This window comes from Actinospineispora eucalypti (assembly GCF_039543365.1).
In the GTDB taxonomy this organism is placed as follows: domain Bacteria; phylum Actinomycetota; class Actinomycetes; order Mycobacteriales; family Pseudonocardiaceae; genus Pseudonocardia; species Pseudonocardia eucalypti.
Genome location: NZ_BAABJP010000010.1, coordinates 326,226 through 428,511 on the forward strand (window position 1 = coordinate 326,226; position 102,286 = coordinate 428,511).

Genomic DNA, 102,286 nt, shown 5'->3' on the forward strand with positions numbered 1-102,286 from the left:
GGTGACCTCGACGTCGGGCAAGCTGTTGAGCACGCGCACGTGCTTGGAGCCCCAGTATCCGTAACCGACCACCCCTACGCGCGTGGGTGTGCGACCCATCAATTGACCTCCGTTGCTTCAGATCTTGTCTGTCCCCAGACCGAGTGTCCGCCCTGAAAGGTCGAGGAGCACCAGCCAGCCGTTACCCGGCCCATCCTCGGGGGGACGGGCGGCAACGTCAAAATGAATGGCCACCTCTTGAGCGCGGTCACAAAAACACTCAGCAATCCGTTGGGCAGGGGTTCGGTGTGTCAACTGACGGTACCCGCGCGCGAGATCGCGACGCCCGCCCCCCTCTGCGCCCTCTCAGAATCGCTCTCAGCAAACGGGCTCGCCGGGTGCCCGCGAGACGAAGCTCACCGCGCGTGGCCGCGACCATGATCGCCAACCGCGGCGGTTGAACCGCGAAATGAGGCCGTTGCCGAATGCCGTGGCGAGGGCATGACCATGATCTCGGCGGGTCAGCGCATCGCTACTTGATCGACATCAACCTCAGTGCCCTTTCTCGGTCTCGGAAGGGCCGTGAGGTTGATGTGGATCTTCAGGTGGGTGGGTGGCGGTTGAAAGACCGGCTTGGACGGCGCGGCTGGGTGGCCTCCCGTGGCTTGGGTGCGGCCCGTTGCGTTGGTTCGGCGGGCGGGCGCTTCCGCTACGGACTGTGACGGCCGGCTTGGCTTCCGAATGAACCCTCGCCGCCCCCGTTCGCCGAGCGCAAGCTCAGTCCGGTTCGATCATGGGGTAGACCGGACTGAGCTTGCGCTCGACGAAAACGGGCCTCCGCCGCGCCCGCGAACCGGCCACGGTCCGTAACCGGGCGCGGAACGCCAGCGCGCAACGCACCGAACCGGCGAAAGGCCCGGGTGTCAACACAGGCCCGGGCGTCAACACAAGGACCGCACCCAAGCGGCGCGAGCCCGGGGCGCAACGCAACAGGCCGCACCCAAGTGGCGCGAGCCCGGGGCGCAACGCAACAGGCCGCACCCAAGCCACGGGAGGCCACCCAGCCGCGCCGTCCAAGCCGGTCTTTCAACTGCCACCCACCCACCTGAAGATCCACATCAACCTCACGGCCCTCCAGGAGCGACAGAAGGGCACTGTGGTTGATGTCGATCATCTGGTGACCCGGAACGGCCGCGTCAGCCCGCCCACGAGCGAATTGGGGCGACAGCCTCGTTTGCGCTGTTGCGCCGCCAGAAGCGGCGATCTTGACGGCGCCGGGGTTGTGTTGTGCGCCACCCGGGGTTCGAAGCGGCCTGGACGGCGCGGCGGGTCGAAAGCCGCGCCGCGGCACACGCACCAGACGAAACAGGCGCCCCGAAAGCCCCACAAGACGCGCCTGTCGCCGTCCAAGCCATCTGTCAAACCTGACCAGCGCCCCAGCCGTCGGTCGCACCCCGCAACCCGGACGGTCCTCCCCCGGCTGGAACCGGTCTCCCCACCCCGGCCTATGACGATCACCCCCTTGGGCGGGGTGACGGGGTGCGGCGAGCGCCCCTCGGGCGGGGGCGGCGAATGGGGGATTAGGATTCGGGGCGAAGTCAGTCCGACTAGGCCAGCAGGAGGTAGTGGTGACCGCCGTCGCCCCGCAGCCGATCTCGTCGCGCCCGTATCCGGCGCGCAAGGCTGTCAAGGGAACGTCCCTGCTGCGTTTCCTGCACACAACGGACCCCAAGGACATCGCCATCCTTTACCTGGTGACGTCCTTCGCCTTCTTCATGGCGGGCGGCGCGATGGCGCTGCTGATGCGGACCGAGCTGGCCCGGCCGGGCAAGCAGTTCCTGTCCGAGGAGCAGTTCAACCAGCTGTTCACCATGCACGGCACGATCATGCTGCTGCTCTACGCGACGCCGATCCTGTTCGGCTTCGCCAACTACATCGTGCCGCTGCAGATCGGCGCCCCGGACGTCGCCTTCCCCCGGCTGAACGCCTTCTCGTACTGGCTGTTCCTGTTCGGCGGGCTGACCGTGATGGCCGGCTTCCTCACCCCGGGCGGCGCGGCCGACTTCGGCTGGTTCGCCTACACCCCGCTGTCCAACGCGACGCACTCTCCCGGTGTCGGCGCCGACCTGTGGATCATGGGCCTGGTCATCGCCGGCCTCGGCACCATCCTCGGCGGTGTCAACTTCCTCACCACGGTGATCTGTCTGCGCGCGCCCGGCATGACCATGTTCCGGATGCCGGTGTTCACCTGGAACATCTTCGTCACCGCGATCCTGATCCTGATCGCCTTCCCGGTGCTCACCGCCGCGCTGCTCGGCCTGGAGGCGGACCGCCACCTCGGCGCGCACGTGTTCGACCCGGCCAACGGCGGCGTGATCCTCTGGCAGCACCTGTTCTGGTTCTTCGGCCACCCCGAGGTGTACATCGTCGCGCTGCCCTTCTTCGGCATCGTGACCGAGGTCTTCCCGGTGTTCAGCCGCAAGCCGCTGTTCGGCTACAAGGCGCTGGTCTACGCCACGATCGCCATCGCGGCGCTGTCCGTGGCCGTTTGGGCGCACCACATGTACGCCACCGGCGCGGTGCTGCTGGCCTTCTTCTCGTTCACCACGTTCCTCATCGCCATCCCGACCGGCATCAAGTTCTTCAACTGGATCGGCACCATGTGGCGCGGCCAGCTGACGTTCGAGACGCCGATGCTGTTCGCGGTGGGCTTCCTGGTGACCTTCCTGTTCGGTGGCCTGACCGGCATCCTGCTGGCCTCGCCGCCGGTGGACTTCCACGTCTCGGACACCTACTTCGTGGTGGCGCACTTCCACTACGTGTTGTTCGGCACGATCGTGTTCGCCACCTACTCCGGCATCTACTTCTGGTTCCCCAAGATGACCGGCCGGATGATGGACGAGACGCTGGGCAAGGTCCACTTCTGGCTCACCTTCCTCGGCTTCCACGCCACCTTCCTGGTGCAGCACTGGGTGGGCAACGAGGGCATGCCGCGCCGGTACATCGACTACCTGCCCAGCGACGGGTTCACCGCGCTGAACACGTTCTCCTCCATCGGCGCGTTCATCCTGGGCGCCTCCACGCTGCCGTTCATCTGGAACGTGTTCCGCAGCTACCGGTTCGGCCAGGTGGTCACCGTGGACGACCCGTGGGGCCACGGCAACTCGCTGGAGTGGGCGACCTCCTGCCCGCCGCCCCGGCACAACTTCACCGAGCTGCCCCGGATCCGTTCCGAGCGCCCGGCGTTCGAGCTGCACTACCCGCACCTGGTGCCGAGGCTGCGGGCCGAGGCGCACGCCGGCAAGGGCCACCCGGCTCCGTCCGAGAAGGTCACGGCGAAGGCCGCGCCCGACGCGCTGCCCGACGGTGACCCGAAGGCCCACTGAGTCACAGAATCCTTGATGCCTGCCAGGGTCGCGGTTCTCATCACGGTGACCGGGCCGGACCGGCCTGGGGTGACTTCGGTGCTGTTCGCCGCGCTGATCCGGCACGGCGTGGAGCTGCTGGACGTGGAGCAGGTGGTCATCCGGGGGCAGCTCACCCTGGGTGCCCTGGTGGCCATCGAGACCGACCCCGAGGCGCTGCAGGAGTCGGTCGAGCAGGCCATGGCCAGCATCGCGATGACCGTGCGCACCTCGATCGAGCCGGACACCCCGGACGCGGCGTCCTCGCTGCGCCACCGCCGGTCCAGCCACGTGGTGCTGGTGATGGGCCGGCCGGTCACCGCGCGCGCCTTCGGCGAGGTGGCCAGGGCGCTGGCCGGGGTGGGCGCGAACATCGACGCGATCCGCCGGGTGGCGGACTACCCGGTCACCGGGCTGGAGCTGTTGGTCTCGCCCACCTGGGAGGAGACCGAGGAGGCCCCGTACCCGCACGGCACGCTGCGCTCCACCCTGGTGGAGGTGGCGGCCAAGGTCGGCGTGGACGTGGCGGTGGAGCGGGCCGGCCTGGCCCGCCGGGGCAAGCGGCTGATCGTGTTCGACGTGGACTCCACGCTGATCCAGGGCGAGGTCATCGAGATGCTCGCGGCGCGGGCCGGCGCCGAGGCGGAGGCCGGGGTGTGCGCGGTCACCGAGGCCGCGATGCGCGGCGAGCTGGACTTCACCGAGTCGCTGCGCCGCCGGGTCGCCGTGCTGGAGGGGCTGCCCGCCTCGGTGCTGGACGACGTGGCCGGCGAGCTGGAGCTGACCCCCGGCGCCCGCACCACCATCCGCACCCTGAAGCGGCTGGGCTACCGGTGCGGGGTGGTCTCCGGCGGGTTCGCCCCGGTGATCGAGCGGCTGGTGAGCGAGCTGGGCCTGGACTTCTGCGCGGCCAACTCGCTGGAGGTGGTGGACGGGCGGCTCACCGGCCGGGTGGTCGGCGAGGTGGTGGACCGGGCGGGCAAGGCGGTCGCGCTGCGCCGGTTCGCCGAGGAGTACGACATCCCGCTGGAACAGTGCGTCGCGGTGGGTGACGGGGCCAACGACATCGACATGTTGTCCACCGCCGGCCTCGGCGTCGCGTTCAACGCCAAGCCGGCGCTGCGCGAGGTGGCGGACACCGCGCTGTCCGTGCCGTACCTGGACGTGGTGCTGTTCGTGCTGGGCATCACCCGGGACGAGGTGGAGGCGGCGGACGAGGCCGAGGGCGTGCTGCGCCGCGTGCCCCTGCCGTGACCGCTTCGGTTCTCGCCCCGCTGGCCGCCCGCTACCTACACTGGTTGGCGCTGCCCGACGAGGCCACCGGGGACACCGCCGCCGAAGGCGGCGCTGGCCGCGCGCCCAGTTTGGCGCGCGGTGGAGACACCGACGAGGACCCGGCGCTGATCCGGGCCATGCCGGTGGTGCTGCGCGTGGAGAAGGCCGAACCCCCGCCTCGGACCGGGCTGCTGGAGGCGGCGGCCGGCGCGGCCGTCGCGGTGTGCCTGGACGAACGCACCGCCCCGGGCGGGGAGTGGCACGACGCGGTGAGCGCCTGGGTGGCCGGCCGCATCCGCAAGGTGACCCGCCGGGCTCGCGGCGCCCACTGGTCGGCGGTACAGGAACTTCCCGGGGTGACCGTCACGGTGGGTTCCGCGCAGGTCCGGGCGTTGCTGCCCGGGCTGGTGGTCGAGGCGCCGCGCACGCTGACCCGCCTGCAGATCGCCGGCACCGACCTGCCCGCCGACGACCCCGGCCCGCCGCCGGGCGGCGTACCGGTGATCTGGCTGAACCCGGCGGTGGAGCTGACCGTGGGCAAGGCCGCCGCCCAGGTCGGCCACGCCAGCATGATCCTGGCGGCGTCGCTGGAGGCGGACCGGCTGGCCGCGTGGCGTTCCCTCGGCTGGCGCTGCGCGGTGCGCCCCGCCAGCCCGGACCGGTGGCGCGAGGTGCTGGCCTCCAGCGGCGCGGCCGGCGGTGCGGTGCTGGTCCGGGACGCCGGCTTCACCGAGGTCGACCCCGGCACCGTGACCTGCGCCGCGCACTGGTCCCGAACGCCGGCGGGCGGCATGGTCAAGTAGCAGCGAAAGACCATTTGTCGGCGGCAAACGTCTCCGGGCGCTACCTGACCATGAATTTGGGGTAGGCCCCGTTACTCGTCGGGGTTGCGGGTGGCCAGGCGGCGGAGGGCGGCCCGGACGACTTCCGGGTCGGTGGTCGGCCAGAACGGGGGCAGTGACGCGCGCAGGAAGCCGCCGTAGCGGGCGGTGGCCAGGCGCGGGTCCAGGATGGCCACCACGCCCCGGTCGTCCATGCCGCGCAGCAGCCGGCCGGCGCCCTGCGCGAGCAGCAGCGCGGCGTGGGTCGCCGAGACGCTGAGGAAGCCGTTGCCGCCCCGCGCGTCCACCGCCTGCTGCCGGGCCGAGGTGAGCGGGTCGTCCGGGCGGGGGAACGGGATGCGGTCGATCAGCACCAGGCGCAGCGACCGGCCCGGCACGTCCACCCCCTGCCACAGCGACAGCGTGCCGAACAGGCAGGTGGCGTCGTCCTCGGCGAACCGGCGCACCAGAAGCCCGGTGGCGTCGTCGCCCTGGCACAGAATCGGCTGCTCCAGCCGGGGGCGCAGCGCCTCGGTGGCCTGCTTGGCCGCCCGCATGGAGGAGAACAGCCCGAGCGTGCCGCCGCCCGAGGCGGTGACCAGCTCGGCGATCTCGTCCAGGTAGGCCGGCGGCAGGCCGTCCCGGCCGGGCGGGGGCAGCCGCTTGGCCACGTAGAGGATCCCGGCCCGCGAGTGCTGGAACGGAGAGCCGACGTCCAGGCCGGTCCACCGGGGCTTCTCCGGGTCGGGCACCGGGTCGGCGGGTTCCTCGGCACCGTCGGGTTTGTTGGACGGCAGACCCCACTGCCGGGCCAGCGCGTCGAACGACCCGCCCAGGGTCAGCGTGGCCGAGGTGAGCACCACCGTGCGCGGGCCGAACAGCCGCTCGCGCAGCAGACCGGCCACGGTCAGCGGCGCCACCCGAAGCACCTTCGTGCCGTCGGCGCCTAGATCGCTCAACCACACCACGTCGTACCGCTTGGCCAGGTCCTCCTCGGCGAACGCGGCGAGCAGCCGGGTGGCGGTCTCCTGCACCTCGTCCAGCAGGGCCAGCGCCAGCTTCCGCGCGGTGGCCTGCTCGGGGTCCTCCCGGCGCTCCGAGCCGATGGCGGTGCGGCAGGCCGAGCAGGCGTCGTGGACCGCGGTGAGCGCACCGGCCACCGGCTGGGGCAGGCCGCGCTCCCAGCGGCCCATCGGGGCGTCCGCCAGGACCATCGCCAGGCCGTCGCCGGCCTCGTCCAAGCGGTCGGCGATGGCCTGGTCGACCAGCCGGCCGCAGCGGCGGGCGGCGGCCTTCACCGAGCCGCCGGTGAGCTCGGCGGTGGCCACCCCCGTGACCCGGTCCACCAGGTCGTGGGCCTCGTCCACGACCACCACGTCGTGCTCGGGCAGCACCGCGCGGCCGTCCAGCGCGTCGATGGCCAGCAGCGCGTGGTTGGTGACCACCACGTCGGCCCGGCCGGCCTCGGCGCGGGCCCGCTCGGCGAAGCAGTCGGTGCCGACCGGGCAGCGGGACAGGCCCAGGCACTCCCGGGCGGTCACCGATACCTGGCGCCATGCGGCGTCCGGCACGCCGGGCACCAGCTCGTCCCGGTCCCCGGAGTCGGTCTTCTGTGCCCACTCGTGCAGCCGCTTGACGTTGCGGCCCATCGCGGACACGGCGAACGGGTCGAACAGCTGGTCGTCCCGCTCCTCGGGCACGTCGCCGTTGAGTTTGTGCAGGCAGAGGTAGTTGCGCCGGCCCTTGAGGATGGCGAAGGTGGGCTTGCGGCCCAGCACCCGTTCCAGCGCGTCGGCCAGCCGGGGAAGGTCGCGGTCCACCAGCTGGCGCTGCAGCGCGATGGTCGCGGTGGACACCACCACCGTGGTGTCCCGGTCCACCGCGTGGCGGATCGCCGGAACCAGGTAGGCCAGCGACTTCCCGGTGCCCGTGCCGGCCTGCACGGCCAGGTGCTCGCCGCCGCGCAGCGACTTCTGAACCGCGCGCACCATCTCCTGCTGACCCTCGCGGGGCTGCCCGCCGACCGCCTCGACGGCCACGTTCAGCAGCTCCTCCACACCGGGGAGCTCCGTTGTCGGGTGGGCATCAAGCTGGCTCGGCACAGCCGACGACGCTACAGCCTCACCACGTCAACTCGGGCGGAGGTCGGTGACCGACAGGCCGTGCTCGGTGTGCAGGCGCTCGGCCACCAGCGAGCGGTGGCAGGCCTCCGGATCGCGCTCGACGCAGAGCAGGGCGGTCACCGAGCCGGCCGGGAGCTCCGCCACGAGTGCGCCGAGGTCGAACGGGTCGAGGATCTCGCGGGTGTAGCGCTCGGCGTACTCGGGCGCCAGGGCGACGCGGTTGCGCTTGCCCACGCCCTCGCGGTCGTCCTCGCGGTACTGGATCTGGCGCATCTCGGTCGTCGGCGCCAGGTCCTTCACGTGCCGGTAGCCGATGCCCGCCTCGGCGAGCGTCCGCTGGAGCCGGGCCGAGTTCGCCCAGGCGTACTCGGAACCCCGTACGCCGCGGCGCTGGCGGAGGTCGAGCAGCAGCCCCACGCCGCCGGCGGTGAGCTTCTCGACGAAGGCCCCGACCGTGAAGTCATAGACCCCGATCGTCGCGATTCGCCTGGTCACCGGACGGTGGCGCCGGCGGTGCGGAGCTCGGCCAGCGCGGCTTCGGTACTTTCCGGGGCCACGCCGGCGGTCAGGTCGGTGAGCACCCGGGTGGTGAAGCCCTCCCGCACCGCGTCCAGCGCAGTGGCCCGCACACAGTGGTCGGTGGCGATGCCGACCACGTCGACCCGGGTGACCTCGTGCGCGCGCAACCAGTCGGCCAGGCCCGTGCCGTCCGGCGCGGCGCCCTCGAAGCCGGAGTAGGCGGCGGCGTACTCGCCCTTGCCGAACACCGCCTGGATGGGCGCCACGTCCAGCGCCGGGTGGAACGCCGCACCGGCCGTGCCGGCCACGCAGTGCACCGGCCAGGAGTCCACGAAGTCCGGGGTCTCGGAGAAGTGTGAACCCGGGTCGACGTGGTAGTCCCGGGTGGCCACGACGTGGTCGTAGTCGCCGGTCACCGTGTTGATCCGGCCGGCGACCGAGGCGCCGCCGGCCACCGCGAGCGATCCGCCCTCGCAGAAGTCGAGCTGGACGTCGACGATGATCAGCGCGCGGGCCATTTCGGGTCTCCTACTGGAAAACAGTGGGAATCGCGGGGTCGCCCTTGGACAGCTTGAGGCCTTCCCAGGGTACCGAGACCAGCGCCGCCCGCAGCCGTTCCCGGGACTGCTCCAGCGTCTCCAGGTCGGCCACCCGTTGTCCGCCGCGCATCAGCGGCACCGGCAGCACCCGGTCGTGCGGGCCGGCGGGAAGGGGGGAGTCGGCCCGGTGGACCACTTCCTCCAGCGCCGTGCCGGTCGGCTTGTACCGGCGCATCGCGGACTTGCGGCCACCCCGGGACTCCTTGGCCGAGCTGCGCTTGGCCACCGGCCGACCGTCCACCTCGACCAGCTTGTAGACCATGCCGGCGGTGGGCGCCCCGGAGCCGGTGACCACCGACGTGCCCACGCCGTACGCGTCCACCGGCTCGGCCCGCAGTGCGGCGATGGCGTACTCGTCCAGGTCGCCGGAGAGCACGATCCGGGTGGCCCGCGCCCCCAGCGCGTCCAGCTGGTCGCGGGCCTGGCGGGCCAGCTCGCCGAGGTCGCCGGAGTCGATCCGTATCGCGCCCAGCTCGGTGCCGGCGGCGGCCACCGCGCGCTCGATGCCCCGGCGGATGTCGTAGGTGTCCACCAGCAGCGTAGTCTTGGTGCCGAGCGTGGCGACCTGGCTGGCGAACGCCACCTGCTCGTCGTCGTGCAGCAGGATGAACGCGTGCGCGGCCGTCCCGGCGGTCGGGATGCCGAACTGCCGGCTGGCCTCCAGGTTGGACGTGGAGGCGAATCCGGCCAGGTAGGCGGCCCGCGCGCAGGCGACCGCGGCCCGCTCGTGGGTGCGCCGGGAACCCATCTCGATCAACGGCCGGCCGCCGGCGGCGGCCACCATGCGCGCGGCGGCCGAGGCGATCGCGCAGTCGTGGTTCAGCACGGACAGCGCCAGGGTCTCCAGCACCACGGCCTCGGCGAAGCTGCCGGTCACGGTGAGCACCGGGGAGCCGGGGAAGTACAGCTCGCCCTCGGGGTAGCCGTCGATGTCGCCGGCGAACCGGTAGTCGGCCAGCCAGTCCAGCGTGGTGGCGTCAACCACCCCGGTCTCGGCCAGCTGGGTCAGCTCGGCGTCGCCGAACCGGAACCTGGCCAGCTCGTCCAGCAGCCGGCCCAGTCCGGCCACCACCCCGTAGCGGCGGCCGTCCGGCAGCCGCCGGGCGAACACCTCGAACACGCAACGCCGGCCGGCCGTGCCGTCCGCCAGCGCGGCGGCCAGCATGGTCAGCTCGTACCGGTCGGTGAGCAAGCTGGACGACGTCATGGCGAAATCGTAGAGCGTGTCTTGTGGATCTATGCCGCGCAGCCGGCTGGATGATCCGCAAGACACGCTCTCATCAACGCCCGAAGATGCATCGGTCTTGCCGGAGCTGTCACCATAGATGCATGGCCGCACCACTTCCGCTGCCCACCCACGAGGTGGAGGAGACCGGCGAGCTGGAGACGCCCTGGCAGACCATCGTGTGGAACGATCCGGTCAACCTGATGTCGTACGTCACCTTCGTGTTCCAGAAGCTGTTCGGCTACGACCGGGAGAAGGCCACCAAGCTCATGCTGGACGTTCACCACAAAGGTCGCGCCACCGTCTCGTCCGGCTCCAAGGAGAAGGTCGAGGGCGACGTGGCGAAGCTGCACGCGGCCGGCCTCTGGGCCACCATGCAGAAAGCGTGAACGGCTGGCGGAGGACCGGGCGCGGCGCGAAGCTCCGGCTGGTCGGGGTGCTCGACCAGCCGGAGGCGGCGCTGCTGCGCGGGCTGGTCGGGCAGATCCAGGTGATGCTGGCCGAGCGGACGGACAGCGCCCCGGAGGACGAGCTGGCCGAGCTGACCGGCATCCAGGCCGGGCACACCCGCCCGCCGGAGGACTCCGTGCTGGCCCGGCTGCTGCCGGACTTCCACCGCGAGGACGCCGAGCTGGCCAGCATGTTGCGCGCCGCGCGGGAGCCGGAGCTGATCGCGGCCAAGACCGAGGCGGCCGACGTGGTGCTGGCCACCTGCCCGCCGGACGGCGGCCGGGCCGAGCTGACCGTGGACCAGGCGGATGCCTGGCTGGCCGCGCTCAACGACCTGCGCCTGGCCCTGGGCACCACCCTCGGGGTGAGCGAGGACATGCCCGAGGACCTGACCGACTCGGACGAGACCCTGGCCGCCCACATGACCGTCTACCACTGGCTCACCTTCGTCCAGGACGCCCTGGTCCAAACCCGCGCCACCGCCCTCTGACTAGGGCAGCAGGATCAGGCGGCCTCGGAGGGGGCCTTCGGACAGGCGTTGGTGCGCGGCGGGCGCCTTGTCCAGCGGGAAGGTGTCGGCCACCCTGGGGGTGAGGCGGCCGGCCTCGACCAGCTTGGCCAGCTCGGCCAGGCGTTCGCCGTCGGCCCGGACGTACACGGTGCTCACCCGGATGCCGCGCAGCGCGGGCGGCGCGCCGCCGAGGACCACCGAGACGAACGCGCCCCCGCCGCGCACCGCGTCCAGTGCCCGGACGCCGACCACGGCGGCGTCCAGCACCCCGTCCACCCCGCCGGGGACCAGCGCCCGGGCGGCCGCGCCCAGCTCGGCCTCCCGGGGGACGAACCCGCTCGCGCCGAACCCGCGCACCAGCTCCTCGTCCGCCGCCGACGCGGAGCCGACCACCCGCAGCCCGGCCTCGCGCGCCAGCTCGACCGCGTACCCGCCGACCGCGCCGGCCGCCCCGGTGACCAGCACGGTCTGCCCGGCGGACAGGCCGAGCCGGTCCAGGGCCTGCGCGGCGGTGAGCGCGTTCAGCGGAAGGCTGGCCGCCGCCTCGAAGGGCACCCCGCGCGGCGCCGGAGCCACCGATGAGGCGTCCAGCACCAGGTACTCCGCGTAGCCGGCGGACGGCAGGTCCAACCGGTCGGACAGCCCGATCACCGGGTCGCCGACGGCGAACCCCTTGGTGCCGGCGGTGTTCCCGTCGGGCGCCCGACCCGGCGCGCCGGCTTCGCCGGCGCCGACCGCGTCCACCTCGCCGGCCACGTCCCAGCCCAGGCCGTACTGATCCCGGGCCGGCACCAACCCCACCTCGGTCGCCGCGCCGGACCGCACGAAGGCGTCCACCGGGTTCACCGCCGCCGCCCGCACCCGGATGCGCACCTGGCCGGGGCCGGGGGCCGGGATGGGCAGTTCGACCAGCTCGAGGGCCTCCGGACCACCGAAGGACCGGACCACGACCGCGCGCATTTTTCCTCCTACCGTCGGATTTTCTCCTCGGATCGGGAACATATGGACGCCCCGGGGGCCTTGGTAAGAACGCACCGGGAAGTGCGTAGCGCACGGGGAGGAGAGCGGATGGCGACCCAGACGGCCGCCGAGCGGCGCCAGGCCAGGGCCGTGGCGCACCGCGAGTTCGTCCGCACCTGCCCCACCCAGCGGCTGCTCGACCGGATCGGCGACAAGTGGGTGACCCTGGCGATCGCCGCGCTGCGGGACGGCCCCCGCCGGTACGGCGAGCTGGGCCGGGACCTGGCCGGGGCGAGCCAGAAGATGCTCACCCAGACGCTGCGCGCGCTGGAGCGGGACGGCCTGGTGGCCCGGGTGGTCACGCCGGCGGTCCCGGTGCGCGTGGAGTACCGGCTGACGCCGCTGGGGGAGTCACTGCTGCCCGTGGTGCACGCGATCAAGGGCTGGGCCGAGGCGCACATCGACGAGATCGACAACGCCCGCGCCGACTACGACCGCGCGGCGGTGTGACGAGAGTGGACATGCGCACCGGCAATGCCGCCCCGTACCCTGTTGGGGTGCTGGTGATCAGGAAGGATCTCGTCGACGAGATCGTGGCGCACGCCCAGCGGGACCACCCGCTCGAGGCGTGCGGGGTGATTGCCGGCCCGGAGGGTTCGGATCGGGCGGAGCGGTTCATCCCGATGCTCAACGCCGCCGGCTCGGAGACCTTCTACGAGTTCGAGTCGGGCGACCTGTTGCGCCTGTACCGGGACATGGACGGCCGGGACGAGGTGCCCGTGGTGATCTACCACTCGCACACCGCGACCGAGGCCTACCCTTCGCGCACGGACATCTCCTACGCGTCCGAGCCGGACGCCCACTACGTGCTGGTCTCGACCAGGGACGGGCAACCCGGGGATCCCGAGTTCCGGTCGTACCGCATCGTGGACGGCGTGGTCACCGAGGAGCCGGTCGAAGTGGTGGAGAGCTACATGTTCTCCCACACCGGCGCCGATGACGTGCCCGACTGTCGTTGAGTTCCCGCGTTAGTCGCCAATCTCAGAAGTCGGCCGCATCACGAGGAGGACTCATGGCCGTCACCGTTTCGATTCCCACCATCCTGCGCACGCACACCGGCGGCGAGAAGTCCGTCGAGGCCAAGGGCGCGACCGTGTCCGAGGTGATCACGGACCTGGACTCGCGGCACTCCGGCCTCGCGGCCCGGCTGGTCAAGGACGGGTCGCTGCACCGGTTCGTGAACATCTACGTGAACGACGAGGACGTGCGGTTCTCGGGTGGCCTCGAGGCCCCCATCGCCGACGGCGACTCGGTCACGATCCTGCCCGCCGTCGCCGGAGGCTGAGGGGTAAGCCGCATGGCGCGCTACGACTCGCTGTTGCAGGCCGTCGGGGACACCCCGCTGGTCGGGTTGCCGTCGTTCTCCCCGGCCGAGCACGTGCGGCTGTGGGCGAAGCTGGAGGACCGCAACCCGACCGGTTCCATCAAGGACCGCCCGGCGCTGGCCATGGTCGAGGCCGCCGAGCGGGACGGGCGGCTGCGGCCCGGCTGCACCATTCTCGAGCCGACCTCGGGCAACACCGGGATCTCGCTGGCCATGGCGGCCACCCTCAAGGGCTACAAGCTGGTCTGCGTGATGCCGGAGAACACCTCCGAGGAACGCCGCCAGCTGCTGCGCATGTACGGCGCGGAGATCATCTCCTCGCCGGCGGCCGGCGGTTCCAACCAGGCGGTCGCGGTGGCCAAGAAGCTGGCGGCGGAGAACCCGGACTGGGTCATGCTGTACCAGTACGGCAACCCGGAGAACGCCCGGGCGCACTACCGCACCACCGGCCCGGAGATCCTGCGTGACCTGCCGACCGTGACCCACTTCGTGGCCGGCCTGGGCACCACGGGGACCTTGGTCGGCACCGGCCGCTACCTGCGCGAACACAAGCCGGACGTGCACATCGTGGCCGCCGAGCCCCGCTACGGGGAGCTGGTCTACGGGCTGCGCAACCTGGACGAGGGTTTCGTGCCGGAGCTGTACGACCCGGAGGTGCTGACCGGGCGCTACTCGGTGGGCAGCTTCGACGCGCTGCGCCGGACCCGGGAGCTGGTGCAGCGGGAGGGCATCTTCGCCGGCATCTCCACCGGTGGGGTGCTGCACGCCGCCCTGGCCATCGCGGAGAAGGCGGCCGGCGGGGCGGACCCGGCGGACATCGTGCTGGTGGTCGCCGACGCCGGCTGGAAGTACCTGTCCACCGGTGCCTACGCCGGTGACCTGGAGGAGAGCGCCACCGCGCTGGACGGCCAGCTCTGGGCGTGATCCGGTCGCGCCGTTCGGGGTTCATGGCCAGGTCGCGACCAGAGACCCTACCGGCCGGTAGAACGTCTCTCGCTGCTACTTGACCATGAAGCCTCCTGGGCGTGGCGCCTCGGACGACGATCACTCCGGCATGAGCGGCAGGTAGACGCCGACGTCCGGGCCGACCCGGCGTGACTCGGTGCCGGGAAGCGCCGGACCGCTCTCGGCGGCGGCCCGGGGCGGCAGGGCCTGCCACTCCCGGAGCGGGTCCTCGGCGCGCCCCGGCGCGGACGCCGGGGGTGTCGTCGACGCGGCTGGTGCGCAGCCGGAGCTGACCGTGCACCAGCCGGGCGGCCCGGCCGAGTCCGCCCCCGGCTCGGGGCTCGGGATGGACCACACCTCCTCGCGGGGAGCCGCCGAGCGGGTGAGTTCGAGCAGCTCGTCGAGGCCGGCGCGCAGCGTGACCAGTGCGGTGGCGTGCCTGGCCACCAGTTCGTCCAGGTCCGGCCAGTGCGCTTCGGCCACCCGCGCCCGGTCGGCCGCATCGATGTCCTCCAGTGCGGTCCTCGGGTTGGCGTATCCGCCGGTGGCCAGCGGGGCGGCCAGCCGAGCCAGCCGGGCGGTGAACTCGGCCAGCGACGCGTCGAGTCGTTCCGCGAGCTGGTCCAGAGTGTCCGCGCGGGCGCCGGCCCGGTCGGCCCGTGCGGCCGTCCGGGCGGCCAGCTCGCGGCCGTGCCGGTCGGCCTCGGTGCGGGTGAGCGAAACGAGCAGCTTCCCGGAGTGGCCGAGCGCCGCGGCCAGCCGGCGCCAACCGGTGGCGGCCCGGGCCAGCACGTCCGGGGCCAGCGCGCGCAGCGCGGCCAGCCGTTCCTCGTCGCCGGGCGACCACGGCGGTGGCGGGCAGCCGGGCGCCGCGCACGGGTGGTACGCCCAGCGCGCGTAGACCGGGCGCCACCGGCGCAACGCGGCCAGCACCGGTTCGGCGGCGGCCAGCGCGTCCGGTCCCATCCGGCAACCGTGCCCGACGCCCCCACTCGGGTGGTTGCGGTCGGGTCAACTCCTGTGCGATCGCACACCCCCCTTCGCAGGACGGCCCTCGGGGTGTAAATTCTGCTGAGGTTGAATTTCAGCGAAGCCGCCGAGGAGGAACCGGTCATGGCGCTCGCCATCGAAGCCCGCGACCTGAAGGTCGTCCTGGGCGGGCGGGAGATCCTGCACGGGATCACCTTCGAGGCCCCGGTCGGCAAGGTGACCGGGCTGCTGGGCCCCAGCGGCTGCGGCAAGACCACGCTGATGCGCTGCGTGGTCGGGGTGCAGCAGATCAGCTCCGGCGGCATGGACGTGCTCGGCCAGCCGGCGGGGTCGCCGGTGCTGCGGCACCTGGTCGGGTACGTCACGCAGAACCCGTCGATCTACTCCGACCTCACCGTGCGGGACAACGTGCGGTACTTCGCCGCCGTGCACGGCACCTCGCCGGCCGCCGCCGACCGGGCGCTGGCCGACGTGGCGCTGGCCGACCGGGCCGACCAGATGGTGCGCACGCTCTCCGGCGGGCAACGGGCGCGCGCCTCGCTGGCCTGCGCGCTGCTGTCCGCGCCCGAGCTGCTGGTGCTGGACGAGCCGACGGTCGGCCTCGACCCGGTGCTGCGCCAGGACCTGTGGGTGCGCTTCCACGCGCTCGCCGAGGCGGGTACGACGCTGTTCGTGTCCAGCCACGTGATGGACGAGGCCGGCCGCTGTGACCGGCTGCTGATGATGCGCGACGGCCACCTGATCGCCGACGAGACACCGGGCGCGCTGCGGGCCGCCACCGGCACCGAAGACCTGGAGGAGGCATTCCTGTGCTTGATTCGGCGCTCCGAACTCGGCGAACCGCTGCCCCAGAACCCGACACCCGCCCCGCGCTAGCCCGGCCGAGGTCGCGCTGGGTCAACCCCCGGATCGTCGCGGCCACCGCGCGCCGGGTGCTCACCCAGCTGCGCGGCGACCACCGCACGGTGGCGATGCTGGTCGTGGTGCCCAGCGTGCTGCTGGCGCTGATCCACGAGATGCTGGACGACAAGCGGGCGTTCGACCGCACCGGGCTGCAGCTGCTCGGCATCTTCCCGTTCACCCTGATGTTCCTGATCACCAGCGTGGCCATGCTGCGCGAGCGGACCAGCGGGACGCTGGAGCGGCTGCTCACCACGCCGATGTCCAAGCTGGACCTGCTGCTCGGCTACGGCATCGCGTTCGCCGGCGCGGCGGCCGTGCAGGCCACCGCGACCTCGTTCACCGCCTACGTCCTGCTGGACCTGTACACCCCGGGCAGCCCGGTGATGGTGATCCTGGTGGCGATCACCGGCGCGGTGCTCGGCATGGCGATCGGCCTGCTGGTCAGCGCGTTCGCCACCAGCGAGTTCCAGGCGGTGCAGTTCATGCCCGCCATCGTGATGCCGCAGATCCTGCTCGGCGGGCTGTTCCAGCCCCGGGAGCAGATGGCCGACTGGCTGGAGCACATCAGCGACGGCCTGCCGCTCACCTTCGTCATCGAGGCGCTGGAGGAGGTGGGCAAGACCTCGCTGCTGACCAGCGAGCTGGTCGGCTACACCTGCGGCGTGATCGGCTCGGCGATCGTCGCGCTGGCGCTGGGCGCGGCCACGCTGCGGCGGCGGGCGGGGGAGATGCCGAAGGCCGCCGTGGCGGCGCTGCGCGCGGTGCCGTTCGTGCTGCTCGCGCTGAGCGTGACGCTGACCGTGGCCTACTTCGTGGATGCCGGCCGGTACGTGCGCACCGACGACGCGCGCATCGACGGCGACCGCATCGCGGTCACCGCCACGGCCAGCGGGCGGCTGGTCGGCTGGTCGGCGGCGAAGGGCGCCCACCTGCGCAAGGACCAGCCCATCGGGCGGATCGAGCAGACCGGCGGGTTCGCCGCCCCGCAGCGGGTGCTGCGCGCGCCCGCCGACGGCACCGTCGCGCAGGAGAAGGTGGTGGACGGCGCGTACGTGACCGCCGGCACCGAGCTGGCCGTGGCCTACGACCTTTCCGAGATCTACGTGACCGCCCGGGTGGACGAGACCGACATCGCCGACGTCAAGCCCGGCGGCGCGGTGGACATCTACGTGGACGGCTACCCGGGCCTGACCTTCGTCGGCTACGTGCGGGAGGTCCAGGGCGGCACCTCCGACGTGTTCTCCAGCCGGCCGATCGACAACATCAGCGCCAGCTTCGAGAAGGAGACCCAGGTGATCCCGGTGAAGATCTCCATCATCGGTGGCCGGGACCTCACCCTGGTGCCGGGTATGAACGTCGAGGTCCGGGTCCACCGATGAGTCAGCGCGGCGCGGCGGTGTGCCGGTTGGTCTCGCCCTCGTTGACGGTGCGGGCGCCGGCCGGGCGCAGCGCGTCCAGCTCGGCGAGCTCGGCGTCGGTGAGCTCGACGGACAGCGCCCGCAGGTTCTCCACCAGGTAGCGCTCGCGCTTGGTGCCGGGGATGGGCACCACGCCGGCCGGCAGGTCCCGGCGCTTGGTCAGTACCCAGGCCAGCGCGACCTGGCCCGGCGTGGCGCCGTGGTTGGTGGCGGCGGCGCGCACCACGTCCACCAGGCGCTGGTTGGTGGCCAGGTTCTCCGGGCGCCACCAGTGCAGCAGCCGGCGGTAGTCGTTCTCCGCCAGGTCGTCCAGGTTGTTCACCGTGCCGGTGAGCATGCCCCGCCCGAGCGGGCTGTACGGCACGATCCCGATGCCCAGCTCCCGGCAGGTGTCCACGACGCCCTCTTCGATGTCCCGGGCGAACAGCGACCACTCGGTCTGCACGGCGGTGATCGGGTGCACCGCGTGCGCCCGCCGGATGGTCTCCGGCGCCGCCTCGGACAGTCCCAGGTGGCGGACCTTGCCCGCGCGGACGAGGTCGGCCATCGCGCCGACCGTCTCCTCGATCGGCACGTTCGGGTCGGCCCGGTGCTGGTAGTAGAGGTCCACGTGGTCGAAGCCCAGCCGGTCCAGCGAGGCGTCGATGCAGGCGCGCACGTACTCCGGGCGGCCGTCGGCCGGGCTGGGCTTGTTCCAGTCGCTGTCCGGCCCCCGGGTGATGCCGAACTTGGTGGCGACCACCACCCGGTCCCGCACCGGCGCGAGACCGGCGCCGACCAGGCGCTCGTTGTGGCCGAAGCCGTACAGGTCGGCGGTGTCGAAGAACGTCACGCCGAGGTCCACGGCGCGGCGCAGCAGTTGGGTGGACTCGGCGTCGTTCACCGGTCCGTAGGCGTAGCTCATGCCCATGCAGCCGAGGCCGAGCGCCGAGACGGTCGGTCCGGCCTGGCCGAGGTTCGTTTCCTTCATGGTGACGACGGTAGTTCCGTCCGGCCAGTTTTGCAACGCTACGTTGCGTTTCTAAATCTGGTACGATCGCGCGATGGGACCACCGGGGAGACCGAAGTCGGCCAAGGCCCGCCAGGCGGTCCTGGATGCGGCGTTGTCGCTGGTCAGAGAGGTCGGCTACGCCGCGGTCACCATCGAGGGCATCGCCGCGAGGGCCGGCGTGGCCAAGACGACCATCTACCGCTCCTGGCCGGGCAAGGCGGCCGTGGTGATGGACGCCGTGCTGGTCACCTCCGACCCTCGGCTGTCCTTCCCGGACACCGGCTCGGCCGAGGAGGACCTGCGGCTGCAGATGGCCCGGTTGACCGAGCTGTTCACCGAGCCGTCGTTCGCCCGGCCGTTCGTCGGTCTGCTGGCCGAGAGCCAGCACGACCCGGCGCTGGCCGAGGCGCTGCACGACTGGCTGATCACCTCCCGGCGGGCCGGCGCCGGCGAGGTGCTGCGCCGGGGCGTGGACCGGGGTGAGCTGCGCGCCGACCTGGACGTCGGGGTGGCCATCGACGCGCTGTACGGCGCGATCTACTACCGCCTGCTGGTCAGCCACCAGCCGCTGGACGCGGCCTACGCGAAGGCGGTGGTCGCCGCGGTTTTCCCGGGATTGCGCGCGCCGTGACGCGTAACCTCGGAGGTATGGCGAACCCAGCGGGCCCGGTCCGCTTGTCCGAGGGGCGGATCTTCCCGGCGCACCCGATCGCCGCCGCGCTGTTCATGCTGCTGTTCACCGGCTCGCTGTGGGTGATCGAGGCGTTCGACATGGTGAGCGGCGGGGCGCTGGACCGCGAGGGCGGCATCGTCGGGCGCGACCCGGAGCACCTGGAAGGGGTGCTGTTCTCCCCGCTGCTGCATGCCGGCTGGGCGCACCTGGAAGGCAACTCGCTGTTCTTCCTGGTGCTGGGGTTCCTGGTGCTGGCCGGCGGGGTGGCCGAGTTCCTCTCGGTCACCGCGATGATCTGGCTGCTCGGCGGGCTGGGCACCTGGCTGCTCAGCCCGGACGACGCGCTCACCGTCGGCGCCTCGGGCGTGATCTTCGGCTGGCTGGTTTTCCTGCTGACGCGGGGGTTCTACGCGCGCAGTGGCAAGCAGATCCTGCTGGCCGCGGTGCTGTTCTTCTTCTGGGGCGGCGCGCTGCTCGGGGTGTTGCCGGGCAACCCGGACATCTCCTGGCAGGCGCACCTGTGCGGCGCGCTGGCCGGCTTCTTCGCCGCCCGCATCGTCGGCCGGGCGCAACGCCGCCGCCTGGCCCAGATGCGCCCGGCCACCCCGGACCCCTACCCCGGTCAGGCCTACCCGGGTTATCCGGCCCAGGGCGGTTACCCGGGCTCGAGTGGCTACCCCAGCCAGGGCGGCTACCCGGGTCAGAGTGGTTACCCGGGCCAGGGCGGGCACTACGGACCGGGTGGCGGTTACCCGAGCTCGGGCGGCTAGCGCGCTGGTTGCCTGGTGATCATGAACTGGCCGTCGGGCCCGGCGCGGCAGGCAACGGCGGCGGCTGAGCCGCGGTAGACCAACCCGAGCCGCGCCGTCCACGCAATCCCTTAGGCCCGACCACCCTCGATCCTGACCCACACGCCGCCGGGGCATACTGGCCAGGTGGGTGTCCCGGTGGGATCGCGGTTCGGTCAGCTGCCGGTGGACGCGCCGATCGGGATGATCGACTCCGGGGTCGGCGGGTTGACCGTGGCTCGCGCGGTGATCGACCAGTTGCCCGCCGAACGCCTGGTGTACATCGGCGACACCGCGCACAGCCCGTACGGCCCGCGCTCGGTCGCGGACGTGCGCCGGCTGACCCTGCAGCTGGGTGACGAGCTGGTCGAGCGCGGGGTGAAGATGCTGGTCATCGCCTGTAACTCGGCGTCGAGTGCCTGCCTGGCGGATGCCCGCGAGCGCTATCCGGTGCCGGTGGTCGAGGTGATCCGGCCGGCGGTCCGGCGCGCGGTGGCGGCCACCCGGAACGGCCGGATCGGGGTGATCGCCACCGAGGTGACCATCCGCTCCGGCGCCTACACCGACACCTTCGCCGCCGCGCGCGACGCGATCCTGGTGCCGGTGGCCTGCCCCCGGTTCGTGGACTTCGTGGAGCGCGGCATGACCAGCGGCCGGCAGGTGCTCGGGTTGGCCCAGGGTTACCTGGAGCCGCTGCAGCGCGCGCAGGTGGACACGGTGATCCTCGGCTGCACGCACTACCCGCTGCTCTCCGGGGTGCTGCAGCTGGCCCTCGGCCCGGAGGTCACCCTGGTGTCGTCCGCCGAGGAGACGGCCAAGGACGTGCTGCGGGTGCTGTCCGAGCTGAACCTGCTGCGTGCGCCGGGCGACGCGCCGCCCCCGGCGCACGAGTTCCTGGCCACCGGGGACCCGGAGCCGTTCCGCCGGCTGGGCCGGCGTTTCCTGGGCCCGGAGATCGGGGTGGTCGCCCCGTTGCCGGCGCCCACGCGGGTATCGTCCGGGTCGTGATCCACTCCCTGGCCGTCGCGATAGTGGTGCTGACCGGCGCGTTGGCGCTGTTCGGGGTGGCCGGCACCGTCATGGGCCGCGCGCCGGGGCGGGTCGACGTGCTCGCGGTCGGCGCGGTCGAGGCGCTGCTGGTGTTGCAGGCCGTGCTCGGCGCGGCGCGGGTGTTCGGCGGGGTCAGGCTGGCCGAGACCCAGACGTTCATGATCTACCTGCTGGTCTCGGTGGCGGTGCTGCCGCTGGGGCTGCAGTTCGCCCGCGCCGAGCCGACCCGGTGGGGCGGAACGGTCATCGCGGTCGCCTCGGTGGCCACCGGGGTTGCCGTGTTGCGCCTGCTCTCGCTGTGGGGCCAGACCGTTGGCTGACCAGCGGGCCACGGCGACCGGGCCGGGCCGGGTGCTGATCGCGGTCTACGGGGTCTTCGCGCTGGCCGCGACCGCGCGGGCCGGCGTGCAGCTGGCCACCCGGTTCCACGAGGCGCCGCTGGCGTACGCGCTGTCCGCGTTCTCCGGGGTGGTGTACATCCTGGCCACGATCGGCCTCAGCCGGACCGGTCCGGCCGCGCGGAGGCTGGCCTGGACGGCGGTGCTGATCGAGCTGGTCGGGGTGTTGGTGGTCGGCTCGCTGAGCGTGTTCGACGCGCAGGCGTTCCCGAGGGCAACCGTGTGGTCCGGCTTCGGGGCCGGGTACGGCTGGGTACCGCTGGTGCTGCCCTTCCTCGGCCTTTGGTGGTTGTGGCGCACCGGCCGACGGGCCTGAACACTCGGCCGACCCGGGGAACTGCGATATCTCGTACAGCCAAAGCGTCTCGGACGAGGCAAGATAGCCGGATGGACCTCACCGTGCTGGGTTGCTCGGGAAGCGGTCCGGGGCCGGAGTCGCCGTCCTCGGGCTACCTGGTACGGGCGGGCGGCCGCTCGATCGTGCTCGATCTGGGCAATGGGACGCTCGGCGCGCTGCACCGCCACCTGGACCCGTTCGGGCTGGACGCGTTGCTGCTCTCCCACCTGCATCCGGACCACTGCGCGGACGTTCCCTCGCTGGTCGTGTACCTGCGCTACCACCCGTTCCCGCCGTATCCGGTGGGTTCGCGGAAGCTGCCGGTCTACGGCCCGAGCGAGTCCTGCGACCGGCTGCGCGCGCAGTGCGCGGCGTCGGCGCTGGAGCGGGAGCACGAGGACCTCGGCGACGTCTTCGAGTTCCGCGGGGTGCACGACGAGATGCGCGCCGAGATCGCCGGTTGCGTGGTGCGCGCCCGGCGGACGGTACACCCGTGCGAGTCGTACGCGACGCGGCTGGAGTACGGCGGCCGCAGCCTGGTGTACAGCGGTGACACCGGGGCGTGCGAGGCGCTGGTGGAGATCTCCCGGGGCGCGGACGTGATGCTCTGCGAGGCCAGCTGGCCGCACGTCGGGCCGAACGGGGAGCGGCCGCCGGTGGGGATCCACCTGTCCGGCCGGGAGGCCGGGGAGCACGCGGCGGCGGCCGGCGTCGGCCGGTTGCTGATCACCCACGTGCCCATGTGGTACGACGGCGCCGACCTGCTCGCCGAGGCCAAGGCGGCCTTCGACGGGCCGGTCGAGCTGGTCAGCGCGGGGGCCACGTACCAGATCTGACCTGCCTCACCGGTTGACCACGCCCTGCCAGACCGCCGTCGCGCCCGCGTCGCCGATCCACACCACCAGCCCGGTGACCACCAGGCCGGCCAGTGCGGCCAGAACCGATGCCGTCGTCACCAGCACCCCGCCGCGGGTTGCCGCGCCGTTTGCCTCCGTGCGGTCCGCGCGCCGGCCGAGCAGCAGGGTCGCCGCGAGCAGCGCCAGGAACAGCAGGGCGAACGGCAGCAGCGTGTCGGCCCGCTGCTCGTGGATCTCCACCAGCGGGTTCTGCCCGCCGAGCACCGCCTCCAGCTGCTCGCCGGTGGTGGTGGCCAGCGGCACGGCCACCACGCCGGCCAGGGCGACCAGGAAGACCGCCCCGCCGAGGTTGCGCCGCCAGACCGGGCGCGCCGCGACGGCCAGCGTGCCGAGGGCGGCCAGCGGCAGCAGCACCACCACCGCATGAATGATCAAGGGGTGCGCGGGTAGCCCGCCGATCAGCGTCATACGGGTGTCAACGTTCGGGACGCCGAAGAAGTTAACCGGGCCGCCGGTTCACCCGTGATCGTCGGATCGGGGGACACCCGTAGGGTTGTCGGGGTGACGCGAGAAGACGGGAGGGCGGACGACGAGCTCCGCCCGGTGACGATAGAACGAGGATTCCAGAGGCACCCGGCCGGTTCGGTGCTGATCTCCTTCGGCCAGACCAAGGTGCTGTGCGCGGCCAGCGTGACCCCCGGCGTGCCGCGCTGGCGGAAGGGTTCCGGGCTGGGCTGGGTGACCGCCGAGTACGCGATGCTGCCCTCGGCCACGCACACCCGCAGTGACCGGGAGTCGGTGAAGGGCCGGGTCGGCGGGCGCACGCACGAGATCAGCCGGCTGATCGGGCGGTCCCTGCGGGCCTGCATCGACCTGGCCGCCATCGGCGAGAACACCATCGCGATCGACTGCGACGTGCTGCAGGCGGACGGTGGCACGCGCACCGCCGCGATCACCGGCGCATACGTCGCGCTGGCCGACGCGGTGACCTGGCTGGGCGCATCCAAGCTGCTCAACGACCCGAAGCCACTGTCCTGCCAGATCGCGGCGGTGAGCGTCGGCGTGGTGGACGGCCGGGTGCGGCTGGACCTGCCCTACGACGAGGACTCGCGCGCCGAGGTGGACATGAACGTGGTGGCCACCGACACCGGCACGCTGGTGGAGGTGCAGGGCACGGCCGAGGGCGCCACGTACACCCGGTCCACCCTGGACGCGATGCTGGACGTGGCGCTCGCCGGATGCGCCCAGCTGGCGACCGCGCAGGCGACCGCGCTGGCCGAGCCGTACCCGTACGACCTGCCCGGCTCGTCGCCGGCCGAAGCCGGTGACCAGGCGTGAGCGGTTCTCCCGGGGGCCGGGCGTGAAGCTGCTGCTGGCCACCCGCAACACCGGCAAGCTGGCCGAGCTGCGCCGGATCGTGGGAGGCGCCGGCGGGTCGTTCGAGGTGCTCGGCCTGGCCGATGTCGCGCCGTTCCCCGAGGCCCCGGAGACCGGGGCGACCTTCGCGGAGAACGCGCTGGCCAAGGCGCGGGACGCGGTCGAGGCGACCGGTCTGCCGGCGGTGGCCGACGACTCCGGGCTGGCCGTGGACGCGCTGAACGGCATGCCCGGGGTGCTGTCCGCGCGCTGGATCGGTCGGCACGGCGACGACCTCGGCAACCTCGAGCTGCTGCTCGGTCAGCTGGCCGACGTGCCCGACGAGCGGCGCGGCGCCGCCTTCGTGTGCGCCGCCGCACTGGTCACACCGGCCGGCCTGGAGGTCGTGGAGCACGGCGAGTGGCGTGGTCAACTGGTGCGCGCCCCCCGGGGCGACGGCGGCTTCGGCTACGACCCGATCTTCGTGCCGGACGGTGAGGAACGGACATCGGCCGAACTCGCCCCGGAGGAGAAGGACGCGGCGTCACACCGGGGCCGGGCGTTCCGGGCCCTGCTGCCCGCACTGCTCTCGCTCGGCGACGGCTGAGTTGGGGGTTGGGTGAGGGCCCTCCCCCAAGGATGAGCGTGGGTGGACGGCGCGCGACCCCGGCCCTTGCCCTGGGGGCACGGGGTCGCGCGCTATGTCCCTCCGACGGTGTCATGCCCACCGGCGAAGTCGCGCTCCGGATGGCGCCGCTGGTGGCGGCGGTTCCGGTTGCTTGTTTGGACGTAGGCGCGCGTGGGTTGGTTCCGTCGACTTCGCATCTCGTTCTGTGCCGGCGGCGGGATTCGAACCCGCACTGACGGCCACCTAAAGACCGGGCCTCTGCCTTTGGGCTACGCCGGCTTGCGCACACACCAGGTCTCGGTGAGTGCATGGCAATTCGGACACAGGATACGCAGGTTCTCCAGCCGGTTGTCTGTGTGGTCCCCATTGACGTGATCGAGGGCCAACGGCAGCGGTTTGCCACGCCACTCGCGCAGTCCGCACTCTTCGCATTCGGGCTTCTTCAGACCTGCCGCGATCAGCCGGCGCCGTAAGTGGCCGGTATTCAGGTACGTGGAGTTTTCAACCAAGATTTCCTCGAGCGGTTTCGCCGCCCGATTCGGTCGTTTGAGTCCCCGTGCCCATCCCTGCCCCGCAAAGTGGCTGGTGTCCAGGCCCGCTTGCTTGATTTTGCCGACGATCATGCGGTGCATGCCGCCGTTCGGCTGGTAGCCCAGCCGCCTGAGTACCTCCGAAATCGTCTTTGATTCGTGCACCGCGCGGCGAAGTTGCTCGTCCGTCACCGCCCACCGCCGCCGGCCCGAGAGGCTCGCCGAGGGTAGGTGGGTGGTCTCCAGGTTGAGACGGGTGATGTGGCGACGGAGGGTGTCGTAGCGGCCCGGGACGAGGCCGAGGCGGCGGCAGACCTGGTTCAGCGACGTGCTTGCCGCAACGGCGGCACGCAGCTCATCGTCGGTCCATCTGGGCGAACGCGGCACGTACGTCAATATAGCAGAACATAAGTTCGACCAAAGTGCATAGGTCGCGGTTCATCAGGGGATGCCGGCCCGACCCGGACTGGCGGAACTCGACGGTGCTGACCGGTGACCCGGTGGCCGAGGCCCACGCGGTCAGACGTTGATGTCCTTGCGCAGCTTGGCCACGTGCCCGGTGGCGCGCACGTTGTACAGCGCGTGCTCGATCTTGCCCTCCGGGTCGATCACGAAGGTGGACCGGATCACGCCGGTGACCGTCTTGCCGTACATCTGCTTCTCGCCGAACGCGCCGTACTCGGTGAGCACGGCCTTGTCCGGGTCGGACACCAGCGGGAAGGTCAGGCCCTCGGCGTCGCGGAACTTGGCCAGCTTGGCCGGCTGGTCGGGGGAGATGCCGATGACGTCCATGCCGGCGTCGTTCAGCTCGGCCAGGCTGTCCCGGAAGTCGCAGGCCTGCTTGGTGCAGCCCGGGGTGCTGGCCGCCGGGTAGGCGTAGAGGATCACCCGCCGGCCCCGGAAGTCGGCCAGCGAGACCGGGTTGCCGTCCGCGTCGGGCAGCGTGAACGCGGGTGCGGGGTCGCCGGGCTTGAGTCGAGAGGTCATGCGCGGGACGTTACCGGGTCACCCCGACACTCCCGTTCCGGAGGACGGCTGGTCAGGATCGTTGTCGGGTTTGGGCTCCGGGTCGCGCCGCTCCGAGGCGACCCAGTCCACGCCCTGCTCGACGTAGCCGGCCACCTTGCCCACCTGCTCGGTGTACCGGCCCTCGGTCTTCTCGTTGACGAACGCGACCGCCTTGCCGATCGTGTCCTTGATCGTCTGCTCGTGTTGCGCGACCTGCTCGCCGGCCTCCCGGCGCAGCTGGCCGGCGATCTCCCGGCCCTGCTTGATGATGTCGTCGGCGTTCACGGGGAGAGCTTAGGCGTGTCCCGTGGATCTATGCCGAGCGAGCGGTGATCCAGATGACGCGTCGCAAGGCGGAGGAGGAGCTCATAGCGGAGCTATGGGCGACGACGACAACTCCGCGAGGCGCCATCTGGGCGCCGCGCAGCCGGCTGAATGATCCGCGGGACACGCCTTAGAACCGGCGGGTGAATACTGGGGTGTCGGACCCCTGATCTACGGTTGGATCGACGCAGAGGCGCCGTAGAACACAGGAGGAGCCGTGGCAAGCGATCCGGACACCATCGAGCGCGACATCCAGGAGGCTCGCGACGCCCTCGCCGCCACGTTGGACACGCTGGCCGAGCGGGCCGGGCCGAGGCGCATGGCCGAGGACGGCATGGACGTCGTGCAGTCCCGGTTGTCTGACCCTCGGGTCAAGTACCCGCTGATCGGCGTGGGCGTACTGGTGGTGCTGCTGTTGGTGCGCAGACTGTTCCGTTGATGCAAAGATGACCTTATGGCGGAGGTCACCTACCTGAATGCATCCAGGCTCTACCCGGGGGCGCCGCCGGTGCGCGCTGTGGACAAGCTGAACCTGGACGTGGCCGACGGCGAGTTCCTCGTCCTGGTGGGGCCGTCCGGATCCGGCAAGTCCACAGCGCTGCGCATGCTGGCCGGGCTGGAGGAAGTCGACGAGGGCGCCATCAGCATCGGCGGCAAGGACGTCACCACCGTCGCGCCGAAGGACCGGGACATCGCCATGGTGTTCCAGTCCTACGCGCTCTACCCGCACATGACCGTCGCGGAGAATATGGCGTTCGCGCTCAAGCTCAAGCGCACCCCGAAGGCCGTCATCACCCAGAAGGTGAAGGACGCGGCCGCGATGCTCGACCTCACCCCGTACCTGGACCGCCGGCCCAAGGCACTCTCCGGCGGGCAGCGGCAGCGGGTGGCCATGGGCCGGGCCATCGTGCGCGAGCCGTCGGTCTTCCTGATGGACGAGCCGCTGTCCAACCTGGACGCCAAGCTGCGCGTGGAGACCCGCGCCAACATCACCGCGCTGCAGACCCGGCTGCGCACCACCACGATCTACGTCACGCACGACCAGGTCGAGGCGATGACCATGGGGCACCGGGTGGCGGTGCTCAAGGACGGCCTGCTGCAACAGTGCGCGTCACCACGCGAGCTGTACGACCGGCCGGTGAACACCTTCGTCGCGGGGTTCATCGGCTCGCCCTCGATGAACCTGGTGGATGCGCCGGTGACCGACGGCGGGGTCGCGCTGGACGGCCTGCGCGTGCCGTTGCCCCGCACCACGCTGGACGCCCTCGGTGAGGTGCGCGTGGGCATCCGGCCGGAGGCGCTGTGCCTGGTCGGCGCGTCCGATCCGGGCGTGGAGCTGACCGTCCGGCTGGTCGAGGAGCTCGGCGCGGACGCCTTCGTCTACGGCGAGGCGCTGATCGGTGGCGAACCGACGCGGCTGATCGTGCGCACCCCCGGCGCGGAGATCCCGGCGTTCGGCGAGCGGGTCCGGGTCGGCCTGCGCCCCGGCGGCCGGGTGCACGCCTTCCACCCGGAGACCGGCGAGCGGCTACCGGACTAGGCGCCGCGACGCTGGCGCAGGCCCTTGGCGAAGCTCACCAGCGCGCGTCCGGCGCCGGCCGCCGAACCGGCGATGAAGTTCGCCCAGTCGAAGTAGTCCCGCCACAGGACGATCTTGCCGTCGCGCACCTGAAAGGTGCCGCACACCCAGAACTCGGACCGGAAGCGGCCGATCTCGATGATGTCGGTGCGCTCGGTGAGTACCGTGTCGCCCTCGCCGACGATCCGGTGGTTGATCGCCCGGAAGCCGGTGAAGTACTTGCCGAACGTGCCCAGCTGCCTGGCCACCGCCGAGCGGCCGCGCGCGGCGGGCAGCGACACGTTCTGGTAGAGCACGTCGTCGGCCAGCAGGTCGAGCGCCGCGTCGATGTCCAGGCGCTCCATCGCGGCCAGGAACTCCGTCACGACGGCCACCGAGTCGGGTTGCTTCGGGGCCGCCTTTCTCGTCGCCGGTTTGGTACGCGTCTTGGTCGCCGGCTTGCTCTTCGGTTCGGTCATCCCTGCATTGAATTACATTATGCGGGATATGGCCACCACAGAGTTGATCACTAGCGCAGCCAACCCGCTGGTCAAGCGGGTTCGCGGCCTGGCAGACCGAAAACGCCGGCGACGCGAGGGCGCGTTCCTGGTCGAGGGTGTGCAGCCGGTATGGCGAGCGGTCGAAGCCGGTTGGGTGATCGACACGCTGATCGTGGTGCCCGGGCTTCTGCCGGATTCCGCGCTCGGCATGGTCGCGCAGCGGCGTGCCGCCGGGGACCGGGTGGCCGAGGTCAGCGCCGAGCTGGCCGGCCGGCTGACCGACCGCGACCGCCCGCCCGGCCTGTTCGCCGTGGTCCGCGCCCGGACCACCGGGCTGGCCGAGCTGCCGGTCCCGCCGGACGCGGTGTTCGTGGCCCTGCACCAGGCCGGCAACCCGGGCAACCTCGGCACCGTCGTGCGCACCGCCGACGCGGTCGGCGCGGCCGGCGTCCTGCTGCTCGGGGACACCGCCGACCCCTACGCGCCGGCCGCCGTGAAGGCCAGCATGGGCTCGCTGTTCGGCCTGCCGGTGGTGGCGGTGCCTTCGCCGGAGGACTTTCTCGGCTGGGCGCGCACGCACGGGGTGGCGGTGCTGGCCGCCTCGGGGTACGCCGCGGAGGCGCACTGGACGGTGGACTTCCGGCCGCCGCTGGCCCTGTTGCTGGGCAGCGAGGGGGAAGGGCTGCCGGACTCGCTGTTGGCCGCCGCTGACCGGAGGGTGCGCATCCCGATGGTCGGCACGGCCGAGTCGCTGAACCTGGCGGTGGCCGCCGGTGTGCTGCTCTACGAGGCCCGCCGTTCTTCCCTGACGGAAGGGCTCACCGGGTGAACTGGCTGACCTTCGCTTCCATGCCGGTCCTGGCGGCGTTCATCGGGTACGTGACCAAGCTGGTGGCCATCGAGATGATGTTCCGGCCGGTGGAGTTCCTGGGCCGACCGCCGCTGCTGGGCTGGCAGGGCATCGTCCCGCGCAACGTGGGCCGGATCGGCAGCGTCTCGGTGAACCTGCTGCTGGGGCGGCTGATCAACCCGAACCAGCTGCTGTCACGCATGGACCCGGCCGAGTTCACCGAGCAGCTGCGTGAGCCGTTGCAACAGGCGGTCACCGACATCGGCACCGACCTGCTGGCCAAGTACCAGCCGCAGCTGTGGGAGATGCTGCCCGATCAGGCGCGTTCACTGCTGCTGCGGCAGGTCGCGGCGCAGGCGCCGAAGGCGGTCGCCGAGCTGATGGCCGACTTCGCCCGCAACCCGGATTCCTACCTGGACACGCGGGACATGGCGCTGAGCAACCTGGCCGACGACCGGGGCGTGCTGAACCGGCTGATCCGCGACGTCGGCGGCCCCGAGCTGCGCTTCATCGCGCGCAGCGGGCTGTACTTCGGGCTGATCATCGGTCTGCTGCAGGCGTTGGTGTGGGGGCTCACCCACGAACCGCTGGTGATGCCGGTCTTCGGTGCTCTTGTCGGGCTGAGCACCGACTGGCTGGCGCTCAAGATGATCTTCTACCCGCGTGAGGAGCGCCGGTTCCTGTTCGGGTTGGTCCGCTACCAGGGACTGTTCCAGAAGCGTCGGATGCAGGTGGCGGGTGACTACGGCAAAGTGATCGCGGACGAGGTGCTCACCGTGCCGAAGATCGTGAACGCGCTGCTCACCGGTCCCCGGTCGGACCGCCTGCTCGCGCTGGTGCAGCGGCACGTGTCCCGGGTGGTGGACCGGCAGCTGGGCGTGGCCCGTCCGCTGGTGGTGCTGAGCATCGGTTCCGAGCGGTACCGGGCGTTCAAGGCCGACGCGGCGAAGCGGGCGCTGGACCTGCTGAACGCCCCGCCCGGCCGGGGACCGGACCTGGAGCCGGCGATGGCTTACGCCAAGGAGGCGCTGGGCGTGGAACGGACGGTGGTGTCCGCGATGCGCGCGCTCACCCCGCTGGAGTTCGAGTCGGTGCTGCGCCCGGCGTTTCGCCAAGATGAGTGGAAACTGATCCTGGTCGGCGGCATCCTCGGCGCGATAGTCGGTGAGCTGCAACTGTTGGTTCTGGTTGGGCACTGATCACCGAGGCGTGGCTCTCTGTCCCGGGTGCTCTCGACGACGCTATGGCTCTGCGTGGAAATACGCGGCTTTCGGTGCAGCGGCTCGCCGCACCGTCGGGTGACTCCGGCCAGGTCACCTGCCAGGTGCAGGCGAATGTCGCATATCTCCACGCAGAGCCATAGCGTTTGCGGGTGGGGCGGCGGGGAGAGCGGTGCGCGGACCGGCTGGTCAGCGTGCGGCCAGGCGCCGGAGGGAGACGGTCTCGGCGGCGCGGGCGGCGTGTAGGGGATCGTTCGGGTCGTGGACCCGGCCGTGGCGGGGGCGGAACCGACCGAATCGGCCTGCTGGAGTGACTGGATCGGGCGGGGTGGGGGAGGATGGTGGGGTGCCTAGTGCGTCGACCTTGTTGCTTTATGTGTTGGCGGCGTCCGCGCTGGTGGCTATCCCGGGGCCGAACCACATCTACATCGTGACCCGCAGCCTGAGCCAGGGACGGGCGGCCGGGCTGGTTTCGGCGCTGGGCGTGGAGTCCGCGACGTTGGTGTACATGGTCGCCGCATCGGTCGGGCTGGCGGCTGTCATCGCGTCCTCGGCGCTGGCCTTCGACACGGTCCGGTTCGTCGGCGCGGCGTACCTGATCTACCTGGGGCTGCGGGTGCTGCTGCGCCAGCAGCCGGTGGAGCTGACCGAGCTGGCCCGGCTGTCGCTGCGCCGGGTGTACCTGGAGGCGGCGGCGGTGAACCTGCTCAACCCCAAGGTGGCGCTGTTCTTCGTGGCCTTCCTGCCGCAGTTCATCGACCCGGCGCGCGGGCCGGTGGCGGCGCAGATCGTGGTGCTCGGGCTGATCATCACGGCGATCGGGCTGACCAGTGACGTGGTGTACGCGCTGGCCGCCGGGCAGCTGGGCGGCTGGCTGGGCCGGCGGCCCGGTTTCGCCAGGGGCCAGCGGATCGCCACCGGGACCACCTACCTGGCCCTCGGCGTGGCCGCCGCGTTCTCCGGCCGGCCGGCCACTCAAGGCACTTTGTAGGGCGTCCCGCTCCGGCGTCCACCGGCAGCGTCACCCCGGTGATGTAGCGCGCCCCATGCCGGAAATCTATCGCGAACAACTAACGAGCGGCGAAATAACGGTACAGATTATGCTGACCGCGTGAAGGCGCGTTCGGTTGTGTTCGACCTGTTCGGTGACTACCTGCGTTACCGGGGTGGCGCCGTGCCGCTGCGCTCGCTGGTGGCGTTGATGGAGTGCTTCGACGTGCCGGAGCCGACGGCGCGGGTGGTGGCCGCCCGGATGCGCAAGGAGGGCTGGCTGGAGAGCCGCCGCGACGGCCGGGAGACCAGCTACGTGCTCACCGACGCGGCCTGGCGGCTGCTCGACGACGGGCGTTCGCGCATCTTCGCGCGCGCCGACGGGCCGTGGGACGGCATGTGGAACATGGTCATCTACCAGGTCCCGGAGAGCGAGCGGGCGCTGCGCGAGCAGCTGCGCAAGCGGTTGTCCTGGCTGGGCTTCGGTGCGCTCTCCACGTCGGTGTGGATCAGTCCGCATCAGCTGGGCGACCGGGTCCGCGAGGAGTTCGCCGACCAGCCGGCGGTGCGGCTGGACATCTTCCAGTCCCGCTCGGACGGGTTGGCGGCGGACCGGGACATGGCCGACCGGGCCTGGGACCTGCCCGCGCTGAACCGGGACTACGCGAAGCTGCTCACCGAGTACCGGCCGAGGCTGGCCGAGTACCGGCGGAACCCGCCGACCGGCCGGGGCGCGCTGGTGGCGCGCATGCGGTTGATCCACGACTACCGGCTGTTCCCGTTCCGGGACCCCGACCTGCCGCCGGAGCTGCTGCCGGAGGGCTGGTCGGGCCGGGCGGCGCACGAGCTGTTCCTGGAGGTGCACGGCCTGCTGCGCCGGCCGGCCGAGGCGTTCGTGGACGAGCTGCTGGACGGCTGCGCCAAGGCCTCCTAGGTTCCGCAGTGCGGAATTTATAGCGAAATCTATCCGTTCGTTCTGATTTCGTTGTACGGTTGGACTCGCTGACGCAAGGAGTCCCACCATGGCCGCACGTACCGGACCGACCGTGGTCGCCATCTGTTTCCTGACCATCGTCTGTGACGGCTACGACCTGATCGTCTACGGCTCGGTGGTGCCGAGCCTGCTGGCTGAGCCGGACTGGCATCTCGGGCCGGCCGGTGCCGGTGCCATCGGCAGTTATGCCCTGGCCGGGATGCTGATCGGCGCGCTGGCCGCCGGCGCGGTGACCGACCTGGTCGGCCGGCGGGTGATCATGCTGGCCGGCATCGCCTGGTTCTCCGTGGCCATGGCGCTCTGCGCGCTGGCGCCGACGCCCGAGCTGCTCGGGCTGTTCCGGTTCGTCGCCGGCCTCGGCCTGGGCGGGGTGCTGCCCAGCGCGATCGCGCTCACCGTGGAGTACGCGCCACCCGGCCGCCGGCAGCTCTACAACGCGCTGATGTTCGCCGGTTACTCGGTCGGCGGCGTGCTCGCGGCGGCGCTAGCGCTGGCCCTGGTGGCGGAGCACGGCTGGCGGGTGATGTTCTGGATCGGCGCCAGCCCGCTGGTCCTGGTGCTGCCGCTGGCCGTCGCCTTCCTGCCCGAGTCGGCCAGCTACCTGGCGGCCAAGGACCGGCCGGCCGAGCGGGTGGGCCTGCGCGGGCTGTTCAGCGGCGCCCAGCTGGGACCGACGCTGCTGTTCGGCGCGGCCAGCTTCTGCGGGTTGTTGCTGGTGTACGGGTTGAACACCTGGCTGCCGCAGATCATGCGGGCGGCCGGCTACCCGCTCGGCTCGGCGCTGCAGTTCCTGCTGGTGCTCAACGTCGGTGCGATCGTCGGCGCGGTCGGGGCCTCGGCGCTGGCCGACCGGTTCGGCCCGAAACCGGTCACCGCCGCCGCCTTCCTGGCCGCCGCCGGGTGCCTGCTGCTGCTCACCCAGCGCCCGGCGACCGCCCTGTTGATGGGGGCGGTCGCGGTGGCCGGCCTGGGCAGCGTGGGCACCCAGATCCTGCTCAACGGCTACATCGCCGCGCACTACCCGGCCACCGCGCGCGCCTCGGCGCTCGGCTGGGCGCTCGGGGTCGGGCGGGCCGGGGCGATCGTCGGGCCGCTGCTCGGTGGTTGGGTGCTGGCCGCCCAGCTCGGTTTCGCCTGGAACTTCTACGGGTTCGCGGTGCCGGCGTTGGCCGGGGCACTGCTGGTCGCGTTCTGCCCCCGGGTGCCGAGGGTGCGGCGGGAACCGGCTCCCGAGGCCGTCGAGGTCGGGGGGCGGCGCTGATGCGGATCGCGGTGGTCGGCGGAGGCCCGGGCGGGCTGTTCCTCGCCGCGCTGGTGCGCAAGGCCGACCCGTCGATCGAGGTGACGGTGTTCGAGCGGAACCGGGCGGACGACACGTTCGGCTTCGGCGTGGTCTTCTCCGACCGCACCCTGGCCGCCATCCACCGGGCCGACCCGGTGCTGCGCGAGGCACTGGACGCCCACGGCCGGCACTGGGACGCCATCGAGGTGCGGCTGAAGGGCGAGCGTCTGCGTTGCGCCGGCAACGGCATGGCCGCGATCGTGCGCCGCACGCTGCTGCGCCTGCTGCAGGATCGCGCCCGGCGGTTCGGCGCCGAACTGCGGTTCGGCGCCGAGGTGGGCCTGGCCGACCTCGAGGACTACGACCTGGTGGTGGCGGCCGACGGCACCGGCTCGCGGATCCGCGACGAGCTGGAACCCGCGTTCGGTTCCCGGGTGGACACGGCCAGCGCGAAGTTCGCCTGGTTCGGCACCGACTACCGGTTCGACGGGCTGACCTTCGTGCACCAGCGGGGCCCGCACGGGGTGTTCGCCGTGCACGGTTACCCGATCAGCCACGACACGTCCACGTTCATCGTGGAGACCGACCAAGCGTCCTGGCGGGCGGCCGGGCTGGACGAGTTCGACGTGACCGCGCCGCCCGGACCCAGCGACACCCAGAGCCAGGCCTACCTGGAAGAACTGTTCGCCGACCAGCTGGACGGACACAAGCTGCTGGTCAACAACTCCCGCTGGGGCAACTTCCGCACCCGGCGGACCTCGCGTTGGGTGACGCTGGAACCGCGCCCGGTGGTGTTGCTCGGGGATGCCGCGCACACCGCGCACTTCTCCGTCGGCTCGGGCACCAAGATGGCCATGGAGGACGCGATCGAGCTGGCCCGCGCGCTGACCGCGCGGCCGGGGGACCTGCCCGCCGCACTGGCCGGCTACGAGGCGGCGGCCCGGCCCTCGGTGGACAAGATCCAGGATTCGGCTCGGCCCAGCCTGTCCTGGTGGGAACACTTCGGGCGCTACCACGACGCGTTCCCGCCGTGGCGGTTCGCGTACCACTTCCTGAGCCGCAGCATCTCCGACGCCCGGCTGGCCCGGCGGGACCCGGCGTTCGTGCGGCGCGTGCACGCGGAGTGGGTCGGTGAGCACGGCACGGAACCGCTGGAGACGCCGTTGGCGGTCGGCGGGCTGCGGTTCCCCGGGCGGCTGTTGACCCGGCTGCCGGAGAGTGCGCCGCTGGTCACCGCGCCGGACGACGACGCCGGCCTGCCGGCCGCGCTGGACCGGGTGGCCGGGCTGGTGGCCGGCGGCGCCGAACTGGTCGCGGTGCACGGCGGCGCCGCCCACACCCGCACCCTGCTCTGCGAGCAGGTGCGCCTGGCCCACGGGCGGGCGGCCGTGCTGGTGGATCCGGCGTCGGACGCGGACGGCGCGGTCACCGCGGTGCTGTCCGGCCGAGCCGACCTGGTGGTGGCCGGATGACCGCGGTCGCCCCGGCCAGGGCCCGGTTGGACGCGCTGTTCGCCCCGCGCGGCATCGCGGTGGTCGGCGCGTCGCGTGATCCGGCCAAGCTGGGCGCGGCCATGGCCCGTTCGCTGCGCGGGTTCCCCGGCCGGGTGGCGCTGGTGAACCCGCGTGACCCGGCGATGTTCGACTCCGTGGCCGCCGCGACCTCGGTGGCCACGGCGACCTCGGCGGCCACGGTGGCCGGCGAGGGGCCGATCGACCTGGCCGTGCTGTGCCTGCCCGCGCCGGCCTGCGCCGGCGCGCTGGCCGAGCTGGCGCCGGCCGGGGTCGGTGCGGCGGTGGTGTGCGCCGGCGGGTTCGCCGAGATCGGGCCGGCCGGTGCGGCACACCAGGACGCTCTGGCCTCGGTGGCGGCCGAGGCGGGGATCGCGCTGCTCGGGCCGAACACATCCGGGTTCTTCGTGCCGCACCACGGCCTGTGCGCCAGCTTCGTGCCCGGGGCGGCGGACGTGCCGGCCGGGCGGGTCGCGGTGGTCGCGGCCAGCGGCGGGGTGAACCACGCGCTGGCCTTCCTGCTGGCCGAGGCCGGGCACGGGGTGAGCCTCGGGGTGGGGCTGGGCAACGCCGCCGGGTTGACCGCGCCGCCGGTGCTCGACCACCTGGCCGAGGACCCGCGCACCCACGCCGTGGCGCTGCACGTGGAGTCGGTGGCCGACGGGCCGGCGCTGCTCGCGTCGGTCTCCCGGCTGGCCGCGCGCAAACCGGTGGTCGCGCTGGTGGCCGGCCGGCACACCGGCACCGCGGAGCAGCTGGCCGAGTTCGCCCGCTCGCACACCGGCGCACTGGCCACCTCCTGGCGCACCACGGTGGCCGCGCTGCGCCAGGCCGGCGCGGTGTGCGTGGCCTCCGAACGGGAGCTGGTGGACGCGGTCGGCGCCTTGTCGCTGGTCCGGTTGCCGGCCGGCCGGCCCGGGGTAGGGGTGCTCACCGCGCAGGCCGGCCCCGGGTTGCTGCTCCTGGACGAGCTGCACGGCCGAGACGTGGTGGTGCCCGCGCTCACCGGGGAGACCCGGTCGGCCATCGGCGAGCTACTGCCCCCACTGACCTTCCAGGGCAACCCGGTGGACACCGGCCGGCCCGGGCCGTCCTTCGGCCCGGTGTTGCGCGCGCTGTCCCGTGACCCCGGGGTGGGCCTGGTCGCCGGCTACGCCCTGGCCGAACCCGACGCGTTCGACCTGGTAGACGCGGTCACAGCGGCGGGGGCGGAGGTACCCGTGGTGCTGGGCGTCGGCGGCCTCGGCCCAGCCGCGGCCGCCATCAGGAGCGCACTGATAACCCAAGGCATCCCCGCCGCCCCCGACCCCGCCGGCGTCGCCGCCGCGGTCTCCGCACTCCTGGCTGACGCCATGGCCCCGCGAGCCGGTGCTCTCAGCACGCCGCGTCGGTGCTCTCAGCACACGGAGTCGAGGTTTCCCGGCGCCCCTCGGGACGGCGAAGCCCGCGACAGGAGCCGCGAGATCCGCGACAGGGGCCGCGAGATCCGCGACATGGGCTGCGGCGATCAGCGATATGACCTGGTGGAACCCGCGACATTCGCGGGTGGGGGGCGCGATATGGGCTGGGGGGACGCGCGACATGGGAATTGGGTGGGGGGCGGGCCTTGGGACGAGGACGTCGCTAAGGGGGTGTTGGGCGGGCTGGGTGTCCGGACGCCGGGGCGGCGGGTTTGTGATGGGCGGGAGAGTGCGCAGCGGGCGTTGGCGGAGTTGGGTGGGGCGGTCGCGGTGAAGGTGCTCGACGCGAGTGTTCGGCACAAGACCGAGGTCGGCGGGGTGCGGCTGGGCGTGCGGACGCCGGGCGAGCTGGACGACGCGCTGCGGGCGATCGGCGCACCGAGGGTGCTGGTGGAGGCGATGGCGCCGGCCGGCGTGGACCTGCTGGTGGGCGCCCGGCGGGACCCGGTGTTCGGCCCGGTGCTGCTGGTCGGGCTGGGCGGCACCCAGGCCGAGGCGCTGGCCGACGTGGCGGTACGGGTTGCCCCGGTCGGTCCGGAGGAGGCCGCCGGGATGGTCGGCGAGCTGGCCGGGCGCCGGCTCCTCGAGGGCTGGCGCGGCGGCCCGGTGCTGGACCGCGATGAGCTCGGCCGGGTGGTCGCCGCGCTCGGTGAGCTTCTGATGGAGAACCCCGGGCTGGACGAGATCGAGGTCAACCCGCTGCGGCTGACCGAGCACGGGCTGGTCGCGCTGGACGCGGTGCTGAGGAGTCGGGATGATCACGCCGATCGCTGAGGGGCTGGTGCCCTGGCCGGAGGAGTTCGTCCGGCGCTACACCGAGGCCGGCTACTGGAGCGGCCGCACGCTCGGCGAGCTGCTGCGCGAGGTGGCCGACCGCACGCCGGACGCCCCCGCACTGGTGGACGGCGAGGTGCGGCTGACCCACCGGGAGCTGGCCGAGCGTTCCGATGCGCTGGCCGAACGACTGGCCGGCCTCGGGCTGGTGGCCGGGGACCGGGTACTGGTGCAGCTGCCCAACGGCTGGGAGTTCGTGGTGCTCACGCTGGCCTGCCTGCGCGCCGGGTTGGTGCCGGTGATGGCGTTGCCCGCGCACCGCCGTGCCGAGCTGACCCACCTTGCCGAGCAGGCCGAGGCCTCGGCCATCGCCGTGCCGGACCGGCTGCGCGACTTCGACCACCAGGCGCTGGCCGCCGAACTGGTCGCCGGGGTGCCGTCGCTGCGCCACGTCCTGGTCGCCGGCGACCCGGCGGACACCCACCACGACCTGCGCGCGCTCGCCGCGCCCGGCGCCCGCTGGAGCGGAACCGGGCCGTCGGCCAGGGACGTTGCGGTGTTCCTGCTCTCCGGCGGCACCACCGGGCTGCCCAAGCTGATCGCCCGCACCCACGACGACTACGTCTACAACGCCCGCCGCACGGCCGAGCTGGCCGGGATGGACGCGGCGACGGGCTACCTGGTCAGCCTGCCGGCCGGGCACAACTTCCCGCTGGCCTGCCCGGGCATCCTGGGCACCCTGCTGGCCGGCGGCAAGGTGGTCATGCTTCCCTCGCCGGAGCCGGTCAGGGCGTTCGCCGCGATCGCCGCCGAGCGGGTGACCCACAGCGCGGTGGTGCCGGCGGTGGCCGCCCGCTGGCTGGAGCACGCGACCGACCACGGCGCGGCCCAGCTGGCCAGCCTGCGGGTGCTCCAGGTGGGCGGGGCGCGGCTGGCGGACGAGCTGGCCGCCCGGATCCGGCCGGTCCTGGGCGCGAGCCTCCAGCAGGTGTTCGGCATGGCGGAGGGCCTGCTCAACGTGACCCGGCTGGACGACCCGGACGACACCGTCAACACCACCCAGGGCCGGCCGATCTGCGCCGACGACGAGGTGCGGCTGGTGGACGAGCTGGACCGGGACGTGCCGGACGGCGAACCGGGTTCGCTGCTCACCCGGGGGCCGTACACCCCGAGGGGCTACTACCGCGCCGCCGAGCAGAACGCCAAGGCGTTCACCCCGGACGGCTGGTACCGCTCCGGCGACATCTGCCGGCGTACTCCGGACGGAAACCTGGTGGTCGCCGGCCGGGACAAGGACATGATCAACCGGGGTGGCGAGAAGATCTCCGCCGAAGAGGTGGAGAACCTGGTCTACCGGTTGCCCTCGGTGCGCCAGGTGGCGGCGGTGGCCATGCCGGACGCGGTGCTGGGCGAGCGGGTGTGCGTGTTCGTGGTGCCGAGACCCGGCGACACGGTGACCCTGGAACAGGTGCGCGCGGGCATGCTGGCGGCCGGGGTGGCGGCGTTCAAGCTGCCGGAGCGGCTGGAGCTGCGCGACGAGCTGCCGGTCACCAAGGTCGGCAAGATCGACAAGAAGGCCCTGCGCGCGGACGTCGCGGCGCGGCTCGCCGCCGTCTGACGTATTTCGATCATCACTTTTGGCCGGACACGTATGTCATTTGTCGGGCCCGTGAAGTAGCTCCTTCACCTGCGTAATCACCCGTTCGGCGGAAGGTTCGATTCCTTCCCTGGCCAGCCCTCGTTACAACGAAAAACAGGCGAACGGCCTGAAATCGCTATAAATCTCGAGGGCGAGGTTTCGCGTGAACTGGTGGAGCAGGCTCGGCATACTCGCGCTGTCCGGAACGGTGGCCGCGACGGTGTGCGCGACGTTGGGGCCGGCGATGGCGGAGTCGGCGGAACACGGCGGGCCCAAGGCGGGACCCGCGCTGCTGTACGCCGACCCGGCGAGCGCGCCGCAGCTGGAGAACACCGGCGTGTGGAAGGCCCGGCCGATCGGCGTCTGCCACTCCAGCGCCTACCGCGACGGCGAGTACGTGCACCAGGGCTGCGTGTACGACGACGAGGGCGGCGGCAACCAGTACCGCTGGCCGCTGGACACGCTGCTGCGCAACTACACCTACCCGGAGGACCCGGCCTACCGGCGCAACGCGGCGGACATCGTGGAGGTGCGGGTGCGCCCGCTGGCCGACGCCACCGCGTTCCGGGTCACCCTGAACACGATGACCGACCCGGAGCTGTACGGGCTGACCCTCGCGCTGGGCGACAGCGAGAAGCCGCAAGCCGTGCCGCACGGGGCCAACACCGTGATGCCGGCCGCCCGGTTCGTCACCGTGCACGGCACCACGGGCGACATCGTGGACGTGAACGACGGCGCGAAACGCCCCGAGCGGCCCGAGGTCGACGTGGACCGAAACCGCCGGCAGGTGGAGATCCGGGTGCCGCACTCGGCCTGGAAGCCGGGCGGCCACGAGCGGATCGCGGCGGCCGCCGGGCTGTGGGACCGGGGTACCGACCACTACCTGGTGCCCCGCACCAACGCCGACCGCACCCACCCGGGCGGCGCGGTGCTCGGTGACGCGCAGCCGTCGGCGTTCTTCGACGCGGCGTTCCGCTTCCACGAACCGTTCGAGGCGCCGTACCGCAACAACGACCAGCGCAAGGCGATCGCGCACGGGGACCTCAGCCCGTTCTCCGCCGACGTGGACTTCGGCAAGCTGGACCGGGGCGAGCGCGACGACAGCGCCATCCCCGACAAGGGCTACGTCACCCGGCTGTTCGCCAGCCGGTTCGAGAAGGCCCAGGGCCGGCGGCTGCCCAGCGACCCCGGCGGCCCGCCGCCCGGTTCGGGCACCCAGCAGGGCGGCATGCAGATGGGCTCGGGTTCCGGGCAGAAGGGCCGGTTCAGCCTGCAGTTCGGCTGGCCCTGCCGGGACGACTGCGTGCCGGACCTCCCCGGCCGGCTGCAGCGCTACCAGGTCTACGTGCCGGAGGCGCCGGCTCCCGAGCACGGTTACGCCTCGCTGGTGTGGACCAACGGCTACGCGCTGCGCCCGGGCGACGACGTGGCCGGGCCGAAGGACCTGTACCAGCAGTTCGCGCACCGGCCGGGGAACCCGACGATGGTGATCGACGTGGACGCCCGGGGCAACGACGAGTGGGGCTACGGGCAGGCCGGCGCGGCCATCTTCGAGGCCCTGGCCGACGCCCGCCGGCACTACGACCTGGACCCGGACCGCACCGCGATGGGCGGCTTCTCCAGCGGCGCCTACATGGCCAACAAGATCTCGCTGACCTTCCCGGACGTGTTCGGGCGGGCGTTCATCTGCGACGGCCTGGACGTCGCGCCGTCCTTCCCCGGGCTGAACGGCCTGGCCGACACCCTGGTGGTGGGCAAGCTGGCGGTGGACACGCTGACCAAGCACGAGCCGGGTTCCAAGCTGACCCCGCTGCTGCCCAGCCGGCGCAACCAACCGGTGATGGAGTGGTCCGGGCTGAACGACGACTTCATCCCGTACAACATCACCAGCGAGCGCGGCCGGGCCTACGCGGCCGGTGGCTACGACTACGAGTTCCTCAGCTGGGCCGGCTACTCCGCCGAGCACCTGGCCATGTGCAAGAACGGCATGTGGGGCCTGGCCACGAAGTGGATGGGCGACGGCAAGCGCACGCTCAACCCGCACCACGTCACCTACGTGCGCAACCCGCTGATGGACGACCCGGCCTCCGGCCTGGTCGGCGACCACGCCTACTGGCTGTCCGAGATCTCCAGCCGGGGCCGCCGGACCGGCACCATCGACGTGGTCTCCCACGGCCGCGGCCTGGCCGACGCCCCGGTTCCGGCCAAGCGCACCGAGCCCGGCCTGGCCGACGGCTCGATCATGCCGGTCAACCCCTATGTGCGCGAATACCGCCACCTGGCTGATCCGGTGCACGCCGAGGAGCGGGACGAGCTGGAGATCAAGGCCACCGACATCGACGCGGTGACCATCGACCCGGACCGAGCCGGCGTGAGCTGCTCCGCACGGTTGCACGCGAAAACCAACGGCCCGCTCGCGGTGACCTTGCGCGGCTGCGACCGCACGGAGCACTTCGACGGTTCCGGCCCGGCTGGTGCTCCGTACGACCCGATCGACCCGCTGTCCGGGGTGGCCCCGCCCAAGGGCGGCCCGCTGCCGGCGGAGTCGGGGAACGCGCCGCAGGCGCCGCTTTCGGACCTGCCGGCGCTGCGGTTCCCGCCGAACGAGGCCAACCCGAAGCCGAAGGGGTGACGGTTTGCGTCGGTGCCGGTTCTAAAGACGGCTTGGACGGCCGCGGTTGGGTTGGTCTGCCGCGGCTTGGGTGCCGGCCGGTGCGTTTCGTGATCAACAGGCACTCACGGTTGTTTTCGGCCGCCGGAATCGCGCTGGTTGCATGATGATCATGGACTACATGATCAACAGGACACCAGGGTCGCCCGGCCACGCCAAAAGCAGCCGCCATGTCCTGATGACCATGAACTGACCACCGGTGCCGTACCATCCGTAACTCTGGTTGCACGAGGGGAACCGCATAGGGGTTTGATCTTGGAGCAACCCCCAAGGCGTACCGGTCGTGAAACAGAAGTGGCGCAAGGGACGTCGCCGGCCCGCCCAAGCAAAACGCAACGGCCGGCACCCAAGCCACGGCAGACCAACCCAACCGCGGCTGTCCAAGCCGTCTTTAAAACCGGCACCGCCGCAAACCGGCGGGTGCTAACCGTTCAATGCCCGGTTCAACGCGGGCGGCACATCCCGGTGGTTGCGGATGCGGGCCAACCGACCCCCGCCCAGCCGGGCCAACTGGGCACCGAGATCAGCATCGTGCTCCCCGTCGGTCTCCAGCAGCACGTGCAGCGGTGCGAGGTCGGGAAAACGTGCGGCGGCATCGCGAGGGTCGGGGCCGGCGTTGTGTACCGCGTCGGAGAGCAGGATGGCGTGTCGGCGGCGGGCTCGCGCGGCGCCCAACTGGACCAGCCCGGTGCGCAGCGCGAACTCGACGTTGGTCAGGCCCTTGGCCGGGATGCTCAGCAGATCGTCCAGCAGCCGGGCTCCGCCGGTGGCCGGGCCCATCGCGCGCACCACGGCCGCGTTCTTCCAGAACGCGACCACGGCCAGCTCGTCCTGCCCGGACGAGGTGGCCAGCGCACCGGCCAGCGCGCCGACCGTGGCCGCCGCGATCCGGGTCTTCTCGCCGCGCATGGAGCCGGAGACGTCGATCATCAGGAGCACCGCGCGGGGCTGCCGTACGCGCTCCCGTACCAGGATGTCGGTGTCCTCGGGGATGGGCCGCTCGGTGAGCATCTCCAGCGTGCGGTCCAGGTCGATGTCGTCGGAGTTGTACCGGTAGGGCACCGTGGTCAGCTGGCCGGTGCCGCCGGTGACCGCGTCCGCCCGGTCCCGGGCCCGGCTCGGAGTGGCCAGCCGGGCGGCGATCCGCCGGGCCAGCGCGCGCACCTCGGCGCTGGCCACGCCGTCCTCGCGCACCTCGTCCAGGGTGTGCCGCTCGCCCTGCTCCGACGTGGCCACCCAGGCCTGCCCGGGCGTCTTCTCACCCGGCCCCGCCGCGCCCCGGTCCGAGCCGGTGCTCTCCATCACCGGACCGCCCGCGCCGGGGCGGAACACCAGCGGCGACTCGTCGAGGGTCTTGGGCTTGCGGCGCAGCGGGGCGCGGGCGGGTTTCCGATGCTCCGAAGGGCGCCCGGCCAGTCAAGTCGGTTCGGGCACCTGGATGGTGTGCGCGCCGGGCGCCGCCCGCCGGGGCGCGAGCACGAAGTGCTGCTCCCACAGCTCGCGGATGACCTGCTCGGGAGTCGCCTCGACGGCCTCGTCCACGGTGATCCGGCCGGACAGGGAGAGCAGCGCCGCGTCCAGCACCACCGCCCGGTAGGCGTCCTCGGGACTCAGACCGTTGCGGCCGGCGCGGATCTCGGTCAGGGGCGCGGCCACCGCGACCAGGTCGATCGCGCCGCGCACGCTGGACCCGTGCCGCACGTCCGGGTGCTCCCGGGTGGAGCGGGTGATCGCCACGGCATCGGCGACCAGCCGCTCGTTCTCGCACGAGGTGCGCAGCGTGACGATGCTGCGGTCCTCCTCCACCGACTGGTAACCCACCGCCAGCCGGCACATCCGGTCGTAGACCGCCTGGCTGATCCGGGTGGTGCCGATCGCGTCGAACGGGTTCATCGAGGCGACCAGCCGGAAGCTGTCGGACGCGTGGATCCGGCCCACCCTGGGCACGTTGACCTCGCGCTCGGCCATCGCGGTGAGCAGCGTGTTCAGCGTGTCCTCGGGTGCCCGGTTGAACTCCTCGACGTACAGGAACCCGCCCTCGCGCATGGCCGCGACCAGCGGGCCGGGCACGAAGTTGTCCGCGCTGTAGTCCTCGCGCAGTACCCGCGCCGGGTTGTGGTGGCCGACCAGCTTGGCCGGGGTGAGCTCCGCGTTGCCCTCCACGAAGTGCAGCGGAACGCCCCAGCAGCCGGTGATCGCGCGCAGGATGGTGCTCTTGGAAGTGCCCGGCGGCCCCTCCAGGAGCAGGTCCCGGCCGGCCACCACGGCCGCCAGGATGAGATCCAGCTCGCGCTCCCGGCCGACCACGAGCCCGGCCAGCTCGCCCCGCCGCGTCGCGAGCTCCGTCATGCGTGCGGAATCTTGTAGGGCGCCGCGGCGCCGGCGTCCACCGGCAGCGTGACGCCGGTGATGTAGCGGGCCTCGTCGGAGGCCAGGTAGAGCACCGCGTTGCTGATGTCCACCGACTCCACCCACGGCACCGGCAGCGCGTTCATCGCCTTCATCAGCTCGCTGGCGGCTTCCTTGGTGGGGTTCTCCACCCCGGGCAGGAACAGCTCGCGGATCGGCGCGTTGTCGATCATCGGGGTGTCCACCGTGGTGGGGTGGATGCTGTTCACCCTGATCCGGTGGGATGCCAGTTCAACGGCCAGGCCGCGCATCAGGCCGACCAGGCCGTGCTTCGCCGAGACGTAATGGGCCAGGTTGGGGTAGGCGACCAGGCCGGCCATCGAGCTGGTGATGATGATCGAACCGCCCCGGCCGCGCTCGATCAGGTGCGGGATGACCGCCTTCGCGGTCTTCCACACGCCGGTCAGGTTGATGTCGATCATTTCCTGCCAGGTGTCCTCGGACAGCTCCCAGGCCGGGCCGAAGCTGGCGATGCCGGCGTTCGCGCACACGATGTCGATCCCGCCGAACTCGGCGACCGCGTCCGCCACGACCCGGTCCAGCGCGGCGGAGTCCCGCACGTCGGCCCGCCGGGTGAGGATCCGCCGGTCCTGGTCCTCGACCGCCTTGGCGGTCTGCGCCAGGTCCTCCTCGGTGGCGCCGCCGACCGGCGAGGTGGCGAAGTCGGTGCACGCGTCCACCGCGACGATGTCCGCGCCCTCCTCGGCGAGGCGTATCGCGTGCGCCCGCCCCTGGCCACGTGCCGCCCCGGTGATCAGGGCGACTTTGCCCTCTACTCGTCCCATGCGGGTGACATTAGTGGGACGCCCAACCATGGGGGAGTGCACTTCCGTGGTCAGCCGCCGATGACCTGGACCTTGTCGCCGACCTGCAGGATGTTGAAGTACTTCTCCGCCTCGGCCCTCGGCAGCCGCACACAGCCGGCCGAGGGGCGGTCCATGGTGCCCTCGTGGAAGGCGATCCCGCCGGCGGCGAAGAACACCGCGAACGGCATCGGCGAGGGCAGCCCCTCCGGGGTCTTGTGCTCGCCGCTCTTGTGGTCCTTGTTCTTCCACTCCACGGCGAAGTTTCCCGACGGCGTCTCCTGGCCGGGGCCGCCACTGATGACGTCGATCGGCCCGCTGACCACCTTGGCGCCGTCGGTCAGCCAGGCGCGCTGGTCACCCAGGCTCACGCAGGCCTTGTAGCCGGTGGCGCACGGCGTGCCGGCGATCAGTGCGGGGGTGGGCGGCGCCGGTTGGGCGTGCGCGTTGCCCGTGCCGAGAACGGCGACGGCGAGCACGGCCAGGGGAAATGCGCGCGGCGGACCAACCAAGTCGACTCCTCGCGGACTCGTGGGGTGTCCCCGCGCCACCCTCGATCTCGGACCCGGCCGACGCTACGTACCCAGGAATTAGCTGACGTCCCGCCGCGGGTAAGCCGACGGCAAAATCGGCTCAGCGCCTGAGGGGGACCAGCAGGGTGAAGCTGGGCGGGGTGGCGCGGCTGAGGGTGAGCCGGCCGCCCTCCGCCTCGGCCAGGCTGCGGGCCAGCGCCAGGCCGATGCCGTGCCCGGTGGCCCGCTCGGACCGGCGGGTGAACAGCTCGGACTCCGGCAGCGTGACCCCGGCCCCCTCGTCGGACACGTCGATGGCCAGCGCCTCGGCCGCGTCCCGGACGGTCACCGTGACCGCGCCCGCACCGTGCGTGGCCGCGTTGTCCAGCAGCACGGTGAGCACCTGGCGGACCGCCGACGTGGACGCCATGGCGTCCGGCAGCGACGGCTCCACCCGCACCTGGAACGCGCGCCCCCGCACGGCCAGGCGATCGGTCCAGCCCCGCCGCAGCTCGTCCAGCACGGTCGCCAGGTCCAGCGGACTGGTGCTGGTGTTGCGGGTGTCGCGGGCCAGGGCGAGCAGCTCGGTGATCGTCTGCTCCAGCCGGTCCACGTCGTTGATCGCCGAGCCGATGGTGTCCCGGGCGCCGGCCAGGTCCTGGTCCGGCCGGTCCAACGCGGCCTCCAGGCGCAGCCGCAGCCCGGTGAGCGGGGTGCGCAGCTGGTGCGAGGCGTCGGCCGAGAAGGCCCGCTCGCGGGCCAGCATGCCGTCCAGCCGGCTGGCGGTGCGGTTCAGCGCCTGGCCGACCGCGTCGATCTCCGCGATGCCGACCGGGTCGATCCGCACGCTGAAGTCGCCCTCGCCCAGCCGGCGCGCCGTGCCGGACAGCTCCTCCAGCGGGCTGGCCAGCCGCCGGGCCGCCCGCCGGGCCAGCAGGTACGCCACGGCCAGCGCGATCAGCGCCAGCGTGGCGATGGCCAGCCAGGCCACCGCGACCTGCCGGTAGACGACGGCTCGCGGGCTGGCCGCGCGCACCGCGCCGATCACGTCCGTCTCGTGGGTGACCGCCACCGCGACCACCAGGTCGGTGCCGTTGGTGCCGGTGGCCGGCGAGCCGCTCAGGGCCTCGCGGACCAGCGGGTCGCCGCGCGGCCCGTCCCCGGTGACGCGGTTGCCGTGCGTGTCGTAGACGGTCAGCGAGGTGTTGTCCCTGGCTTCCGGGATGTCCGAGGGCACGTCGCCGTCGTTCAGCTCGCCGGACACCGCGATCGCGGTGGCGTCCGCCACCCGCAGCAGCTTGGACTCCTCGTCCAGTTGGGCGTACTGGGCGATGCCCAGCGCCAGGGGCAGCCCGAACAGCCCGATGGCCAGCGCCGAGACCAGCGCCGCCAGCCCGATGATCCTGGTGCGCACGGGGGTCAGCTCGGGGGTTCGAGCCGGTAGCCGTGCCCGCGCAGGGTCACTATGGCCGGCAGCTCGCCGAACCCGGCCATCTCGCCCAGCCGCCGGCGCAGCGCCGCGACGTGCACGTCCAGCGTCTTGGTCGGGCCGTACCAGTGCTCGTCCCACACCTCGGACATCAGCGTCTGCCGGCTGACCGCGACCCCCGGTGTGGCGGCCAGCCGGGCCAGCAGGTCGAACTCCTTGGCCCGCAGCGACAGCTCCCGCCCGGCCACGGTGACCCGCCGGCTGGCCGTGTCCACCAGCAGGTCGCCGATCCGCGACGGTTCCGCGTCCGGGACGCCCGGGCCGGCCCGGCGCAGGTGCGCGCGGATCCGGGCGAGCAGCTCGCCCAGCCGGGGCGGCTTGGTCAGGTAGTCGTCGGCGCCGGCCTCCAGGCCGATCACCACGTCCATCTCGTCGGTGCGCGCGGTCAGGATGACCAGCACGGTCGACGGCTGCCGGGTGCGAAGCTGGCGGCACACCTCCACGCCGTCCAGGTCGGGCAGCCCGAGGTCCAGCAGCACCAGGTTGAACTCCGAGGCCGCCGCCTCGGCCAGTGCGCCCTTGCCGGTGCGTCGCCAGACGACCTCGTGGCCGTGCGCGACCAGGCTGGACTCCAGCACGCTGCCGATCGTCTCGTCGTCCTCCACCACCAGCAGCCGGGACATTGGGGCAGCTTAGAGGTTCCGTCCCGACCTATCCGGAGAGCGGGGGCGGCTGCCCGTCCGACCGACCGGACGAGGCGGTTTAAAGATCGGCTTGGAGGGCGCGGCTGGGTGGTCTGCCGCCGCTTGGGTGCGGCCCCGTCGGGTTTCCGTCGGCGGGGTTTTCATGGTCAGGTAGCGGTGAGAGACCTTTTGCCGGTCGGAAACGTCTCTGCCTGCGACTTGACCATGAAGTGCGGTCGCGCGGCGGCAGACCACCCAGCCGCCGGCCGCTGCCGGCCGGACGGCACGGCCGCCGGCAGGGCCTGCTCCTCCACGGTGCGGTGGACTCGGTCTCGTTAAAGTACAACTCGTCACATTTACGAGTCTTCTGGTTCTCAAAGTGGCGTTCCGTGACCAAAGCGAGCGCCATGTGGCCTAGAATCGACGGCGTGGCGCTCGAACAGCAGAAGGCTGTCAAGCGAGTTTCGGCGAATCCCGAGGCTCGCTCGGCCGGCGACTTCCGCCGCCGCCCTCGGCGGCGGGGCCAGGCGCTGCACGAGGCGATCTACCAGGCCACCCTGGACGAGCTGACCGAGGTGGGCTACGCCGAGCTCACCATGGACCGGGTGGCCGCGCGGGCCAAGGCCAGCAAGGGCTCGCTGTACCGGCGCTGGCCCAGCCGGGTGGAGCTGGTCGTCGAGGCGGTCCGGCACGTCGCGCCGGAGATCACCCCGGTGCCCGACAGCGGTGACCTGCGGGCCGACCTGATCGCCCAGCTGGACCGGTTCGCCGAGGCGATGGCCGGGCCGCAGGCCGAGGCGGTGCGCGGCATGTTCCTGGAGGTCATCCGGAACCCCGAGCTGCTCGCGGCCTTCCACAAGCAGCAGCACGACACCCCGCGCGAGGCGATGGCCGAGATCCTGCGGCTCGGCGCGGTGCGCGGCGACGTGCGGCCGGAGGCGCTCACCCCGATGATTGCCGGGGTCGGCCCGGTGCTGCTGCGCCAGCACATGCTGCTCAACGGCGCGGTGATGACGCACCAGGAGATCGAGGAGCTGGTCGACGAGGTGTTGCTCCCGATCGTCCAGCCCCGGCCGGCCAGCTGAGAGTCCCTCGCCGTCCAACGGTTAGGGTGGCGGCCGTGCGGATTCTGCGTGCCGGCTCGATGTGCCTGCTCACCGGCGTGATCGGGGTGGTCGGGGTCTTCGGCTTGGCCGCCTGCGGCCGCGGCAGCGGCTCCACGCCCGGGTCCAGCCAGTCCACCGGCAGCGCCACGCCGTCGGCGGCGCCGTCCACCGCGCCGTTCATCCCGCCGGTGACCCCTAGCGTGACCCGCCCGCCCTCGCCCGGCATGCGTTCCCTGACCGAGTCCGAGAAGACCTACAAGACCAACTGCGAGCAGGGCCGGATCAAGAGCGGCTGCGAGTTCTTCACCGACGACGCGCTTCGTCTCCAGGGCATCGACCCCCGGGAGTGAGCAGCCGCTCGCTGCCCTCCCACAGCTCGGCCGCCTTCCCGGTGTCGTAGGACTCCTCCGAGGAACGGGTCCGCCGGCCGTTGGAGAAGTACGCGCCGGTCACCCCGGCCAGTTCCGGGTCGGTGACCAGCCGGGCCAGGGCGGCGCCGGACCGCGCGGGGGTGTGCGTGTTCAGCCCCGGCACCGCGATGAGCGCCGGCATCAGGTAGCGCCACGCGAAGGCCCGCACGCCCCGGTACCGCCGGGCCAGCCCGGTGCCCGGCATCAGCCCCGGGTCGAACGCGTTCACCGTGACCCGCGTGTCCTCGAGCCGGCGGGCCAGCTCGTAGGCGGTCAGCACGTTGCACAGCTTCGACGTCGTGTAGCGGCGGCGGCCGGCCGAGGGCGTGCGCTCCTCGTCGGTGTCCGCCGGCCGGGCCAGCGTCTCCGGGTCGGTGAACCGGGGCGCCGGCATGCCGGTCATCCGCTTCGGGTCGTGGGTGTCGCTGGCCACCAGTACGATCCGCGCCGGCTCGACCAGGCTCGGCAGCAGGTGGTTGACCAGCAGGAAGTGCGCCAGGTGGTTCACCGCGAAGGTGGTTTCCAGGCCATCCGGGGTGAAGCACAGGCCGAGCTCCTGCACCCCCGCGTTGGCCACCACCGCGCGCAGCGGGGGCAGCTCGCCGTCGGCCAGCCGCCGGGTGAGGTCGTCGGCGAACCGCCGCACCCCGGCCAGCTCGGCCAGGTCCAGCGGCAGCGCCGTGCACGGCGCCCGCTCGGCCAGCCGCTCCCGCGTTTCGGCCAGGCCCGGGCCGCGCCCGGTGACCACCAGGTGCCAACCCTGCTCGGCGGCCGCCACGGCCAGCGCGGCCCGGAGGCCGAGGCCCCCGGTCGCGCCGGTGATCAGGACGGTCTGGCTCATCACGTCTCCCGTCGGGCTCGGTGGATCGCGGCCGGCGCGAGCGCCCGCACCGCGAGGAAGAGGTCGGCGAACATCCGCCGGGCGTCGGTCTCTCCCGGCTCCAGCGCCACGGCGAAGAAGCAGCCGTCCGAACAGGCCACGGCGAACCGGGCCAGCTCCTCGGCGGCCGGCCCGGCCACCTCCGGCGGGTGCTCCGCGGCCAGCATCTCCTCGATCACCCGGCGAAACCGCTGGTTGGCGGTGTCCCGGACCCGGCGGACCAGCGCGGCGGCGTCCAGGTCGTCCGCGCTGTCCAGGGCCAGCAGGTAGAACAGCCGCAGGAAGGCCGGCTGCTCGGTCAACGCGTCCGCGCCCCGCTCGGTCAGCCGTGCGGCCTGCTCCTCCGCGGTCTCATCCGAGGTGTCGTCCCAGTCCGGCAGGGCGGCGAACCAGCGCCGCGCGCCGCGTTCCATCACCGCCGCGAGCAGCCCCTGTTTGCTGCCGAAGTGCCAGTAGATGGAGGTGGCGGGCAGCCCGGTCTCCCGGCAGATCGCGGACATCGCCGTGCCGGAGTAGCCGCGGCCGGCCATCAGTCGCTCGGCGGTGTCCAGGATCAGCTCGCGGGAGCGGTCGCCCCGCGCCTGCTTCCGGCTGGTGGTCACGACTGAATTGTAAGGATCGATACATACTTAACGCAACGCGCGAGCTCACCCGCGCACGAAGGCGGGTACCACGAACCGGCGCAGCATGTCCCGCTTGTACTCCTCGGACAGCTCGGCGTAGTCCGGCCAGCCGAGCAGTACGAAGTTCATCGAGATCAGCCAGCGGTAGGCCTTGCGCTCGTCGAAGTCGGCGGGCAGCGTGCCGGCGTCGGCGGCCCGCTTGAACACCGGTGCCCAGACCGTCTCGGCGAACGCGGTCGCGGTGCCCTCCGGCCGCATCAGCGTGTTGGTGAACTGTTCGCTGGCCGTGTGCAACAGGTCCAGGATGAACTGGTCGGAGTGGCCGGCGTCGGCGATGTACAGCAACCCCGCGACCAGCTTCTCGGCCAGCTCGTCGTGCTGTTCCAGCATCTGGTGCACCCGGCCGACCAGCTTGTCCGAGCGATGCTCCACGATGCTCTTGATCAGCGAGTCCCGGTCGCCGAAGTACCGGTACAGGGTGGGGCGGGAGATCCCCGCCGCCGCCGCGATCTCGTCCATCGTGACCCGGTGCACGCCGTAGCGTTCGAAAATCTGCTCGGCGACCTTGCGCAAGTGGGCGCGGGCCTCGGCGGCGTCCGCCGGCAGCGGGCGTGCGCCGCGCCTGGCCGGCATGTCAGTTCTCCCGGAGCACGTCGGTGCGCAGGAAGTCCAGCACTCCGGCGCAGAACACGTCGTTGTCGTCCCCGGCCACCATGTGCCCGGCGTCGGAGACGTCGTAGCGCTGCGCGCTGGGGATCAGCTCCCGCAGCTCCCGCGCGCCTTCCGGGCTGACCACCCGGGACTGCGCGCCGCGCACCAGCAGGGTGGGGATGTCCACCGACCGCGCGGCCGCCCGCGCGGTCTGGGCCAGCGTCTCGGTGAGCATCTCGTGCCGGTCGTCGTCCAGTCCGTGCGAGGTGAGGAACCGGGGGTCCCAGTGCCAGTACCAGCGGCCGTCCCGGTGACGCAGGTTCTTGCGCAGCCCGTCCGGGTGGGGTGGGCGCTGCCGGTGCGGGTTGTACGCGACGACCGCCTCGGCCGCCTCCTCCAGCGAGGCGAACCCGTCCATCCCGGAGAGCATGAACCGGGCGATCTCCTCGGTGCCGTCCGGCTCCATGGTCGGCGTGACGTCCACCAGTACCAGCGCCCGGGCGAACAGCGGGTCAGCGCCCTGTGCGAGCAGTGCGGTGATGCCGCCCATGGACGCGCCGACCAGGACCGGCCGCTCACCCATCGCGGTGGTCACCGCGCGCAGGTCGTCCACCATCAGGTGCAGCGAGTAGTCGCCGTCCGGGGACCAGTCGGTGTCCCCGTGGCCTCGGCAGTCCGGCGCGACGGCCACCCAGCCGTGCTCGGCCAGCCGCTGGCCGGTGCGCTGCCAGGAGTGCCGGGTCTGCCCGCCGCCGTGCAGCAGCAGCGCCACGCCGTGCCGCGGTCCGTCCGGTGCCGGGTCCCAGCGGTGCGCCGCGATGCGCACTCCGGCGCCGGTGAAGTTGACCTCTTGGGGCTGGCTGACCATTCGCTGATCATATCAATGAGACACATAACGTCCAGCGTCAACTGATTCTGATTCGTTCACGTCATCAGGATGGTTCAGTCACTCGAGCACGGTGGTTCAGTCACTCCAGCACGGTGGTTCGGTGACTTCAGCACAGTGGTTCGGTGACTTCAGCACGGTGGTTCGGTCGCATCTGGCGATCGGCGGCCGGACAAGCGTGATCACGGCCGGCAACCTTTAAAGCGCTACAGACGGTAGCCGTTCGGGGGCGACAACACTCCGGCGCAACGGGCCGTGCCCGAGCCGGCGCGCCGGCAACCGGTGCCGCCCAAACGATCTCTGAACAGCACCACCCGTGGACCCCCGGCCGCCAGGCGTCACTGAATCACCGTGCTGAAGTCACTGAACCACCGTGCTGAAGTCACTGAATCACTGTGCTGAAGTCACTGAATCACCGTGCTGGAGTGACTGAATCGCGGCTTGGGCGGCTAGTAGGGCGCTGTTCATGGCTATTTCGCCGCGCATGCCGGGGGCGGCGACCATGTCGCCGGCCAGGAAGATGCCGTCGCCCCGGGCGATGGCGGGGCGGTCGCGCCAGGTCTGGCCGGGTAGGTCGAGCGCGCCGGTGCGGCCGCGGGCGGTGGCGGTGCGGTGCCAGGTGAGGCGGTCGCGCCAGCCGGGGACGGCGAGGTCGGCGAAGCGTTCCAGGCGGGCGTGCGCCGCCGCGTTGGACTCGCCCTCGGTGACCGGCAGGTCCAGCTGGAACAGCGACTCGCCGGCCGGCGCGACCGTCCGGTCCTGCGCGCTGTAGCACTCGTGGAACCCGCCCTCGTCCAGGTCGAACACGATGAACGCGTCCTTGTGCGAGTGGCGCACGGCCAGGTCGAGCAGCACGCAGTGCCCGCTGCGCCAGCGCAGGGAGTCGTCGCGCAGCAGCGCCCGGGCCGAGGCCAGCTCGGTGGCCACAACCACCGGGCCGCCGGTGGGCAGCTCGGTGACCCGGGAACCGAGCTCGATCCGCACGCCCAGCTCGCGGGCCCGCGCGGCCATGTTGGCCAGCACCGCCGCCCAGCCGCCGACCACCCAGCGCACCGCCGGCGGCTTGGGCGCGAACACCCGGTGGAACAGGCCCCAGACGAACGCGGCGGACAGCCGGTGCGTGTCGGCGGCGTAGGTGGCCACGCTGATCGCATTGGCCGCCGCCCGCGCCGCGACCTCGCCGTAGTGCTCGGTCGCCCAGGAGCCGAAGTCCCGGTCCACCGGCGCCGGGCGGCGCCCGTGCATGATCATTTTCAGCATGCCGGCGGGTACGCCGAGGCGGAGCTCGCCGTCCCGGCGGAAGCCGAACCGGCGCGGCCCGCGCGGTCCGGGGTAGCCCAGCTTGCCGACCAGTTTGCGCTCGGTCAGCCAGGACCAGTGCGGCCCGTCGGCGTAGAAGACGTGTGCGCCCTCGTGCGCCACGTACGGCGCGGGGGTGGCCCGGCCGCGCCCGCCCAGGGTGGCGTGTGCCTCGTGCAGCGTCACCTTGGCGCCGGCCTCCGCGCAGGTGATCGCGGCGGTCAGCCCGGCCACCCCGCCCCCGATCACGGTGATTTCGGTGCTATTCATCGCGGCCTCCCTGCTGCCAGTGGCTGAGCTTGTCCGGGTTGGTGACGATCCACATGTGGCTGATCCGGCCGTCCTCGACGTCCACCCCGGTCACCGCGGTGACCTGGTCGTCGCGCCACATCACGATGCCGGGCCGGCCGTTGACGTCGGCCACGGTGATCCGCGAGCCGGCGTAGATGTCGGCCAGGCCGAGCATGAACCGGGCCACGTGGTCGACACCGGTGATCGGGCGCAGCGCCGCGCGCCCCTTGCCGCCGCCGTCCGAGGTGACCACCACGTCCGGGGCCAGCACGGCGGTCAGCGTGGCCAGGTCCCCGCCGGCGCAGGCGCGCAGGAACGCCTCGACCACCCGCGCGTGCTCGCCCTTCGCGGCGGCCGCCCGGTGCGCCGGCGCGGCCCCGCCCCGGATCCGCCGGCGCGCCGAACTGGCCAGCGCCCGGCAGGCCTCCGGGGTGCGGCCGACCGTCTCCGCGATCTCGGCGAACGGCAGGCCGAACACGTCGTGCAGCACGAACGCGACCCGTTCGGCCGGCGTGATGGTCTCCAGCAGCACCAGCAGCGCCATGCTCACCGACTCGTCCATGCTCACCCGGTCCGCCGGGTCGGCCTGCTCGGACCCGGCCAGCCCCCCACCGAGTGATCCGCCGACTGCCCCGCCGAGTGGTCCGCCGAGGTCCAGCCCGTCCGGACCCGGGGTTCCGGGCACCGGTTCGGGCAGCCAGACGCCGGAGTACCGCTCCCGCCGGGCCCGCGCGGAGCCCAGGTGGTCCAGGCAGATCCGGCTGGTCACCCGCACCTTCCAGGCCCTCGGCGAGCGGATGGCCGCCCGTTCGGCCGCCTCCAGCCGGTGCCAGCGCAGGTAGGTCTCCTGGACCGCGTCCTCCGCGTCCGCCATCGAACCGAGCATCCGGTACGCCACACCGCTAAGCAGCCGCCGCTCCTCGTCCATGTCACCTATGACGAGTTACCGCCTCCGCTTGTGAGGGGGTGTGACGCACGCCCCTGTATCTCCCGCGTGCGCCGAACTGGGCGCACGCTCGGCAAGCGCGTTCCGCGCTACCTGAGCACGGCGAGGGTTTCCTCGGAGACCTGCCACAGGCGCTCGGCGGCCTCCGGGTCCAGCGCATAGGCGGCCACGCCGCGCGCGCTGTTCGACTCGGTGGGCTCCGCCTCGTTGCAGTCCTCGAAGTAGCGCCCGCCGATGCCGTCCAGCAGCGGTGAGACGGCCAGCAGCACCGAGGTGGCCGCGCCCTGCTCCGGGTTCTTCCAGGTGAGCCGGTTGGCCAGCCGGGCGCGCATGGCCTCGAGCTCCTCCTCGGAGACGTGCCGCTGCAGCCGGGTGCGGATGCCGCCGGGCATCAGCGCGTTGGCCGTGATGCCGTCGTCGGCCCAGCGCCGGGTGGCCTCGACGGCGAGCAGCGCGTTCGCGGTCTTGGACTGGCCGTAGGCCGACCACGGCTCGTAGGCGCGCCGTTCGAAGTGGATGTCCTCGAACACCACCGGCGAGCGCAGGTGCCCGCTGGAGCTGACCGACACGATCCGGGCGCCACCGGTGGCGGCGGCCGCCTCGCGCAGCGCCGGGTACAGCCCGGTGGTCAGTGCGAAGTGGCCGAGGTGGTTGGTGGCGAACTGCAGCTCCCAACCCTCCGGGGTGCGGGTCTCGGGGGCGGCCATCACGCCGGCGTTGTTCACCAGTACGTGCAGCGGGCCGGTCCAGCCGGCGACGAACGCGGCCACCGAGGCCTGGTCGGCCAGGTCCAGGTGGGCCACCCGGACCGGCCCGGCGCCGGCGATCTCGGCCGCGGTGCGCTCGCCGGCGGCCAGGTCCCGCACGGCCAGGGTCACCTCGGCGCCGGCCCCGGCCAGGGCGCGCGCGGTCTCCACCCCGATGCCGGACGCGCCGCCGGTCACCACGATGCGCCGGCCGGTGAGGTCGACTCCGGCCACCACCTCGGCCGCGGTGGACGCCGCGCCGAACGGGGTAAGGATGCGAGTCATGATTTCTCCGCTTGGTGAGGGATAATGAATCGGAGGTGCCTCCGGTTCTTCTTCCGAAGATAACCGGAGGAGCCTCCGATTGCTACACCGTCGTCCGACCGGGGAGGTGTCTTGTCCGCCACAGGCGAGCGGCCGCTGCGCGCGGACGCGCGGCGCAACCGTGACCGGCTGCTGGAGGTCGCCGTGCGCGCGTTCTCCCAGGACGGGCCGGAGGCCACCCTCGAGGCGATCGCCCGGGAGGCGGGCGTCGGCATCGGCACGCTGTACCGGCACTTCCCGACCCGGGAGGCGCTGGTCGAGGCGGCCTACCGGAGCGAGCTGATCCGGCTCTGTGACGCGGCCCAGGAACTGCGGCGGGAGCTGCCGCCGGACGAGGCGATGCGGGCCTGGATGGACCGGTTCGTGGCGTACATGTCCACCAAGCGCGGCATGGCCGACGCGCTGCGCGCGGTGATCGCGTCCGGCGGGAACCCGTTCGCCGAGAGCCGGCAGCGGCTGGTCGCGGCGGTCACCGAGCTGATGGACGCGGGGACGGCCGCCGGCACGATGCGCTCCGACGTGCCGCCGGGCGACGTGCTCACCGGGCTGAGCGGGGTGACCCTGGCCGCCGGCGAACCGGAGCAGCGCGAACAGGCCGGCCGGCTGCTGGACCTGCTGATGGCCGGCCTCCGCCGGCGCTAGCCCGCTCGGCAAGCGCGTTCCGCTGGTGTCTCCCGCGTGCGCCTAACTGGGCGCCCGCTCGATGAGCGCGTTCCGCGCTGACTAGCTCTTCAGGCCCTCGATCAGGTGCATGGCGGCCGCGCCGAACTCGGCGCGGGCGGCGGCCACGTCGGGGGCGCGCGCGATGGACAGCGCCGCCTCGGTGAGCGCGCCCATCGCCATCTGGGCGATCGGCTGGGCGGGTCGCCGGGCGAACACGCCGGCCGCCATGCCCTGCTCGAACAGCGCCACGATCAGGCCCAGGAAGTAGGCGCTGTCGATCTCCCGCCACTTGTCCCAGCCGAGCACGGATGGCGCGTCCAGCAGCACGATGCGCTGCGCGGCCGGGTCCATGCAGCCGTCCAGGAAGGCCTCGATGCCGATCCGCCAGGCCCGCTCGAAGTCGTCGGCGGCACCGGCGACGGCGGCCACCACCTGCTCGACGATCTCCCGTTCCACCTGCTCGAACACGGCCTGGAACAGCTCACGCTTGCCGTTGTAGTGGTGGTAGAGGGCGCCCCGGGTCACCCCGGCCTCCCGCACCAGGGCCTCGGTGGAGGTGCCGGCGAAACCCTGCTCGGTGAACAGCCGGCGGCCGGTGTTGACCAGTAGCAGACGGGTCGCCTCGGACCGCTCCGCCTGGGTGCGGCGCTGCTGTCCGGCCTGGCCCTCGCTGCTGTCCACGGCGCGCACTCTAACCTCCACCCACTCTTGCTCTCACATACATACTGCATGTATGTTCACAGGCTATGGCGACCAGAGCGCGGAAATCATCGGTCATGCCCGACGCGGCCACGTTCGTCGCGGACGCCGAGCGGATCACCAACGAGCGCGACGCCGACGCCGTGGCCACGGTGTTCGCCGAGCGCGCCCGGTCCGAGGTGATCAATGACGGCGCGGTGGAGGTGTACCAGGGCCGGGAGCAGATCCGTCGCGCCTGGCAGGCGATCTTCGCCGGAATGGACGCGCACCGGCTGTTCGTGGCGAAGAAGGTGGTGGCGGCCGGCGACGGGGTGATCGTGAACACCTGGACCGCCCGGTTGAACGGCCGGGGAGACTCGCGGGGCATCGAGGTCTGGCGGTTCGACGCGGACGGCCTGGTGCACGACCACCAGCTGTACAACTACCTGTCCGTGCACCCCTCGAGCTCACTGGTGGCCCGGCTGCGGCTGGCCCTGGCCTACCCGCGCACCGCGCTGGACATGCTGCGTGCCCAGCGGCGGTTCGGGGTCTGGTCCCGGTGACCGAGGTCGCCGAGCTGATCGCCGGCCTCGGCGAGTACCGGGAGGTGGAGCTGCCGGCCGGCCCGCTGCGCTACCGGGAGCGGGGGAGCGGGCGGCCGCTGGTGTTCCTGCACGGCGGGCTGGCCAACGGGGACCTGTGGCGCGGCGTGGTGCCCCGGCTGGCCGCCGACTACCGGTGCATCGTGCCGGACCTGCCCAAGGGCTCGCACCGGCTGCCGATGCGCCCGGATGCCGACCTCGCCCCGCCCGGAATGGCCCGGCTGGTGGTGGACTTCCTGGACGCGCTCGGGCTGGACCGGGTCACCCTGGTGACCAACGACTCCGGCGGCGCGGTCGGCCAGATGGTCGCGGCGGCCCACCCGGACCGGGTGGACCGGCTGGTGCTGAGCGCCTGCGACACCTACGGCCAGCTGCCGCCGCGCTACCTCAAGCCGCTGCGCCTGCTGTGCTTCCTGCCCGGGGCGGGCGAGCTGATGAGCCGCGCCTGGCTTTCCCCGCTGGTACACCGCCCGTTCTTTGCCTCGATCGTCAAGCACGGCACCCCGCCCGAGGTGCTGCGCTCCTACCAGGAACCGCTGCGGGACGCCGGCATCCGCCGAGACTTGATCAAGTTCTTCCGGGGCTGCGCGCCCCGGCACACCCGGGCGGCCGCGCGCGGGCTGGCCACCTTCCCCCGCCGGTGCTGATCCTCTGGGCGGAGGGTGACCTGTGGTTCGCCCGCCGAAACGGCCGCCGGCTGGCCCGGGAGGTGCCGAACGGCGAGCTGCGCATCGTGCCGGACTGCCGGACGTTCATCCCGGAGGACCAGCCGGCGGAGTTCGCCGAGCTGGTGCGGGCGTTCCTGCGGCTACGCCGCCCGTGAGTGGCGAGTAACGCGATAGCGACACTCGCCACTCACGGGGCGCGCAGCGCCGGGGTGCCGTTCGTGGCGCCGGCCAGGAAGGCCCGTACCGAGGCGATGAACAGCTGCTCGGCGTCCCGCTCGTTGGAGCGCACCGCCTCGGCCAGATGGGGCTGCCGCTCGGCGTCCACGTTCGGGAATGCGGAGCGGGCCGACCCGGGCGCGGCGCCCGATTCTAGGCTCGATTCAACAAGGGCCGAGCCGATGGTGAGCCGTTCCAAGCCGTCGATGATGAGTACGTGCTGCGATTTCGGCAGCTCGGCGACTTCGTTGAGCAGTACGGCGGCCGTCTCGTACAGCGACGTCATGATGTCCCGGGGCAGGAACTGCACCAGTACGGGCGCGGCATTTCGGTGCCGGAGAATGGTGGCCCGGAAGTTGGTAGAGAGTTCTACAAAGTACTCGGTCCAGTGGTCACCGGACCGCCGTTCGGGTAGTTGGGTTTCCCGTACGACCCGGCGCGCGACCTCCGCCATGATCTCCGCGCGGTCCCGAAAGTGGTGGTAGAGCGAGGGCGTGCGAATGCCGAGCACGTCGCCGAGCTTGGGCATGCTGAAAGCCGCGTACCCGTCGGTATCCATCAGCTGGAGTGCGGTGTCGACGATCATCCGACGGCTCAACGTCGCGGGTGTGGTACGCGGCATGCCAGAAGTATGCAGCAACGCCCGCGCCGGACAAATCTTAATACCGAATTGCGTTAAGCGCATTTGACTAGCTACCGGCGCTTGCTTGCCCGGGTGTGGTCCGAGGCGCCCCGGCCAGACTGACCTAACAGTTTAAGGTAAATGTATGGTCATGTGCCCTGAGCGGTCCCCGAACGGTCGCGTACGTTGTCCGGCATGACGGCAGCGGAGCACCTGGTACAGGTGCAGCCCGCCGGCGTGGAGTTCACCGTGCCCGAGGGCGAGCCGGTGATGCGCGCCGCGCAGCGGCTGAACCTGCGCTGGCCGAACGTGTGCGGCGGCGAGGCGATGTGCGGTGTCTGCTTCGTGCGGGTGCTGGAGGGTGCCGAGCACACCAGCGAGATGAAGCGCGAGGAGCGGTTCCGCCTGGACTTCGTCGGCAAGGGCAAGGACGACACCGCCCGGCTGGCCTGCCAGCTGCGCATCACCGGCCCGGTAACCCTGTTCAAACGCGGCGTCCGTTAGCTGATCGCGACGCGCAGGCCCAGGGTGAGGAGGAGGGTGCCCATGATGCCGTCCAGTGCGCGGCGCACTCGGGGCGCGGCGAAGAAGCGGCGCAGTGAGCCGACCACCACGGCGACCGTCATCCACCACACCACGCTGGCCACCGCGCCGACCGCGGCCAGTGAGAGCGTGGCCAGGGTGCTCGCCGAGTGCGGCAGGAACTGCGGCAGCAGGGCCAGGAAGAACATCGCCACCTTGGGGTTGAGCAGGTTGCACAGCAACCCGTTCCGGAAGGCGCGCGTGGCGGACACCTCCGGCGGCGCCAGGGTGTCCAGTTCGGCGTAGCCGTTGCGGCGCACCGCCAACCAGGCGCGCACGCCCAGTACCACCAGATAGGCCGCGCCGGCCAGCTTCACCACCGTGAACGCCACCGCCGAAGCGGCCAGCAGCGCGGCCACTCCCAGCGCGATGGCCACCACCCAGAGGAACACCCCGCAGGTGATGCCGAGCGCGCACGCCATGCCCGCGCGGCGCCCGCCGAGCAGGGCGCTGCGGGTGACCATCACGAAGTCGGGGCCCGGCGTCATCGCGCCGGCCAGCACGACCAGTAGGAACAGTGCGGCGGTGGAGGGGGCAATCACGTTAGCCAGGGTAATCGGTTCGCCGCGTTCGGAGAACTAGAATAAGATTCTAGTCGTGTCGCCGACCACCCGCCCCGGCCAGGCGCGCCGGGCCGTGATCCTGGCCGCCGCGCTGGACTCGTTCCTCGAGCACGGCATCGCGGGCGCCTCGATCGAGGACGTGTGTGCCCGCTCCGGGGCCAGCGTGGGCAGCGTCTACCACCACTTCGGCGGCAAGGAGGGGCTGGCCGGCGCGGTGTTCCGGGCCGCGCTCGGCGACTACCAGCGGGTCTTCCTCGCCGCGTTGCGCGCGTACCCGGACGACGCGGCCGGCGGCATCCGCGCGGTGGTGCGCGAACACCTGCGCTGGTGCCTCGCCGAGGCGCCGGAGCGGGCCCGGTTCCTGCTGCTGCACGGCGACGCCGCGCGCGGCGACGGAGACGCCGCGGTGGAGCAGAACCGGGAGTTCTTCGCCGAGGCGCTGGCCTGGCTGCGCCGGCACGTCGAGCACCACCCGGACCTGGACCTGGCCTACGCGCTGTGGCTGGGTCCGGCCCAGGAGTACTGCCGGCTGCGGCTGACCGGCCGCACCACCAGCGACCCGGCCCGGGCGGCCGAGGTGCTGGCCGACGGCGCGGTGCGCGCGCTGTTCCCGACCGGGCCGACCGATCCGGCCAGGCCGACCGATCCGACCGATCCGGCCGATCCGACCGATCCGGCCGATCCGACCGGGCCGACTGATCCCACCGAGAGGAGACCATGATGGAGCGGACCTATGCGGAGGTGCTGGCGGCGGCCGAGCAGTCGGGCGTGGAGCTGGTGGCCACCGAGCACCGGGGTGACCACGCGATCGTCCGGCTGGCCGACCCGGACAAGCTGAACGTGCTGTCCGCCCCGCTCACCGTGCAGCTGCGGGCCGCGCTGGAGCGGCTGGTCATCGACCGCGATGTGCGTTCGGTGGTGATCACCGGGGCGGGCCGCGCGTTCAGTGCCGGCGGGGACCTGCGGATGATGTCGGAGGCCACCGAGCGGCTGCGCGACCCGGCGGACGTCGAGGGGGCCAGCCTGCCCTGGCAGTGGATCCGCTACCAGTTCGGCGGCATCGCGCGCCTGATCGCCCGGTCGGACAAGGCGTTCGTGGCGGCGCTGAACGGGCCGGCCGCCGGGGTGGGACTGGCGTTCGCGCTGGCCTGCGACCTCACGCTGGCCGCCCGGGGCGCGGTGCTGGTGCCGGCGTTCGGCAAGCTCGGCCTGCTGCCCGAGGTGGGCACCAGCTGGGCGCTGACCCGGGCGCTGGGCTACCGGCGGGCGTTCGCGTACTACGTCGGCGGGGAGCACATCGACGCGGAGCGCGCGCTGGAGCTGGGCCTGGTGAACGAGGTCGTGCCGGCGGAGGAGCTGTTGGCGGCCGCGCTGGACTGGTGCGCCAAGGTGGCCGCGCTGCCGCCGCACGCGCTGGCCATGGCCAAGCCGCTGCTGCGTTCGGCCGCCGAGCTGTCCTGGGAGCACGCGCTGACCATGGAGGAGTTCGCCGAGCCGCTGTGCTTCACCACCGAGGGATTTGCGAACGGTGTTCGCCAGGTCATCGCGCAGACCTCCGGCGACGGACAGTGAATTGAAATTCACACGCGACCCGCGAGGCATAAACTAAAAGTTGTAGATAGAGTGCTTTAAATCTGCAAGCGTGTCGCCGAACATGCCGTGATGCCTGGTTGACGTGCTGCGCGGCGGCATGTAGAGGTTGATCTGGCGGTTCGTCGGTGGGCGTGATACCGGTGACAGATTTGTCGCGAAAAATGCGCGCAAGCCCTAGCGGGGCGCTGCTTGCCCGTTAAACAATGGGCGCGTCCGGTGAGGGAGCCGCATGACCGACAACGTCGAGCTGAGGCACATGCGGGCCTTGGTCGCCATCGGGGACGAGTTGCACCTCGGCCGTGCGGCGCGCCGGCTGCACATCACCCAGCAGGCGCTCGGCGCCCGGCTCCGCGAGCTCGAGGAGGAGCTGGGCGTGCGGCTGCTCCACCGCATCGTCGGCACCGTGGAGCTGTCCGAGGCCGGCCGCGAGCTGCTCGGCCACGCGCGGATGATCCTCGCCTCGGTGGACAGCGCCTGCCGCCAGACCCGGCGGGCCGGCCGGGCCCAGCCGGGCGAGCTGCGGCTGGCCTACACGCCGAGCCTGGCCCCGGAGACCCTGCCGCACGTGGCCGCCGCCTTCCGCGCCGGCTCGCCGGGCATCCGGCTGAGCACCTGCGAGATGTGGCAGCAGGAGGCGACCCGGGGCGTGGCCGAGGGGCTCTACGACGCCGGCATGGCCCGCCACCCGGCACTGCCCGAAGGGCTGGACTGCCGGGTGGTGCGGGCCGAGCCGCTCGGTGTGCTGCTCGGCGGCGGGCACCGGCTGGCCGCGCTGGACCGGGTCCCGGTGCGCGCGCTGGCCGACAGCGTGCTGGCGATCTGGCCCCGGGACATGTCGCCCGGCTTCTACGATGCGGTGGCCGCGCTGTTCCCCACCAACCTGGCCGCCGGCCGGGTGCGCGAGATGGAGAACTTCGGCTCGGACGTGCACGCCCGGATGGAGATCGCCTCCGGCCGCGCCTTCCAGCCCGCCTTCGAGACGCAGCACGACTGGTTGCCGCCGGGCTGGGTGTGGCGCCCGCTGAGCCCGAGCGCGACGATCGGCGTGCACCTGTTCTTCCGCGCCGGCATGCGCAGCCCGGCGCTGTGCGCACTGATCTCCGCCGCGCTGACCACCGCCGCCGCCCGGGGCTGGCTCGCCACCGAGGAGCCCTCAGCCGGCTACGCCGCCGGCGCCAACTGATCCGGCCCGCGTCTCAACGGGATAGCCCGTAGGACGACTGGCCGTAGCCGGCGGGCCTGGCTACGGTCGGCTGGTGACGGTGCCGGAGGAGATCACAACGGAGTGGTTGACCGGGGCGCTCGGCCGGGCGGGGGTGCTCGGCGAGGGTGCGCGGGTGGTGGCCGCGAGCGGCGACCGGATAGGAACGGGGCAGGTGGCGCGGAACGTGCGCTACCAGCTGGAGTACGCCGGCGGCGAGGGGCCGCGCTCGGTGGTCGTCAAGTCGGCCTCGCCCGACCCGACCAGCCGGGCGGTGGCCACCCAGATGGGCCTCTACCTGCGCGAGGTGAGCTTCTACCAGGAACTGGCGCCCAAGCTGGGCATCCGCACCCCGCGTTGCTTCCACGCCGAGTCGGACGCGGAGACGCACGGGTTCGTGCTGCTCATGGAGGACCTGACGCCGATCGAGGCGGTGGACCAGCTGACCGGGTTCGGCCCGGACCACGCCGCGCTGGCCTGCGCGCAGGCGGTGGGCATGCACGCCCCGCTGTGGGGCGACGACTGGGCGGCCGCCCGCCCCTGGCTGGGCGGCACCGGCGGCGGCCCCGGTGAGCACGCCGGCCCGGAGCACGCCACGCTGCCGCTGGTCCAGCTGGTCCAGGGTTTCCTGGAGCGCTACGCCGACGCGCTGAAACCGGACACCCGGCGGGTGATCGAGCGACTCGGCGCGCGGGTTCTCGACGTCACCCGGCCGAGACCGGGGCCGCGCACCGTGCAGCACGGTGACTACCGGCCGGACAACATGCTGTTCGCCGGGCGGGGCGGGGAGGTGCCGCTGACCGTGGTCGACTGGCAGACCGTGGCCTGGGGGCCGGCGCTGGTGGACATCGCGTTCCTGCTCGGCACCAGCCTGGGCGTGGAGGCCCGCCGGACCCACGAGCGCGACCTGCTGCGGGACTACCACGCCGGGCTGTGCGCCGCCGGGGTAACCGGCTACGGCTGGGACGAGTGCTGGGCCGACTACCGCCGCCACGCCTGCTACGCGGTCACCTTCCTGGCCCCGGCCGCCATGCTGGTGCAGCGCACCGACCGGGGGGACGCGATGTTCCTGGCCGCGCTGGACCGGGCCTGCGCCCAGATCACCGACCTGGAGTCCGAACAACTTCTGGAGAGTTCGTGCTGATCCCCTTCGACGACTACCCGGTGCACCAGACCGCGCTGCCGCTGGCCCAGTCCGGCGGCGGCAACCCCGACCACTACGACCGGTTCTGGTTCAACGGCTACACCGAGGACTTCTACTTCGCGGTGGCGCTGGGCAGCTACCCGAACCGGGGCGTGATCGACGGCGCGTTCGCCGTGGTGCACCGGGGCGAACAGCGTTCCGTGTTCGCCTCCGGCCGGGCGCCGGTGGACCGGGCCCGCACCGAGGTGGGGCCGATCCGGATCGAGATCGTGGAGCCGATGCGGGTGAACCGGGTGCGGGTGAGCGCCCCGGAGCACGGCCTGGAGGCCGACCTGACCTTCCGCTCCCGAACCCCGGCGCACGAGGAGCCCCGGCAGACCCGCTACGCCGGGGCCCGGCTGAACATGGACGTCACCCGGGCCACCTCGCTGGGCAGTTGGACCGGCGAGATCAAGGTGGACGGCGAACCGGTGGCGTTGCCGGACACCTGGTTCGGCACCAAGGACCGGTCCTGGGGGGTTCGCCCGGTCGGGCTGCCGGCGCCGGCCGCGCCGGAGCCCTCGGCGGCGCAGTTCTTCTTCCTCTGGGCGCCGCTCAACTTCGACGACTGCGCGCTGCACTACATGGTGTTCGAGGACGCCGAGGGGGTGCCGTGGGCGGAGACCGGCGCGCGGTTGCCGCTGATCGGCCCGGACGACCCGGTGACCGACGCCTCGGGCGTGCGGGAGCTGGCCGCCCGGCACGCGATCCGCTGGGCGCCCGGCACCCGGAGGGCCGCGAGCGCCGCGCTGCGGCTGGCCGGCGACGACGACCCGGTGCAGCTGGAGCCGCTGCTCACCTTCCGGATGCGCGGCGCCGGCTACTTCCACCCCACCTGGGGGCACGGGCTGTGGCACGGCGAGGCGGTCACCGGCGCCGAGCGGCACCGGGTGGAGGAGCTGGACAAGCTGGCCCCGGACCACGTGCACATCCAGCAGGTGGTGCGGGCGCGCTGGGGCGGGCGCACCGGCATGGGCGTGCTGGAGCAGATCGTGATCGGCCCGCACGCGCCCAGCGGGTTCACCGAGTTCCTGGACGGCGCGCCGGAACGGTGACCTATCGCGCCAGGTACCGGCCGAGCGCGGCCGCCGCCAGGCCGAGCAGCAGGCTGACCAGCAGGTTGGCCGTCGCCGCGATGGGGCGGCGCTGCTCGGCCAGCCGCTGCGAGTCCAGCATCCAGGTGGAGAAGGTGGTGTACGCGCCGAGTGTGGCCGTGCCGACCAGCAGGGTCGCCGTGCGGCCCCAACCGGCCGCGTTGACCGCGCCGAGCAGCAGCGCCCCGGACACGTTGACCACCAGGATGCCGTACGGGAATCGCCGGCCCAGCCACGCGGAGACCCGCCCGTCCAGCGGCAGCCGCAGCACCGAGCCGAGCCCTCCCAGCAGCACCACGCCGATCCACACCACGGGGCTGATCATGCGCGAACCGCCCGCCGCACCAGGACGCTCGCCGCGTGCGCGACCAGCAGCCCGCCGGCCAGGCTGGCCGCCAGGTAGCCGGCGAGCAGCCGGTACGCGCCGTCGTCCAGCATCCCGAGCAGCTCTACCTGAAGCGTGGAGAACGTGGTCAGCCCGCCGCACACGCCGGTGCACAGCAGCGGGCGCACGTACACGGGCGCCGGCCGGTGCTCCAGCCAGGTCGCCCACCAGCCGAGCAGCCCGGAGCCGACGATGTTGGCGATGAACGTGGCCCACGGCCAGTGCCCCGCCCCCGCCGGCACCCCCAGCACCAGCGCCGCCCGCCCCACCGTCCCCAGACTCCCCCCCACGAACGCCGCCCCAACCACCCGCCACTCCGGCACCCGAGCCCCCTCCCGTCCGTGTCGCGGATTCTGCCAGCCCATATCGCTCGTCCTCCCGGGCCATATCGCGCCTCCTGCCACCCCGTGTCGCGGATTCCGACACACCGACGATTGAGGTGACCGAACCGTGTTGACCCCCGTACTGCGCGACCGGCTGCGCCTGCCGTTGATCGCGGCGCCGATGACGGCGGTGTCCGGGCCGGAACTGGTGATCGCGGCCTGCCGGGGCGGGGTGATCGGGTCCTTCCCCGCCCACAACGCGCGCACCACCGAAGAGCTGGACGCCTGGCTCACCCGGATCGCCGCCGCCCTGGACACGGACGGCGCCCCGGTCGCGCCCAACCTGGTGGTGCACCGGAGCAACCCCCGGCTGGCCGACGACGTGGCTTGCCTGGCCCGGCACCGGGTGCCGCTGGTGATCACCAGCGTGGGCTCCCCGGCGGCGGTGCTCGGCCCGCTGCGGGACGCCGGCTGCCTGGTCTTCGCCGACGTGGCCAGCATGCGGCACGTGGACCGGGCGCTGGCGCTGGGAGTGGACGGGCTGGTGCTGCTGACCGCCGGCGCCGGCGGCCAGACCGGCTGGCACAACCCGCTGGCCTTCCTGCGCGCGGTCCGCCGCCGGTACGACGGGCCGCTGGTGCTGGCCGGCGGGATCGCGGACGGCGCCGCGCTGCTGGCCGCCCAGGTGGCCGGCGCCGACCTGGCCTACATGGGCACCAAGTTCATCGCCACCGAGGAGAGCATGGCCGGCGCGGAGTACCGGGCCGCCCTGGTTGCGGCCACCCTGGACGACATCACGCAGACCTCCGGGCCGACCGGCCTGCCGGCGAACCTGCTGGCCGGCAAGGTGGACCCGGACGCCGGCGCCGGGCAGTCCACCGGCTTCCGGTTCGACGTGATCGCCGGGGCCACGGAGGTGTGGGCGGCCGGCCACAGTGTGTGCGGGGTGGACGCGGTGCTGGGCGTCGCCGAGCTGATCGAGCGGACGCACCGCGAGTACTCGGCGGCCGCCGAGGCCATGACCCGAAACCACATATACTGAGTTCAATGGTTACGCCCTGGGACGAAGAGCGGCTCATCGGCGGCCACCCGGTCCTGGATCTCACGAACACCGTCTTCGACCGGGCGCACCCGGCGGAGGACAACGAGCTGCTGAAGACGCCGTCCGACGTGCTCGCCTGGTGCGCGTCGGCGGGCATCGGCTCGGCGGGCATCGGCTCGGTGGGGATTGGCTCGGTGGGGATTGGCTCGGTGGGGATTGGCTCGGCGCGGCCGCCTTCGGTCGAGGAGGTCCGGGCCGTGCGCGAACAGGTCTGGGCGGTGTTCAACGCGATGGCGCACGGCGAGCCGGTGCCGGCGGAGCCGTTCGGCGCGCTGCTGGAACGGGCCGGAACCGGCGTGCGCGCGGGTCAGGCCTCACCCGAGGGGTCGATCCCCGCGTATCTGGCGTTGCTGGCGGTCCAGGCCCGGTTCACGCTTCCGCCCGAGCGGGTCCGGTCCTGCGGAAGATGTGGCTGGCTGTTCCTGGACTCCTCGCGGGGCGGGCGCCGCCGCTGGTGCAGCATGAGCACCTGCGGGAACCGCGAGAAGGCGACCCGCCACCGCCGGGTCAGCGCGTCCGGAGCTTCCGGCGCATGATCGGGCGATCGCTCTTGCGCCGGGCGACCTCGTGGAACCCCGCGTCCAGGAAGGCGCTGGCGATGCCGGTCATCGCGGTGTCCGCCCCGGCGCGCCGCCCCTCGCGGGGTTCGATCGGGTAGCCCTCGGCGACCGGGTAGCCCTGGCCGGCGGCGTGCTCGCAGACCGTGTCCAGGATGGCCGGCAGCAGCCCCGCGCCGCGATGCCGGCGGTGCACGTAGATGCAGGTGATCGCGCAGACGGGTTGGTCATCGATGCTGGCCAGCAGCGGCGATCGCCCCAGCCGGGCGAAGGCGGCGCGTGGCCCGATCGAGCACCAGGCGACCGGTTCGTCCTCCTGGTAGACGACCACGCCGGGCGCCGGTTCGCGCTTGGCGAGCTCCCGCATCGCCCGCCGGTTGCCGTCGCCCTTGCGTTCCATGAACTCGGCGATGGACAGCCGCCAGTGCATGCACCAGCAGCCGCTGGCACCGCCGTTGGCCCCCATCACCGCCTCGAAGTCGCCCCAGGTGTCCTCAGTCAGCTCCTTCACGTCCATCACTGCACCGCCTAGTAACCGACATTGTGTCGTTTACAGGTTACTCGTAGCAGTCCTGGTCCGCGAACTGGACGGCCACGTGGGCGACCTTCTTGTCCTGGCCGATCTCGATCCGGTACCGCGCCTTGGGGTTGCCGGCCGGGGTCACCTCGGCGCGGCCGTAGTTGTCCAGGTCCTCCTGTTTGTTGCCCGGGTAGGTGCGGATCAGGTCGGCCGAGGTGGAGCCGGCGCCGATGCCCTCCGGCGTGCGGGTGCCCAGCGGACCCTGGATCGCCGCGATGCCCAGCTTCCGGGAGAACATTGCGTAGGTCTCGTCGTCGCCCCGGTTGTCCTTGAACCGGGCGGTCACGCAGCCGGCCTCGCCCTGGAACGGTTCGAACGGGCCGATCAGGCCGGTGGCCAGCGCCTGTTGCTGGGTCATGCCCAGTTTGAGCGGGCCGAACCCGTGGGCGTCGACGGCCGGCGCGGGCGCCGGCGCCGGGGCGAGCAGAACGGCGGAAATCAGGGTAAGGATCTTCACCCGGCGATCATGTCACCCGAATGCGCAACCGGCCAAAGACCTCGCACCCCTGAGCAATAGCCCAACTCGCCGCCCCACAGCCGATTCAGTGTCTTCAGCACGCTGATTCAGTCGGTTCGGCAGGCCGGTTCAGCCGCTTTGGCAGCGCGCGCGGGTGCCGGGTCTGTGTGAGACTGCCGAGGTGGGGCTGGATCCGAGGACGCCCGTGATCGTGGGCGTGGGGCAGGTCAACGTCGCCGAACCTCCGGCGCCCGAGCCGCTGGAGCTGCTCGTCTCGGCGGCCCGGTCGGCCGCCGCCGACGCGGGCGGAGCCACCAACGGCGAGCGACTGCTGGCGGGGTTGGACGCGATCCGGCTGGTGCCGTCGTTGACCCGCCACTACCCGGATCCGGCGGCGCTGCTGGCCGAACGGATCGGCGCCGACCCGAGGCATCGGGGCATCACCTCGGTGAGTGGTCACCAGCCGCAGGCGCTGGTCAACCTGACCTCCGCGCAGATCGCGCGCGGCGAGCTGGACGCGGCGCTGATCGGCGGCGCGGAGGCCTGGCGCACCCGCAACGCGTACAAACGCGCCGGCGAGCGGCCGCAATGGTCGACTCAGGACGATTCCGCTCGGCCGACCGAACGGTTCGGCGAGGACAAGCCGTTCTTCGGCCCGGCCGAGGTGGCCGCCGGGGTGAGCCGGCCGACCGACATCTACCCGATCTTCGAGACCGCGCTGCGGAGCAAGCTGGGCCGGTCCTCCGCCGAGCACCACAAGCGGGTCACCGAGCTGTGGGCGGAGTTCGCCCGGGTGGCTGTGGACAACCCGTACGCGGTGCTCCGTGAGGGTTACACCGCCGCGCGGATCGGCACCCCCGGCCCGGACAACCGAATGATCAACTATCCCTACCCCAAGCTGATGAACTCCAACAGCTCGGTGGACCAGGCCGCCGTGCTGCTGCTCTGCTCGGTCGAGCGGGCGCGGGCGCTCGGCCTGCCCGAGGAGCGCTGGGTCTTCCCGGTCAGCGGTGCCGGCGCGAACGACACCGACACCCCCGGCGCGCGTCACGAGCTGGCCGCGTCACCGGCCATCCGGCACGCCGGTGCGGCGGCGCTGCGCCTGGCCGGGATCACCCCGGACCAGCTCGACATCGTCGACCTCTACTCCTGCTTCCCCTCGGCGGTGCAGGTCTCGGCGGCCGAGCTGGGGCTGCCGCCCGGCCGGCCCCTGACGATCACCGGCGGGTTGACCTTTGCCGGCGGCCCGTGGTGCAACTACCCCGCACATGCCATCGCCACCATGGCCGGGCTGGTGCGGGAGCGCCCCGAGTCGTACGCGTTGGTCACCGGGAACGGCGGGATGCTCACCAAGCACGCGATCGGCGTCTACGCCGGCCGGCCGAACGCCGCCGGCTACCGGGTGGAGGACGCCCAGCCCCTGGTGGCCGCCGAACCGACCCGCCGCTCCGCCCCCGAGGACTACCGGGGCCGCGCCGTGGTGGAGGGCTACACGGTGGCGCACGACCGCGACGGCCGCCCCACCGGCGCGATGATCGCCGCGCTCACTCCCGCCGGCGACCGCGCCTGGTTCGCCCGGGACGACGCCGAGACGCTGGCCCGCGCCCTCACCGGCGAGCTGGACAACGCCGAGGTGACCGTCTAGGCGCTGGCATGCGCGCAGAGGCAGCGGAAGCAGGTCTCGGCGAAGACCCGGACGGGGTGCCGGTCGTCGTCCGCGCGCCAGATTACCGCGAGCTCGGCGGGGGAGAGGTCGGGCACCGGGCGGTAGACCACGTCCGGGCGCCGGTAGATCTCCGTGTTGCCCTCGGCGAGCAGCGCCACGCCGAGCCCGGAGGCCACCGCCTCGAACGTCTCCTCGGCGGTCTGCGCCTCGGTGACCACGGTCGGCGGGGTGGCCCGCTGGTCGGCGGCCAGCCAGAACCGCCGGGCCGGGCCGGCCGCCGAGGGCAGCGCGATGAACGGCTGGTCGGCCAGCTCGGCCAGGGCCACCGCCGGCCGCCCGGCCAGTGGGTGGTCCGCCGGGAGCGCCACCCAGCGGGTCTCGGTGGCCACCACCCGCCAGGCCAGCTGCCCGGAGTCCGGCACCGGCAGCCAGGCGATCGCCACGTCCGCCTCGCCGTCGGCCAGCCCCGCGGTCGGGTCCCGCCAGGAGATCTGCCGGAAGCGCAGGCGCCACTCCGGGGCCAGCCGGGCCATCCGCTCGGTGACGTCGGGGATCAGGCCGCGCCCGATCCGGGTGTGGAAGCCGACGGTGAGCGCGCGCTCGGCGGCGGTCTCGGCCACGGCGCGACGGGTCTGTTCCCACTGGGCGAGCAACTGCCGGGCGCGGGGCAACAGTGCCTCGCCCGCGCTGGTCAGGGCCACCGCGCGCCGGTCCCGGTCGAACAGCTTGACCCGCAGCGCCGCCTCCAGCTGCCGGATCTGCTTGCTCAGCGCGGGTTGGGAGATGAACAGCCGCTCGGTGGCGGCCCGGGTGAAGTTCAGCTCCTCGGCCAGCGCGACGAAGTACCGCAGGTCGCGCAGGTGGGCATCCATAACCACAGGCTATTACAGAAGTGCTGGCTGGCGGCGGGTCGGCGTGGCCACCATGGAGATCATGGAGCTGGGTGTCGCGGGGTTGAGCGCGAAAGCGGTACTGGGGCCGGCCGAGACGGCGCGGCTGGCCGGGCGGGCCGAAGAGCTGGGCTACTCGTCCTGGTGGGCCGGCGAACACGTGGTGTTGCCCAGCCCGCGAACGCCGGACGCGCCGATGGAGCCCACCGACCCGATCCTGGACCCGCTGGTGCACCTGAGCTACGTCGCCGCTTTGACCAGGCGGATCGAGCTGGGCACCGCGATCGTCATCCTGCCGCAGCGCAACCCGTTGGTGCTGGCCAAACAGGCGGCCAGCCTGGACGTGCTGTCCGGCGGCCGGCTGTTGCTCGGCGTCGGCGCCGGTTACCTGGAGCCGGAAATGACCGCGCTCGGCGTTCCGATGGCCGACCGGGGCCGTCGAACCGATGAGTACCTGGACGCGATGACCGAGCTGTGGACGTCGGCGGCGCCGGCCTACCGGGGTCGGTACGTCTCGTTCGAGAACGTGGACGCCCATCCCCGGCCGGCTCGGCCGGGCGGCCCCCGGATCGTGGTCGGCGGCCACAGCCCGGCCGCCTTCCGCCGCGCGGTGTCCCGGGGTCACGCCTGGTTCGGCAACGGTGGCCCCGACGACCTGCCCCGGCACCTGGAGGGCCTGCGCCGGGCCGCCGGCGAGGTGGACCGGCCCGCGCGCCTCGGCCCGCTGGAGATCATCTGGATGCAGGTCGATCCGGTGGACCTGGACGCCGGCGCCACCCGCCGCTACGCCGACCTCGGAGTGGACCGCCTAGTCGTCTACCCGCTGCCCCTGGCCGACCCGGGCGACGTCGAGCGCTTCCTGGAACACCACGCCGCCCTCCCGCGCTGACGCTTGAGCACGCTTTGGCTCTGCGTGGAGATATGCAACGTTCAGGCACTTGATTGGAGAGGATCGCGATGCGAGCCCTGGTACATGACCCCGAGGCGGCCGGTGGGCTGCGCTTCGCCGAGGTTGCGGAGCCGGACCCGGTTCCGGGGCAGGCACTGGTGGAGATCCGGGCCGTCTCGCTCAACTTCGGCGAGCTGAAGTATCTGCCGCGCAACCGCCGGCCCGGCGAGATCCCCGGCTGGGACGCCGCGGGCGTGGTCGTCAAGGCGGCCGGCGACGGCTCCGGGCCGCCGGTCGGCGCCGGCGTGGTCACCTTCGACTGGCTGGGCGCGTGGGCGCGGCGGCGCGCGGTGGATACCGCCAACCTGGCCGTGTTGCCGGAGGGGTTGGACCTCGGCGCGGCCAGTGCGCTGCCGGTCGCCGGGGTCACCGCGCTGCAGGCGCTGCGCGCGCTGGGCGCGGTGATCGGCCGGCGGGTGCTGGTCACCGGGGCGTCCGGCGGGGTAGGCCGGTTCGCGGTGCAGCTGGCCGCGCGGGCCGGAGCGGAGGTGGTTGCCTCGGTGGGCAGCGCGGCCCGCGGCGAAGGGTTGCGCGAGCTGGGCGCGGCGGAGATCGTCACCGATCTGGACCAGGTCGACCGGCCGTTGTTCGGCGTGCTGGACAACGTGGGCGGCGGGCAGCTGGCCCGCGCGTTCGGGCTGCTCGAGGCGGGCGGTTCGGCGCAGAGCATCGGCAAGGCCTCCGGCGAGGCCACCACCATCGACTTCGAGGCGGAGCGGCTGCGCGGCGGGCGACGCCGGCTGGAGCCGTTCACGGTCACCGCGCCGTTCGGCGCCGACCTGGCCTACCTGGTCCGGCTGCTCGCGGACGGCCGGCTGGATCCGCAGATCGGCTGGCGCGGTCCGTGGGAGCGCGTCACCGAGGCGGCCGACGCCCTGCTGTCCCGCCAGATCCTCGGAAAGGGCGTCCTCGACCTCACCTGACCGGCCTCCGACCGGTGCCCGTCCGCCCCGGGGACATTTGCTACGCACCGTGACAACCGAAACGGCTTCCGATGAAATCCGCGCCTGTTTGCTGGTCGAGTGCTGGCTCAGTCGGGTCCGGCAGCGAAAAAAATCGGACTGGACCAGCGCTCGATGAATACGGTCACGTGGCCGACCCGCGATCTGACCACGTGGCGTAACCACAACGCGAACCCGCCGAGCGCGATGGAAAGGGCCGTTCGAGGCTCCCGGATGACGGGCCTCCCCGCGCCGTCCAAGCCGGAATGGGAACGGCGCCGGCTTCAGCCCGACAAAGATCAAGCTCGGCCTCGGGAGTCGAGGTGCGGCCTTGGGAGTCGGAGCGCGGCCTCGGGAGTCGGAGTGCGTCCTCGGAAGTCGGAGCGCGGCCTCGGGAGTGGGGGTGCGGTTGCGCCCTGTCGGGTGGGCGTGCGGCCGGGGGCCGGTGTGAGTGTGAGCGGCGGGTAACGGGGGTGGGTCGTTCGGGTTGCCGGGGTTGACGCGTCCGGCATCCATAAATAGTTTCTAATGACATTATTTCAGGTGACAGCATTGGGGTGGCGCACATGCCGACCTACGGGTTCAGCTGCACCGGCTGCGGGCCGTTCGAGGTGCGGTGCGCGATGGCCGAGTCGGACGACCCCCGCCGTTGCCCCCGGTGCGCAGGCCCGGCCCGCCGGCGGTTCGGCGCACCGGGCCTGCGCACGCTCGCCCCCGGCATGCGCCGGGCGCTGGACGCCCAGGAACGCACCGCCGACCGGCCGGACGTCGTCACCTCGATTCCGCAAAAGACGTCCAAGACCCGGATCACCAGAGACCCTCGCCACCTCAGGTTGCCCCGCCCGTAGGCACCAAGTCCGTAGGGAGCGTCAGATGCCCGACGTCGTCTTCAGCGTGGACCAGGCCCGTTCGATGGCCCAGCAAGCCGCGCCCGGCCACAACCGCTGGCACCCGGATATCCCGCCGGCGGTGCGGGTCCGCCCCGGCCAGGACATCCGGGTGGAGTGCCGGGAGTGGACCGACAACCAGATCGGCAACAACGACTCCGCCAACGACGTGCGCGACGTGGACCTGACCCGCGCGCACATGCTGTCCGGCCCGATCTACGTGGAGGGCGCCGAGCCGGGCGACCTGCTCGTGGTGGACATCCTGGACCTCGGCCCGGTGCCGCAGCAGATCGGCGACGCGCCCGGCCAGGGCTGGGGCTACACCGGGATCTTCAGCAAGGCCAACGGCGGCGGCTTCCTCACCGACCGGTTCCCGGACGCCTACAAGGCGATCTGGGACTTCTCCGGCCAGGCCTGCACGTCCCGGCACATCCCCGGGGTCAAGTTCACCGGCATCACCCACCCCGGCCTTTTCGGCACCGCGCCCTCGCCCGAGCTGCTGGCCCGCTGGAACGCCCGGGAACGCGCACTGATCGCCACCGAACCGGACCGCGTGCCGCCGCTCGCGCTGCCGCCGCTGGAGGAGCAGACCCTCCCCGGCTCGGCCACCGGCGAAATCGCCGCCAAGATCGCCCGTGAGGGCGCCCGCACCGTCCCGGCCCGGGAGAACGGCGGCAACCACGACATCAAGAACTTCACCCGGGGCAGCCGCGTGTTCTACCCGGTGCACGTGCCGGGCGCACTGTTCTCCGGCGGCGACCTGCACTTCAGTCAGGGTGACGGGGAGATCACCTTCTGCGGCGCGATCGAGATGGGCGGCTTCATCGACTTCCACGTCGACCTGATCAAGGGCGGGATGGAGACCTACGGCGTCACCACCAACCCGATCCTGATGCCGGGCAACGTGGAGCCGCGCTACTCGGAGTTCGTCACCTTCATCGGCATCGGGGTGGACCACACCACGGACACCCAGCTCTACAACGACGCCACCGTCGCCTACCGGAATGCCTGCCTGAACGCGGTGGACTACCTGACGAAGTTCGGCTACAGCGGCGCGCAGGCCTACCTGCTGCTCGGCGCGGCGCCGATCGAGGGCCGGGTCAGCGGCGTGGTGGACATCCCGAACGCCTGCTGTTCGCTCTACCTGCCCACGGCGATCTTCGACTTCGACATCAGGCCGTCCGCCGCCGGGCCGGTGAAGGCCGACCGGGGCAGCTGCGCGGTGAGCTCCTGATGGGCCCGGACGCGCCGTACCAGGTGCACGAGGTACCCGACTTCACCCTGGAGTGCGGGGCCACGCTGCGCCCGGCCAAGATCGCCTACCAGACCTACGGCGAGCTGAACGCCGACAAGAGCAACGCCATCGTCTACCCGACCTGGTACTCCGGCCGGCACTGGGACAACGAGTGGCTGATCGGCTCCGGGATGGGGCTGGACCCCGAGAACTGGTTCATCATCGTGCCGAACATGCTGGGCAACGGGTTGTCCAGCTCGCCGTCCAACACCCCGCCGCCGTGGGACCGCGCCCGGTTCCCGAAGGTGAACGTGCGGGACAACGTGGCGCTGCAGCACCGCCTGGTGACTGAGGTGTTCGGCATCGAGACGCTGCAGTTGGTGCTGGGCTGGTCGATGGGCGCGGGCCAGACCTACCAGTGGGCGGTCAGCCACCCGGAGATGGTGCGGCGGATGCTGCCGTTCTGCGGCTCCTCCCGCACCGCGCCGCACAACCAGGTCTTCCTGGACTCGCTGCGCACCGCGCTACAGGCGGACGCGACGTTCCAGGGCGGCTGGTACGAGCCGGAGGCGCTGCCCGTGCGCGGGCTCCGGGCGTTCGCCCGGATCTACGCCGGCTGGGGCTTCTCCCAGGCGTTCTACTGGGACGAGGTGTGGCGCGAACTGGGCTTCACCTCGCTGGAGGACTTCGCGGTCGGCTTCTGGGAAGGCTTCTTCCTGGACAACCGGGACCCGAACAACCTGCTCACGATGTTGGACACCTGGTGGACCGGGGACGTGGGCAGGACGCCGGGGCACGACTCCACGGAGGACGCGCTGGCCTCCATCAAGGCCAAGGCGATCGTCATGCCGGCGGAGAAGGACCTCTACTTCCCGCCGGAGGACGAGCAGTGGGCGGTCGGCCACATGTCGAACGCCGAGCTTCGGGTGATTCCCGGGGTGTGGGGGCACTTCGCCGGCGGCGGCGCCAACCCGGTGGACACCGCGTTCATCGACGCCGCCGTGAAGGAGCTCCTGGCGTCCTGAGCGCTATTCGTCCACCAGGTCGGACCGGCTGGTCTCGGGGGCCAGTTTCAGCGCGACCAGGGTGAGCAGCAGCATGGCCAGCACGTAGACCGAGACCGCGTAGGCGGTGTGGAACTCCCGGACGAGCGCGATCGACACGATCGGGGCGATCGCGCCGCCCAGGATGCCGGCGAGCTGGTAGCCCATGGAGGCGCCGCTGTAGCGCAGCCTGGTGCTGAACAGCTCGGAGACGAACGCGGCCTGCGGGCCGTACATCGCGGCGTGCGTGACCAGCGCTACCACCGTGGCCAGGATGATCACCACGGAGGATTTGGTGTTCAGCAGCGGGAAGAAGGCGAAGGCCCACACCGCCGCGCCGATCGCGCCCGCCGCGTACACCGGACGGCGGCCGTACCGGTCGGACAGCGCGCCGAACAGCGGTATCAGCGCCAGCTGGCAGGCCGAACCGATCAGCACCGCGTTGAACCCGACCGACCTCGGCAGCCCCAGGTTGGTCACCACGTAGGTCAGGATGTAGAGCGTGAAGGTGTAGAAGGCCACGTCGGTGCCGACCCGGGCGGCCATCGCGACCAGCAGCTCGCGCGGGTGCCGGCGCAGCACCTCGACCAGCGGCTTCTCCGCCTTCTGCCCGCTCTTCGCCAGCTCGGTGAACGCCGGGCTCTCCGCGACGGTGGTGCGGATCCACAGCCCGACCAGCACCAGCGCCCCGGACAGCAGGAAGCCGACCCGCCAGCCCCAGGACAGGAACTCCTGCTCGGGGAGCACCGCGCCGAGCACGCCGAGCACCCCGGCCGCCAGCAGGTTGCCCATCGGCACGCCGACCTGCGGCCAGCTGGCGTTGAACCCACGCCGCTCGGGGTCGCCGTGCTCCATGGTCATCAGCACCGCGCCGCCCCACTCGCCGCCCAGGCCGAGGCCCTGCAGGAAGCGCAGCAGGCCGAGCAGGATCGGCGCCCAGACGCCGATGGTGGCGTAGGTGGGCAGCGCGCCGATGAGGAACGTGGCGCCGCCCATCAGCACCAGCGTCAGGACCAGCACCATCTTGCGCCCGACCCGGTCGCCGAAGTGCCCGAAGACGATTCCGCCCAGCGGCCGGGCGATGAACGCCACCGCGTTGGTGATGAACGCGAGCAGCGTGCCCACCAGCGGGTCGAACTGCGGGAAGAACAGCTTGTTGAACACCACGGCGGCGGCCGCCGAGTAGAGGAAGAAGTCGTACCACTCGAGCGATGTGCCGATCAGGCTGGCCACGATGACCTTGCGTGGGCTACGTCGCTCGATGGTCGCCGGCTGTGTCATGGCTGCCCCTCTCGGCCGGGCCGTTGCGTAGACTATAGAGATCGTTCAACAATCCGACAAGAGTCAACTTCCCTGTTCGGGAATATCTTGTGGCGGTGCCGGACCCGCCTGGACACGATGGAGACATGCGGAATGATCCGGCGTCCCGGGTGGGCCGTCGTTGGGTGCGTCGATTGTTGGTTGTGGCGTTCGCCCTGGTCGCGGCGGTGTTGGTGGGTATGGGCGCCGCGCTGGTGGTTCCCCGGCTCTCCGAGCACGCCGCCGCCCCCAGGCCGCCGGATCTGGCGCCGGCCGCCGAGCCGGCCGCGCCGCACCCCGGGCCGAGGGCGACGGCCGAGTGCACGGTGCCGGAGGAGAACGACGACGAGGACTCCGAGGACTCCGACGACGACCGCCGGTCCGAGTCCGCCGAGCGCCGCTGCATCGGTGAGCTACCGCTCGGGGCCAAGCGCAGCCTGCGCTACTACAGCAGCTACCCGCTGAGCGGGAACCCCGAGGTCACGCAGGCGATCGTGGTGGTGCACGGCGCCGGCCGCAACGCCCGGTCCAGCTTCACCGGCATGACCCAGGAGGTAGCCGGGCAGCGGGCGAGCGACCGGACCCTGGTGCTCGCGCCGTCCTTCCAGACCAAGGAGGACGATCCGGCCGGCAACGAGGCCCGGTGGACCGACGAGGCCTGGAAGGAGGGCGGGGACGCGACCAAGCCGGCCGGGGTCAGCTCGTTCGACGCGATGGACAAGATCTTCGACCAGCTGGCCGACAAGTCCAGGTTCCCCAAGCTCAACCGGATCACCCTGGCCGGGCACTCGGCCGGTGGGCAGTTCGCCCAGCGCTACGCGGCGGTCGGCCAGGCCCCGGACCGGCTGAACGGCGTCGCGGTGAACTACGTGGTGGCCAACCCCTCGACCTACCTCTACCTCAACCCGGAACGGCCGGACCTGACCGACGCGGCCGGCAAGCGGTTCGCCGTGCCGAAGACCTCGTGCACCGACTACGACGCCTACAAGTACGGCCTGCGCGACCGGGACCGCTACGCCGGCGGCGAGGACCCCGCGCAGATCATCCGGCGGTACACCACCGCGCGGGTCACCTACCTGTCGGGCGAGCAGGACGTCGAGTCGGAGGAGTTGGACACCGACTGCCAGGCGATGCTGCAGGGGGCGAACCGGTTCGTGCGCAGCGAGCTGTACCTCAACTACATGAAGACGTTCTTCCCCTCGGCCCCGCACAACCGGGCGGTGGTGCCGGGCATCGGCCACGACCGGGCCGACATGTTCGCCTCGGAGCAGGGCGTTCAGGCGCTGTTCGGCGGACCGAATCCAAATGGTGCACCCATTCGTTGATCGCGTGTCGTCTGTGGGTGCGTTGGGCTCGGAGGTGTCTGCCTTGACGGCAGCGGAAGTGGTTGAACAGTCACTCGTCGAGGTTGAAGCCGGCGATGAGATCATCTGGTGGGAAAGTGAAGGAACGGCCGTCCGGGCCGCGCTGAACGAGCATTTCGGTGCCGAGATCCCCGGTGGAGAGCTCCCGGAGTCGCCCGACCCGGCCGCGATGCGGGCTCAGCTCCGGGCCGCCGCACCCCGGCTGACCGCGATCATGGACCGGGTGTCGGCCGCCTTCGCCGACGGTGCCGCCTCGGTGCTGGTGCCCTCGCTCGGCGTGGCCGGGGCGGACCCGGAGGACCAGCGCACCGCCCTGTACACCGTGGCCGCGATGCTCGGTGACGTGATGGCCAACCATCCGGACGAGAGCGTTGTCTGGGACGTGCGGAACCGGGCGCTGGAGATGGCCAACCGGCCCAAGGCCTCGGACAGCGACCGCGCCGCCGGCTACCACACCGACGCCGGCTACCTGCGCGTCCCGCCGAAGTACTTCCTGCTCTACGCCGCGCACGCGGCCACCTGCGGCGGCGGCATCTCGCTGCTGCGCGACGGCCGCACGCTGAAGCGCCAGCTGCTAGAGACCGAGGAGGGCCGCGAGGCCGTCGCCGTGCTCAGCCGCAATGTGCCGAGGTGGATCCCGTCCAAGTACGGCGACGTGTCCTACGCCGAGCCGGACGGTTTTCAGTACACCCCGGTGATCGGCGAGAAGCCGATGTGGCGGTGGACCCCGGGCCGGACCCGTCCGGGCTCCAAGCGCTGGGGCGAGGCGCGCCCGAGCGATGAGCTGGTCGCCCGCGACCCGGACTACTCGGCCGACAAGATCATCGCCGCACTGGAGACCGTGTCCAAGGTGCTGAAGAACGGCACCGACGAGATTCGCCTCCCCGTGGCCACCGACGGCCTGCTGGTCATCGACAACCACCTGGCCCTGCACGGGCGCACCGCCTTCAAGGACCAGCAGCGCTGCTACCTGCGCATCCGCTTCCACGAAGCCGCCAACTGAGCGGCTGCGTCGGCGCACCGAGCAGTGTTGCTACGATTGCTACGGAGGTCGCCGATGTCGAAAACGATCCCGCACCGAGAGTTGCGTAACAACAGCAGCGAGGTGCTCCGGGAGGTCCAGGCCGGTGAGACCGTGTACGTCACCAACCGTGGAGAGGTTGTAGCCGTCCTGGTGCCGCCTCCTCGGGCGGCTGGTGCGCCTCCCCGGGTCCGCCGCGCCAGGGTGCGCGGCGGGTTCGCCGCGCTTCCCCGGGAGCGGATCGAGGAACCGTTGCAGGCTGTCCTGGACGAATTGCGCGGCGATCGTTGATTCTTTACGTGGAGACCTCAGCCGCCGCGAAGCTACTGGTCGAGGAGCGGGAATCCGGGCGCATGGCCGCCCGCATGGATTCCGCTGTGGACCAGGACGACGAGCTGATATCCAGCATGCTCTTGGAGACCGAGCTGCGCAGAATCGCTGTCCGGCTCGGGCTCAGTCAAGGCAACGTCACCGGGTTGCTCGACCGGTTCGACCTGATAGAGATCGACCGCGCTTTGTACCGAGAAGCCGGTCTGCTTCCTGGGTTGCACCTGCGCAGCCTTGACGCGCTGCATCTCGCGGCCGCGTTGAGGGTGGGTGCCGACGTCATGGTGACGTCTGACCAGCGTCAGGCCGACGCGTGTGCCGCGTCAGGCCTTCCTGTCCTCGCGCCTTGAACCCCCTCGGCGCCGTGCTGGTCAGACGGCGCGCAGTTTGGGGGGTTGGCGCTTGGGGTGTTGGGGGACGTTCTTGCGGTCGCTGACGATCCGGCCGCCGCGCAGCCGCACGATGCGCCGCGCGCAGGCGGCGGCGTCCTCGTCGTGGGTGGCGTAGATGACCGTCCGGCCGGCCTGGTTCAGCTCGATGAACAGCGCCATCACCTCGGCGGCCGACTCGGCGTCCAGGTCGCTGGTGGGCTCGTCGTCCAGCAGCACGGGCGGGTCGTTGATCAGCGCCCGGGCGATCAGCGCCTTCTGCTGCTGGGCGGCGAACAGCTCGATCGGCATGTCGTCGTAGTGCCCGCGCAGGCCCACCCGGTCCAGCGCCTCGCGGGCTCGGCGACGGCGCACCCGGCGGGTCCGGCGGTAGATCAGCGGCAGCTCCACGTTCTGCTGAACGGTGGAGTTGGCGATCAGGCTGAACGTCTGGAACACGAAGCCGATCTTCTGCCCGCGCGCCCTGGCCAGCTGGCGCTTGGACAGCCGGGTGATGTCGGTGCCGTCCAGCAGGTAGCGGCCCTCGTGCGGCGGGTCCAGGCAGGCCAGCACGTTCATCAGGGTGCTCAGCCCGGAACCGGAGGGGCCGGTGATGGCCACCATCTCGCCGGCCTCGATGCGCAGCTCGATGTCCTGCAGTGCGTGCACCGCTTCCCGGTCGGTGTTCCGGTAGGTCCGGCCGACGTGTTCCAGCTGGATCATCTGTGATCCTTTCCAGCCGCTCTAGTGCCCCGTAAACACTAGGCGCTGATCCGTTCGGCACCGCCCCGGCGGTCGGTGATCTTGTCGTCGCCGCGGATCTGCCCGTCGCGCAGCCAGATCCGGCGGGTGCAGTACTCGGCGACGTCGTCCTCGTGGGTGATGATCACGATCGTCGCGCCGGCCGCGTTGAGCTCGGTGAACAGCTCCATGATCTCTTTGGTGGACTTCGCGTCCAGTGCGCCGGTGGGCTCGTCGGCCAGGATGATCGCCGGGTCGTTGATCAGCGCGCGGGCGATCGCCACCCGCTGCTTCTGGCCACCGGACAGCTCGCTGGGCAGGTGTTTGAGCCGGCTGCCCAGGCCCACCCGCTCCAGCGCCTCCCTGGTCTTCGCCGTGCGCCGGCGGATGCCGTTGTAGACCAGCGGCAGCTCCACGTTGCGCATGGCGTTGGTGCGCGGGATCAGGTTGAACGACTGGAACACGAAGCCGATCTTCTGTCCGCGCGCCTTGGCCAGCTGGCGCTTGGACAGCTTGGTCACGTCGGTGCCGTCCAGCAGGTAGCGGCCTTCGGAGGGGGCGTCCAGGCAGCCCAGGATGTTCATCAGCGTGCTCTTGCCGGAGCCGGAGGGACCCATGATGGCCACCATCTCGCCCGGGCCGACGTGCAGGTCGATGCCGTGCAGGATGGTCACCTGGCCATCGGCCATCGGGAAGGACCGGGTAATGCCCTCGAGGCGGATCATTCCACTCCTTGTCGTTGCGTCTTGCACGATCACTCGAAGCGGAGCGCGTCGATGGGCTCCAGTCGTGCGGCACGCCAGGCCGGGTAGCTGCCGGCAAGCAACCCGATCACCAGGCTAATGCCGAACGCGAACACGACGGGTGTCGCTGACAACACCGGATCGAACGAGCTGAGGAAGCCTTGAGTTCCCAGCAGCGGCACCAGCCGCTCGGTCAGAAGGATCATCCCGACGCCCAGCCCGACCCCGAGCAGCCCGCCCAGCCCGGCCATCGTGACGGCCTCCAGCACGAACTGGCCCATGATGGCGAACCCGCTGGCGCCGACCGCCTTGCGCGTGCCGATCTCCCGGGTCCGGTCGGTCACCGAGACCAGCATGATGTTCAGCACGCCGATCGCGCCGACCAGCAGCGACACCGCCGCGATGGCCGGCACGAAGTTGGCGATCAGCTGGCTGAGCTCGTTGCCGCCGATGCCGTTGCCGAACACGCTGGGACCGGGCGACCCCGATGGGCATGACGACGGTGTTGTCGCCGGCCGCGCCGTAGGACCGCAGCACGCCGATGACCTCGAACAACGCGTGGTCGATGCGCAGCTTCCGGCCCAGCGCGGCGTGCGGGTCGGGTCCGTAGAGGGCCTCCGCGACCAGCGGTCCCAGCACCACCATGTGGCGGTCGGCGCGGTCCTCGGCCGGGCCGAAGAACCGGCCGGCGGCCAGCGTCTTGCGCTGGGTGGACAGGTAGTTGTGGCTGGTCCCGGTGACCGTGGCCGACAGGTAGTGGGCGTCGGCGGTGGAGGCGGTGACCGCGGGCCACCTGGCCGGCGGCGCCGGTAGTCGCCCCGGTGACCAGCGGCACCAGCTCCGCGACCTGGGGAATCTTGGCGATCGCCTTCATGTCGGTGTCGGTGAGCGGCATGGTCAACCCGGAGCGCAGCTTGTGCGAGCGCAGCCCGCGCAGGGCGATCACCAGAATGTCTTGCAAGATCACGTAGCCGAGTCTCGGCGGCGTCCCTGCAGGCAACCCCGAACCCGGCCGCACGCGACCTGAAAACCAGGCTGAGAAACGCTGAGGAGGCGTGGCGCGGATCACCCTGTTCGCCCGGCCGGCGGCGCCCCCGGCATGATCGCCCGGTGGCCTTCCTCCGGCAGTTCGCGATCATTGTTGACGACTACGACCCGGCGATCCGGTTCTTCGTGGACGTGCTCGGCTTCGAGCTCGTCGAGGACTCCCCGGCGACGACCAACGACGGCCGCCCGAAGCGCTGGGTGGTGGTGCGGCCCAAGGGCGGTGAGACGTCCATCCTGCTGGCTCGCGCGGACGGCCCGGTGCAGGCCGAGGCGGTCGGCAACCAGGTCGCCGGGCGGGTCGGGTTCTTCCTCGAGGTCGACGACTTCGACGAGACCTACCGGCGGATGACCGGCGCCGGCGTGGAGTTCCTCGGCGAGCCGCGCGACGAGCCGTACGGCCGGGTGGTCGTGTTCCGCGACATCGCCGGCAACCGCTGGGACCTGCTGGGTCCGGCTTAGCGGGCATCCTCGGGCAGCGCATCCGACCGCGCCGTCCAGGCGATCTTGAGAAACTGGCACCGGCCGTCCGCACCGGCCCCAGAATGCGAAGATGCGCCTAGGCGGCCGGCCGGGCGATCGCGGTGACCAGCCGGTGCACCACCGGGCGCAGGATCCGTTCCTCGAAGTCGCGGCGGGGCAGCGCGAGCTGACCGGCCAGCAGCCCGCCGATCGCGTTGATCAGCCGCGCGGAGTCCGCGCGCGGGTCGGTGGAGCCCAGCTCGGTGAGCGCCTTCTCGGCCAGCCGGGCGAAGGCGCGCCCGCGTTCGGCGAGCACCTCACGCAGCTCCGGGGTGCGCGAGGCGGCGAGCTGCAGCTCGAACGTGGCGATGCCGACGTCCCGGTCGCCCTGCACCATCACCGACGCCAGCACGCACAGCCGGTCGGTGAACGCCTCCGGGTTGCGCGCGTGCCGTTCCAGCTGCGACCAGTACGGCTGCAGCAGTGCGGCCTGCCGCCGCATCAGGTACTCCAGGGTCTGCTGGAGCAGCACGTCGCGGGAGCCGAAGTGGTGCACCACCGCGCCCGGCTCGGCGTTGACCTCGGCGGTCACCGCCCGGTGGGTGACGCCGGCGGTGCCCTCCCGGGCGATGATCCGCACGGTGGCCTCGATCAGCTCCTGGCGCAGCCGGGTACCCCGCCGGATCCGCTCATCAGCGGTATCGCCGTTCGACCGGCGGAGATGGACAGCCACAAGATGATCTTATGGACCGCCCGGGGCCGCTCCCGCCGAATTGCGCCCGCCCTCGGCGACCGGGGCCAATCCAGAGACGGTCGGCAGGCGAAGTGAAACCTCCTGGCCCGGCGCCGCCGGGCGATGAGTTCGCCCCCGGCCGCGAGTCTCACTTGGCGAACCCCCGTGGCGGAGCTAAGGGAGAAGCCGTGAAGGACGACATCTGGCCGATGGTGCACGCGGAGCGCGCGGCGCTGATCGACGACCTCGCCCGGGTCGCACCGGAGCGGTGGGAAGAGCCTTCGCTCTGCCCCGGGTGGACCGTGCACGACGTGGTGGCGCACATGGTCGACGTCGCCCGGACCACCAGGCTGGGCTTCGTGGTCGGCCTGGCCGCGGCGGGCTTCGACTTCCACCGGCAGAACCAGCGCGGGGTGGCGCGGGAACGGGGCGCCTCCCCGGCGGAGACGCTGGAGCGGTTGCGCGAGGTGGCGTCGCGGACGTCGACCCCGCCGGCGCCGCTGGACACCCGGCTGGTCGAGGAGGTCGTGCACGGCGAGGACATCCGCCGGCCGCTGGGCCTGACCCGGTCCTACCCGCTGGAGGCGGTGGCGCGGTCGCTGCGACTGCAGGCCCGCACGTCCGCGTCCTTCGGCGGGGCCAAGGAGCTGGTGGCCGGGGTCCGGCTGACCGCGACCGACGCCGACCTCTCCATCGGGGAGGGGCCGGAGGTCAGCGGGACCGCGCTGTCCCTGCTGCTGGCCGTCTCCGGGCGACCGGTGGCGCCGGACGAGCTCGCCGGGCCGGGGGTCGCCGCGCTGGCTACGAGCGGAAGTGGATGACCTCGTGCGCACCCCGGTCCAGGGGGACCGTGCGCTCGACCGTCCAGCTCGCGGTGTCGATGACTGTCATGTTGGCGTCGTTGGCGTTGTCCACGAAGACCCGGCGGCCGTCCGGGCTGGAGGTGATGCCGAGCGGCCCCGCGCCGACCTCCACCTGAGCCACGATCTTCCGCGCGGCCGGGTCGTACACGCTGACCGACCCGGGAACCGGCCGCTGGAAGCTCCACCGGCTCAGGTGGAAGTGCGAGATGACCACCAGGCCGGTCTCGGTCAGGTGCATGCGGTGCGGGTTGTCCGGGAGTTGCACGCTGTGCCGCTCGGTGTCCGTGGCGGTGTCGATGACGTGCAGCAACGGCCGGCCCCGGTCGCAGGCGTAGAGCAGCCGCCCGTCCCGTGACACCTCCAGGTCCTCCGAGCCGTTCGGCATCGGGATCTTGCCGAGCAGCCGGTCGGCCGTCAGGTCCAGCACGGATACGAAGCTGGCCTCCTTGTTGCCGGTGTAGGCCTTGCTCCGGTCGGGCAGCGCGGCCAGCCAGTGCGGGCCCGGTGCTTCGGTGGGGATGTGCCCGGTGACGGCGAGGGTGGCCAGGTCCAGCCCGGCCACGCAGCCGCCGTGCGACTCGCAGGCCAGGTAGAGCCGGTCGCGCACCGGGTCCAGGTACATGTCGTGTGGGCCGGCGTACGGCGAGATGTCGACGATCTCGGTGATCCGCCACTCGGCCACGTCGATCACCACGATCTCGGCGCCGTGCGGGCCGTGCTGGTCGTAGAAGCCGTCCCGGTAGGTGATCGCCACGTAGAGCCGGTTGCGGCGCTGGTCGAACACCAGCATGTGCGGCTCGGGCGGCGTCTCGATGCGGGCGACCTCGGTGTAGTCGTCGGCGTCCAGGGCGATCACGGTGTGGCCCAGCTGGTTGCAGGTGGCCAGGTAATTGGTCATGACGAATTGGTACCGAGCAATTGGCCGCCCGACTACGGCCTTTGTCGGAATACGAGGATTTCCCGCCGTGCAGTTGTCATTTCCGGAATTGGTTGTTGCGCGCGGTGAAAGGGCGCGGCGGTCATGGGGGACCGCCGCGCCCGAGCCCGGGTCAGGTGCCCTGGTGGCCCTGTTCGAAGCGCTCGTGCCGCTCGGCCCGCTGCTCGTGGCGTTCCGCCTCGAGACGGGCGCGCTCGGCCTTCAGCTCCTCCTCGGACTTGCGCTGCTGGGCCTGGCCCTCGCGGCGCAGGTCGTCGCTGCCGGTGACGCTGCCGGCGGCCTCCTTGGCCTTGCCCTTCGCCTTTCCGAAAAGCCCCATTGGAGTCCTCCTCTTTGTCCTCGACTGCTCGGACGACCAGGGGCATACCCGCCGCGCGCCCCGATATGCGCCGGGTGGCGTGCGTCTCAGAGCACGACCGCGACCAGCACCAGGACCAGCACGATCACCGCCGGCGCCATCAGCAGGAGGGTCAAGATCCGGACGGCGGTGACCCGCTCCGCCGCCGGTGACCGGCTTCCCCGGGGCCGGGTGTTCCCGGGCGGCCCGAGCTCGGCGGCGCGCAGGGCGTTGCCGGGCGACCGGTACTCCAGCACCGGCGGGTCGTGCGGCGCCAGGGTGGTCGAGGCCAGCCCCACGGGGGCGTTCACCACCTGGTACACGCTCACGCTCACCGCGCGGCCGGCGGGAATCTCGAACACCGCCGTGCCCCACGGCAGCACGTGGTTGAAGCCGTCGATGTTGACGTGCACCGTCGGGCCGCTCCACCACCGGCTGCCCCACAGGGTCACCGTGAGGGTCCGGACCCGCCCGTCGTGCCAGCCGGCGTAACGGATCGGCAGGCTCTCGTTCATCGGTCGCTCCCATCGCCCGTGGTCTACGTGCATTGGGACCCGACCCGGTGCCGAAAGGTTGGGGCTACCGGTTGATGATCACGATATAAAAGATGGCCTGTTCGCTATCGGACGGATTCTGGAACCGGTGGTCCCGGGCTTACCAGGACGCGCGCCGGTACTTCGACCTCGAACCGCCGGACCAGCGGGCCAGTCCGCGGTGACCGCCGCCTCCTGGCCTGCTGGGCGCTCGATACATGATCAGCAGGGCATGGTGGCCGTTTCCGGGCGTCGAGGCGACTCTCATGTCCTGATGACCATGCAAACGGTGATCATCAGGCAACCAGGGCGGTTGTGGCGGCCGGAAACCACGCTGGCTGCCTGCTGATCATGAACGTGACGGCGGTTCTCCGAGCCGGCGAACTGTCGGGGCGTGCTTCGTGCCCGGGGTTCCGGGCCAGTTGAGCTCCCCGGGCGTGAAGCCGGCGGCGTGGACCTGCACGATGACGTCGTTCTCGGCGGCGTTGGGGTACGGCATGTCGGTCAGCTCGAGCCCGTCGATGCCGGCGTCGCGGTCGTGCACGGTGATGGCTTTCATGTCGGTCCTTTCAGCTCGGCCAGGCCGAGCCGATGATGCGCTCGACGGTGGTCGTGCGCCGGTAATCGGGGATGAAATGCTCGAGGACGTCGGAGTTCACGGTCCCGTTGGTGGTCTCCGGGCGGTCTTTCTGCCCGTCGAAGTAGGCCCGGAGGAACTCCTTCTTGAAGTCGCCCCGGGGATGGGCGGCGAGAATTTCCCCGACCCGGTCGGCGTCGAGCCCGTCCAGGCCGAAACCGAGCACGTCGGTCAGCACGCCGAGGTACAGGGAGGCGATCTCCGGACCCATCCGGTCGGGAATCCCCGGCGTCGTGTGCAGGGCGATCGCTGTCCACACGGTGTCCGAGGCAGCCGGTGAGAAACCGTGCTCCACCAGGAACCGGCGCGCGTGGTCGGCCCCGTCCACCTCGAAACGCCGCTGGACGTCGGAGAACGGCGTCAGCAGGCCGGTGTCGTGGAACAGCGCGGCGAGGTAGAGCAGCTCGGGATCGGGTTTCACCCCGAGCCGGCGCGCGTGGATTTCGCCGAAGAAGAAGACGCGGAGGGAATGGTGGTAGATGAGGGGGCTGGTCGTCTCCCGGATGAGGCGAGTCGCTTCGGCGGCCGCCGCCGTCTCCGGAATCCGTATCCCCGCGATGACCTCGGACATGTTAGCCATGCTGCCGATCGCGCCCCGGCCGACGCCGCCTCCATCCGGCCAGGAATCCCTTAAATCCGGACGGGCGAAAACGGTGTGCTACCAATGCGCCGTGCCCCGCCGCGTCGCCGTCCTCGTCTACGACGGGGTAACGCTGTTGGACGTCGCCGGGCCGGCCGAGGTGTTCCAGGAGGCGAACCGGTTCGGGGCCGACTACGAGATCGCGCTCTTGTCGCCGACCGGTGACGACGTCACGTCGAACCTCGGCATCAGGGTTGCGGTCGCCGGTTCCGTCGCCTCCGAGCCGGCGCCGCACCTATTCCTGGTGGCCGGCTCGAGCCTCTACCCGCGTACAGCCGTGCCGCGAGACCTGGCGGAGGCCGCGCGGGGGCCGGCCGCCCGGGCCGGCCGGGTCGCGTCGATCTGCACCGGCGCATTCGTCCTCGCCGCCGCGGGCCTCCTCGACGGCAAGCGCGCAACCACGCACTGGAAGGTCACGCGCAAGCTGGCCGCCCAGTACCCGACGTGCCGGGTCGAGCCCGACGCGATCTACGTCCGCGACGGCACCACGTACACCTCGGCCGGGGTGACCGCGGGAATCGACCTGGCTCTCGCGCTCCTCGAGGAGGACCACGGCGCCGACCTGGCCCGCGACGTCGCCCGCGCCCTGGTGGTCTACATGCAGCGTTCGGGTGGGCAGTCCCAGTTCTCAGCACCGTTGCAGGGGCCGCCGCCCCGCTCGCCCGCCCTGCGGAAGATCACCGACCTGGTGACGGCGAACCCCGAACGTGACCACTCGCCCGGTGAGCTGGCCAAGCAGCTCAGCGTGAGCCCCCGGCAACTCACCCGGCTCTTCCACGACGAACTGTCCACCACGCCGGCCCGGTACGTGGAGAGCATCCGGTTCGACATGGCCCGCGCGCTGCTCGACCAGGGACACACCGCCACGCACGCCGCGACCGCGGCCGGATTCCCCAGCTACGAGAGCCTGCGACGGGTGTTCGCGCGGGAGCTGTCGATCAGCCCCGCCGCGTACCAACGCCGGTTCAGCACCGCGCGCCGCCCGAACCCGCAATAGCGGTCAGGCACCGGCGGGACGCCGCGCGACCAGCACCAGCCCGCGAACGCCGGCCCCGCCGTCCGGCAGCCGCAGCTCCGCCACCGGCTCGAGGCCGGCGGAGGCCAGCAGGGCCGAGAGCTGCTCGGGCTGCCAAAGATGAGTGGTCCAGGACACCGGCACGGCGCCGTAGGCCTCGGTGCGTTCGATGTCGCCGTCGCCCATGTGGGTCGCCACGATGAGGTGCCCGCCCGGAACCAGCGCTCGGGCGAAGGACTCGAGGACCCCCGGGAGCACGTGACGCGGCAGGTTGAACAGCGACCACCAGCCGAGGATCCCGCCGAACGAGGAGTGTTCCAGCTCGAGCTCGGTCGCCGAGGCGACCGCGAACCGCTGCTCGGGGTGCAGGCGCCGGGCGTGCTCGATCATCCGCGCCGAGAGGTCGACCCCGGTGACGTCGAGGCCGTGCCCGGCCAGGTACCTGGTCACGCTTCCCGGGCCACAGCCGACGTCCAGGACCGGGCCGAGGCCGCGCACCGAGGCAACGAAGCCGTCCATCGCCGCCTGCAGCCACGGGTGGGTCCTGATGTCGCCGAGGTTCATCTCGACGTAGTTGTCGGCGACGCGGTCGTAGGAGGCCCGCACGTCGTCGAGGTCGGCCGGTTGTTCGATCTGGGAAGCGGTCACGGCACCGGACCCTAATGACCACCACCGACACTCGTGCGGGGGTGGCGCCCGGGACGGGTCCCGAGCGGCCCGTGGCAAGTTGATTTTGCAAAGACTTAATGGAGTGCCTGGTCAAAGGCGTAGACGCGGTGATCCTCGCTGGATACCGTGATCAACAACTTGGCTTGGCCGCCGCCGGGACAACCACCTTTTGGAGTAGATCGCCATGACCAGCGCAGGGTCGCTCGGAAAGATCACGGTCGCCGGTGGCGTGCTGTGCGCCGTCTTCGCCGGCGTCGCGCCGGGCGTGGCGATGGCCCAGCCGGCGGTCGCCCCCGCCGCCTATCAGGCCACCCAGCAGGGTGACGGCAGCGACGACGGGCCGGACAACGACTGGACCACCAACCCGCTCGGTGGTGGAGGCGGCGGCCAGCGCTCGGGCGGGCAGCAGGGCGTCTCGGAGTTGAGCGACTGCGACACGCTGCGGTGCCTGCGGGAGCAGGCTGGCAAGCAGCAGCAGTCGAGCGGTTCGCGGGGCTCCCAGATCGCGCCGGGTGAGCCGAACCCCTCGGGTGGTGGCGGCCTGGACAAGACCATCAACGACTTCGTCCAGCAGATCATGAAGTGGGTGAGGGGAATCGTCGGCTCGTCCGTGCCGTCGCGGATTCCGCCGGTGCAGCTGCCGAAGCCCACCGTGCCGCCGATGCCGCTGCCGCACCCGGTCGACAAGTAGGCGTTATCCCCGTCGAGGGTGAGGCTGGGCGCCCCCGGCAGGACTCGAACCTGCGACCGCCGGATTAGAAGTCCGATGCTCTGTCCAGCTGAGCTACGAGGGCCCGCACCGGCACGCGGGTCCGGTACGGGATGAGGGTATCGCCCCGGCCGGTCCTGAGTTCCGCTCGCTCAACCGTTGACATAGTGAAGAACTTCAATATGCTGAAGTTCATGACGCGCGCGGCCGATCCGGAGACTTCCGTCGACGCCGGGCGCCTGCTCACCGCCGTGGGGGCGAAGGTCCGCGAGCTGCGCAAGGAGCGCGGGCTGACCCTGGAACAACTGGCCGAGTCGACCGGTCTGAGCACCGGGATCATCAGCCAGATCGAGCGGGGGAAGGCCAATCCGGCGTTCACCTCGCTCGCCCAGCTGGCCCACGGGCTGAACATCCCGGTCGGCCGGCTGTTCCACGTCGAGGAGCGCAGTTCGCCGGTGGTGCGCAAGGGGGAGCGCCGCCGGCTGGACCACCACGGTCTCAAGTCCGACGACGTCTACGAGCTGCTCACGCCGGACCTGAACGGCGCGCTGGAAGCGACCTGGGTGGAGACCTCGCCCGGCTCGGACACCAGCGCCACGCCGTTCCGGCACAACGGCGAGGAGTTCGGTCTGGTGCTGTCCGGGGTCAAGGACGTCTATCTGGACGGCGTCCCGCACCGGCTGTACGCGGGTGACTCGATCCGCTACGCATCCACGATTCCGCACTGGTACGTGAACCCGGGCGACGAGGTCTGCACCTCGGTCTGGGTGATCACTCCACCTACCTGGTAACTCGAACCGACTTTCGCCGCACCGGCAACACCGCACCGGCCCGGCGCGCACTGTCGCGCGCCCAGAAACCGAAGGTGTCCCCGCCATGACCACATCCGTGGCACCCGGAAAGTCCGTCAACCGCCGGGCACTGCTCGGCCTCGGCCTCGGCAACACCGTCGAGTGGTACGACTGGCAGGTCTACGGCCTGCTCGCCGCCCTGATCGGGCCGCACTTCTTCCCCGCCGCCGATCCCGTGTCCGCCACGTTGAACGCGCTGGCCGTGTTCGCCGTCGGGTTCGCCGCCCGGCCGTTCGGCGGGATGCTGTTGGGAACCGTGGCCGATCGCGTCGGCCGGCGCACCGTCATGCTGGTCTCGGTGGGCATCATGGCGGTGTCCACCGTGGTCATCGCGGTGCTGCCCACCTACCAGCAGATCGGCCCGTGGGCCGGCATCATCCTGGTCGCCTGCCGGCTGGCGCAGGGGCTGTCCACCGGCGTGGAGGCGCCGCTGGGCACCGCCTACGCCGCCGAGCTGGCTCCCGGCCAGGAAGGGCGCTACGCCGGCGGCATGATCAGCATGTTCGTCAACTTCGGCGTGGTCGGCGCCCCGCTGGTCGCGTTCCTGGCCAGCTCGGTGCTGGGTGACGCGGCGATGGCCGAGTGGGGCTGGCGGGTGCCGTTCGTGGTCGGCGCGCTGCTCGGCGTGGTGGTGATCTACCTGCGCCGGGCGCTCCCGGAAACGCTTCACGAAGGTGAAGAGGCGCCCAAGGAGTCCGCCGGCGAGGTGTGGCGGGAGGTCGGCCGGCACTGGGCCGGGCTGCTGGCCATCGTGTTCGTGGTCGGCGCGGTGCAGGCGTACAGCTACGCGTGGAACGTCGGCCTGCCCAACCTGGCCCGGGGCACCTTCCGGGAGGACCCGACCACGGTCTACGGGCTGACCACCCTGGTCGGCCTGATCATGATCATCGGTGCGCCGCTGGTCGGGCGCTGGGCGGACCGGGTGAGGCTGTCCCGGGCCTACCTGGCCGCCCGGGTACTGGCGGTGCCCACCGTGTTCCTGATGCTGGCCTACGCCGCGCCGGGGATCGGCACGCTGGCCACCGTGCTGCTGGTCGGCGGCGTGGTGCTGACCCTGAACATGACGCTCTACAACGTGGTCAGCGTGTCGCTCATGCCGCGTACCTGCCGGGCGTCCGGCTGCGGCATCGGTTACGGCATCGGCGTGGCGCTGTTCGGCGGCACCGCGTCCTACCTGCTGGTCTGGTTGCAGCGCGGCGGCCTGGGCTGGGTGTTCCCGGTGTACCTGGCCGTGCTGTGCGTGATCAGCGTCGCGCTCTACGTGTTCGCCCGTCGGAAGGGGGAGGTGTACGTCGGTGAGTGAAGCACCCGTGGTGAGACGTTCCGATGTGGTCGTGGTGGGTGGTGGGCCGGCCGGGGTGAGCGCGGCGGTCGCGGCCGCTCGCCGGGGCGCGTCGGTGACCCTGCTGGAGCGCTACGCGGCGCTCGGCGGGCTGGCGTCGGGCGGGATGGTGCTGGTGCTGGACGACATGTGCAACGGCGCCGAAACCACCGTCACCGGCGTGGTCTCCGAGTACGTCGAGCGGCTGGAGAAGATCGGCCTGGCCGTGTACCCGCCGGAGGCCGACCGGTACGCCTCGCCGGAGACCTGGGCCCGCTGGGCGCGTTGGGGCGCCTACGACTTCCACACCCAGGGGCATCCCAAGCCGATCTGCTACGCGGTGGCGTTCGACCCGGACGGCTGGAAGCGGGTGTCCAACGACCTGGTCCGGGAGAACGGCATCCACCCGCGGCTGCACAGCTGGTTCTCCCGGCCGGTCGTGGAGGACGGGGTCATCCGAGGTGTGGTGTGCGAGACCAAGGCCGGCCCGCAGGCGGTCATGGGCGACGTGGTGATCGACACCACCGGTGACATCGACGTGGCCTCCCGCGCCGGGGCCGACTTCCAGCACGACCGCTACCTGGTCACCCTGGTGTTCCGGCTGGCCGGCGTGGACACCGACGCCGCCGAACGGTTCGAGCGCGAGCAGCCGAAGGAGGCGCGCGGGATCAACCGCAAGGTGAAGCGGATGCTCGGCGGCGCCTGGGAGCTGTGGTGGCTGAAGACCCCGCTGCCCGGCGTCGTCTGGTGCAACTGCCCGCACCTGACCGGGTACGACGGCGCCGACCCGGAGTCGCTCACCGAGGCCGAGTTCGACGCCCGTTCCCGCATCGCGGCCGTGGTGGACTACGTGCGCGAGGTGCTGCCCGGCTTCGAGCGGTGCTTCGTGATCGACGTGGCGGAGCAGATCGGGGTGCGGCAGACCCGGCTGCTGCGGGGCGAGTACGTGGTGACCAAGGAGGATCTGACCACCCGCCGGCACTTCATCGACTCGGTCTGCCGGGGCCGCGACTACTACACGCCGTACCGGGCGCTGCTGCCGCGCGGCGTGGACCAGCTGCTGGTGGCCGGCCGGCACTACTCGGCCACGCCGGACGCGCAGCGGATGTCCCGGGAGATCCCACCGTGCATGGCCATGGGGCAGGCCGCCGGGATCGCCGCCGCGCTGGCGGTGGATGCCGGTGTCACCGTCCGCGACGTGCCGGCGGCGGATATCCAGCGCGGCATGCGGGAGCAGGGCGCGGACCCCGGTGACGTGCCGTCGGCCAACGCGACGCCTTCGGAGGTGCTGACATGACCCAGCCACTGGACGGAATCACCGTGCTCGACTTCACCCAGGTCTACCTGGGGCCGTGCTGCACCCAGCTGCTCGGCGACTTCGGCGCCGACGTGATCAAGGTGGAGCGCCCGGGCAGCGGTGACCTCTCCCGCTCCTCCATCCCCGACCCGGACGGGCTGGACAACCCGGTGTTCCTGAGCATCAACCGGAACAAGCGCTCCATCACCGTGGACACCCGGTCGGACGCCGGCAAGCAGGTGATCTACGACCTGGTCCGGGACGCGGACGTGGTGGTCAGCAACTTCCGCTCCGGGGTGATGGAACGGCTGGGCTTCTCCTATGAAGAGCTGAGCGCACTGAATCCGAGGCTGATCTGGGCCTCCGGAACCGGGTTCGGCACCGACGGCCCCTACCGGCACAAGGGCGGGCAGGACGTCCTCGCGCAGGCGTACTCGGGGGTGATGTGGCGGCGCGCGTCGGAGGACACGCCGCTGACCGTCTACCCGACCACGCTCTGCGACTACACCACCGGCATGCACCTGATGCAGGGCATCCTGCTGGCCCTGCTCGGCCGCGAGCGCACCGGTGAGGGGCAGAAGGTGGAGGTGGCCATGTACGACTCCATGCTGCACATGCAGATGCAGGAGGCCGGCATGCAGCTCAACCGGGGCCGCGAGGTGAACTGGGCGGCCATGCCGCTGACCGGGGTGTTCGAGACCACGGACGGCGCGGTCTGCCTGGTCGGCGCGTTCAAGGCGAACCCGCTGCGGGACATCTGCGCGGCGTTGGACACCGACGACCTGTCCGTGGAGCTCCCCACGCTGGAGGCGCAGATCGCCGCGCGCCCCGAGCTCCAGCGGATCTTCCGCGAGCGGTTCGCCACGGCGGGCACCGAGCACTGGGTGAAGCGGCTGGAGGAGCAGGACCTGCTGTGCGCCCCGGTGCGCACGCTCACCGAGGCACTCGCCGACGAGCAGACCGAGGTGAACCGGATGCTGCTGGACATGGCCCACCCGGTCGCCGGCCGGGTCCGCGCCCTGGCCGCCCCGGTACACCTCTCGGACACCCCGGCTGACGTTCGCCGGGTGCCGCCCCGGCTGGGCGAACACGGTGCCGAGGTACTCGCCGAGCACGGCTACGACGAAGCCCGGGTGGCCGAGCTGCGCGCCGAGGGCGTGGTCGGATGACCACCCCCGTGAGTGATTTGTATGGCTATAGCCACACTCCGCACTCACGGGTCCGCTGCGAAGTGGCGGACCACGTCGCGCGGGTGACCATCGACCGGCCGTCGGTGCTGAACGCGGTCGACCCGGCCACGGCACAACGGCTGAACGAGATCTGGGCGAGCATCGAGGCCGACCCGGAGGTGCGGGTGGTGGTGCTCACCGGGGCGGGGGAGAAGGCGTTCTGCGTGGGCGCCGACATGTCCGCGTCGGCGATCGAGAAGACCGGGCTGGAGTACTGGTCCGAGCTGGACCCGAACGGCTTCGGCGGGCTTTCCCTGCGGGACACGCTGGACGTGCCGGTGATCGCCAGGGTGAACGGCTACGCGCTGGGCGGCGGCATGGAGATGGTGCTGGGCTGCGACATCGTGCTGGCCGCCGAGCACGCCCGGTTCGGGCTGACCGAGCCCCGCGTCGGCCGGCTGCCACTGGACGGCGGGATCGCCCGGCTGGTCCGCCGGGTGCCGCACACCCAGGCGATGGGCCTGCTGCTCACCGGCCGGCGCGCGCCGGCCGCCGAGCTGTACCGGATGGGCCTGGTCAACGAGGTGGTCCCGGCCGCCGAGCTGGACGCGTGCGTGGACCGCTGGGTGGCCGACGTGCTGGCCTGCGCGCCGACCTCGTTGCGCGCGATCAAGCAGCTGGTCCAGCGCACCGGCGGGATGTCCCCCAAGGACGCGCAGTCGTCACGCCTGCCCGCCGTGATGGCCGCATTGAACAGCGAGGACGCCGTCGAAGGGGTGCGCGCGTTCCAGGAGAAGCGCGCCCCGGTCTGGCCCGGCCGATGAGCGCACTGGAGCCGGGCGTGTGGGGAGTGCTGGCCACCCCGTTCACCGGCCCGGGGCTGGACGTGGACACCGACAGCGTGGCCCGGCTGGCCCGGCACTACGAGGAGATCGGCGCCACCGGGCTGACCGTGCTCGGTGTGTTCGGGGAGGCGGCCAAGCTGGCTTCCGCAGAACGCCGGGCGGTGTTGCGGTCGGTGTGTGACGCTACCCGGTTGCCGCTGGTGGTGGGCATCACCGGGACGGCGACCGCCCCGGTGATCGAGGAGGCCCGGCTGGCCCGCGAGGTGGTCGGGCCGGACCGGCTGGCCGGCGCCATGGTCCAGGTCAACTCGGCGAACCCGGGCGCCCTCGCCGCGCACCTGCGAGCGGTCCGCGCGGCCACCGGTCTCGGCCTGGTGCCACAGGACTACCCGCTGGTCACCGGCGTGACCATCACCGCGTCGGCATTGGCGCAAGCGGTTCGGGACACCCCGGGCGTGGTCGCGGTGAAGGCGGAGTCGCCGCCCACCCCGGCGGCGATCGCCACCTTGGTCGAGGAAGCGCCCGGGGTGCCGGTGTTCGGCGGCCTCGGCGGCCTCGGCCTGCTGGACGAGCTGGCCGCCGGCGCGTCCGGTGCGATGACCGGCTTCTCCGTGCCGGAGGGCCTGCTGGCCTGCGTTCGCGGCTGGCGGGACGGCGGATATCCGGCCGCCCGCGCCGCCTACCTGCCCTACCTCCCGCTGGTGAACTTCGAGGCGCAGGCCCGGATCGGGCTGGCCATCCGGAAGGAGGCGCTGCGCCGGCTGGGCCTGATCGCCGAGTCCGGGGTACGTCCGCCGGCCGCTGTGATGCCTGGCACGCTGGGCGAACAGCTCGACGCGCATCTGGCCGCGACCCCGAAGGGAACCTGATGGATCTGGGAATTGCCGGGCGGAACGCGGTGGTGTGCGCGTCGACGGCCGGCCTCGGCGAGGCAACCGCCCGAGCGCTGGCCGCCGAGGGGGCCAGCGTGGTGGTCAGCGGCCGGCGGGAGGAGCGGGCCAGGGCCATCGCCGCCGAGCTGCCCGGGGCGGTGCCGGTCGCCGTGGACCTCACCGCACCGAACGGCCCGGAGACGCTGCTCGCCGCCGCCCGCGACGCGTTCGCCGACCGGATCGACATCCTGGTGCTGAACGGCCCCGGCCCGCGTCCCGGCACGGCCTCCGGGATGACCGCCGACGATTCCGCGCGCGCCGTCCACGACCTGCTGCTGGTGCACCAGAAGCTGATCAACGCCGTGTTGCCGGGCATGCGCGAGCGGGGCTGGGGCCGGATCGTGGCGATCGGTTCCAGCGGGGTGGTGCAGCCCCTGCCCGGCCTGGCGCTGTCCAACATCGGCCGTTCGGCGCTGGCCGCCTACCTGAAGAGCCTGTCGGTGGACGTGGCCGGCGACGGCGTCACGGTGAACCTGGTGCTGCCGGGCCGCATCCACACCGACCGCACCGACGTGATCGACTCGGCCGCCGCCGAGCGCACCGGCGTGACCCTCGAGCAGGCCCGCGCGGCGTCCGCCAAGGGCATCCCGGCCGGCCGCTACGGCAGTCCCGCGGAGTTCGGCGCGGTCGCCGCGTTCCTCTGCGGCGCCCCCGCGTCCTACGTCACTGGCACCGCCCTGCGCTGCGACGGCGGCCTCGTTGGGGTGCTGTAGACCGTGATCACCATGGCACGGCGGTCGCTTTCGGGGCCACCGGACGACCCTGGTGTCATGATGATCATGAAGGTCGGGCCGGAACGCCGCGAGTCCGGTCGGCGTAATGCACTTGATGGATCAGTAGGATGAACCATGTGACCGTTGAGCTGCAGAGCTGGTTGTCCGCCGCGTCCATCGACGGGGGCGTCCGCGCGCTGCGCCCGGACTACCGTGCGCTGCTGGTCCTGGCCGACGACCTCGAACCCGGCCCCAGCGACGCGGTGAGTGAACGCATGCTCGCGGCGGCCGAGGAACGCGCGCGGGAGCTGTTCCGGCAGGCCCCGGTCCTGGAACACCCGCACGTGCTGGCCTGGCGGGAGGCGTTCCGGGACTTCGGCGCGAAGCCGCGGCGCACCCGCCCCAGCATGGAGGCGCTGCTGCGCCGCCTGGACGAGGGCCTGCCCCGGATCAACCGGCTGGCCGACGCCTACAACGCGATCTCCATCGCCCACGTGGTGCCCATCGGCGGGGAGGACGTGTCCGCGTACCGGGGGCCGCTGAGGCTGGTCCGGGCGACCGGCGGTGAGACGTTCGACACGGTGGCCGGCGGCGAGCCGGCGCTCGAGAACCCGGAACCCGGCGAGGTGGTCTGGCGGGACAACGACGGCGTGACCTGCCGCCGCTGGAACTGGCGCCAGTGCACCCGCACCCGCCTGACCGAACAAACCACCAAGGCGGTCTTCCTGCTGGACGCCCTGTCCCCCATGACCGACACCGCCCTCCGAGCCGCCGCCAACGAACTCATGGTCGACCTCCGCACCCTCTCCCCCCAAGCCCGCTTCACCACCCGCCTCCTCCCCTAACCCACCCCGTACCCCCACCCCCACCCCCATATCGCGGATTCCGCCGGGCCGTGTCGCGGATTCCGCATGCACATATCGCGGGTCCTGCGGGCGTGTATCGCGGGTGCTGGCAGCCCATGTCGCGGATCCGGGCGGCTCAGCGCGGCCCGGGGCGATCCGCGCTACCGCCGCCCGACCACCAACCGCAACGGCACGCCCAGCGAACGGTCCGCCCCGGCCAGCCGGGCGAACGCCCCGGCCGCACCCGCCAACCGCTCCGCCGCGACGTCCGACGGCCAGAATCCCGAGGCGACGAGGTCGTCGACCACACCCGAAGCGTCGGCCAGCGCCAGCCGGAACACCCGTCGCTGGTCGAGCAACACGGCGAAGTCGGCGGCGGTGAACAGCCAGCCGAGCCGGTCGGTCGCCGACTCGTTCCGGAACCGGGGCCGCCCGCCCGCCGCCCGGTGCACCGACCACCAGCGCGGGGAGAACCGGGGCCGCGACGGCACCAGCGCGACCAGCGTGCCGGTCGGCCGCAGCACCCGGCGCAGCTCGCCGAACAGCCCGTCCAGATCGTCCGCCGACGGCGGCCACATCTCCAACAGCGCACTCCCCAGCGACTTGTTGCCGTGGGGGATGGGTACCGACAGCGGGTCGATACGGGTGACCGGGCCGGGCGGGTCCCGCGGCACTGCCCCGGCCAGCCACTCGGCCGGGGTCAGCCCGTGGCGATCGCGAGCCCGTTCCAGCAGGGACACCCGGGCAGTCTGGCAGCCCCGTCGTCCAAGAGTGCGTCTCGCCGGCCATCCAGCCGGCCGCGGTGCTCGCTCGGCACAGGTCCGCGAGACGCGCTCTAGGCTGGTCCGGTGGTGCACTCGGAACAGAAGGCGGTCGGATCGACCCGGTCCGGGCAGCCGGCACTGGTGGCAATCGGGGTGGGGCTGGCCGCATTCGTGGCCGCCGGGCTGACCGCCTTTTCCGGCACGCCGATCGCGCAGGCCCTGGGCCTGCCCGACCCCGGCGCGCTGACCACCTACGGGTTACCGGTGGTCCGCACCCTCACCGAGATCGCCGCGGTGCTGACCGTCGGCGGGTTGCTGGTCGCCGCGTTCCTGGTTGCCCCGGAGCGCAACGGTTACCTGGACGTCACCGGTTACCGCGCGCTGCGCGGCGCCGCACACGCCGCCGGTTGCTGGACGCTCGGCGCGCTGTTGATGGTGCCGCTCACCGTGTCCGACGGGCTGGGACGCCCGGTGACCGACGTGCTCGGGTTCAGCCGGCTGGTGGCCATCGTGCCCAGGTTGGACGTCGCCACGTCGTGGCTGGTCACCGCCGGTTTCGCCCTGGCCGTGTTCGCCGGCTGCCGGATGGCGCTGTCCTGGGGCGCTTCGGTGGTGCTGCTGGCGATCGCGGTGGCCGGGCTGCTGCCGGTCGCCGCGACCGGCCACTCGGCGGCGGGCGGCTCGCACGATGTGGCCACCAACAGCCTGATGTTGCACGTGGTGGCGGCCGCGTTGTGGGTGGGCGGGTTGGCCGGCGTGCTCGGCCTCGCCGCCCGCCGGGCCGAGGCGGCGGAGCGGCTGCCCACCGCGATCACCCGGTTCTCCGGGCTCGCACTGGTCTGCTGGTTGGTGATGGCCGGGTCCGGACTGCTGAACGCGCTGGTCCGGATCCCGCTGGCCGACCTGGTCGGCACCTATTACGGCGCCCTCATCCTGGCCAAGACGGTCGCGCTGCTCGTGCTCGGCGCGATCGGCTACCAGCAGCGCCGGCGCGCGGTGGCGGAAGCGGCGGCGGGGCGCGGGCGACCGCTGCTGCGACTCGGCTCGGTGGAAGTGCTGGTGATGTTCGCCACGATGGGGCTGGCCGTGGCGCTGGGCCGCAGCGCCCCGCCGGTCCGGGGAGTGGCATCGCCGAGCCGGGCCGAGGTGGTGATCGGCTACGACCTGGCGGGGCCGCCCACGCTCCTACGGATCCTCTTCGACTGGCGATTCGACCTGCTGTTCGGCACCGCCGCACTGGTTGCCGCCGGCCTCTACCTGCGCTGGGTGCTCCGACTCGCCGCGCGCGGGGACCGCTGGCCGGCGGGGCGGACGGCCAGCTGGCTGGTCGGCTGCGCGATGGTGGTGTTCGCCACGTCGTCCGGGATCGGGCGGTACGCGCCGGCGATGTTCAGCATGCACATGGCGCAGCACATGATCATGGCCATGCTGGCGCCGATCCTGCTGGTCCTGGGCGGTCCGGTGACCCTGGCGCTGCGCGCGCTGCCGCCGGCGGGGCGGGACGGCGACCCGGGTGCGCGCGAGTGGCTGCAGAGCGCCCTGCACTCGCCCCTGGCCCGCTGGGTGAGCCATCCGCTGCTCGCGCTGGCGCTGTTCGTCGGGACGTACTACGCGCTGTACTTCTCCGGGCTGTTCGAGTACGCGCTGCCCTCGCATCCCGCGCATCTGCTGATGCTGCTGCACTTCACGCTCACCGGGATGCTGTTCTTCTGGCTGGTCATCGGGGTGGATCCGGTGCCGCGACGGTTGCCGCCGGTGGCCCGGCTGGGCCTGGTGTTCGCCTCGGTGCCGTTCCACGCCTTCTTCGGCGTGGTGCTGATGAGCTCCAAGGACGTGATCGGGCGGGAGTACTACGGCGGCCTGGCCTTGCCCTGGGTGCCGAACCTGCTGGCCGACCAGAAGCTCGGCGGCGGTCTGGCCTGGGCCAGCGGCGAGTTGCCGCTGTTGATCGTGGTGGTGGCGCTGGTCGTGCAGTGGTCGCGTATCGACGAACGGTCCGCGCGGCGCGCCGATCGTCGCGCGGAGCTGGACGGGGATGCCGACCTGGTGGCCTACAACGCGATGCTGCGCCGGATGGCGGGCGGGGCGGACCCCTCCGAACCGCCCGCCGCGGGGGGCGAAGGGAGTGGGTCGAAGCCGGGCGATGCCGACCCGGTGCGACCCGGCGGGGTGGAACAGCGCGGTTCGGGCACCGCGGGCGGTTGACGGTACAACCGCCCCTCGAGCCCGAATCATCCTGTTTGCGCTGGTCAGCGCGCTAATAGGGGGGGTGGTTTCAAGGCCCAATTCGCCGTCGCGTAACTTTCTCCTTGCCAACGGGGCGCCGGACAAACAGACGGAGTTCCTAAGGAGCCCCTCGATGTGGCCGGCCCGTTGGACGCCCCCGCAAGACCCCCCGGGTCCGGCAGGATCCAGGGGGTGTATAGTGGGGAACAACCCCGGAACGTTCCGCCTAATCAGCGGGGCGTGAAGGTGTGTGGATGTCTTTTGAGAACTCAACAGTGTGCTGAACTTTTTGACGCATCTTTTGTGGTG

General features: G+C 72.0%; 113 protein-coding genes, 2 tRNA genes and 1 pseudogene (1 of these 116 running past the window's edge). 67 read left to right on the forward strand and 49 right to left on the reverse strand.

Annotated elements, in window-relative coordinates; genetic code table 11:
• Window positions 1–99, reverse strand: partial view of a Gfo/Idh/MocA family oxidoreductase gene (locus ABEB12_RS15200; protein WP_185064088.1) — the start only. It extends 966 nt beyond the left edge of the window; only the first 99 of its 1,065 coding nucleotides appear in the window; it begins with the start codon at window positions 97–99; the stop codon falls past the left edge of the window.
• A 1,508-nt stretch (window positions 100–1,607) separates the two neighbouring features.
• Here ABEB12_RS15200 and ctaD point away from each other — a divergent pair.
• From ctaD to ABEB12_RS15215, 3 genes are read left to right on the forward strand one after another with little or no spacing between them, the layout of a single operon-like run.
• Window positions 1,608–3,365, forward strand: coding sequence for an aa3-type cytochrome oxidase subunit I (gene ctaD / locus ABEB12_RS15205; RefSeq protein ID WP_185064089.1), 1,758 nt, complete (start codon window positions 1,608–1,610; stop codon window positions 3,363–3,365).
• Between the two features lie 15 nt (window positions 3,366–3,380).
• Entirely contained in the window at window positions 3,381–4,637 is a 1,257-nt protein-coding gene (gene serB, locus ABEB12_RS15210) for a phosphoserine phosphatase SerB (protein WP_185064090.1), read from the forward strand.
• Window positions 4,634–5,461: a peptidyl-tRNA hydrolase gene (locus tag ABEB12_RS15215; RefSeq protein ID WP_185064091.1), complete on the forward strand. Its 828-nt coding sequence runs from the start codon at window positions 4,634–4,636 to the stop codon at window positions 5,459–5,461. Before serB ends, ABEB12_RS15215 begins: the two co-directional genes overlap by 4 nt.
• 71 nt (window positions 5,462–5,532) lie before the next feature.
• Here ABEB12_RS15215 and ABEB12_RS15220 read toward each other — a convergent pair whose 3' ends face one another.
• Genes ABEB12_RS15220 through ABEB12_RS15235 form a run of 4 tightly spaced genes read right to left on the reverse strand, consistent with a single transcriptional unit; the run spans window position 5,533 to window position 9,927 of the window.
• Window positions 5,533–7,581 carry an ATP-dependent DNA helicase gene (locus ABEB12_RS15220; protein WP_345702831.1) on the reverse strand — a complete coding sequence of 683 codons (2,049 nt, stop codon included), beginning with the start codon at window positions 7,579–7,581 and terminating at the stop codon, window positions 5,533–5,535.
• Between the two features lie 27 nt (window positions 7,582–7,608).
• The gene (locus tag ABEB12_RS15225) at window positions 7,609–8,097 is read right to left on the reverse strand and encodes a DUF488 family protein, N3 subclade (protein ID WP_185064092.1); all 489 of its coding nucleotides are present in this window, start codon (window positions 8,095–8,097) and stop codon (window positions 7,609–7,611) included.
• Window positions 8,094–8,639: an isochorismatase family protein gene (locus ABEB12_RS15230; protein ID WP_185064093.1), complete on the reverse strand. Its 546-nt coding sequence runs from the start codon at window positions 8,637–8,639 to the stop codon at window positions 8,094–8,096. Before ABEB12_RS15230 ends, ABEB12_RS15225 begins: the two co-directional genes overlap by 4 nt.
• Before the next feature lie 10 nt (window positions 8,640–8,649).
• Window positions 8,650–9,927, reverse strand: a complete 1,278-nt coding sequence (locus tag ABEB12_RS15235) for a nicotinate phosphoribosyltransferase (protein ID WP_185064094.1) — start codon at window positions 9,925–9,927, stop codon at window positions 8,650–8,652.
• A gap of 122 nt (window positions 9,928–10,049) precedes the next feature.
• On the opposite strand from ABEB12_RS15235, the gene clpS reads away from it, so the two are divergent.
• Window positions 10,050–10,334, forward strand: coding sequence for an ATP-dependent Clp protease adapter ClpS (gene clpS, locus ABEB12_RS15240; RefSeq protein WP_185064095.1), 285 nt, complete (start codon window positions 10,050–10,052; stop codon window positions 10,332–10,334).
• Window positions 10,331–10,885, forward strand: coding sequence for a DUF2017 family protein (locus ABEB12_RS15245; RefSeq protein ID WP_185064096.1), 555 nt, complete (start codon window positions 10,331–10,333; stop codon window positions 10,883–10,885). The genes clpS and ABEB12_RS15245 overlap by 4 nt, the downstream gene beginning before the upstream one ends.
• Here the strand turns inward: ABEB12_RS15245 and ABEB12_RS15250 are convergent, their stop codons facing one another.
• Window positions 10,886–11,866 (reverse strand): zinc-binding dehydrogenase, encoded by a 981-nt coding sequence (locus tag ABEB12_RS15250; RefSeq protein WP_185064097.1) that lies wholly within the window; start codon window positions 11,864–11,866, stop codon window positions 10,886–10,888.
• A 108-nt stretch (window positions 11,867–11,974) separates the two neighbouring features.
• Between ABEB12_RS15250 and ABEB12_RS15255 the strand changes: the two genes are divergently transcribed.
• From ABEB12_RS15255 to ABEB12_RS15270, 4 genes are read left to right on the forward strand one after another with little or no spacing between them, the layout of a single operon-like run.
• The gene (locus tag ABEB12_RS15255; RefSeq protein WP_185064098.1) at window positions 11,975–12,376 is read left to right on the forward strand and encodes a winged helix-turn-helix transcriptional regulator; all 402 of its coding nucleotides are present in this window, start codon (window positions 11,975–11,977) and stop codon (window positions 12,374–12,376) included.
• Window positions 12,377–12,423: 47 nt separating this feature from the next.
• Window positions 12,424–12,885, forward strand: a complete 462-nt coding sequence (locus ABEB12_RS15260; protein ID WP_345702832.1) for a M67 family metallopeptidase — start codon at window positions 12,424–12,426, stop codon at window positions 12,883–12,885.
• Window positions 12,886–12,938: 53 nt separating this feature from the next.
• Window positions 12,939–13,211: a MoaD family protein gene (locus ABEB12_RS15265; RefSeq protein WP_185064100.1), complete on the forward strand. Its 273-nt coding sequence runs from the start codon at window positions 12,939–12,941 to the stop codon at window positions 13,209–13,211.
• A 12-nt stretch (window positions 13,212–13,223) separates the two neighbouring features.
• Window positions 13,224–14,174 (forward strand): cysteine synthase, encoded by a 951-nt coding sequence (locus tag ABEB12_RS15270; protein ID WP_185064101.1) that lies wholly within the window; start codon window positions 13,224–13,226, stop codon window positions 14,172–14,174.
• A 120-nt stretch (window positions 14,175–14,294) separates the two neighbouring features.
• Here the strand turns inward: ABEB12_RS15270 and ABEB12_RS15275 are convergent, their stop codons facing one another.
• Window positions 14,295–15,161, reverse strand: a complete 867-nt coding sequence (locus ABEB12_RS15275; protein WP_185064102.1) for a hypothetical protein — start codon at window positions 15,159–15,161, stop codon at window positions 14,295–14,297.
• 111 nt (window positions 15,162–15,272) lie between these two features.
• Between ABEB12_RS15275 and ABEB12_RS15280 the strand changes: the two genes are divergently transcribed.
• On the forward strand, window positions 15,273–16,061 hold the full coding sequence (locus tag ABEB12_RS15280) for an ABC transporter ATP-binding protein (RefSeq protein ID WP_425572249.1): 789 nt from the start codon (window positions 15,273–15,275) through the stop codon (window positions 16,059–16,061).
• Window positions 15,995–17,467, forward strand: coding sequence for an ABC transporter permease (locus ABEB12_RS15285; protein ID WP_185064103.1), 1,473 nt, complete (start codon window positions 15,995–15,997; stop codon window positions 17,465–17,467). The genes ABEB12_RS15280 and ABEB12_RS15285 overlap by 67 nt, the downstream gene beginning before the upstream one ends.
• A 1-nt stretch (window position 17,468) precedes the next feature.
• Here the strand turns inward: ABEB12_RS15285 and ABEB12_RS15290 are convergent, their stop codons facing one another.
• A complete protein-coding gene (locus ABEB12_RS15290; RefSeq protein ID WP_185064104.1) occupies window positions 17,469–18,476 on the reverse strand; it encodes an aldo/keto reductase in 1,008 nt (335 codons plus the stop codon).
• Between the two features lie 73 nt (window positions 18,477–18,549).
• Between ABEB12_RS15290 and ABEB12_RS15295 the strand changes: the two genes are divergently transcribed.
• The 6 genes from ABEB12_RS15295 to ABEB12_RS15320 all read left to right on the forward strand — a co-directional run bounded on the left by ABEB12_RS15295 (window position 18,550) and on the right by ABEB12_RS15320 (window position 22,579).
• On the forward strand, window positions 18,550–19,128 hold the full coding sequence (locus ABEB12_RS15295) for a TetR/AcrR family transcriptional regulator C-terminal ligand-binding domain-containing protein (protein ID WP_185064105.1): 579 nt from the start codon (window positions 18,550–18,552) through the stop codon (window positions 19,126–19,128).
• A 17-nt stretch (window positions 19,129–19,145) separates the two neighbouring features.
• Entirely contained in the window at window positions 19,146–19,940 is a 795-nt protein-coding gene (locus ABEB12_RS15300) for a rhomboid family intramembrane serine protease (protein WP_185064106.1), read from the forward strand.
• A gap of 222 nt (window positions 19,941–20,162) precedes the next feature.
• On the forward strand, window positions 20,163–20,966 hold the full coding sequence (murI, locus tag ABEB12_RS15305; protein ID WP_185064676.1) for a glutamate racemase: 804 nt from the start codon (window positions 20,163–20,165) through the stop codon (window positions 20,964–20,966).
• On the forward strand, window positions 20,963–21,328 hold the full coding sequence (locus tag ABEB12_RS15310) for a hypothetical protein (protein ID WP_185064107.1): 366 nt from the start codon (window positions 20,963–20,965) through the stop codon (window positions 21,326–21,328). The genes murI and ABEB12_RS15310 overlap by 4 nt, the downstream gene beginning before the upstream one ends.
• On the forward strand, window positions 21,321–21,722 hold the full coding sequence (locus ABEB12_RS15315; RefSeq protein WP_185064108.1) for a hypothetical protein: 402 nt from the start codon (window positions 21,321–21,323) through the stop codon (window positions 21,720–21,722). Before ABEB12_RS15310 ends, ABEB12_RS15315 begins: the two co-directional genes overlap by 8 nt.
• Window positions 21,723–21,793: 71 nt before the next feature.
• Entirely contained in the window at window positions 21,794–22,579 is a 786-nt protein-coding gene (locus tag ABEB12_RS15320) for an MBL fold metallo-hydrolase (protein WP_185064109.1), read from the forward strand.
• A gap of 6 nt (window positions 22,580–22,585) precedes the next feature.
• Here the strand turns inward: ABEB12_RS15320 and ABEB12_RS15325 are convergent, their stop codons facing one another.
• Window positions 22,586–23,068: a DUF2231 domain-containing protein gene (locus ABEB12_RS15325; RefSeq protein ID WP_185064110.1), complete on the reverse strand. Its 483-nt coding sequence runs from the start codon at window positions 23,066–23,068 to the stop codon at window positions 22,586–22,588.
• 93 nt (window positions 23,069–23,161) lie between these two features.
• Here ABEB12_RS15325 and rph point away from each other — a divergent pair, with 93 nt between their 5' ends.
• Window positions 23,162–23,938 carry a ribonuclease PH gene (rph, locus tag ABEB12_RS15330; RefSeq protein ID WP_185064111.1) on the forward strand — a complete coding sequence of 259 codons (777 nt, stop codon included), beginning with the start codon at window positions 23,162–23,164 and terminating at the stop codon, window positions 23,936–23,938.
• Complete coding sequence (rdgB, locus tag ABEB12_RS15335) at window positions 23,925–24,563, forward strand: RdgB/HAM1 family non-canonical purine NTP pyrophosphatase (RefSeq protein ID WP_345702833.1); 639 nt, start codon at window positions 23,925–23,927, stop codon at window positions 24,561–24,563. Before rph ends, rdgB begins: the two co-directional genes overlap by 14 nt.
• 227 nt (window positions 24,564–24,790) lie before the next feature.
• On the opposite strand, the gene ABEB12_RS15340 is transcribed toward rdgB, so the two are convergent.
• The 4 genes from ABEB12_RS15340 to ABEB12_RS15355 all read right to left on the reverse strand — a co-directional run bounded on the left by ABEB12_RS15340 (window position 24,791) and on the right by ABEB12_RS15355 (window position 26,407).
• Window positions 24,791–24,863, reverse strand: a tRNA-Leu gene (locus ABEB12_RS15340).
• Window positions 24,854–25,501: an HNH endonuclease signature motif containing protein gene (locus ABEB12_RS15345; protein ID WP_345702834.1), complete on the reverse strand. Its 648-nt coding sequence runs from the start codon at window positions 25,499–25,501 to the stop codon at window positions 24,854–24,856. Before ABEB12_RS15345 ends, ABEB12_RS15340 begins: the two co-directional genes overlap by 10 nt.
• A gap of 132 nt (window positions 25,502–25,633) precedes the next feature.
• Entirely contained in the window at window positions 25,634–26,101 is a 468-nt protein-coding gene (gene bcp, locus ABEB12_RS15350) for a thioredoxin-dependent thiol peroxidase (RefSeq protein ID WP_185064112.1), read from the reverse strand.
• An 18-nt stretch (window positions 26,102–26,119) separates the two neighbouring features.
• Window positions 26,120–26,407 (reverse strand): Rv0909 family putative TA system antitoxin, encoded by a 288-nt coding sequence (locus ABEB12_RS15355; RefSeq protein WP_221498495.1) that lies wholly within the window; start codon window positions 26,405–26,407, stop codon window positions 26,120–26,122.
• Window positions 26,408–26,663: 256 nt separating this feature from the next.
• Here ABEB12_RS15355 and ABEB12_RS15360 point away from each other — a divergent pair, with 256 nt between their 5' ends.
• Together ABEB12_RS15360 and ABEB12_RS15365 are read left to right on the forward strand one after the other, a co-directional pair.
• Entirely contained in the window at window positions 26,664–26,885 is a 222-nt protein-coding gene (locus ABEB12_RS15360) for a DUF3618 domain-containing protein (RefSeq protein ID WP_185064113.1), read from the forward strand.
• 15 nt (window positions 26,886–26,900) lie between these two features.
• Window positions 26,901–27,986, forward strand: coding sequence for a sn-glycerol-3-phosphate ABC transporter ATP-binding protein UgpC (locus ABEB12_RS15365; protein WP_185064114.1), 1,086 nt, complete (start codon window positions 26,901–26,903; stop codon window positions 27,984–27,986).
• Here ABEB12_RS15365 and ABEB12_RS15370 read toward each other — a convergent pair.
• A complete protein-coding gene (locus ABEB12_RS15370; RefSeq protein WP_185064115.1) occupies window positions 27,983–28,483 on the reverse strand; it encodes a limonene-1,2-epoxide hydrolase family protein in 501 nt (166 codons plus the stop codon). The genes ABEB12_RS15365 and ABEB12_RS15370 overlap by 4 nt on opposite strands.
• Window positions 28,484–28,511: 28 nt before the next feature.
• Between ABEB12_RS15370 and ABEB12_RS15375 the strand changes: the two genes are divergently transcribed.
• The 9 genes from ABEB12_RS15375 (at window position 28,512) to ABEB12_RS15415 (ending at window position 41,856) form a co-directional block, all read left to right on the forward strand.
• On the forward strand, window positions 28,512–29,333 hold the full coding sequence (locus ABEB12_RS15375; RefSeq protein ID WP_185064116.1) for a TrmH family RNA methyltransferase: 822 nt from the start codon (window positions 28,512–28,514) through the stop codon (window positions 29,331–29,333).
• A gap of 20 nt (window positions 29,334–29,353) precedes the next feature.
• The gene (locus tag ABEB12_RS15380) at window positions 29,354–30,553 is read left to right on the forward strand and encodes a DUF445 domain-containing protein (protein WP_185064117.1); all 1,200 of its coding nucleotides are present in this window, start codon (window positions 29,354–29,356) and stop codon (window positions 30,551–30,553) included.
• Window positions 30,554–30,920: 367 nt separating this feature from the next.
• A complete protein-coding gene (locus ABEB12_RS15385) occupies window positions 30,921–31,565 on the forward strand; it encodes a LysE family transporter (RefSeq protein ID WP_185064118.1) in 645 nt (214 codons plus the stop codon).
• Window positions 31,566–31,685: 120 nt separating this feature from the next.
• Window positions 31,686–32,498: a PaaX family transcriptional regulator C-terminal domain-containing protein gene (locus ABEB12_RS15390; RefSeq protein WP_185064119.1), complete on the forward strand. Its 813-nt coding sequence runs from the start codon at window positions 31,686–31,688 to the stop codon at window positions 32,496–32,498.
• A gap of 88 nt (window positions 32,499–32,586) precedes the next feature.
• A complete protein-coding gene (locus tag ABEB12_RS15395; protein ID WP_185064120.1) occupies window positions 32,587–33,819 on the forward strand; it encodes an MFS transporter in 1,233 nt (410 codons plus the stop codon).
• Window positions 33,819–35,312 carry an FAD-dependent monooxygenase gene (locus tag ABEB12_RS15400; RefSeq protein ID WP_185064121.1) on the forward strand — a complete coding sequence of 498 codons (1,494 nt, stop codon included), beginning with the start codon at window positions 33,819–33,821 and terminating at the stop codon, window positions 35,310–35,312. The genes ABEB12_RS15395 and ABEB12_RS15400 overlap by 1 nt, the downstream gene beginning before the upstream one ends.
• Complete coding sequence (locus ABEB12_RS15405) at window positions 35,309–37,585, forward strand: acetate--CoA ligase family protein (protein WP_345702835.1); 2,277 nt, start codon at window positions 35,309–35,311, stop codon at window positions 37,583–37,585. Before ABEB12_RS15400 ends, ABEB12_RS15405 begins: the two co-directional genes overlap by 4 nt.
• Complete coding sequence (locus tag ABEB12_RS15410; RefSeq protein WP_185064122.1) at window positions 37,566–39,203, forward strand: AMP-binding protein; 1,638 nt, start codon at window positions 37,566–37,568, stop codon at window positions 39,201–39,203. Before ABEB12_RS15405 ends, ABEB12_RS15410 begins: the two co-directional genes overlap by 20 nt.
• Window positions 39,204–39,387: 184 nt before the next feature.
• The gene (locus ABEB12_RS15415) at window positions 39,388–41,856 is read left to right on the forward strand and encodes a hypothetical protein (protein WP_185064123.1); all 2,469 of its coding nucleotides are present in this window, start codon (window positions 39,388–39,390) and stop codon (window positions 41,854–41,856) included.
• A gap of 462 nt (window positions 41,857–42,318) precedes the next feature.
• Here ABEB12_RS15415 and ABEB12_RS15420 read toward each other — a convergent pair whose 3' ends face one another.
• The 6 genes from ABEB12_RS15420 to ABEB12_RS15445 form a co-directional block, all read right to left on the reverse strand.
• Entirely contained in the window at window positions 42,319–43,197 is an 879-nt protein-coding gene (locus tag ABEB12_RS15420; RefSeq protein WP_185064124.1) for a VWA domain-containing protein, read from the reverse strand.
• Between the two features lie 114 nt (window positions 43,198–43,311).
• Window positions 43,312–44,244 (reverse strand): AAA family ATPase, encoded by a 933-nt coding sequence (locus ABEB12_RS15425; RefSeq protein ID WP_185064125.1) that lies wholly within the window; start codon window positions 44,242–44,244, stop codon window positions 43,312–43,314.
• Window positions 44,241–45,089 carry a mycofactocin-coupled SDR family oxidoreductase gene (locus ABEB12_RS15430; protein WP_185064126.1) on the reverse strand — a complete coding sequence of 283 codons (849 nt, stop codon included), beginning with the start codon at window positions 45,087–45,089 and terminating at the stop codon, window positions 44,241–44,243. The genes ABEB12_RS15425 and ABEB12_RS15430 overlap by 4 nt, the downstream gene beginning before the upstream one ends.
• Window positions 45,090–45,139: 50 nt before the next feature.
• Window positions 45,140–45,619, reverse strand: a complete 480-nt coding sequence (locus tag ABEB12_RS15435; RefSeq protein WP_185064127.1) for a L,D-transpeptidase family protein — start codon at window positions 45,617–45,619, stop codon at window positions 45,140–45,142.
• A gap of 121 nt (window positions 45,620–45,740) precedes the next feature.
• Window positions 45,741–47,033: an ATP-binding protein gene (locus ABEB12_RS15440; protein WP_185064128.1), complete on the reverse strand. Its 1,293-nt coding sequence runs from the start codon at window positions 47,031–47,033 to the stop codon at window positions 45,741–45,743.
• Window positions 47,034–47,038: 5 nt separating this feature from the next.
• Window positions 47,039–47,731: a response regulator gene (locus ABEB12_RS15445; protein ID WP_185064129.1), complete on the reverse strand. Its 693-nt coding sequence runs from the start codon at window positions 47,729–47,731 to the stop codon at window positions 47,039–47,041.
• Between the two features lie 428 nt (window positions 47,732–48,159).
• Between ABEB12_RS15445 and ABEB12_RS15450 the strand changes: the two genes are divergently transcribed.
• Window positions 48,160–48,816, forward strand: coding sequence for a TetR/AcrR family transcriptional regulator (locus ABEB12_RS15450; protein ID WP_345702836.1), 657 nt, complete (start codon window positions 48,160–48,162; stop codon window positions 48,814–48,816).
• Window positions 48,817–48,851: 35 nt separating this feature from the next.
• Window positions 48,852–49,187, forward strand: a complete 336-nt coding sequence (locus ABEB12_RS15455) for a hypothetical protein (RefSeq protein WP_185064131.1) — start codon at window positions 48,852–48,854, stop codon at window positions 49,185–49,187.
• Here the strand turns inward: ABEB12_RS15455 and ABEB12_RS15460 are convergent.
• From ABEB12_RS15460 to ABEB12_RS15490, 7 genes are all read right to left on the reverse strand, one after another.
• Window positions 49,141–50,088: an SDR family NAD(P)-dependent oxidoreductase gene (locus tag ABEB12_RS15460; protein ID WP_221498496.1), complete on the reverse strand. Its 948-nt coding sequence runs from the start codon at window positions 50,086–50,088 to the stop codon at window positions 49,141–49,143. The genes ABEB12_RS15455 and ABEB12_RS15460 overlap by 47 nt on opposite strands.
• Window positions 50,088–50,729, reverse strand: a complete 642-nt coding sequence (locus tag ABEB12_RS15465; protein WP_185064133.1) for a TetR family transcriptional regulator — start codon at window positions 50,727–50,729, stop codon at window positions 50,088–50,090. The genes ABEB12_RS15460 and ABEB12_RS15465 overlap by 1 nt, the downstream gene beginning before the upstream one ends.
• Before the next feature lie 45 nt (window positions 50,730–50,774).
• Window positions 50,775–51,383 (reverse strand): TetR family transcriptional regulator, encoded by a 609-nt coding sequence (locus tag ABEB12_RS15470; protein ID WP_185064134.1) that lies wholly within the window; start codon window positions 51,381–51,383, stop codon window positions 50,775–50,777.
• 1 nt (window position 51,384) lies between these two features.
• Window positions 51,385–52,269: an alpha/beta fold hydrolase gene (locus ABEB12_RS15475; RefSeq protein ID WP_185064135.1), complete on the reverse strand. Its 885-nt coding sequence runs from the start codon at window positions 52,267–52,269 to the stop codon at window positions 51,385–51,387.
• Window positions 52,270–52,677: 408 nt separating this feature from the next.
• Entirely contained in the window at window positions 52,678–53,856 is a 1,179-nt protein-coding gene (locus ABEB12_RS15480; protein ID WP_185064136.1) for an FAD-dependent oxidoreductase, read from the reverse strand.
• Entirely contained in the window at window positions 53,849–54,805 is a 957-nt protein-coding gene (sigJ, locus tag ABEB12_RS15485) for an RNA polymerase sigma factor SigJ (protein ID WP_185064137.1), read from the reverse strand. The genes ABEB12_RS15480 and sigJ overlap by 8 nt, the downstream gene beginning before the upstream one ends.
• A gap of 107 nt (window positions 54,806–54,912) precedes the next feature.
• Entirely contained in the window at window positions 54,913–55,854 is a 942-nt protein-coding gene (locus ABEB12_RS15490) for an SDR family NAD(P)-dependent oxidoreductase (RefSeq protein WP_221498497.1), read from the reverse strand.
• A 111-nt stretch (window positions 55,855–55,965) separates the two neighbouring features.
• Here ABEB12_RS15490 and ABEB12_RS15495 point away from each other — a divergent pair, with 111 nt between their 5' ends.
• Complete coding sequence (locus tag ABEB12_RS15495; protein WP_185064138.1) at window positions 55,966–56,535, forward strand: SbtR family transcriptional regulator; 570 nt, start codon at window positions 55,966–55,968, stop codon at window positions 56,533–56,535.
• Window positions 56,536–56,616: 81 nt separating this feature from the next.
• On the opposite strand, the gene ABEB12_RS15500 is transcribed toward ABEB12_RS15495, so the two are convergent.
• Window positions 56,617–57,237 (reverse strand): TetR family transcriptional regulator, encoded by a 621-nt coding sequence (locus ABEB12_RS15500; RefSeq protein WP_185064139.1) that lies wholly within the window; start codon window positions 57,235–57,237, stop codon window positions 56,617–56,619.
• Window positions 57,238–57,302: 65 nt separating this feature from the next.
• Between ABEB12_RS15500 and ABEB12_RS15505 the strand changes: the two genes are divergently transcribed.
• From ABEB12_RS15505 to ABEB12_RS15515, 3 genes are read left to right on the forward strand one after another with little or no spacing between them, the layout of a single operon-like run.
• Window positions 57,303–57,797, forward strand: a complete 495-nt coding sequence (locus ABEB12_RS15505; protein WP_185064140.1) for a nuclear transport factor 2 family protein — start codon at window positions 57,303–57,305, stop codon at window positions 57,795–57,797.
• Window positions 57,794–58,483, forward strand: a complete 690-nt coding sequence (locus ABEB12_RS15510) for an alpha/beta fold hydrolase (protein ID WP_345702837.1) — start codon at window positions 57,794–57,796, stop codon at window positions 58,481–58,483. Before ABEB12_RS15505 ends, ABEB12_RS15510 begins: the two co-directional genes overlap by 4 nt.
• Window positions 58,477–58,659 carry an alpha/beta fold hydrolase gene (locus ABEB12_RS15515; protein WP_185064141.1) on the forward strand — a complete coding sequence of 61 codons (183 nt, stop codon included), beginning with the start codon at window positions 58,477–58,479 and terminating at the stop codon, window positions 58,657–58,659. The genes ABEB12_RS15510 and ABEB12_RS15515 overlap by 7 nt, the downstream gene beginning before the upstream one ends.
• Window positions 58,660–58,691: 32 nt before the next feature.
• Here the strand turns inward: ABEB12_RS15515 and ABEB12_RS15520 are convergent, their stop codons facing one another.
• A complete protein-coding gene (locus ABEB12_RS15520; RefSeq protein ID WP_185064142.1) occupies window positions 58,692–59,342 on the reverse strand; it encodes a TetR family transcriptional regulator in 651 nt (216 codons plus the stop codon).
• Between the two features lie 195 nt (window positions 59,343–59,537).
• On the opposite strand from ABEB12_RS15520, the gene ABEB12_RS15525 reads away from it, so the two are divergent.
• Entirely contained in the window at window positions 59,538–59,846 is a 309-nt protein-coding gene (locus tag ABEB12_RS15525; RefSeq protein ID WP_185064143.1) for a 2Fe-2S iron-sulfur cluster-binding protein, read from the forward strand.
• Here ABEB12_RS15525 and ABEB12_RS15530 read toward each other — a convergent pair.
• Window positions 59,843–60,466 carry a LysE family transporter gene (locus ABEB12_RS15530; protein WP_185064144.1) on the reverse strand — a complete coding sequence of 208 codons (624 nt, stop codon included), beginning with the start codon at window positions 60,464–60,466 and terminating at the stop codon, window positions 59,843–59,845. The genes ABEB12_RS15525 and ABEB12_RS15530 overlap by 4 nt on opposite strands.
• A gap of 55 nt (window positions 60,467–60,521) precedes the next feature.
• Between ABEB12_RS15530 and ABEB12_RS15535 the strand changes: the two genes are divergently transcribed.
• The 5 genes from ABEB12_RS15535 to ABEB12_RS15555 all read left to right on the forward strand — a co-directional run bounded on the left by ABEB12_RS15535 (window position 60,522) and on the right by ABEB12_RS15555 (window position 65,519).
• Window positions 60,522–61,208, forward strand: a complete 687-nt coding sequence (locus ABEB12_RS15535; protein ID WP_185064145.1) for a TetR family transcriptional regulator — start codon at window positions 60,522–60,524, stop codon at window positions 61,206–61,208.
• Window positions 61,208–62,059 (forward strand): enoyl-CoA hydratase-related protein, encoded by an 852-nt coding sequence (locus tag ABEB12_RS15540; RefSeq protein ID WP_185064146.1) that lies wholly within the window; start codon window positions 61,208–61,210, stop codon window positions 62,057–62,059. The genes ABEB12_RS15535 and ABEB12_RS15540 overlap by 1 nt, the downstream gene beginning before the upstream one ends.
• 250 nt (window positions 62,060–62,309) lie before the next feature.
• On the forward strand, window positions 62,310–63,263 hold the full coding sequence (locus tag ABEB12_RS15545) for a LysR substrate-binding domain-containing protein (RefSeq protein ID WP_185064147.1): 954 nt from the start codon (window positions 62,310–62,312) through the stop codon (window positions 63,261–63,263).
• Window positions 63,264–63,336: 73 nt separating this feature from the next.
• On the forward strand, window positions 63,337–64,425 hold the full coding sequence (locus tag ABEB12_RS15550) for a phosphotransferase (RefSeq protein WP_185064148.1): 1,089 nt from the start codon (window positions 63,337–63,339) through the stop codon (window positions 64,423–64,425).
• On the forward strand, window positions 64,419–65,519 hold the full coding sequence (locus ABEB12_RS15555) for a hypothetical protein (RefSeq protein ID WP_185064149.1): 1,101 nt from the start codon (window positions 64,419–64,421) through the stop codon (window positions 65,517–65,519). Before ABEB12_RS15550 ends, ABEB12_RS15555 begins: the two co-directional genes overlap by 7 nt.
• Window position 65,520: 1 nt before the next feature.
• Here the strand turns inward: ABEB12_RS15555 and crcB are convergent, their stop codons facing one another.
• Window positions 65,521–65,883: a fluoride efflux transporter CrcB gene (gene crcB / locus ABEB12_RS15560; protein WP_185064150.1), complete on the reverse strand. Its 363-nt coding sequence runs from the start codon at window positions 65,881–65,883 to the stop codon at window positions 65,521–65,523.
• Window positions 65,880–66,233 (reverse strand): CrcB family protein, encoded by a 354-nt coding sequence (locus tag ABEB12_RS15565; RefSeq protein WP_221498498.1) that lies wholly within the window; start codon window positions 66,231–66,233, stop codon window positions 65,880–65,882. Before ABEB12_RS15565 ends, crcB begins: the two co-directional genes overlap by 4 nt.
• Before the next feature lie 160 nt (window positions 66,234–66,393).
• On the opposite strand from ABEB12_RS15565, the gene ABEB12_RS15570 reads away from it, so the two are divergent.
• Window positions 66,394–67,308: an NAD(P)H-dependent flavin oxidoreductase gene (locus ABEB12_RS15570; RefSeq protein WP_345702838.1), complete on the forward strand. Its 915-nt coding sequence runs from the start codon at window positions 66,394–66,396 to the stop codon at window positions 67,306–67,308.
• Window positions 67,309–67,313: 5 nt separating this feature from the next.
• Entirely contained in the window at window positions 67,314–67,904 is a 591-nt protein-coding gene (locus ABEB12_RS15575; protein WP_185064152.1) for an ABATE domain-containing protein, read from the forward strand.
• Here ABEB12_RS15575 and ABEB12_RS15580 read toward each other — a convergent pair.
• Together ABEB12_RS15580 and ABEB12_RS15585 are read right to left on the reverse strand one after the other, a co-directional pair.
• Window positions 67,876–68,436 carry a GNAT family N-acetyltransferase gene (locus ABEB12_RS15580; RefSeq protein ID WP_185064153.1) on the reverse strand — a complete coding sequence of 187 codons (561 nt, stop codon included), beginning with the start codon at window positions 68,434–68,436 and terminating at the stop codon, window positions 67,876–67,878. The genes ABEB12_RS15575 and ABEB12_RS15580 overlap by 29 nt on opposite strands.
• Window positions 68,437–68,482: 46 nt before the next feature.
• Window positions 68,483–68,962, reverse strand: a complete 480-nt coding sequence (locus tag ABEB12_RS15585) for a hypothetical protein (protein ID WP_185064154.1) — start codon at window positions 68,960–68,962, stop codon at window positions 68,483–68,485.
• A gap of 181 nt (window positions 68,963–69,143) precedes the next feature.
• Here ABEB12_RS15585 and ABEB12_RS15590 point away from each other — a divergent pair, with 181 nt between their 5' ends.
• The gene (locus tag ABEB12_RS15590; RefSeq protein WP_185064155.1) at window positions 69,144–70,607 is read left to right on the forward strand and encodes a hypothetical protein; all 1,464 of its coding nucleotides are present in this window, start codon (window positions 69,144–69,146) and stop codon (window positions 70,605–70,607) included.
• Here the strand turns inward: ABEB12_RS15590 and ABEB12_RS15595 are convergent.
• Window positions 70,604–71,500, reverse strand: coding sequence for a LysR substrate-binding domain-containing protein (locus ABEB12_RS15595; protein ID WP_185064156.1), 897 nt, complete (start codon window positions 71,498–71,500; stop codon window positions 70,604–70,606). The genes ABEB12_RS15590 and ABEB12_RS15595 overlap by 4 nt on opposite strands.
• Before the next feature lie 61 nt (window positions 71,501–71,561).
• Between ABEB12_RS15595 and ABEB12_RS15600 the strand changes: the two genes are divergently transcribed.
• The 5 genes from ABEB12_RS15600 to ABEB12_RS15620 all read left to right on the forward strand — a co-directional run bounded on the left by ABEB12_RS15600 (window position 71,562) and on the right by ABEB12_RS15620 (window position 76,554).
• A complete protein-coding gene (locus tag ABEB12_RS15600; RefSeq protein ID WP_185064157.1) occupies window positions 71,562–72,407 on the forward strand; it encodes a TIGR03619 family F420-dependent LLM class oxidoreductase in 846 nt (281 codons plus the stop codon).
• Between the two features lie 68 nt (window positions 72,408–72,475).
• Window positions 72,476–73,390 (forward strand): zinc-binding dehydrogenase, encoded by a 915-nt coding sequence (locus ABEB12_RS15605; protein WP_185064158.1) that lies wholly within the window; start codon window positions 72,476–72,478, stop codon window positions 73,388–73,390.
• Window positions 73,391–73,974: 584 nt separating this feature from the next.
• Complete coding sequence (locus ABEB12_RS15610) at window positions 73,975–74,256, forward strand: FmdB family zinc ribbon protein (RefSeq protein WP_185064159.1); 282 nt, start codon at window positions 73,975–73,977, stop codon at window positions 74,254–74,256.
• Window positions 74,257–74,281: 25 nt separating this feature from the next.
• On the forward strand, window positions 74,282–75,529 hold the full coding sequence (fmdA, locus tag ABEB12_RS15615; RefSeq protein WP_185064160.1) for a formamidase: 1,248 nt from the start codon (window positions 74,282–74,284) through the stop codon (window positions 75,527–75,529).
• Window positions 75,529–76,554 (forward strand): alpha/beta fold hydrolase, encoded by a 1,026-nt coding sequence (locus tag ABEB12_RS15620; RefSeq protein WP_185064161.1) that lies wholly within the window; start codon window positions 75,529–75,531, stop codon window positions 76,552–76,554. The genes fmdA and ABEB12_RS15620 overlap by 1 nt, the downstream gene beginning before the upstream one ends.
• Before the next feature lie 3 nt (window positions 76,555–76,557).
• On the opposite strand, the gene ABEB12_RS15625 is transcribed toward ABEB12_RS15620, so the two are convergent.
• The gene (locus tag ABEB12_RS15625; RefSeq protein WP_185064162.1) at window positions 76,558–77,853 is read right to left on the reverse strand and encodes an MFS transporter; all 1,296 of its coding nucleotides are present in this window, start codon (window positions 77,851–77,853) and stop codon (window positions 76,558–76,560) included.
• A 125-nt stretch (window positions 77,854–77,978) separates the two neighbouring features.
• On the opposite strand from ABEB12_RS15625, the gene ABEB12_RS15630 reads away from it, so the two are divergent.
• Genes ABEB12_RS15630 through ABEB12_RS15645 form a run of 4 tightly spaced genes read left to right on the forward strand, consistent with a single transcriptional unit; the run spans window position 77,979 to window position 80,933 of the window.
• Complete coding sequence (locus ABEB12_RS15630) at window positions 77,979–79,196, forward strand: alpha/beta fold hydrolase (RefSeq protein ID WP_185064163.1); 1,218 nt, start codon at window positions 77,979–77,981, stop codon at window positions 79,194–79,196.
• A gap of 43 nt (window positions 79,197–79,239) precedes the next feature.
• On the forward strand, window positions 79,240–80,238 hold the full coding sequence (locus ABEB12_RS15635; RefSeq protein ID WP_185064164.1) for a TauD/TfdA family dioxygenase: 999 nt from the start codon (window positions 79,240–79,242) through the stop codon (window positions 80,236–80,238).
• A gap of 54 nt (window positions 80,239–80,292) precedes the next feature.
• Complete coding sequence (locus tag ABEB12_RS15640) at window positions 80,293–80,547, forward strand: type II toxin-antitoxin system prevent-host-death family antitoxin (protein ID WP_185064165.1); 255 nt, start codon at window positions 80,293–80,295, stop codon at window positions 80,545–80,547.
• A gap of 8 nt (window positions 80,548–80,555) precedes the next feature.
• Window positions 80,556–80,933, forward strand: a complete 378-nt coding sequence (locus ABEB12_RS15645) for a PIN domain-containing protein (RefSeq protein ID WP_221498499.1) — start codon at window positions 80,556–80,558, stop codon at window positions 80,931–80,933.
• Window positions 80,934–80,954: 21 nt separating this feature from the next.
• Here the strand turns inward: ABEB12_RS15645 and ABEB12_RS15650 are convergent, their stop codons facing one another.
• The 4 genes and pseudogenes from ABEB12_RS15650 to ABEB12_RS42125 form a co-directional block, all read right to left on the reverse strand.
• Window positions 80,955–81,674, reverse strand: a complete 720-nt coding sequence (locus tag ABEB12_RS15650) for an ATP-binding cassette domain-containing protein (RefSeq protein WP_185064167.1) — start codon at window positions 81,672–81,674, stop codon at window positions 80,955–80,957.
• Between the two features lie 38 nt (window positions 81,675–81,712).
• Window positions 81,713–82,417, reverse strand: coding sequence for an ATP-binding cassette domain-containing protein (locus tag ABEB12_RS15655; protein ID WP_185064168.1), 705 nt, complete (start codon window positions 82,415–82,417; stop codon window positions 81,713–81,715).
• A gap of 29 nt (window positions 82,418–82,446) precedes the next feature.
• Window positions 82,447–82,902, reverse strand: a complete 456-nt coding sequence (locus ABEB12_RS15660; RefSeq protein ID WP_185064169.1) for an FtsX-like permease family protein — start codon at window positions 82,900–82,902, stop codon at window positions 82,447–82,449.
• Window positions 82,903–82,960: 58 nt separating this feature from the next.
• A pseudogene (locus ABEB12_RS42125) lies at window positions 82,961–83,188 on the reverse strand (ABC transporter permease); the annotation flags it as partial.
• Window positions 83,189–83,545: 357 nt separating this feature from the next.
• Here ABEB12_RS42125 and ABEB12_RS15665 point away from each other — a divergent pair.
• The gene (locus tag ABEB12_RS15665) at window positions 83,546–83,941 is read left to right on the forward strand and encodes a VOC family protein (protein ID WP_185064170.1); all 396 of its coding nucleotides are present in this window, start codon (window positions 83,546–83,548) and stop codon (window positions 83,939–83,941) included.
• A gap of 97 nt (window positions 83,942–84,038) precedes the next feature.
• Here ABEB12_RS15665 and ABEB12_RS15670 read toward each other — a convergent pair whose 3' ends face one another.
• The gene (locus ABEB12_RS15670) at window positions 84,039–84,674 is read right to left on the reverse strand and encodes a TetR family transcriptional regulator (protein ID WP_185064171.1); all 636 of its coding nucleotides are present in this window, start codon (window positions 84,672–84,674) and stop codon (window positions 84,039–84,041) included.
• Between the two features lie 188 nt (window positions 84,675–84,862).
• Between ABEB12_RS15670 and ABEB12_RS15675 the strand changes: the two genes are divergently transcribed.
• The gene (locus ABEB12_RS15675; protein ID WP_345702839.1) at window positions 84,863–85,495 is read left to right on the forward strand and encodes a maleylpyruvate isomerase family mycothiol-dependent enzyme; all 633 of its coding nucleotides are present in this window, start codon (window positions 84,863–84,865) and stop codon (window positions 85,493–85,495) included.
• Here the strand turns inward: ABEB12_RS15675 and ABEB12_RS15680 are convergent.
• The 5 genes from ABEB12_RS15680 to ABEB12_RS15700 all read right to left on the reverse strand — a co-directional run bounded on the left by ABEB12_RS15680 (window position 85,476) and on the right by ABEB12_RS15700 (window position 88,552).
• Entirely contained in the window at window positions 85,476–86,435 is a 960-nt protein-coding gene (locus ABEB12_RS15680; protein WP_185064172.1) for a YncE family protein, read from the reverse strand. The genes ABEB12_RS15675 and ABEB12_RS15680 overlap by 20 nt on opposite strands.
• Window positions 86,436–86,586: 151 nt before the next feature.
• A complete protein-coding gene (locus ABEB12_RS15685; protein ID WP_185064173.1) occupies window positions 86,587–86,793 on the reverse strand; it encodes a CsbD family protein in 207 nt (68 codons plus the stop codon).
• A gap of 86 nt (window positions 86,794–86,879) precedes the next feature.
• Window positions 86,880–87,326, reverse strand: a complete 447-nt coding sequence (locus ABEB12_RS15690) for a hypothetical protein (RefSeq protein WP_185064174.1) — start codon at window positions 87,324–87,326, stop codon at window positions 86,880–86,882.
• Window positions 87,327–87,693: 367 nt separating this feature from the next.
• On the reverse strand, window positions 87,694–87,903 hold the full coding sequence (locus ABEB12_RS15695) for a hypothetical protein (protein WP_345702840.1): 210 nt from the start codon (window positions 87,901–87,903) through the stop codon (window positions 87,694–87,696).
• Between the two features lie 10 nt (window positions 87,904–87,913).
• A complete protein-coding gene (locus tag ABEB12_RS15700; protein ID WP_185064175.1) occupies window positions 87,914–88,552 on the reverse strand; it encodes an HD domain-containing protein in 639 nt (212 codons plus the stop codon).
• 100 nt (window positions 88,553–88,652) lie between these two features.
• On the opposite strand from ABEB12_RS15700, the gene ABEB12_RS15705 reads away from it, so the two are divergent.
• Window positions 88,653–89,618: a GlxA family transcriptional regulator gene (locus ABEB12_RS15705; protein ID WP_345702841.1), complete on the forward strand. Its 966-nt coding sequence runs from the start codon at window positions 88,653–88,655 to the stop codon at window positions 89,616–89,618.
• A 3-nt stretch (window positions 89,619–89,621) separates the two neighbouring features.
• Here ABEB12_RS15705 and ABEB12_RS15710 read toward each other — a convergent pair whose 3' ends face one another.
• Window positions 89,622–90,284, reverse strand: a complete 663-nt coding sequence (locus tag ABEB12_RS15710) for a methyltransferase domain-containing protein (RefSeq protein ID WP_185064176.1) — start codon at window positions 90,282–90,284, stop codon at window positions 89,622–89,624.
• Window positions 90,285–90,489: 205 nt separating this feature from the next.
• Here ABEB12_RS15710 and ABEB12_RS15715 point away from each other — a divergent pair, with 205 nt between their 5' ends.
• Window positions 90,490–90,996, forward strand: coding sequence for a hypothetical protein (locus ABEB12_RS15715; protein WP_185064177.1), 507 nt, complete (start codon window positions 90,490–90,492; stop codon window positions 90,994–90,996).
• Between the two features lie 29 nt (window positions 90,997–91,025).
• On the opposite strand, the gene ABEB12_RS15720 is transcribed toward ABEB12_RS15715, so the two are convergent.
• Window positions 91,026–91,099, reverse strand: a tRNA-Arg gene (locus ABEB12_RS15720).
• Between the two features lie 109 nt (window positions 91,100–91,208).
• Between ABEB12_RS15720 and ABEB12_RS15725 the strand changes: the two genes are divergently transcribed.
• The 8 genes from ABEB12_RS15725 to ABEB12_RS15760 all read left to right on the forward strand — a co-directional run bounded on the left by ABEB12_RS15725 (window position 91,209) and on the right by ABEB12_RS15760 (window position 98,987).
• On the forward strand, window positions 91,209–91,805 hold the full coding sequence (locus tag ABEB12_RS15725) for a cupin domain-containing protein (protein ID WP_185064178.1): 597 nt from the start codon (window positions 91,209–91,211) through the stop codon (window positions 91,803–91,805).
• 85 nt (window positions 91,806–91,890) lie between these two features.
• Window positions 91,891–93,168, forward strand: a complete 1,278-nt coding sequence (locus ABEB12_RS15730; RefSeq protein WP_185064179.1) for an MFS transporter — start codon at window positions 91,891–91,893, stop codon at window positions 93,166–93,168.
• On the forward strand, window positions 93,161–94,483 hold the full coding sequence (locus ABEB12_RS15735) for an FAD-dependent oxidoreductase (protein WP_345702842.1): 1,323 nt from the start codon (window positions 93,161–93,163) through the stop codon (window positions 94,481–94,483). The genes ABEB12_RS15730 and ABEB12_RS15735 overlap by 8 nt, the downstream gene beginning before the upstream one ends.
• A complete protein-coding gene (locus ABEB12_RS15740) occupies window positions 94,480–95,652 on the forward strand; it encodes a CoA transferase (RefSeq protein WP_185064180.1) in 1,173 nt (390 codons plus the stop codon). Before ABEB12_RS15735 ends, ABEB12_RS15740 begins: the two co-directional genes overlap by 4 nt.
• 8 nt (window positions 95,653–95,660) lie before the next feature.
• Window positions 95,661–96,476 (forward strand): enoyl-CoA hydratase-related protein, encoded by an 816-nt coding sequence (locus ABEB12_RS15745; protein WP_345702843.1) that lies wholly within the window; start codon window positions 95,661–95,663, stop codon window positions 96,474–96,476.
• A complete protein-coding gene (locus ABEB12_RS15750; protein WP_185064182.1) occupies window positions 96,473–97,366 on the forward strand; it encodes a dihydrodipicolinate synthase family protein in 894 nt (297 codons plus the stop codon). Before ABEB12_RS15745 ends, ABEB12_RS15750 begins: the two co-directional genes overlap by 4 nt.
• Complete coding sequence (locus ABEB12_RS15755) at window positions 97,366–98,142, forward strand: SDR family oxidoreductase (protein WP_185064183.1); 777 nt, start codon at window positions 97,366–97,368, stop codon at window positions 98,140–98,142. The genes ABEB12_RS15750 and ABEB12_RS15755 overlap by 1 nt, the downstream gene beginning before the upstream one ends.
• 137 nt (window positions 98,143–98,279) lie before the next feature.
• Window positions 98,280–98,987 (forward strand): B3/B4 domain-containing protein, encoded by a 708-nt coding sequence (locus tag ABEB12_RS15760; RefSeq protein WP_345702844.1) that lies wholly within the window; start codon window positions 98,280–98,282, stop codon window positions 98,985–98,987.
• Between the two features lie 161 nt (window positions 98,988–99,148).
• On the opposite strand, the gene ABEB12_RS15765 is transcribed toward ABEB12_RS15760, so the two are convergent.
• Window positions 99,149–99,727, reverse strand: a complete 579-nt coding sequence (locus tag ABEB12_RS15765) for a hypothetical protein (RefSeq protein WP_185064185.1) — start codon at window positions 99,725–99,727, stop codon at window positions 99,149–99,151.
• A gap of 108 nt (window positions 99,728–99,835) precedes the next feature.
• On the opposite strand from ABEB12_RS15765, the gene ABEB12_RS15770 reads away from it, so the two are divergent.
• Window positions 99,836–101,956: a cytochrome c oxidase assembly protein gene (locus ABEB12_RS15770; protein WP_185064186.1), complete on the forward strand. Its 2,121-nt coding sequence runs from the start codon at window positions 99,836–99,838 to the stop codon at window positions 101,954–101,956.
• Window positions 101,957–102,286 lie beyond the last annotated feature (330 nt).

Bases quoted from the DNA above. Each gene is read 5' to 3' on its own strand.
- ABEB12_RS15230 (WP_185064093.1), bottom strand. From the start codon at position 8,639: ATGGCCCGCGCGCTGATCATCGTCGACGTCCAGCTCGACTTCTGCGAG.
- ABEB12_RS15265 (WP_185064100.1), top strand. From the start codon at position 12,939: ATGGCCGTCACCGTTTCGATTCCCACCATCCTGCGCACGCACACCGGC.
- ABEB12_RS15545 (WP_185064147.1), top strand. From the start codon at position 62,310: ATGACCGACAACGTCGAGCTGAGGCACATGCGGGCCTTGGTCGCCATC.
- ABEB12_RS15375 (WP_185064116.1), top strand. From the start codon at position 28,512: ATGGCCACCACAGAGTTGATCACTAGCGCAGCCAACCCGCTGGTCAAG.
- ABEB12_RS15575 (WP_185064152.1), top strand. From the start codon at position 67,314: ATGGTTACGCCCTGGGACGAAGAGCGGCTCATCGGCGGCCACCCGGTC.
- ABEB12_RS15475 (WP_185064135.1), bottom strand. From the start codon at position 52,269: ATGGTCAGCCAGCCCCAAGAGGTCAACTTCACCGGCGCCGGAGTGCGC.
- ABEB12_RS15655 (WP_185064168.1), bottom strand. From the start codon at position 82,417: ATGATCCGCCTCGAGGGCATTACCCGGTCCTTCCCGATGGCCGATGGC.
- ABEB12_RS15700 (WP_185064175.1), bottom strand. From the start codon at position 88,552: ATGTCCGAGGTCATCGCGGGGATACGGATTCCGGAGACGGCGGCGGCC.
- murI (WP_185064676.1), top strand. From the start codon at position 20,163: ATGATCGACTCCGGGGTCGGCGGGTTGACCGTGGCTCGCGCGGTGATC.
- ABEB12_RS15525 (WP_185064143.1), top strand. From the start codon at position 59,538: ATGACGGCAGCGGAGCACCTGGTACAGGTGCAGCCCGCCGGCGTGGAG.
- ABEB12_RS15320 (WP_185064109.1), top strand. From the start codon at position 21,794: ATGGACCTCACCGTGCTGGGTTGCTCGGGAAGCGGTCCGGGGCCGGAG.
- ABEB12_RS15395 (WP_185064120.1), top strand. From the start codon at position 32,587: ATGGCCGCACGTACCGGACCGACCGTGGTCGCCATCTGTTTCCTGACC.
- ABEB12_RS15625 (WP_185064162.1), bottom strand. From the start codon at position 77,853: ATGACACAGCCGGCGACCATCGAGCGACGTAGCCCACGCAAGGTCATC.
- ABEB12_RS15295 (WP_185064105.1), top strand. From the start codon at position 18,550: ATGGGACCACCGGGGAGACCGAAGTCGGCCAAGGCCCGCCAGGCGGTC.
- ABEB12_RS15490 (WP_221498497.1), bottom strand. From the start codon at position 55,854: ATGACTCGCATCCTTACCCCGTTCGGCGCGGCGTCCACCGCGGCCGAG.
- ABEB12_RS15650 (WP_185064167.1), bottom strand. From the start codon at position 81,674: ATGATCCAGCTGGAACACGTCGGCCGGACCTACCGGAACACCGACCGG.
- ABEB12_RS15690 (WP_185064174.1), bottom strand. From the start codon at position 87,326: ATGAACGAGAGCCTGCCGATCCGTTACGCCGGCTGGCACGACGGGCGG.
- ABEB12_RS15505 (WP_185064140.1), top strand. From the start codon at position 57,303: ATGGCGACCAGAGCGCGGAAATCATCGGTCATGCCCGACGCGGCCACG.
- ABEB12_RS15610 (WP_185064159.1), top strand. From the start codon at position 73,975: ATGCCGACCTACGGGTTCAGCTGCACCGGCTGCGGGCCGTTCGAGGTG.
- ABEB12_RS15270 (WP_185064101.1), top strand. From the start codon at position 13,224: ATGGCGCGCTACGACTCGCTGTTGCAGGCCGTCGGGGACACCCCGCTG.
- ABEB12_RS15405 (WP_345702835.1), top strand. From the start codon at position 35,309: ATGACCGCGGTCGCCCCGGCCAGGGCCCGGTTGGACGCGCTGTTCGCC.
- bcp (WP_185064112.1), bottom strand. From the start codon at position 26,101: ATGACCTCTCGACTCAAGCCCGGCGACCCCGCACCCGCGTTCACGCTG.
- ABEB12_RS15685 (WP_185064173.1), bottom strand. From the start codon at position 86,793: ATGGGGCTTTTCGGAAAGGCGAAGGGCAAGGCCAAGGAGGCCGCCGGC.
- ABEB12_RS15640 (WP_185064165.1), top strand. From the start codon at position 80,293: ATGTCGAAAACGATCCCGCACCGAGAGTTGCGTAACAACAGCAGCGAG.
- ABEB12_RS15275 (WP_185064102.1), bottom strand. From the start codon at position 15,161: ATGGGACCGGACGCGCTGGCCGCCGCCGAACCGGTGCTGGCCGCGTTG.
- sigJ (WP_185064137.1), bottom strand. From the start codon at position 54,805: ATGGACGAGGAGCGGCGGCTGCTTAGCGGTGTGGCGTACCGGATGCTC.
- ABEB12_RS15540 (WP_185064146.1), top strand. From the start codon at position 61,208: ATGGAGCGGACCTATGCGGAGGTGCTGGCGGCGGCCGAGCAGTCGGGC.
- ABEB12_RS15460 (WP_221498496.1), bottom strand. From the start codon at position 50,088: ATGAGCCAGACCGTCCTGATCACCGGCGCGACCGGGGGCCTCGGCCTC.
- ABEB12_RS15750 (WP_185064182.1), top strand. From the start codon at position 96,473: ATGAGCGCACTGGAGCCGGGCGTGTGGGGAGTGCTGGCCACCCCGTTC.
- ABEB12_RS15630 (WP_185064163.1), top strand. From the start codon at position 77,979: ATGCGGAATGATCCGGCGTCCCGGGTGGGCCGTCGTTGGGTGCGTCGA.
- ABEB12_RS15235 (WP_185064094.1), bottom strand. From the start codon at position 9,927: ATGACGTCGTCCAGCTTGCTCACCGACCGGTACGAGCTGACCATGCTG.
- ABEB12_RS15300 (WP_185064106.1), top strand. From the start codon at position 19,146: ATGGCGAACCCAGCGGGCCCGGTCCGCTTGTCCGAGGGGCGGATCTTC.
- ABEB12_RS15755 (WP_185064183.1), top strand. From the start codon at position 97,366: ATGGATCTGGGAATTGCCGGGCGGAACGCGGTGGTGTGCGCGTCGACG.
- fmdA (WP_185064160.1), top strand. From the start codon at position 74,282: ATGCCCGACGTCGTCTTCAGCGTGGACCAGGCCCGTTCGATGGCCCAG.
- ABEB12_RS15380 (WP_185064117.1), top strand. From the start codon at position 29,354: ATGCCGGTCCTGGCGGCGTTCATCGGGTACGTGACCAAGCTGGTGGCC.
- ABEB12_RS15480 (WP_185064136.1), bottom strand. From the start codon at position 53,856: ATGAATAGCACCGAAATCACCGTGATCGGGGGCGGGGTGGCCGGGCTG.
- ABEB12_RS15620 (WP_185064161.1), top strand. From the start codon at position 75,529: ATGGGCCCGGACGCGCCGTACCAGGTGCACGAGGTACCCGACTTCACC.
- ABEB12_RS15410 (WP_185064122.1), top strand. From the start codon at position 37,566: ATGATCACGCCGATCGCTGAGGGGCTGGTGCCCTGGCCGGAGGAGTTC.
- ABEB12_RS15680 (WP_185064172.1), bottom strand. From the start codon at position 86,435: ATGACCAATTACCTGGCCACCTGCAACCAGCTGGGCCACACCGTGATC.
- ABEB12_RS15400 (WP_185064121.1), top strand. From the start codon at position 33,819: ATGCGGATCGCGGTGGTCGGCGGAGGCCCGGGCGGGCTGTTCCTCGCC.
- ABEB12_RS15255 (WP_185064098.1), top strand. From the start codon at position 11,975: ATGGCGACCCAGACGGCCGCCGAGCGGCGCCAGGCCAGGGCCGTGGCG.
- ABEB12_RS15470 (WP_185064134.1), bottom strand. From the start codon at position 51,383: ATGCCGGCCAGGCGCGGCGCACGCCCGCTGCCGGCGGACGCCGCCGAG.
- serB (WP_185064090.1), top strand. From the start codon at position 3,381: ATGCCTGCCAGGGTCGCGGTTCTCATCACGGTGACCGGGCCGGACCGG.
- ABEB12_RS15250 (WP_185064097.1), bottom strand. From the start codon at position 11,866: ATGCGCGCGGTCGTGGTCCGGTCCTTCGGTGGTCCGGAGGCCCTCGAG.
- ABEB12_RS15290 (WP_185064104.1), bottom strand. From the start codon at position 18,476: ATGAAGGAAACGAACCTCGGCCAGGCCGGACCGACCGTCTCGGCGCTC.
- ABEB12_RS15600 (WP_185064157.1), top strand. From the start codon at position 71,562: ATGGAGCTGGGTGTCGCGGGGTTGAGCGCGAAAGCGGTACTGGGGCCG.
- ABEB12_RS15520 (WP_185064142.1), bottom strand. From the start codon at position 59,342: ATGCCGCGTACCACACCCGCGACGTTGAGCCGTCGGATGATCGTCGAC.
- crcB (WP_185064150.1), bottom strand. From the start codon at position 65,883: ATGATCAGCCCCGTGGTGTGGATCGGCGTGGTGCTGCTGGGAGGGCTC.
- ABEB12_RS15445 (WP_185064129.1), bottom strand. From the start codon at position 47,731: ATGTCCCGGCTGCTGGTGGTGGAGGACGACGAGACGATCGGCAGCGTG.
- ABEB12_RS15420 (WP_185064124.1), bottom strand. From the start codon at position 43,197: ATGGAGAGCACCGGCTCGGACCGGGGCGCGGCGGGGCCGGGTGAGAAG.
- ABEB12_RS15595 (WP_185064156.1), bottom strand. From the start codon at position 71,500: ATGGATGCCCACCTGCGCGACCTGCGGTACTTCGTCGCGCTGGCCGAG.
- ABEB12_RS15325 (WP_185064110.1), bottom strand. From the start codon at position 23,068: ATGACGCTGATCGGCGGGCTACCCGCGCACCCCTTGATCATTCATGCG.
- ABEB12_RS15695 (WP_345702840.1), bottom strand. From the start codon at position 87,903: ATGAAAGCCATCACCGTGCACGACCGCGACGCCGGCATCGACGGGCTC.
- ABEB12_RS15370 (WP_185064115.1), bottom strand. From the start codon at position 28,483: ATGACCGAACCGAAGAGCAAGCCGGCGACCAAGACGCGTACCAAACCG.
- ABEB12_RS15730 (WP_185064179.1), top strand. From the start codon at position 91,891: ATGACCACATCCGTGGCACCCGGAAAGTCCGTCAACCGCCGGGCACTG.
- ABEB12_RS15740 (WP_185064180.1), top strand. From the start codon at position 94,480: ATGACCCAGCCACTGGACGGAATCACCGTGCTCGACTTCACCCAGGTC.
- ABEB12_RS15365 (WP_185064114.1), top strand. From the start codon at position 26,901: ATGGCGGAGGTCACCTACCTGAATGCATCCAGGCTCTACCCGGGGGCG.
- ABEB12_RS15430 (WP_185064126.1), bottom strand. From the start codon at position 45,089: ATGGGACGAGTAGAGGGCAAAGTCGCCCTGATCACCGGGGCGGCACGT.
- ABEB12_RS15725 (WP_185064178.1), top strand. From the start codon at position 91,209: ATGACGCGCGCGGCCGATCCGGAGACTTCCGTCGACGCCGGGCGCCTG.
- ABEB12_RS15425 (WP_185064125.1), bottom strand. From the start codon at position 44,244: ATGACGGAGCTCGCGACGCGGCGGGGCGAGCTGGCCGGGCTCGTGGTC.
- ABEB12_RS15605 (WP_185064158.1), top strand. From the start codon at position 72,476: ATGCGAGCCCTGGTACATGACCCCGAGGCGGCCGGTGGGCTGCGCTTC.
- ABEB12_RS15715 (WP_185064177.1), top strand. From the start codon at position 90,490: ATGACCAGCGCAGGGTCGCTCGGAAAGATCACGGTCGCCGGTGGCGTG.
- clpS (WP_185064095.1), top strand. From the start codon at position 10,050: ATGGCCGCACCACTTCCGCTGCCCACCCACGAGGTGGAGGAGACCGGC.